The sequence below is a fragment of the Chromobacterium alkanivorans genome (assembly GCF_016937655.1).
GTDB lineage: Bacteria > Pseudomonadota > Gammaproteobacteria > Burkholderiales > Chromobacteriaceae > Chromobacterium > Chromobacterium alkanivorans.
In genome coordinates this window covers 56,377-168,042 of sequence record NZ_JAFHKL010000002.1, presented here as the reverse complement: position 1 = coordinate 168,042, position 111,666 = coordinate 56,377, and the positions used below count along the sequence as shown (strand labels likewise).

Annotated in this window: 102 protein-coding genes and 1 pseudogene (2 of these 103 cut by a window edge); 54 read left to right on the top strand and 49 right to left on the bottom strand. The window is 65.1% G+C overall.

All coding sequences use genetic code 11. From position 1 onward, the window contains the following. Positions 1-1,210, bottom strand: partial view of an ABC transporter substrate-binding protein gene (locus tag JW897_RS04490; protein ID WP_205465294.1) — the 5' portion only. Its footprint begins 371 nt before the window's first position; only the first 1,210 of its 1,581 coding nucleotides appear in the window; it begins with the start codon at positions 1,208-1,210; the stop codon falls past the left edge of the window. A gap of 135 nt (positions 1,211-1,345) precedes the next feature. On the opposite strand from JW897_RS04490, the gene JW897_RS04485 reads away from it, so the two are divergent. The 9 genes from JW897_RS04485 (at position 1,346) to JW897_RS04445 (ending at position 14,436) form a co-directional block, all read left to right on the top strand. Then, positions 1,346-2,569 (top strand): D-amino acid dehydrogenase, encoded by a 1,224-nt coding sequence (locus JW897_RS04485; protein ID WP_205465293.1) that lies wholly within the window; start codon positions 1,346-1,348, stop codon positions 2,567-2,569. Between the two features lie 20 nt (positions 2,570-2,589). Beyond that, positions 2,590-3,201, top strand: a complete 612-nt coding sequence (locus JW897_RS04480; RefSeq protein ID WP_205465292.1) for a M15 family metallopeptidase — start codon at positions 2,590-2,592, stop codon at positions 3,199-3,201. A gap of 214 nt (positions 3,202-3,415) precedes the next feature. Then, entirely contained in the window at positions 3,416-4,603 is a 1,188-nt protein-coding gene (locus JW897_RS04475) for an O-succinylhomoserine sulfhydrylase (RefSeq protein WP_205465291.1), read from the top strand. Positions 4,604-4,806: 203 nt separating this feature from the next. Continuing rightward, positions 4,807-5,454 carry a TetR/AcrR family transcriptional regulator gene (locus JW897_RS04470; RefSeq protein WP_048414473.1) on the top strand — a complete coding sequence of 216 codons (648 nt, stop codon included), beginning with the start codon at positions 4,807-4,809 and terminating at the stop codon, positions 5,452-5,454. Between the two features lie 91 nt (positions 5,455-5,545). Next, positions 5,546-7,999 (top strand): acyl-CoA dehydrogenase, encoded by a 2,454-nt coding sequence (locus JW897_RS04465; protein WP_205465290.1) that lies wholly within the window; start codon positions 5,546-5,548, stop codon positions 7,997-7,999. A gap of 127 nt (positions 8,000-8,126) precedes the next feature. Then, the gene (locus JW897_RS04460; RefSeq protein ID WP_019102937.1) at positions 8,127-8,504 is read left to right on the top strand and encodes an acyl-CoA thioesterase; all 378 of its coding nucleotides are present in this window, start codon (positions 8,127-8,129) and stop codon (positions 8,502-8,504) included. Positions 8,505-8,694: 190 nt separating this feature from the next. Beyond that, the gene (locus JW897_RS04455; protein ID WP_205465289.1) at positions 8,695-10,188 is read left to right on the top strand and encodes an OmpP1/FadL family transporter; all 1,494 of its coding nucleotides are present in this window, start codon (positions 8,695-8,697) and stop codon (positions 10,186-10,188) included. Positions 10,189-10,663: 475 nt separating this feature from the next. Continuing rightward, on the top strand, positions 10,664-13,039 hold the full coding sequence (locus JW897_RS04450; RefSeq protein WP_048414476.1) for a 3-hydroxyacyl-CoA dehydrogenase/enoyl-CoA hydratase family protein: 2,376 nt from the start codon (positions 10,664-10,666) through the stop codon (positions 13,037-13,039). Between the two features lie 194 nt (positions 13,040-13,233). Next, positions 13,234-14,436, top strand: coding sequence for an acetyl-CoA C-acyltransferase (locus JW897_RS04445; protein WP_205465288.1), 1,203 nt, complete (start codon positions 13,234-13,236; stop codon positions 14,434-14,436). 79 nt (positions 14,437-14,515) lie between these two features. On the opposite strand, the gene JW897_RS04440 is transcribed toward JW897_RS04445, so the two are convergent. Next, entirely contained in the window at positions 14,516-15,973 is a 1,458-nt protein-coding gene (locus tag JW897_RS04440) for a PilZ domain-containing protein (protein WP_231589278.1), read from the bottom strand. A 215-nt stretch (positions 15,974-16,188) separates the two neighbouring features. Here JW897_RS04440 and JW897_RS04435 point away from each other — a divergent pair, with 215 nt between their 5' ends. Then, the gene (locus JW897_RS04435; protein ID WP_205465287.1) at positions 16,189-18,396 is read left to right on the top strand and encodes a patatin-like phospholipase family protein; all 2,208 of its coding nucleotides are present in this window, start codon (positions 16,189-16,191) and stop codon (positions 18,394-18,396) included. Between the two features lie 11 nt (positions 18,397-18,407). Here the strand turns inward: JW897_RS04435 and JW897_RS04430 are convergent, their stop codons facing one another. Continuing rightward, positions 18,408-18,695 carry a hypothetical protein gene (locus JW897_RS04430; RefSeq protein ID WP_205465286.1) on the bottom strand — a complete coding sequence of 96 codons (288 nt, stop codon included), beginning with the start codon at positions 18,693-18,695 and terminating at the stop codon, positions 18,408-18,410. Between JW897_RS04430 and JW897_RS04425 the strand changes: the two genes are divergently transcribed. After that, positions 18,678-19,607: an esterase/lipase family protein gene (locus JW897_RS04425; RefSeq protein ID WP_205465285.1), complete on the top strand. Its 930-nt coding sequence runs from the start codon at positions 18,678-18,680 to the stop codon at positions 19,605-19,607. The genes JW897_RS04430 and JW897_RS04425 overlap by 18 nt on opposite strands. Then, positions 19,607-20,518 (top strand): lipase secretion chaperone, encoded by a 912-nt coding sequence (locus JW897_RS04420; RefSeq protein ID WP_205465284.1) that lies wholly within the window; start codon positions 19,607-19,609, stop codon positions 20,516-20,518. The genes JW897_RS04425 and JW897_RS04420 overlap by 1 nt, the downstream gene beginning before the upstream one ends. Positions 20,519-20,526: 8 nt before the next feature. Here the strand turns inward: JW897_RS04420 and trpC are convergent, their stop codons facing one another. The 3 genes from trpC to bluB all read right to left on the bottom strand — a co-directional run bounded on the left by trpC (position 20,527) and on the right by bluB (position 22,622). Beyond that, the gene (trpC, locus tag JW897_RS04415) at positions 20,527-21,333 is read right to left on the bottom strand and encodes an indole-3-glycerol phosphate synthase TrpC (RefSeq protein ID WP_205465283.1); all 807 of its coding nucleotides are present in this window, start codon (positions 21,331-21,333) and stop codon (positions 20,527-20,529) included. A gap of 79 nt (positions 21,334-21,412) precedes the next feature. Continuing rightward, complete coding sequence (locus JW897_RS04410; RefSeq protein WP_205465282.1) at positions 21,413-21,925, bottom strand: prolyl-tRNA synthetase associated domain-containing protein; 513 nt, start codon at positions 21,923-21,925, stop codon at positions 21,413-21,415. Between the two features lie 58 nt (positions 21,926-21,983). Further along, entirely contained in the window at positions 21,984-22,622 is a 639-nt protein-coding gene (bluB, locus tag JW897_RS04405) for a 5,6-dimethylbenzimidazole synthase (protein WP_048414483.1), read from the bottom strand. Between the two features lie 283 nt (positions 22,623-22,905). Here bluB and JW897_RS04400 point away from each other — a divergent pair, with 283 nt between their 5' ends. The 6 genes from JW897_RS04400 to aroF all read left to right on the top strand — a co-directional run bounded on the left by JW897_RS04400 (position 22,906) and on the right by aroF (position 29,363). Then, positions 22,906-24,360 (top strand): beta-Ala-His dipeptidase, encoded by a 1,455-nt coding sequence (locus tag JW897_RS04400; protein ID WP_205465281.1) that lies wholly within the window; start codon positions 22,906-22,908, stop codon positions 24,358-24,360. A gap of 129 nt (positions 24,361-24,489) precedes the next feature. Next, entirely contained in the window at positions 24,490-25,698 is a 1,209-nt protein-coding gene (locus tag JW897_RS04395) for an MFS transporter (RefSeq protein ID WP_205465280.1), read from the top strand. Positions 25,699-25,964: 266 nt separating this feature from the next. After that, positions 25,965-27,038, top strand: coding sequence for a prephenate dehydratase (pheA, locus tag JW897_RS04390; protein WP_205465279.1), 1,074 nt, complete (start codon positions 25,965-25,967; stop codon positions 27,036-27,038). Between the two features lie 80 nt (positions 27,039-27,118). Next, positions 27,119-27,700, top strand: a complete 582-nt coding sequence (locus JW897_RS04385) for an LOG family protein (protein WP_205465278.1) — start codon at positions 27,119-27,121, stop codon at positions 27,698-27,700. Between the two features lie 54 nt (positions 27,701-27,754). Continuing rightward, entirely contained in the window at positions 27,755-28,324 is a 570-nt protein-coding gene (locus tag JW897_RS04380; protein WP_205465277.1) for a hypothetical protein, read from the top strand. Positions 28,325-28,346: 22 nt separating this feature from the next. Beyond that, on the top strand, positions 28,347-29,363 hold the full coding sequence (aroF, locus tag JW897_RS04375) for a 3-deoxy-7-phosphoheptulonate synthase (RefSeq protein WP_205465276.1): 1,017 nt from the start codon (positions 28,347-28,349) through the stop codon (positions 29,361-29,363). 217 nt (positions 29,364-29,580) lie between these two features. Here aroF and JW897_RS04370 read toward each other — a convergent pair whose 3' ends face one another. The 3 genes from JW897_RS04370 to JW897_RS04360 all read right to left on the bottom strand — a co-directional run bounded on the left by JW897_RS04370 (position 29,581) and on the right by JW897_RS04360 (position 32,820). Continuing rightward, positions 29,581-30,225 (bottom strand): TetR/AcrR family transcriptional regulator, encoded by a 645-nt coding sequence (locus tag JW897_RS04370; protein ID WP_019102235.1) that lies wholly within the window; start codon positions 30,223-30,225, stop codon positions 29,581-29,583. Positions 30,226-30,322: 97 nt separating this feature from the next. Beyond that, on the bottom strand, positions 30,323-31,189 hold the full coding sequence (locus JW897_RS04365; protein WP_053077380.1) for a mechanosensitive ion channel domain-containing protein: 867 nt from the start codon (positions 31,187-31,189) through the stop codon (positions 30,323-30,325). 20 nt (positions 31,190-31,209) lie between these two features. Then, entirely contained in the window at positions 31,210-32,820 is a 1,611-nt protein-coding gene (locus JW897_RS04360; protein ID WP_019102237.1) for a peptide chain release factor 3, read from the bottom strand. Between the two features lie 112 nt (positions 32,821-32,932). Between JW897_RS04360 and JW897_RS04355 the strand changes: the two genes are divergently transcribed. From JW897_RS04355 to ypfJ, 9 genes are all read left to right on the top strand, one after another. Further along, a complete protein-coding gene (locus JW897_RS04355) occupies positions 32,933-35,197 on the top strand; it encodes a TonB-dependent hemoglobin/transferrin/lactoferrin family receptor (protein WP_205465275.1) in 2,265 nt (754 codons plus the stop codon). 97 nt (positions 35,198-35,294) lie between these two features. Beyond that, positions 35,295-35,912 carry a riboflavin synthase gene (locus JW897_RS04350; RefSeq protein ID WP_048414491.1) on the top strand — a complete coding sequence of 206 codons (618 nt, stop codon included), beginning with the start codon at positions 35,295-35,297 and terminating at the stop codon, positions 35,910-35,912. Then, the gene (locus JW897_RS04345; RefSeq protein ID WP_338030549.1) at positions 35,909-36,571 is read left to right on the top strand and encodes a Dph6-related ATP pyrophosphatase; all 663 of its coding nucleotides are present in this window, start codon (positions 35,909-35,911) and stop codon (positions 36,569-36,571) included. Before JW897_RS04350 ends, JW897_RS04345 begins: the two co-directional genes overlap by 4 nt. Positions 36,572-36,753: 182 nt before the next feature. Continuing rightward, positions 36,754-37,860 carry a bifunctional 3,4-dihydroxy-2-butanone-4-phosphate synthase/GTP cyclohydrolase II gene (ribBA, locus tag JW897_RS04340; protein WP_205465274.1) on the top strand — a complete coding sequence of 369 codons (1,107 nt, stop codon included), beginning with the start codon at positions 36,754-36,756 and terminating at the stop codon, positions 37,858-37,860. 79 nt (positions 37,861-37,939) lie between these two features. Continuing rightward, positions 37,940-38,410 (top strand): 6,7-dimethyl-8-ribityllumazine synthase, encoded by a 471-nt coding sequence (gene ribH, locus JW897_RS04335; RefSeq protein WP_205465273.1) that lies wholly within the window; start codon positions 37,940-37,942, stop codon positions 38,408-38,410. Positions 38,411-38,476: 66 nt separating this feature from the next. Further along, positions 38,477-38,923 carry a transcription antitermination factor NusB gene (nusB, locus tag JW897_RS04330; RefSeq protein WP_048414494.1) on the top strand — a complete coding sequence of 149 codons (447 nt, stop codon included), beginning with the start codon at positions 38,477-38,479 and terminating at the stop codon, positions 38,921-38,923. Between the two features lie 81 nt (positions 38,924-39,004). Then, complete coding sequence (thiL, locus tag JW897_RS04325) at positions 39,005-39,952, top strand: thiamine-phosphate kinase (RefSeq protein WP_205465272.1); 948 nt, start codon at positions 39,005-39,007, stop codon at positions 39,950-39,952. Continuing rightward, positions 39,936-40,448, top strand: coding sequence for a phosphatidylglycerophosphatase A family protein (locus JW897_RS04320; protein ID WP_048414496.1), 513 nt, complete (start codon positions 39,936-39,938; stop codon positions 40,446-40,448). The genes thiL and JW897_RS04320 overlap by 17 nt, the downstream gene beginning before the upstream one ends. A 328-nt stretch (positions 40,449-40,776) precedes the next feature. Further along, positions 40,777-41,631 (top strand): KPN_02809 family neutral zinc metallopeptidase, encoded by an 855-nt coding sequence (gene ypfJ, locus JW897_RS04315; RefSeq protein WP_205465271.1) that lies wholly within the window; start codon positions 40,777-40,779, stop codon positions 41,629-41,631. A 64-nt stretch (positions 41,632-41,695) separates the two neighbouring features. Here the strand turns inward: ypfJ and JW897_RS04310 are convergent, their stop codons facing one another. From JW897_RS04310 to JW897_RS04290, 5 genes are all read right to left on the bottom strand, one after another. Continuing rightward, a complete protein-coding gene (locus JW897_RS04310) occupies positions 41,696-42,553 on the bottom strand; it encodes an efflux RND transporter periplasmic adaptor subunit (RefSeq protein WP_205465270.1) in 858 nt (285 codons plus the stop codon). A gap of 124 nt (positions 42,554-42,677) precedes the next feature. Beyond that, positions 42,678-42,875, bottom strand: a complete 198-nt coding sequence (locus JW897_RS04305) for a DUF1656 domain-containing protein (RefSeq protein ID WP_019100681.1) — start codon at positions 42,873-42,875, stop codon at positions 42,678-42,680. Further along, a complete protein-coding gene (locus tag JW897_RS04300) occupies positions 42,865-45,015 on the bottom strand; it encodes an FUSC family protein (protein WP_205465269.1) in 2,151 nt (716 codons plus the stop codon). Before JW897_RS04300 ends, JW897_RS04305 begins: the two co-directional genes overlap by 11 nt. Continuing rightward, a complete protein-coding gene (locus JW897_RS04295) occupies positions 45,002-45,517 on the bottom strand; it encodes a MarR family winged helix-turn-helix transcriptional regulator (protein ID WP_205465268.1) in 516 nt (171 codons plus the stop codon). The genes JW897_RS04300 and JW897_RS04295 overlap by 14 nt, the downstream gene beginning before the upstream one ends. Next, positions 45,514-46,935 carry an efflux transporter outer membrane subunit gene (locus JW897_RS04290; protein WP_205465267.1) on the bottom strand — a complete coding sequence of 474 codons (1,422 nt, stop codon included), beginning with the start codon at positions 46,933-46,935 and terminating at the stop codon, positions 45,514-45,516. The genes JW897_RS04295 and JW897_RS04290 overlap by 4 nt, the downstream gene beginning before the upstream one ends. A 306-nt stretch (positions 46,936-47,241) precedes the next feature. On the opposite strand from JW897_RS04290, the gene JW897_RS04285 reads away from it, so the two are divergent. Together JW897_RS04285 and JW897_RS04280 are read left to right on the top strand one after the other, a co-directional pair. After that, positions 47,242-48,843, top strand: coding sequence for a methyl-accepting chemotaxis protein (locus JW897_RS04285; RefSeq protein WP_240352083.1), 1,602 nt, complete (start codon positions 47,242-47,244; stop codon positions 48,841-48,843). Between the two features lie 221 nt (positions 48,844-49,064). Continuing rightward, complete coding sequence (locus JW897_RS04280) at positions 49,065-50,684, top strand: NAD(P)/FAD-dependent oxidoreductase (protein WP_205465266.1); 1,620 nt, start codon at positions 49,065-49,067, stop codon at positions 50,682-50,684. 67 nt (positions 50,685-50,751) lie between these two features. Here JW897_RS04280 and JW897_RS04275 read toward each other — a convergent pair whose 3' ends face one another. Together JW897_RS04275 and JW897_RS04270 are read right to left on the bottom strand one after the other, a co-directional pair. Further along, positions 50,752-51,492: a copper chaperone gene (locus JW897_RS04275; protein WP_205465265.1), complete on the bottom strand. Its 741-nt coding sequence runs from the start codon at positions 51,490-51,492 to the stop codon at positions 50,752-50,754. Between the two features lie 57 nt (positions 51,493-51,549). Continuing rightward, on the bottom strand, positions 51,550-53,094 hold the full coding sequence (locus JW897_RS04270) for a tyrosinase family protein (protein WP_205465264.1): 1,545 nt from the start codon (positions 53,092-53,094) through the stop codon (positions 51,550-51,552). Positions 53,095-53,353: 259 nt separating this feature from the next. On the opposite strand from JW897_RS04270, the gene JW897_RS04265 reads away from it, so the two are divergent. Next, complete coding sequence (locus tag JW897_RS04265; protein WP_205465263.1) at positions 53,354-54,241, top strand: TraB/GumN family protein; 888 nt, start codon at positions 53,354-53,356, stop codon at positions 54,239-54,241. 11 nt (positions 54,242-54,252) lie between these two features. Here JW897_RS04265 and JW897_RS04260 read toward each other — a convergent pair whose 3' ends face one another. Together JW897_RS04260 and JW897_RS04255 are read right to left on the bottom strand one after the other, a co-directional pair. Beyond that, positions 54,253-54,681: a cytidine deaminase gene (locus JW897_RS04260; protein WP_048414506.1), complete on the bottom strand. Its 429-nt coding sequence runs from the start codon at positions 54,679-54,681 to the stop codon at positions 54,253-54,255. Between the two features lie 130 nt (positions 54,682-54,811). After that, positions 54,812-55,702 carry a LysR family transcriptional regulator ArgP gene (locus JW897_RS04255; protein WP_205465262.1) on the bottom strand — a complete coding sequence of 297 codons (891 nt, stop codon included), beginning with the start codon at positions 55,700-55,702 and terminating at the stop codon, positions 54,812-54,814. Between the two features lie 189 nt (positions 55,703-55,891). Between JW897_RS04255 and JW897_RS04250 the strand changes: the two genes are divergently transcribed. From JW897_RS04250 to JW897_RS04235, 4 genes are all read left to right on the top strand, one after another. Continuing rightward, on the top strand, positions 55,892-58,282 hold the full coding sequence (locus tag JW897_RS04250) for an EAL domain-containing protein (protein WP_156187863.1): 2,391 nt from the start codon (positions 55,892-55,894) through the stop codon (positions 58,280-58,282). Positions 58,283-58,351: 69 nt separating this feature from the next. Then, complete coding sequence (locus JW897_RS04245) at positions 58,352-58,981, top strand: LysE/ArgO family amino acid transporter (RefSeq protein ID WP_048414508.1); 630 nt, start codon at positions 58,352-58,354, stop codon at positions 58,979-58,981. Between the two features lie 207 nt (positions 58,982-59,188). Continuing rightward, on the top strand, positions 59,189-59,740 hold the full coding sequence (locus JW897_RS04240) for a neutral zinc metallopeptidase (RefSeq protein WP_048414509.1): 552 nt from the start codon (positions 59,189-59,191) through the stop codon (positions 59,738-59,740). A 6-nt stretch (positions 59,741-59,746) separates the two neighbouring features. Then, positions 59,747-60,481 carry a hypothetical protein gene (locus JW897_RS04235; RefSeq protein WP_205465261.1) on the top strand — a complete coding sequence of 245 codons (735 nt, stop codon included), beginning with the start codon at positions 59,747-59,749 and terminating at the stop codon, positions 60,479-60,481. Positions 60,482-60,550: 69 nt separating this feature from the next. Here the strand turns inward: JW897_RS04235 and prmB are convergent, their stop codons facing one another. The 18 genes and pseudogenes from prmB to wecB all read right to left on the bottom strand — a co-directional run bounded on the left by prmB (position 60,551) and on the right by wecB (position 78,969). Next, entirely contained in the window at positions 60,551-61,465 is a 915-nt protein-coding gene (gene prmB / locus JW897_RS04230; RefSeq protein WP_048414511.1) for a 50S ribosomal protein L3 N(5)-glutamine methyltransferase, read from the bottom strand. Positions 61,466-61,565: 100 nt separating this feature from the next. Then, positions 61,566-62,942, bottom strand: a complete 1,377-nt coding sequence (locus JW897_RS04225) for a phosphomannomutase/phosphoglucomutase (protein ID WP_048414512.1) — start codon at positions 62,940-62,942, stop codon at positions 61,566-61,568. Between the two features lie 69 nt (positions 62,943-63,011). Continuing rightward, the gene (gene trpD / locus JW897_RS04220) at positions 63,012-64,040 is read right to left on the bottom strand and encodes an anthranilate phosphoribosyltransferase (RefSeq protein WP_048414513.1); all 1,029 of its coding nucleotides are present in this window, start codon (positions 64,038-64,040) and stop codon (positions 63,012-63,014) included. A 59-nt stretch (positions 64,041-64,099) separates the two neighbouring features. Next, positions 64,100-64,495: a lysozyme inhibitor LprI family protein gene (locus JW897_RS04215; protein WP_205465260.1), complete on the bottom strand. Its 396-nt coding sequence runs from the start codon at positions 64,493-64,495 to the stop codon at positions 64,100-64,102. Beyond that, complete coding sequence (locus JW897_RS04210) at positions 64,495-65,064, bottom strand: aminodeoxychorismate/anthranilate synthase component II (protein ID WP_048414514.1); 570 nt, start codon at positions 65,062-65,064, stop codon at positions 64,495-64,497. The genes JW897_RS04215 and JW897_RS04210 overlap by 1 nt, the downstream gene beginning before the upstream one ends. A 65-nt stretch (positions 65,065-65,129) precedes the next feature. Next, entirely contained in the window at positions 65,130-65,339 is a 210-nt protein-coding gene (locus tag JW897_RS04205) for a helix-turn-helix transcriptional regulator (RefSeq protein WP_048414515.1), read from the bottom strand. Positions 65,340-65,984: 645 nt separating this feature from the next. After that, positions 65,985-66,239, bottom strand: coding sequence for a hypothetical protein (locus JW897_RS04200; protein ID WP_205465259.1), 255 nt, complete (start codon positions 66,237-66,239; stop codon positions 65,985-65,987). A gap of 164 nt (positions 66,240-66,403) precedes the next feature. Further along, positions 66,404-67,867: an alpha/beta hydrolase gene (locus JW897_RS04195; protein ID WP_205465258.1), complete on the bottom strand. Its 1,464-nt coding sequence runs from the start codon at positions 67,865-67,867 to the stop codon at positions 66,404-66,406. 784 nt (positions 67,868-68,651) lie between these two features. After that, a complete protein-coding gene (locus JW897_RS04190; protein ID WP_205465257.1) occupies positions 68,652-69,002 on the bottom strand; it encodes a hypothetical protein in 351 nt (116 codons plus the stop codon). Continuing rightward, positions 69,002-69,842 (bottom strand): annotated as a pseudogene (locus JW897_RS04185) (IS5 family transposase). The gene JW897_RS04190 and the pseudogene JW897_RS04185 overlap by 1 nt, the downstream one beginning before the upstream one ends. A 256-nt stretch (positions 69,843-70,098) precedes the next feature. After that, a complete protein-coding gene (locus JW897_RS04180) occupies positions 70,099-70,338 on the bottom strand; it encodes a hypothetical protein (RefSeq protein WP_048414517.1) in 240 nt (79 codons plus the stop codon). 295 nt (positions 70,339-70,633) lie between these two features. After that, positions 70,634-71,470 carry a hypothetical protein gene (locus JW897_RS04175; RefSeq protein WP_205465256.1) on the bottom strand — a complete coding sequence of 279 codons (837 nt, stop codon included), beginning with the start codon at positions 71,468-71,470 and terminating at the stop codon, positions 70,634-70,636. Next, complete coding sequence (locus JW897_RS04170; RefSeq protein ID WP_205465255.1) at positions 71,467-72,336, bottom strand: YaiO family outer membrane beta-barrel protein; 870 nt, start codon at positions 72,334-72,336, stop codon at positions 71,467-71,469. Before JW897_RS04170 ends, JW897_RS04175 begins: the two co-directional genes overlap by 4 nt. Beyond that, a complete protein-coding gene (locus tag JW897_RS04165; protein WP_205465254.1) occupies positions 72,326-74,203 on the bottom strand; it encodes a polysaccharide deacetylase family protein in 1,878 nt (625 codons plus the stop codon). The genes JW897_RS04170 and JW897_RS04165 overlap by 11 nt, the downstream gene beginning before the upstream one ends. Further along, positions 74,200-75,168: a hypothetical protein gene (locus JW897_RS04160; protein ID WP_205465253.1), complete on the bottom strand. Its 969-nt coding sequence runs from the start codon at positions 75,166-75,168 to the stop codon at positions 74,200-74,202. The genes JW897_RS04165 and JW897_RS04160 overlap by 4 nt, the downstream gene beginning before the upstream one ends. Then, entirely contained in the window at positions 75,165-76,178 is a 1,014-nt protein-coding gene (locus JW897_RS04155; protein ID WP_205465252.1) for an LbetaH domain-containing protein, read from the bottom strand. Before JW897_RS04155 ends, JW897_RS04160 begins: the two co-directional genes overlap by 4 nt. Then, on the bottom strand, positions 76,175-77,776 hold the full coding sequence (locus tag JW897_RS04150) for a glycosyltransferase family 2 protein (protein WP_205465251.1): 1,602 nt from the start codon (positions 77,774-77,776) through the stop codon (positions 76,175-76,177). Before JW897_RS04150 ends, JW897_RS04155 begins: the two co-directional genes overlap by 4 nt. A gap of 2 nt (positions 77,777-77,778) precedes the next feature. Further along, the gene (gene wecB, locus JW897_RS04145) at positions 77,779-78,969 is read right to left on the bottom strand and encodes a non-hydrolyzing UDP-N-acetylglucosamine 2-epimerase (protein ID WP_205465250.1); all 1,191 of its coding nucleotides are present in this window, start codon (positions 78,967-78,969) and stop codon (positions 77,779-77,781) included. Between the two features lie 399 nt (positions 78,970-79,368). Here wecB and JW897_RS04140 point away from each other — a divergent pair, with 399 nt between their 5' ends. Then, positions 79,369-79,947 carry a hypothetical protein gene (locus tag JW897_RS04140; protein ID WP_205465249.1) on the top strand — a complete coding sequence of 193 codons (579 nt, stop codon included), beginning with the start codon at positions 79,369-79,371 and terminating at the stop codon, positions 79,945-79,947. A 34-nt stretch (positions 79,948-79,981) separates the two neighbouring features. On the opposite strand, the gene JW897_RS04135 is transcribed toward JW897_RS04140, so the two are convergent. The 3 genes from JW897_RS04135 to JW897_RS04125 form a co-directional block, all read right to left on the bottom strand. After that, the gene (locus tag JW897_RS04135) at positions 79,982-81,331 is read right to left on the bottom strand and encodes an MFS transporter (RefSeq protein ID WP_048414541.1); all 1,350 of its coding nucleotides are present in this window, start codon (positions 81,329-81,331) and stop codon (positions 79,982-79,984) included. Between the two features lie 20 nt (positions 81,332-81,351). After that, positions 81,352-82,815, bottom strand: a complete 1,464-nt coding sequence (locus JW897_RS04130) for a 2-hydroxymuconic semialdehyde dehydrogenase (protein ID WP_205465248.1) — start codon at positions 82,813-82,815, stop codon at positions 81,352-81,354. A gap of 126 nt (positions 82,816-82,941) precedes the next feature. Next, a complete protein-coding gene (locus tag JW897_RS04125) occupies positions 82,942-83,919 on the bottom strand; it encodes a LysR substrate-binding domain-containing protein (protein WP_205465247.1) in 978 nt (325 codons plus the stop codon). Between the two features lie 172 nt (positions 83,920-84,091). Between JW897_RS04125 and JW897_RS04120 the strand changes: the two genes are divergently transcribed. Genes JW897_RS04120 through JW897_RS04090 form a run of 7 tightly spaced genes read left to right on the top strand, consistent with a single transcriptional unit; the run spans position 84,092 to position 89,665 of the window. Next, on the top strand, positions 84,092-84,904 hold the full coding sequence (locus JW897_RS04120; RefSeq protein ID WP_205465246.1) for a fumarylacetoacetate hydrolase family protein: 813 nt from the start codon (positions 84,092-84,094) through the stop codon (positions 84,902-84,904). Next, complete coding sequence (locus JW897_RS04115) at positions 84,901-85,839, top strand: acetaldehyde dehydrogenase (acetylating) (protein ID WP_205465245.1); 939 nt, start codon at positions 84,901-84,903, stop codon at positions 85,837-85,839. Before JW897_RS04120 ends, JW897_RS04115 begins: the two co-directional genes overlap by 4 nt. Positions 85,840-85,849: 10 nt before the next feature. After that, the gene (gene dmpG, locus JW897_RS04110; RefSeq protein WP_048414527.1) at positions 85,850-86,869 is read left to right on the top strand and encodes a 4-hydroxy-2-oxovalerate aldolase; all 1,020 of its coding nucleotides are present in this window, start codon (positions 85,850-85,852) and stop codon (positions 86,867-86,869) included. Then, the gene (locus JW897_RS04105) at positions 86,866-87,642 is read left to right on the top strand and encodes a 2-keto-4-pentenoate hydratase (RefSeq protein WP_205465244.1); all 777 of its coding nucleotides are present in this window, start codon (positions 86,866-86,868) and stop codon (positions 87,640-87,642) included. The genes dmpG and JW897_RS04105 overlap by 4 nt, the downstream gene beginning before the upstream one ends. Next, a complete protein-coding gene (locus tag JW897_RS04100) occupies positions 87,642-88,058 on the top strand; it encodes a RidA family protein (protein ID WP_048414529.1) in 417 nt (138 codons plus the stop codon). Before JW897_RS04105 ends, JW897_RS04100 begins: the two co-directional genes overlap by 1 nt. Positions 88,059-88,089: 31 nt before the next feature. Continuing rightward, positions 88,090-88,653 (top strand): 3-hydroxyanthranilate 3,4-dioxygenase, encoded by a 564-nt coding sequence (gene nbaC, locus JW897_RS04095; RefSeq protein WP_082159003.1) that lies wholly within the window; start codon positions 88,090-88,092, stop codon positions 88,651-88,653. A gap of 28 nt (positions 88,654-88,681) precedes the next feature. Beyond that, positions 88,682-89,665, top strand: coding sequence for an amidohydrolase family protein (locus tag JW897_RS04090; protein ID WP_048414530.1), 984 nt, complete (start codon positions 88,682-88,684; stop codon positions 89,663-89,665). Positions 89,666-89,672: 7 nt separating this feature from the next. Here the strand turns inward: JW897_RS04090 and JW897_RS04085 are convergent, their stop codons facing one another. Continuing rightward, a complete protein-coding gene (locus JW897_RS04085) occupies positions 89,673-90,581 on the bottom strand; it encodes an aspartyl/asparaginyl beta-hydroxylase domain-containing protein (RefSeq protein ID WP_205465243.1) in 909 nt (302 codons plus the stop codon). 291 nt (positions 90,582-90,872) lie between these two features. On the opposite strand from JW897_RS04085, the gene JW897_RS04080 reads away from it, so the two are divergent. Continuing rightward, a complete protein-coding gene (locus JW897_RS04080) occupies positions 90,873-91,883 on the top strand; it encodes an arginine deiminase-related protein (RefSeq protein WP_205465242.1) in 1,011 nt (336 codons plus the stop codon). A 62-nt stretch (positions 91,884-91,945) separates the two neighbouring features. Here JW897_RS04080 and JW897_RS04075 read toward each other — a convergent pair whose 3' ends face one another. The 6 genes from JW897_RS04075 to JW897_RS04050 all read right to left on the bottom strand — a co-directional run bounded on the left by JW897_RS04075 (position 91,946) and on the right by JW897_RS04050 (position 98,171). Beyond that, entirely contained in the window at positions 91,946-92,257 is a 312-nt protein-coding gene (locus JW897_RS04075) for a DUF1484 family protein (RefSeq protein ID WP_205465241.1), read from the bottom strand. Next, a complete protein-coding gene (locus tag JW897_RS04070) occupies positions 92,254-93,576 on the bottom strand; it encodes an MFS transporter (RefSeq protein ID WP_205465240.1) in 1,323 nt (440 codons plus the stop codon). The genes JW897_RS04075 and JW897_RS04070 overlap by 4 nt, the downstream gene beginning before the upstream one ends. 17 nt (positions 93,577-93,593) lie before the next feature. Then, complete coding sequence (locus JW897_RS04065) at positions 93,594-94,925, bottom strand: amidase (RefSeq protein ID WP_205465239.1); 1,332 nt, start codon at positions 94,923-94,925, stop codon at positions 93,594-93,596. Beyond that, positions 94,922-95,593, bottom strand: a complete 672-nt coding sequence (locus JW897_RS04060) for a DUF2848 domain-containing protein (protein WP_205465238.1) — start codon at positions 95,591-95,593, stop codon at positions 94,922-94,924. The genes JW897_RS04065 and JW897_RS04060 overlap by 4 nt, the downstream gene beginning before the upstream one ends. A 13-nt stretch (positions 95,594-95,606) precedes the next feature. After that, entirely contained in the window at positions 95,607-96,260 is a 654-nt protein-coding gene (locus JW897_RS04055; protein WP_205465237.1) for a GntR family transcriptional regulator, read from the bottom strand. A gap of 315 nt (positions 96,261-96,575) precedes the next feature. Next, complete coding sequence (locus JW897_RS04050; RefSeq protein ID WP_048415325.1) at positions 96,576-98,171, bottom strand: ABC transporter substrate-binding protein; 1,596 nt, start codon at positions 98,169-98,171, stop codon at positions 96,576-96,578. Between the two features lie 596 nt (positions 98,172-98,767). On the opposite strand from JW897_RS04050, the gene JW897_RS24235 reads away from it, so the two are divergent. Genes JW897_RS24235 through JW897_RS04020 form a run of 6 tightly spaced genes read left to right on the top strand, consistent with a single transcriptional unit; the run spans position 98,768 to position 104,901 of the window. Then, positions 98,768-99,757, top strand: coding sequence for an iron-containing redox enzyme family protein (locus JW897_RS24235; RefSeq protein ID WP_205465236.1), 990 nt, complete (start codon positions 98,768-98,770; stop codon positions 99,755-99,757). A gap of 9 nt (positions 99,758-99,766) precedes the next feature. After that, positions 99,767-100,768 (top strand): hypothetical protein, encoded by a 1,002-nt coding sequence (locus JW897_RS04040; protein ID WP_048415323.1) that lies wholly within the window; start codon positions 99,767-99,769, stop codon positions 100,766-100,768. Between the two features lie 33 nt (positions 100,769-100,801). Further along, positions 100,802-102,292, top strand: coding sequence for a hypothetical protein (locus JW897_RS04035; RefSeq protein WP_205465235.1), 1,491 nt, complete (start codon positions 100,802-100,804; stop codon positions 102,290-102,292). Then, a complete protein-coding gene (locus JW897_RS04030) occupies positions 102,276-103,553 on the top strand; it encodes an aspartate aminotransferase family protein (RefSeq protein WP_205465234.1) in 1,278 nt (425 codons plus the stop codon). Before JW897_RS04035 ends, JW897_RS04030 begins: the two co-directional genes overlap by 17 nt. Further along, complete coding sequence (locus JW897_RS04025) at positions 103,550-104,473, top strand: EamA family transporter (RefSeq protein ID WP_048415321.1); 924 nt, start codon at positions 103,550-103,552, stop codon at positions 104,471-104,473. The genes JW897_RS04030 and JW897_RS04025 overlap by 4 nt, the downstream gene beginning before the upstream one ends. Beyond that, positions 104,470-104,901 (top strand): GNAT family N-acetyltransferase, encoded by a 432-nt coding sequence (locus tag JW897_RS04020; protein WP_205465233.1) that lies wholly within the window; start codon positions 104,470-104,472, stop codon positions 104,899-104,901. Before JW897_RS04025 ends, JW897_RS04020 begins: the two co-directional genes overlap by 4 nt. Before the next feature lie 218 nt (positions 104,902-105,119). Here JW897_RS04020 and fabG read toward each other — a convergent pair whose 3' ends face one another. Then, a complete protein-coding gene (gene fabG / locus JW897_RS04015; RefSeq protein ID WP_205465232.1) occupies positions 105,120-105,890 on the bottom strand; it encodes a 3-oxoacyl-ACP reductase FabG in 771 nt (256 codons plus the stop codon). A gap of 43 nt (positions 105,891-105,933) precedes the next feature. Further along, entirely contained in the window at positions 105,934-106,815 is an 882-nt protein-coding gene (locus JW897_RS04010) for a LysR family transcriptional regulator (protein WP_231589316.1), read from the bottom strand. A gap of 486 nt (positions 106,816-107,301) precedes the next feature. Between JW897_RS04010 and JW897_RS04005 the strand changes: the two genes are divergently transcribed. The 4 genes from JW897_RS04005 to JW897_RS03990 are packed head-to-tail and all read left to right on the top strand — an operon-like array spanning position 107,302 to position 110,807. Beyond that, complete coding sequence (locus JW897_RS04005) at positions 107,302-108,018, top strand: ABC transporter permease (protein WP_048415317.1); 717 nt, start codon at positions 107,302-107,304, stop codon at positions 108,016-108,018. Between the two features lie 53 nt (positions 108,019-108,071). Then, complete coding sequence (locus tag JW897_RS04000) at positions 108,072-108,992, top strand: glycine betaine ABC transporter substrate-binding protein (protein ID WP_048415316.1); 921 nt, start codon at positions 108,072-108,074, stop codon at positions 108,990-108,992. A gap of 10 nt (positions 108,993-109,002) precedes the next feature. Then, positions 109,003-109,662, top strand: coding sequence for an ABC transporter permease (locus JW897_RS03995; protein WP_048415315.1), 660 nt, complete (start codon positions 109,003-109,005; stop codon positions 109,660-109,662). Then, complete coding sequence (locus tag JW897_RS03990; RefSeq protein WP_048415314.1) at positions 109,662-110,807, top strand: osmoprotectant ABC transporter ATP-binding protein OsmV; 1,146 nt, start codon at positions 109,662-109,664, stop codon at positions 110,805-110,807. Before JW897_RS03995 ends, JW897_RS03990 begins: the two co-directional genes overlap by 1 nt. Before the next feature lie 18 nt (positions 110,808-110,825). Here the strand turns inward: JW897_RS03990 and JW897_RS03985 are convergent, their stop codons facing one another. Beyond that, a complete protein-coding gene (locus JW897_RS03985; RefSeq protein WP_048415313.1) occupies positions 110,826-111,062 on the bottom strand; it encodes a helix-turn-helix domain-containing protein in 237 nt (78 codons plus the stop codon). Positions 111,063-111,490: 428 nt separating this feature from the next. On the opposite strand from JW897_RS03985, the gene JW897_RS03980 reads away from it, so the two are divergent. Then, positions 111,491-111,666 carry the 5' portion of an NADAR family protein gene (locus JW897_RS03980; RefSeq protein WP_205465231.1) on the top strand. The gene runs 373 nt beyond the window's last position, so the window shows 176 of its 549 coding nt (coding positions 1-176); its start codon is at positions 111,491-111,493; the stop codon falls past the right edge of the window.

Here is a 111,666-nt window from a genome sequence, read left to right as displayed (position 1 = left end):
GGATATTGGCCTTGACGCCGATCTTGGCCCAGTCCTGCTGGATCATTTGCGCCATCAGCTTGCCGTTGGGATTGGTGGGGCGCTGCACCGGCAGCGCCCACAGATCGACGGTGAAGCCGTTGGGATAGCCCGCCTGAGCCAGCAGCGCCTTGGCTTTGACCGGATTGTATTCGTTTCGGGTTTTGGGGTTCCAGCTCCAGGTGGACGGCGGATAGGGATTGACCGCCTGGGTGGCGCCGCCCTTGGGGAACATCGCCTTGAACAGGGCGTCGCGGTTGATGGCGATGTCCAGCGCCACGCGCGCTTCGCGCTTGGCGAGTTGCGGCCGCTTCAGATTGTAGGCCAGATAGGAAATGTTGCTGGCGCCGGTGGCGGCGATCTTGATGTTCTTATCTGTGCTCAGGGCGTCCAGATCGGATTCGCGCACCGCGGCGGCCACCTGGCATTCATTCGCTTTCAGTTTCTGGATGCGCACTTGCGGGTCGGTGACGATGGCGAAGATCAGGCTGCGGGTTTTCTGCTGCGGGCCCCAGTATTCGGGATTGGCCTCGTAACGCACGGTCGAGTCCTTGGCGTAGCTCTTGAAGCGGTAGGGACCGGTGCCTATGGGCAGCAGATTGATCTGGGCGGGCTTGCCGGCCTGCAGCAACTGTTGGGCGTACTCCGCCGACTGCATGCCGGCGAAGCCCATCGCGAAAAAGGTCAGGAAGGTGGCGTTGCGCTCCTTCAGCCGGATCTTGACGGTGTGCGGGTCCAGCTTCTGCACCGAGGCTATCAGCTTGACCAGGCCGTAACCGTCCGGGCCGGTCAGCGGGGTCTTGAAGGCCTGGTTGAACGGCAGGTCGGGCTGGATCCAGCGATTGACGGTGAAGACCACGTCGTCGGCGGAGAAGTCGCGGCTGGGCTTGAAGTAATCGGTTTGATGGAATTTGACGCCGCGGCGCAGCTTAAAGGTGTACTCCAGTCCGTCCGCCGACACGCTCCAACTTTCCGCCAGCCCCGGGCGCAGCGCCACGCCGCCGCGCTTGAATTCGGTCAGCCCCTGGAAGACGGGCTTGACGATGTTGTAGGTGGAGGCGGTGTCCCACATCGCGGGGTCGAAGCCTTCCGGTGCGGCTTCCGCGCAAAAGACCAGCGGCTTGGCCGCCAGCGCGGCGGCGGGCAAGGCGCCGGCCAGCAGCAGGGAAAGGGAGAGGATCGATTTTGTCATTTACGCTATCCTGAGTTCTTGTTCGCGGCGAGCGAATTGTCCGTCATACACCGCTGTCGGTCCAAGGTCTTGGCAAATGGTTCCCGAAAGCGGACGCCGACCTCGCGGTTTGGCGGACTTTGCGAGGGGGCGGAGATGAAGGGATCGAGGGTGATCGTCGTCGGCGCCGGCGTGATCGGTCTGTGCAGCGCGTGGCGGCTGGCGCGGGCGGGCTGGTCGGTCACGGTGCTGGAGCGGCGCGCAGAAGCGGCGGCCGGCGCCAGCCACGCCAACGGCGGCCAGCTAAGCTACAGCTATGTCGCGCCGCTGGCCGACGCCGGGGTGCCGGCCAAGGCGCTGGCCTGGCTGCTGAGCGCTGACGCGCCTATGCGCTTGAGCCTGCGTTGGGACGCCGACCAATGGCGCTGGCTGTGGCGTTTTTACCGCGCCTGCAACGGCGAAGCCCATCGCGCCGGCGCCGCCCAGCTGTGGCGTTTGGCGCAAGACAGCCGGCTCTTGCTGGAAGGCTTGCGCGCGGAGGGACTGGACGGCTTTGACTGGCGGCGCAACGGCAAGCTGGTGCTGTACCGCGGCGCGGCGGCGCTGGAGCATGCGCGCCGGGGCGCGGCGGTCTTGAGCGAACTGGGCGCGCGCCAGCGCTTGCTGGACGCGGACGGCTGCCGCGAACTGGAGCCGGCCTTGAGCGGGCTGAGCGGGCCGCTGGCCGGCGGGGTGCACACGCCGGACGAGGAGGTGGCGGACTGCCGGCTGTTCTGCCTTGCCCTGCAGCGGAGGATGCTCGACGAGGGCCTGGACGTGGAGTTCCGCTTCGGCGAGGACGTCGGCGGTTTCGAGCTGGCCCAGGGGCGGGTGCGGCAAGTCTTGCTGCCCGGAGAAGCTTTGCCTTGCCGGCATCTGGTGCTGGCCGCCGGCGTCGGCGGCGCGGCGCTGGCGCGCAAGCTGGGCCTGCGGCTGTCGCTCTACCCCTTGAAGGGATACAGCCTGGACATGCCGGCGGGAGACTGCGCGCCGGTCCTCAGCGTCACCGATTTCGAGCGCAAGACCTTGTACGCGCCGATAGGCGGGCGGCTGCGGGTCGCCGCGGCGGCGGACCTGGTCGGCTACGATGAAAGCCCGGATCCGCGGCGCGTGGCCGGCTTGCGCAGGCAAGTGGAGCGGGACTGGCCGCGGGCGGGCCGCTTGGAACAGGCGGCGGAATGGGCCGGCTTGAGGCCGGCCACGCCGGACGGCGTGCCCGTGATAGGACGCGCGCGCGGAGGGCCGGCCAATCTCTGGCTGAACCTTGGACACGGCGCCTTGGGCTTTACCTTGGCCTTGGGCAGCGCCGAGCGGCTGGCGCGGGAGATGGCCGAAGTATGAAGGAAGGGAGCGGGGCGAGCATGAAAGCGGTCATCGGCGTGGAGGAGTTGGCGGCGCATCCGGAGTATTTGTCGATAGCGGATCTAGACGGGGTGAAACTGGACCTGCGCTATGCCTGCGCCAATAATTTCGTGGGACGCAATCTGTACGGCGACGCGGCGCCGGCGCTGCTGCACCGCCGCGCCGCCGAGCGCCTGGCCATGGCCGCGCGCGCGCTGCGCCGGCAGCGGCCCGGTTTCAGTTTGCTGGTGTTCGACGCGCTGCGGCCGGGAAGGGTGCAGCGGGTGTTGTGGGACATCGTCAAGGACACCCCGCAGCGCATCTACGTCGCCGATCCGGCGCGCGGCTCGATTCACAGCTTCGGCATGGCGGTGGACCTGAGCGTGGAGGACGACGGCGGGCGCGAGCTGGACATGGGCACCGGCTTCGACGACTTTACCGAGCTGGCGCAGCCGCAGCGAGAGACGGAACTGCGGCAGGCCGGGAGGCTGGGCGAGGCGCAGCTGGCCAATCGCCTGCTGCTGCGCCATTGCATGAGCCAGGCCGGCTTCAGCGGCATCGCCACCGAATGGTGGCACTTCGAGGCGGCGGATCGCGACTGGGTGCGCGCCCACATGCTGCTGATCGAATAAGAGGGCGTGAGCCTGGCTAATGCCCATGTGCCCGTTGAGCATCCCGCTTTCTCCGTGGTTTTCGCCTTGTCTCGTTTTTGCTCGCGGGGCTTTGAGCGGGCGCTAATGCCGCCGCGCCGGCGGCTTTATGCCCGGCAGGCATTTAGCAAACGGCGGGTTTTCAGGCAATATGGCCGCTGGTCTTATCCTTAGAAGCACCCGCAGAGACTCTCCAATGGCATCCGACAATACCGAACAAGCCTGTTGGCACCCGGAAACCCAGGCAATCCGCGGCGGCCGCGAAATCAGCGAATATCGCGAACACAGCCAAAGCCTGCATCTGACTTCCAGCTTCACCTACGATTCGGCGGAACAGGCCGCCGCCATGTTCCTGGGCGAACTGGACGGCTACACCTATTCCCGCTTCACCAATCCCACCGTCGCCGCCTTTCAGCAGCGGCTGGCGCTGATGGAGGGCGGCGAGCGCGCCATTGCCACCGCCACCGGCATGGCGGCGATCCAGGCCATCATGATGAGCCTGCTCAAGGCGGGCGACCACATCCTGTCCTCGCAGAGCCTGTTCGGTTCCACCACCAATCTGTTCGCCGGCCTGCTGGCGAAGTTCGGCGTGGAAACCACCTTCGTCGACGCCACCGATCTGCAAGCCTGGCGCGACGGGATGCGGCCCAATACTCGCTTGTTGTTTCTGGAGACGCCGTCCAATCCCCTGACGGAAATCGCCGACATCGCCGCCATCGCCCAGATCGCGCATCAGCGCGACGCCTTGCTGGTGGTGGACAACAGCTTCTGTTCGCCCGCCTTGCAGCAGCCCTTGAAGCTGGGTGCCGATCTGGTGATGCATTCCGCCACCAAATACCTGGACGGGCACGGCCGGGTGATGGGCGGCGCGGTGGTGGGCGGCGACGCTTTGATCGAGCAGATCTACCTGCACGTGCGCACCGCCGGGCCCACGCTGGCGCCGTTCAACGCCTGGGCGCTGCTCTCCGGCATGGAAACCCTGCACTTGCGGATGGAGAAACACAGCGCCAACGCGCTGGAACTGGCGCGCTGGCTGGAGGCGCAGCCGGCGGTGGAGCGGGTGTTCTACCCGGGACTGGCCAGCCATCCGCAATACGAGTTGGCTTTGCGCCAGCAAAACGGCGGCGGCGCGGTGGTGTCCTTCGTGGTCAAGGGCGGCAGGGCGGAAGCCTGGCGGGTGGTGGACCGGGTCCAGCTGATTTCCCGCACCGCCAATCTGGGCGACGTCAAATCCACCATCACCCATCCGGCGTCCACCACCCACGCCCGCATCACGCCGGAAGCCAGGGCCAAGGCCGGCATTGTGGAAGGCCTGTTGCGGGTAGCGGTGGGCTTGGAGCATGTCGAAGACCTGAAGCGGGATTTGGCGCGCGGCCTTGACTAAACGCTTTCAACATGTGTTTCATTCAAACGGCAGTCTAAAATCAAGACTGCCGCTTTTGTTGCCGCCCCTGAGAGTTTGGCCCGAGCGCTGTCGAGACATGTCTTGACATTCATCAAATTAAAACGTAAGTTTGAAACGCTTGTTCGAAAGCTGAAATGAGCAAGACCATAAAACCAGCAAATACAAAAAAGGCACTGGAGAACATGGAAGCAAGCCGCCCCGATACCGCCACCCGCATTCTGGACGTTGCAGAACGCTTGTTTGTGGAGCACGGTTTCGAAGCGACCTCGCTGCGCATGATCACCCAGCAAGCCGAGGTAAACCTGGCCGCGGTGAATTACCACTTCGGCTCCAAGGACGCGTTGTTCGAGTCCGTGTTCATGCGCAGGCTGGCCCCGTTGATAGCGGACTGCCTAGCGGAACTGGACAAGCTGGAGGCGGAGGCCTCGGAGGAGAAACTCGCAGTGGAAGGCCTGGTGCTGTCGTTCATACGGCCCTGCCTGTCGCTGTCCAAGGACCCGTCGCGCGGCGGGGCGATGTTCGTGCGCCTGTTGTCGCGCACCTTGGTGGAAAACCATCGTCTGTTGCGCGAAACCATCTCCCAGCAGTACAGCGTGTTCGTCCAGCGTTACAGTCGCGCGTTTCAGCGCGCCTTGCCCTTGCTGGACACGGAGCAGTTGGCCTGGAGAATGCATCTTGCGTTCAGCGTCATGTTCAATGCCTTCGCCGGCAACGACGTGCTGAAGATCTTCACGCGCAGTCAGATCGTCAGCGCCCGGGACCCGGACATGATCGTCAAATACCTCGTGCCCTTTGTCATGGCTGGCCTGGTCGCGCCCATGGAAGGCTGATTCCGGAGCGCAGGGCAGGACGCGCCGATCCCAGGCCGCGTCCCTTGCTGTTGCCGCCGGAATGGAAGGGTCAACACGAGGGTAAAACAAAATGATATCTGCCGTTGTTCTGGTCGTGCTGCTGGGCGCGCTGGCGTATTTCCGCGCGCCTGTTCTGGCCTGGACCGTGGGGCTTGCCGCCTGGCTCGCCGCGCTCCAGTTCGTCTTCCATTGCCCGCTGCCGCCGGCGGTCTGGGCTGTTTTCGCGGTGGTCGCCGCGGTTCTCAATCTTCCGCCGCTGCGCCGCGCCGTGTTCACCGGTCCGGTATTCGGCGTGTTCAAGAAAATCACGCCGGCGATGTCCCAGACCGAGCAGGAAGCCATCAACGCCGGCACGGTGTGGTGGGATCGCGACCTGTTTTCCGGCAAGCCGGACTGGAACCGTCTGCTGTCCTTCCCCGATCCCAAGCTGACGCCGGAAGAGCGGGCCTTCATCGACGGCCCCACCGAGCAGCTGTGCGCGATGATCGACGACTGGAAGATCACCCACGAGCTGAAGGACCTGCCGCCGGAAGTGTGGCAGTTCATCAAGGACAACGGCTTCCTGGGCATGATCGTCAAGAAGCGCTACGGCGGCCTGGAATTCTCCAATTACGCCCACGCCAAGGTGGTTACCAAGATCGCCACCCGCGGCGGCACCGCCGCGGTGTCGGTGATGGTGCCCAACTCCCTGGGGCCGGGCGAATTGCTGCAGCACTACGGCACCGAGGAGCAGAAGGACTACTACCTGCCGCGCCTGGCCAAGGGTCTGGAAATTCCGTGCTTTGCGCTGACCAGCCCTTACGCGGGCTCGGACGCCGGCAGCATTCCCGACTACGGCATCGTCTGCCGCGGCTCTTACACCCATCCGCGCACCGGCGAGCGTTTCGAAAACGTGCTCGGCCTGCGCGTCAGCTGGGAAAAGCGCTGGATCACCCTGGCGCCGGTAGCCACCATCCTGGGCCTGGCGTTCAAGATGTACGATCCCGAGCACCTGCTGGGCGATAAAGAGGACTTGGGCATCACCTGCGCGTTGGTGCCCACCGAACACGAGGGCGTGGCCATCGGCCGCCGCCATTTCCCCGGCGGCGCCGCCTTCATGAACGGCCCGACCTGGGGCAAGGACGTGTTCATTCCGCTGGACTGGATCATCGGCGGCCGCGAGTTCGCCGGCCAGGGCTGGCGCATGCTGGTTGAGTGCCTGTCGGTGGGGCGTTGCATCTCCCTGCCTGCGATGTCGGTGGCTTCCGGCAAGATGAGCACCTTCGTCACCGGCGCTTACGCGCGCATCCGCGACCAGTTCGGTCTGCCCATCGGCAAGTTCGAGGGCGTGGACGAGGCGATGGCGCGCATCGGCGGCTACACCTACCAGATGGAGGCCTCGCAGGATCTGGCGTTGACCGGCCTCGATACCGGCGAGAAGCCGTCGGTGCTGTCGGCCATCCTCAAGTACCACAACACCGAGCGCATGCGCAAAGCCATCAACGACGCGATGGACATCCATGGCGGCAAGGCCGTGGTGCTGGGGCCGCGCAACTATCTGGCGCGCGCCTACCAGGCGATCCCGATCGGCATCACCGTGGAAGGCGCCAACATCCTGACTCGTTCGATGATCATTTACGGCCAGGGCGCGATCCGCTGCCATCCCTTCGTACTGCGCGAGATGAAAGCGGCGATGGCCAATGACGGCAAAGAGTTCGACGCCGCCATCACCGGTCACATCAATTTCGTGATCAGCAATGTGGTCCGCTCGCTGTGGCTGGGCCTGAGCGGCGCCCGTTTCGCCGGCGCGCCGCGCGGCGGCGAGGTGGGTGCTTACTACCGCCGGCTGACTCGTTTCTCCAGCGCTTTCGCCTTGCTGTCCGACATGGCGATGTTCAGCCTGGGCGGCAGCCTGAAGTTCCGCGAGAAACTGTCCGCGCGTTTGGGCGACATGCTGTCCGGCCTCTACATCGCCTCTGCCTGCCTGAAGCGCTTCGAGCGCGACGGCGCGCCCAAGGAAGACCTGGCGGTGCTGCAGTGGTCGGTGGAAAACGCCTTGTACGACGTGCAGCAGGCGATGGACGGCTTCCTGGCCAACCTGCCCAGTCGCATGCTGGCGGCGGTGCTGCGTAAGCTGATCTTCCCGTGGGGCCTGACCTTGAAGCCGGCGTCCGATCGCGTCGGCACTCAGGTGGCGCGCGCGATGATGGAGCCGGGCGCAACGCGCGAACGGCTGACGCGCGGCATGTATCTGCCGAAAGAAGAGGGCGACGCCGTGGGCGTGCTGGCCCACGCGCTGGAAGCGGTGCTGGCCACCGAGCCGCTGGAGCAGAAGCTGCGCAAGCTGGCGCGCGACGGCAAGTTCGTTGCAGTGACCGCGCGCGAGCGCCTGGCGGAAGCCTTGGCGGCCGGCCTGCTCACCCAGGTCGAGTTCGACGCCGTCAGCCGCGCGCGCAAGCTCAAGCGCGACGTGATCATGGTCGACGATTTCGACAAGATGCTGGAGCAACATGACGACAAGCTGCTGCAACGCTTGATCTTCTGAGCATAAGGGGTAAGATTTGCCGGGATTCGTCCCGGCATTTCACGCCAGCGGCTGCTGTGGCGGCCGCTGGCGTGAAATGATGAAAAGTCGCCAAGGCCGAGCGACGAACAAGAACAAAGGAGTGAGCATGGACCGCCCTGAAGTCCGGATTCCCACGTTGCGCGTGCGCGCGCTGCCGACCAGCACCAACGCTTACGGCCGAGTCCAGGCCGGTTGGCTGATGAATCAGATCGACATGGCCGGCAGTCTTGACGCCGAGCGTTTGTCGCGCGGCCCGGTGACCACGGTGGCGGTCAATACCTTCCAATTCGCCGCGCCCATCCTGTTGGGCGATGTGGTGGATCTTTATGTGGAACGGCTGCGAATCGGCCAGAAATCCATCACCCTGAAAATTACCGTGGAAGCGGAGCGCATCGACGGCTCGCATGAGGCGATCACCGAGGTGGTCGCCACCTATGTGGCGGTGGATTGCGATGGAAAATCGCGTCTTTTGGGCGATATTTAGCCTAATTCAATGCTTTTTTGCGTGCTTGTTGCAGAAATGTCTCATTAAACGTTTGTTTGGAACAAACACTCCAAAACCTTGTGGAATTGCTCTAATTCTCTGGTAGCATCAAATATGACCAGTGCTTGTTATTGGTCGTCTAATACCTAAGAACACTTATATATAGCAAAGCCAAAGAGAGAGGGAGAACATGAAACTCAAGCACCTCAGCCTGTCCGTGATGGTCATGGGCGCAACATTCGGTCTAATGTCCACCCAGGCCGTGGCCTCGGGTTATCAGTTTGGTTCGCAGAGCGTGTCCGGCCAGGGCACCGCGCACGCCAACGGCGCCGAAGCCAACGATCCTTCCACCATTTTCAGCAACCCGGCCGGCCTGTCTCGGCTGGAGGGAACCCAGTTCTCTGGCGGCGCGACCCTGGTGGTGCCGCACTCCGAATACACCGACAACGGTTCGACCAATATTCTTGGGCAGTCGACCGGCGGCGGCAATGGCGGCTCTTTCGCGCCCAAGGCCGTGGCGGCACCCAACTTCTACCTGTCGCATAAACTGAACGACAAGATCAATCTGGGTTTGGGCGTGTTCGTGCCCTATGGCGCCAAGCTGGACTATGGCTTCGACTGGGCCGGTCGTTATGCCTTGAAGAGCGTGAATCTGCAGTCGTTCAATTTCAACCCGTCTATGTCGTTCAAGCTGGATGATCGCCATTCCTTTGGTTTTGGCATTTCCGCGCAATATATGGACGCCAAGCTGCAGCAGATGGCAGATGCGACTTCGGGCTTGGCATTAAAGGCTGCTGCTGCCGGCGGTATTACAGGTCCCTTTGGGCCAGGTGGCGCAACGGTAACGGTGACCAACCCTGCGCAGATCTCCGCGATCATGCGTGCAGGTGGAATTGGAGGGGATGGTCTGGCTGATGTCGAGGGCAATGACTGGGGATTTGGTTGGAATATTGGCTATATGTTCCAGTTGAATGAAAATACCCGATTTGGCTTGGCCTACCGTTCCAGCATCAAACAGTCGTTGACTGGGTCGTCCACTTGGACCTTCAATAATGTTAAAGGCAATGTGACGGTGGGGGGGGTGACTCTGCCGGCTGCAGTGGCGGCCAAGCTCGTTCACCCTAATGCCTCCGCCAAGGTTGATGTCACCACCCCGGAAACCGCATCTGCCAACTTCTTCCATCAGTTGAACCCGAAATGGGCGGTGATGGGCGATGTGACCTGGGTCGCCAACTCGCAGATGAAGGACATCGTGATCCAGCAATCCACGGTGGGTACCACTGCTCAGGGCGATATGGTGATCCACCAGAACTGGCGCGATACCTGGCGCGTGTCTCTGGGCGCCAACTACCAGTACAGCGATGCCTGGCTGTTCCGTGGCGGCGTAGCCTGGGAGCAGTCGCCGTTGCAGTCCGATAAAGATCGTCACCCGGCGCTGCCGGACAGCGATCGCCTGTGGCTGTCGCTGGGCGCCAACTACAAGATCAACAAGCAAAGCTCGGTTGACTTCGCCTACAGCTTCATCAATTTCGCTAACGCCAATGTCGATTACACCGACGGCTGCAGTCCGACTGGCAAGAGCCCGACAACCGGCGCGGCCTGCACCGGCAACGGCGGCACGGTGAAAGGCAGCTACAAGACCTATCTGCAACTGATCGGTCTGCAGTACAACTATCGGTTTTAATTGAATCGGCGCCGTTGGGCGCGCGGATTTCGGGTCGGGCGGGCGCCGTGGCGCTCGCCCGGTTTTTGCGTTTGCGGCGCTCCGGTTTTTCCGCTTGTTTTCTCCCTCAATTTTTCCACGTACCCCCTGTTTTTTTGCCCAAATTGGGTTAGACTTATTTGGGAGAAAAGCGAGTGTTTGATATTTTTCAATACAGGCTTTTTCCAGCTGCGCTTGAGCCGCCGCCAGAGTGGCTGCCGGCGCGGTTTTTCAGTAGATTGACGGATGTCCGCGGCGATGGGGCGACTTCTCCAGCGCCAGGCTTCCGGACGGGCCGGGCTTCACCATAATCACTTCCCGGCCGGTCAAGTTGTGCCGGCTGCAGCGGCGGCGCGCCGCCGACTCAGCGCAAGGACGAACAACGCCCGTCCTTGAAGCAGGCTGAGCAGGCGAGAGGGGCCTGTCTCATGTTGTGTTTCAACAAAACGAGGAAACCATGTCTCAAACCAAGTTCAACGTACGCAAGGTAGCCGTGCTAGGCGCTGGCGTGATGGGGGCTCAAATCGCCGCTCATCTGGTGAATGCCAAAGTTCCGACCATCCTGTTCGACTTGCCCGCCAAGGAAGGCGACAAGAACGGCATCGTGCTCAAGGCGCTGGAAGGCTTGAAAAAGCAGAAGCCGGCCCCCTTGGCCAACAAGGATGCCGTCAACCACATTCAGCCGGCCAACTACGACGACCACCTGCACCTCTTGAAGGATTGCGACTTGGTGATCGAAGCCATCGCCGAACGCATGGACTGGAAGGCGGACCTGTACCACAAAGTGGCGCCGCATCTGGGCGAGCACACCATTTTCGCCACCAATACTTCCGGCTTGTCGATCAACACGCTGGCGCAAAGCTGCCCGGACAATGTGCGTCCGCGTTTCTGCGGCGTGCACTTCTTCAATCCGCCGCGCTATATGCACCTGGTGGAAATCATCCCCTGCCTGACCTCGGACGCGCACATTCTGGATAATCTGGAGCGCTTCCTGGTGTCCAGCTTGGGCAAGGGCGTGGTGCGCGCCAAGGATACCCCCAACTTCGTCGCCAACCGCATCGGCGTATTCTCGATGCTGGCCACCATCGCCAACGCCGACAAGTTCGGCATTCGCTTCGACGTGGTGGACGATCTGACCGGTCCTCGCCTGGGCCGTCCCAAGTCGGCCACTTTCCGCACCGCCGACGTGGTGGGCCTGGACACCTTCGCCCACGTGGTTAAAACCATGCAGGACACCCTGCCGCAAGATCCGTGGCACGGTCTGTTCCAGACTCCGGAATGGATGCAGAAGCTGATCGCCGCCGGCGCGCTGGGCGCCAAGACCAAGGCCGGCATCTATAAGAAAGACGGCAAGCGCATGCTGGTGCTGGACCCGGCCAAGGGCGAGTACGTCGGCTCCGGCGAGAAGGGCGACGACGCGGTCAAGGAAATTTTGAAGATCGCCAATCCGGCGGAAAAATTCCAGAAACTGCGCGAGAGCAGCCATCCGCAGGCGCAATTCCTGTGGGCGTGTTTCCGCGACGTGTTCCATTACATCTCCCACCATCTGGCCGATATCGCCAACTGCGCGCGCGACGTCGACTTCGCCATTCGCTGGGGCTTCGGCTGGAGTGTGGGTCCGTTCGAGACCTGGCAGGCCGCCGGCTGGCAGCAAGTGGCCAAGTGGCTTGACGAGGACGTGAAGGCCGGCAAGGCGCTGAGCGCCGCCGCGCTGCCGGCCTGGGTGCTGCAGGGCGATCGCGCCGGCGTGCATTTCGCCGAAGGCTCTTACGATCCGGCCGGCAACAAGCTGGTGGGTCGTTCCGCGCTGGACGTGTACCAGCGTCAGCTGGCGCCGGCCAAGGTGTTGGGCGAGGCGTCCGCGCCCTTGGGCGAGACCGTGTTCGAGAACGAGGGCGTGCGCGCCTTCACCACCGGCGACGAAGTGCTGGTGGTGTCGTTCAAGTCCAAAGCGCACGCGATCGGCCCGGCCGTGATCGAAGGCCTGAACAAAGCCGTCGACATCGCCGAAGACCGCTTCAAGGGCCTGGTGATCTGGCAGACCGAGGAGCCGTTCTCCGTCGGCGCCGATCTGCAGTCTATGATGCCGGCCTTCATGATGGGCGATTGGGACGCGATCGACGCGACGGTGCGCCGCTTCCAGGAAACCTCGATGCGCCTGCGTTACTGCCAGGTGCCGACGGTGGCCGCGACCCAGGGCTATGTGTTCGGCGGCGGTTGCGAGTTCGCGATGCATTGCGACAAGACCGTGGCGGCGCTGGAGTCCTACGTCGGCCTGGTGGAAGTGGGCGTCGGCCTGCTGCCGGGTGGCGGCGGCTGCAAGGAGTTCGCGCTGCGCGCCGCTCAGGAAGCGCGCGGCGACGTGCTGGCCGCGCTGAAGGATTACTTCATGGCCATCGCCACCGCCAAAGTGGCCACCAGCGGTTTCGAGGCGCAGGAAATCGGCTTCTTCCGCAACGGCGACCCGGTGGTGTTCAACGCCTACGAGCTGCTGCACGTGGCCAAGCAGCAGGCGATCGCGCTGGCAGAAGCCGGCTATCGCCCGCCGCTCAAGGTCAAGGGCTTCCCGGTGGCCGGCCGCAGCGGCGCCGCGTCGATCAAGGGCCAGTTGGTGAACATGCTGGAAGGCAACTTCATTTCCAAGCATGACTTCTTCATCGCCGGCCTGATCGCCGACGTGATGACCGGCGGCGACGTCGAGGCCGGCACCCTGGTCAACGAGCAATGGATTCTGGACCTGGAGCGCAAGGCCTTCATGACCTTGCTGAAAAACTCCAAGACTCAGGACCGCATCGCCAATATGTTGACCACCGGCAAGCCGCTGCGCAACTAAGTGCTTGGGGACGATTCTGCTGCGCGAGCCGATATCGAATGCTGTGATGCTCGCCGTACCCCATGTACGGCTGCGCTTCTCGCTTCGATCTCGGCCCGCTCGCGACGAATCCTCCCGCAAGCGCGGCCAATAGCCAGATGAAAGGCCGCTTGATCGCCGCAAAGCCGATCAGGCGGCCGACAGGAGAATCGAAAATGAGCAAACAAGTACAAGAAGCTTACATCGTCGCCGCCACCCGCACACCGGTGGGCAAGGCGCCGCGCGGCATGATGCGTCATGTGCGCCCGGACGATATGCTGGCGCACGTGATTACCGGCGCGCTGGCCCAGGTGCCGAACCTGGACCCGAAGCTGATTTCCGACTGCGTGGTGGGCTGCGCCTTCCCGGAAGCGGAGCAGGGCCTGAACATGGCGCGCATCGGCGTGCTGCTGGCCGGCCTGCCCAATACCGTGGGCGGCATCACCATCAACCGCTACTGCTCGTCCGGCATCAACGCGGTGCAGATGGCCGCCGACCGCATCCGCCTGGGCGAAGCCGACGTGGTGATCGCCGCGGGCGCCGAATCGATGTCGCTGGTGCCGATGATGGGCAACAAAGTGTCCTTGAATCCGGAAATCTTCGCCAAGGACGAAAACTACGGCATCGCTTACGGCATGGGCCTGACCGCCGAGAAAGTGGCGCAGCAGTGGGGCGTGTCGCGCGAAGACCAGGACGCGTTCGCGGTGGAGTCGCACCGTCGCGCGCTGGCCGCGATTGACGGCGGCAAGTTCAAGAGCGAGATCACGCCGCTGGAGGCGACCTATCGCACGCCGAATCTGGAAACCGGCGAAGTGGCGGTCAAAACCCGCGTGCTGGACACCGACGAAGGCCCGCGCCGCGAGACCACGCTGGAAGGCCTGGCCAAGCTGAAAACGGTGTTCGACGCCAAGGGCTCGGTAACCGCCGGCAACTCTTCGCAGATGTCCGACGGCGCCGGCGCGGTGATTCTGGTGTCCGAGCGCGTGCTCAAGGAGTTCAATCTGACGCCGCTGGGCCGCTACGTCACCTTCGCGGTCAAGGGCGTGCCGCCGGAAATCATGGGCATCGGCCCGAAAGAGGCGATTCCCGCCGCTTTGAGCCAGGCCGGCCTGAAACAGGACGACCTGAAATGGGTCGAGCTGAACGAGGCGTTTGCGGCTCAGGCTTTGGCGGTGATCCGCGACCTGGCGCTGGACACCTCCAAGGTCAATCCGCACGGCGGCGCGATCGCGCTGGGCCATCCGCTGGGCGCCACCGGCGCCATCCGCACCGCCACTCTGGTGCACGGCATGCGCGACGCCGGTCAGAAGGGCTACGGCATGGTGACCATGTGCATCGGCACCGGCATGGGCGCCGCCGGCATCATCGAAGTGCTGTAAGCGGGATTTTCCTCGCATGAAAAAACCGGCTCGCAGCGGCGAGCCGGTTTTTTATTGTCCGCCGCGCGGCGGACGGGATTCAATCCACTTTGGATAGGGTGTCGAAGTCGCTGTGGCTGCAGTCTTCGTATTCGTGCTGCGGGGTTTTGAGGCGGATCTGGTAGGACTTGCCTTGCGCCGCCAGCACCAGTTGCTTGTCCGGCTGGGTCAGCGCCTTGGGCATCAGAAAGTAGCGTTGGCCTTTGCGGGAGTTGGGCTGGGTGATGTAGATGGCGGTGGAGGGCGGAGAGTCCGAGTGCTCCGGATCCAGCAGCGACACGCCGACGGGATTCTGCCCCAGGATTTCTATGCCCACCTTGGTGCCGTTGCTTTGGCGCAGTATCCGGCGAATCACCCCCAGCAACTGCGGATGGTTGTCCGCCTTGACCAGGATGACGCGGCCGATGGCCAGTTGCTCAACCGCCTTGCCGATGAAGGTGAGACCCATGCCGGTGGAGCTGATGTCGTTGATGCGCCAGTCGCTGGCGCGCTCCGGGTCTTGCGTCGGCACGTCCTGAACCTTGACCTGATAGGCGACGCGCTCGAAGCCTATGCTGACGTGGGCGTTGGACGCGTGCAGCGAGCGCTCGGACTTGCGCAGCGACTTGCCGCCGTCGGTAGACCAGCGGATGGCCAGTTTTTCGCATAGAATGGCCCATTCCTCTCGTTCCAGGCCGCCGTCCATCGCCTCCAGCGCGGGAGGGATGCGTCTGTCCAGATCGAACATCAGATCCGCCAAGCGGCTGGTGATCTCGTAGGCGGACCAGTAGCGATGCCATTTGCCGGCCATGCCGCGCAGCATGGCCTGAGGCGGCTCCGGCATCGACAGGTTGTAGACGAAGATGGGTTCTTCCACCGGAGGTTGCTTGTCCAGCGGTATGCCCTGGCTCAGCATCATCAGCAGTTGGTCGACCGCGATGATTTCCTTGTGCAGCATATTGTCGGTCTGCGCCAGGAACAGCATGCCGGCCTGGATCAGCAGCTGTTCGCAGCTGAACTCGTCCGGGCTGTTAAGGTAAAGCTTGATCGGGTACCGGGAAAAGCCGCTTTCCTCTGCCTGGCTGAAAAAGCGGAAGCCGTTTTGCCAGGCCGCGCCTTCCGGTTTCAGGTAGCGCAGCGAATTCCAGGCGATCAGCCGCATCTGGTGATGCAGGCCGCGGATGGTGACGATGCGGATTTCGTCTTCCGGCACCGCGTTGGGATGGCTTTTGTACAGCCGCAAGCAGATCTGGTAGGCGGAGGACAGCTCGTGCCAATAGGCCAGAATGGTGGGCAGGTAGCCTTTGCTGCCGCCTTTGGACTGCAGATAGTCCTGGCACAGCTGACGGTGAATGTTGTTGGCCTTGTCGTCGACGTAGACCAGGGTCTTGACGCGCTCTTTCAGCGAGATGTCGGTGTCGGTGTTGATTTTGGCGACGGCTTTGATGATTTCCACCAAGGCGCCGAAATACTCGGTTTCAGGCAGGTCGCGCACTAATAGGGTTGCGGACTGCGCCACTTCGGAGGCAGTCGTGTTTTTGTTCAGTAGGGAACTGACAAGTGATTTGAAGTCAAACATTTAGCCCGGCTTTATAGGAAATTATGTTTTCATTGGCATATCGCTATATCTTACGCCACGCGCAGGCGTGGGTGAAACGGTAATTCTCATTATTTACCCATATGCTTACAAATAACAATCGCTGGAATCGGCGACAGCGGCTGGTTGTGCTGCTGTTGCTCGGAATTTTGTCGCAAACGGCCTGGGCGGGCGACGCGGAAGAGCTTGGCGCTTATCCGCCGCAAGGCGTGGGTTTGGTGCTGGGCGGCGGCGGCGCGCGGGGTTTCGCCCACCTGGGCGTGCTGAAGGAACTGGAGCGCCTGCGGATTCCCGTCGCCTGTATCGCGGGCACCAGCGCCGGGGCTCTGATTGGTGGTATTTATGCAAATGGCTTGCCCTTGGCGCAGATGGAGCGCGAGTTCAACGCCGCCGATTGGGACGCCTTGCTGTCCGGCAAGCCGACGCGGGCGGACGTGCCCTACGACCGCAAGCGCGATGATTACAAGAACTATCTGGACATTACCTTCGGCCTGAAGAAAGACGGGTTGAAAGTGCCGCGCAGCGCGATCAATTCGCAGGAAATCGAGCTGTACATCCATAAGCTGACGCGCGACCGCGTGGTGGGCAGCTTCGACCAGCTGCCCATCCCGTTCCGGGCAGTGGCCACCGACCTGGCGACCGGCGAGCCGGTGGTGTTCTCGGAGGGGTCGCTGGCGCGCGCGCTGCGCGCCAGCATGGCGGTGCCGGGCTTGTTCGATCTGATCGAGGACGACGAGGGGCGTTTGCTGGTGGACGGCGGCCTGGCGCGCAACCTGCCCATCCAGGACGTCAAAGGCCGCTGCGCGGACAGGGTAATCGTCGTCGATGTGTCCACGCCGCTGATGACGGCGAAAGAGATCAACAGCCTGTTCGATGTGGTGGCGCAGACCTCCAATCTGATGGTCAGCCGCAACGCCAAGGAGCAGCTGCGCAAGCTGGACAAGCGCGATCTGGTGATCAAGCCGAATTTGAGCGGCTATACCTCGGCTTCCTTCAGCGAGCATCGGGCCATCACCATGCTCGGAGAAGAGGCGGCCAAGGCGCTGGCCAAGCAGCTGTCGGCCTATTCGGTGTCCGAAGAGGAGTACGCGGCGTGGAAGCGCCGGCTGGAGCGGCCGCATTTCCCCTTGATCGACAAGATCCAGGTGGAAGGCAAGCCCGGCCAGTTCACCAAACCGGAGCAACTGGCCAAATCGCTGGCCTTTTCCTCGGTGGTGGAGCCTATCAGCAGCGCCCAGGCCCGTCTGCGCGGCGTGTTCGCCGGCGGCGATTACGACAGGCTGACCTACCGCGTGGACAATGTGTCCGGGCGCAATGTGATGACGGTGTCGCCGCTGGAGCGCAGCATAGGGCCTAACTTCCTGCGCTTCGGCCTGAACCTGAGCAGCGCGACGCCGGGCGAGAGCAACTTCAACTTCTTGGCCTCGCATGAATGGCGCAACGCCAACAGCGCCGGCGGCGCCTGGCGCAACGATGTGTCCATAGGGCAGGACAAGCTGATCAAAACGGAATGGTATCAGCCGCTGTACGAGGGCAGTCCGGTGTTCGGCGCCGCGTCCTTGGGCTATCGACAGGACTTTCTGCCGATTTACAACGAGGACCATTCATTGAATACGGAGTGGACTAATAATGTGGGCAGCCTGCGTCTGGATGGCGGCGTGGCTTTGGGCCGTTACGGGGAGTGGCGGATTGGCGCGTACCGGGACGATAATCACTTCGGCTCGCGGGTATCGTGGCTTCCCGGTTGGGTGCCGCAAAACTTTCGGGATACCGGGGTGGGCACCAGCCTGGTGGTGGATCAGTTCGACAATCCGCGCTGGCCGCGGTCCGGCTACTTCATCAGCGGTCGCTTGACCAAGAGCATTCCGTCCTGGGGCAGCGATGTCAATCTGACCAACTACGATACGACCCTGGAGTACGCCAAGACCCTGGGCAGCGTGACGATGCGGTTGACCGCCAAGAACAAGGGGGCTTTGAATCTCGACGACAGAGAGGATGCCCTGGCTTTGCCCAGATCGCTGGGCGGTTTCTTGAACCTGAGCGGTTATCAGGATTCCGAACTGATTGGCGATCGCTCGTCCTTGTTCCGCTCGATGTTTTATTGGCGAGCGTCCAGCCTGCCATCCGCGCTTGGCTCCGGCGTCTACGCCGGCGTCTCGATGGAGTTGGGCAAGATCTGGGGGCGAGTGAGAGCTGAAGATCTCACGTCGCAAGATACAAACTGGATTCCCGCCGGTTCGGTCTTCCTGGCTGCGGACACCATTATCGGGCCGTTCTTCGTCGGCGTCGGCACCGCCAAGGGCGGCAAACCCACCGCCTATCTGTACTTGGGTTCCGATTACTGAGCGGATCCGAGTTACGCAGCAGCGAGTCCAGAGCGCCGTATGGCTTTCGCCATACGGCGTTTTGTCTTTATTGAGCCGGCTGCCGTTTTGGCCAGCCGGCTTTGATCTTTCGGACGGTTGATTTTTAAGTTGTCGTATTTTCTGTTGTTGTTAAGTGACGTAAAAATACAAACGTTTGAATAATTCTGGTGTTTTCCTCCGCTTTCTCCTATTAACAAGTTTGGGCATGCAAATAAGAGCAAATACTCAGCCCGCATATCGTTAACTTGAGGAGAAACACCATGAAGAAGTTGCTTCACGGAGCCCTGCTGTGTCTGGGGCTATGCTTGCCCCTGTCCGCCGCTTACGCCGCCGGCGGCTATACCCAGACTCGTTATCCCATCGTGCTGGTGCACGGCCTGTTCGGCTTCGGCCAGTTGTTGGGCGTGGACTATTTCTACCAGGTGCCGGCGGCTTTGCGTTCCGACGGCGCGCAGGTGTTCGTGGCCGAAGTGTCCGCGCTGAACAGCAACGAGGCTCGCGGAGAGCAGTTGCTGCAGCAGGTGCAAAAAATCATCGCCATCACCGGCGCCGCCAAGGTCAATCTGATCGGCCATAGCCAGGGCGCGCCCACCGCGCGCTACGTGGCCGGTGTGCGGCCGGACCTGGTGGCCTCGGTGACATCGGTGGGCGGGGTCAACAAGGGTTCGGTGGTGGCCGACATCGTTCGCGGAACCGTGCCTCCGGGCTCGGTGTCGGAGGCGGTGGCGTCCGCGGTGGCCAAGGCCTTGACCGCGGTGATGCAGTTCTTCGCCGGCACTACCGGGCAGCCGCAATATCCGGTGGGCGCCCTGGACTCCTTGACTACCGCGGGATCCGCCGCTTTCAGCGCCAAATTCCCGCAAGGGGTGCCGACCAGCGCTTGCGGCGAAGGCGATTATCAGGTCAACGGCATCCGTTATTACTCATGGACCGGTTCGTCCACCGTCACCAATGTGCTGGACCCCTTGTCCGCGCCCATGGGCGTGCTGGGGCTGGCCTTCGGCCCCACGCCCACCGACGGCCTGGTCAGCACTTGCTCGGCCCATCTGGGCCAGGTGATTCGCGACAACTACCGGATGAACCACGTCAACGAGATCAACCAGAGCTTTGGCCTGGTCAGCCTCTTCGAGGTCAGCCCGGTGAGTTTGTACCGGCAACAGGCCAACCGCTTGAAGAATACGGGGCTGTAATGCGGCGCGCCTGGATGGGCTGGAGCTGCGCGTTGTTGCTGGGCGCGCTGGTCTGGCTGGGCTGGCCCGGGGCCGACGAGGCGACGGCGCAAGCCGGCGGTTCCGCATCTCCGACGGCGGCGCCGTCGCTGCGCGGCACCCAGGCCGACGGCCGGGCGCGAGTGGAGGCGAACGGCGCGCTGAGGGTGGACGCCGAACTGCGGCGCTTGTTCGATTACCAGTTGGCGGCGTTGGGGGAGCGGGATCTGCCCGCGACCCGCAAGGCGGTGGAGCAGGCCTTGTCGGCGCAGTTGAGCGGAACAGCCTTGAAGCAGGCGCTGGACTTGTTCGACCGCTATGTCGCTTACCGCCGAGCCTTGAGCGAGGGCAAGGCGGCGGGCGGCGTGGCCGAGCGTTTGCAGCAGATGAGAGCGTTGCGCCTGCAATTCCTGTCCGCCGGCGAAGTGGCCGGCTTGTTTGGCGATGAGGACGTCTATGACGATTTCACCGTCAAACGGCTGCGCATCGCCGCCGTCGTCGGCTTGAGCGCCGAGCAGAAGGCCGCCCGGCTCAAGGCCTTGGAGGCGGGCTTGCCGGCCGAGCTGCGCGCGGCGCGGCTGGAGCCGGTCAAGCATTTGAGCCTGGCCGAGGCGGAAGAGGCGTTGCGGAAGAAGGGCGGCGGCGAACAAGAGCTGTACGCCTTGCGCGCCGGCATGGTGGGGCAGGCCGCCGCCGACCGCTTGTCGCAGCTGGATCGCGAACAGGCGCAGTGGCAGTCCAGGGTGGAGGCCTATCGTCTGGAGGCGCGGCGCTTGCAGACGGCTGCCGGCCTGGACGCGGCGCAGCGGCGGCAGGCTCTGGCCGGCTGGCGCGCCCAGCGTTTCAGCGCTCAGGAGCAATTGAGGCTGGACGCGCTGGTCCCGCCTCAATAAGCAAGGGCTTAGTCCTTGTTTTCGTCCTGAAACAGCCGGGAGAGACCTTCTCCCGGCTCTTTTTCCCGCATGAAGGCTTCGCCCACCAGGAAGGTGTGCACCTCGTGGCTGCGCATCAGCCGCACGTCGTCGATGGTGGCGATGCCGCTCTCGGTGATGGCGATGCGGCCGCTTTCGATTTGCGGCAACAACTTCAGCGTGGTGGCCAGGCTGACTTCGAAGCTGCGCAGATTGCGGTTGTTGACGCCGATCAGCTCGGTCCGCAGCTGCAGCGCCTGTTCCAGTTCCTCGGCGTCGTGCACTTCGGCCAGCACCGCCATGCCCAGCTCCATCGCCAGGGATTCCAGTTCGCGCATCAGCGGCAGTTCCAGCGCGGCGGCGATCAGCAGAATGCAGTCGGCGCCCATCGCGCGGGCTTCGTACACCTGGTAAGGGTCGACGATGAAGTCCTTGCGCAGCACCGGCAGGCGGCAGGCGGCGCGGGCGGCTTGCAGATAGGCGGCGTCGCCCTGGAAATACTGGCGGTCGGTCAGCACCGACAGGCAGGCGGCGCCGTGTTCGGCGTAGCTGGCGGCGATCTCGGCGGGGCGGAAGTCCTCGCGGATCACGCCCTTGCTCGGGCTGGCTTTCTTGATCTCGGCGATGACCGCGGCTTGGCCCAGCGCGTGCTTGGCGCGCAGCGCGGCGACAAAGTCGCGACGGTCGCCGCTGAGCGCTTCCGCGGCGGCGCGCACCGCGCTCAGCGGTTGCCGCGGCAAGGCGGCGGCGATTTCTTCGCGCTTGGTGGCGATGATGGTGTTGAGTATGTCTGACATGCTTGAGTCTGCAATCCGGGCAAGTCGAAAGAAACGACCATCATGCAGGATCAGCCGTGGCCTTGACAAGCCGCGGCGCTCAGCCTTGCTCCGCGGGCTCCGGCCTGCGCGGCACCTCGACGATGCGCGGCGCGTGGCCGGTCAGGTCCAGGAAGCGCATCAGCTCGCCCATCGGCAGCGCCAGCGTGCTGGTATTGACCAGCGGATGGCAGAGAATGGCGTCGCGGCGGCTCAGCGCCTGGTCGACGACGACGGCGACCTGGCGCTCGCGGTCGTTGAAGGCGGCCAGCAGCGTCACCGCGCCCGGGGTCAGGCCCAGGCAGCGCAGCAGGCGTTCCGACGAGGCGAAACGCAGGCCTTTGAGTTCCAGCAAGTCGCCCAGGGCCTTGATGTCGACGCCGGCGTCGGCCGGCACCGCCAGCAACACATGCTGACGGCCCTTGGCGTCGCAGAGAAACAGGTTTTTGCATTCCGCGCCGGGCAGGCCGGGCGTCAGGCGCGCGGCCTCTTCGCAGGTGTAGACCGGCGGGTGGTCGAAGCGCTGGTGGCGGATCTGGTGCTGGTCGAGAAAGTCGTATAAAGCGTGTTCCATCTCCGCAGGCTAGCATGGCGGCGGCGCGCGCTTCAATGGCCGCGCCGCGAGGCCCGGTTCAATCTCGCCAGCGGTCTTCGAACACCAATTGCTCCAGCGGCTGGCGGCTGGCCCACTTTTCCTGCTCCAGCATAGGCTGGGCGTAGAACTCGGCGACATGGCCTAGACAGAGCACGGCGATGGGCTTGGCGCCCTCGGGCATGCCCAGCAGCGCGGCGAGCGCGACGGGGTCGAACAGAGACACCCAGCCCATGCCCAGGCCTTCGGCGCGCGCCGCCAGCCACAGGTTCTGGATGGCGCAGGCCACCGAGGCCAGATCCATTTCCGGCAGGGTGCGGCGGCCGAACACATGGCGCTCGCGGCCGTCCATCAGGGCGGCCACCAACACCTCGCCGCAGTCGCGGATGCCTTCCACCTTCAGGCGCAGGAATTCCGCCTGGCGTTCGCCCAGTTGGTCCGCGGTGCGCAGCCGCTCCGCGTCCACCAGCTTGCCTATCTCCTCGCGCAGGCCGCGGTCCGCGATGCGGATGAAGCGCCACGGCTGCATATAGCCGACGCTGGGCGCGTGGTGGGCGGCTTCGAGCAGGCGGCGCAGCAGCGCCGGGTCCACCGGGTCCGGCAGAAAATGGCGCATGTCGCGTCGCTGTTCTATCACCCGGTAGATGGCGGCGATGTCTTGATCTGGATAGCGGTGCATGGCGGACCTTTCTGGCAAACGGACGAGTGGGGATTTTTCAGTGTCGGAGGATAGCGGCTTTGCCACAGCTGGCAAATAGCATGGCGCCGCTTGCAGGAGGACTCATGACTTCGGTCAAGCGATTCAGCGGATTAGACGCTTTTGGCATGAGTTTCCCACATGACGCGGCGCATGCGGGCGTGATAAAGTGGACAGTCTGAATTCCAACGTTGCCGCGCCGGGCGCGGCGCGTTCGGCCATAGCCCGAACCGCTATCGCATCTTGATGATTTAGAGGACTTTCCGTGACCCGAATTGCAGAACTAGAACCCAAAGTCGTCTGGGAGCATTTCCAGACCCTGTGTGAAATCCCGCGTCCGTCCAAGCATGAGCAGCAATTGCGCGACTACCTGAAGGGGTGGGCGGAACTGCGCGGCCTGGACACCGTGGTGGACGAGGTCGGCAACCTGATCATTCGCAAGCCGGCGACCCCGGGCTACGAAAACCGCGTCGGCGTGGTGCTGCAAGGCCATCTGGACATGGTGTGCCAGGCCAACACCGGCACCGAGCACGACTTCTTCAAAGACCCGATCCGCCCGGTGCTGCAAGACGGCTGGCTGGTGGCGGAAAACACCACGCTGGGCGCCGACAACGGCATCGGCGTGGCGCTGGGCATGGCGGTGCTCAACAGCGAGGACGTGCCGCATGGTCCGGTCGAGGTGCTGTTGACGCTGGACGAGGAAGCCGGCATGGGCGGCGCGCTGGGCCTGGGCACCGGTCTGCTGCAAGGCCAGTACCTGATCAATATCGATACCGAGGAATGGGGCGAGTTCTACATGGGCTGCGCCGGCGGCGTAGACGCCAACGTCAGCCGCGCTTACGCGACCGAGGCGCTGCCGGCCGGTTATCAGGCCGCCAGCCTGGTGATCAAGGGCCTGCGCGGCGGCCACTCCGGCGCCGACATCCATCTGGGCCGCGGCAACGCCAACAAGATTCTGATCCGCCTGATCCGCGAACTGGAAGCGGACACCGATCTGCGCGTGTCCTCGTTCAAGGGCGGCACCGCGCGCAACGCCTTGTCGCGCGAGGCTTTCGCCGCCGTGGCCTTCCCGGCCGCCGACGCGGCCAAGGTGGCGGCCAAGCTGGACGCCTTCCAGAGCCTGCTGCGTTTCGAGCTGGCCGGCGTCGACGAGGGCGTCACCGTGGTGCAGGAGAGCATCGAGCTGGACAAAGTGCTGGCGCGAGCCGACCAGGGCGCGATCTTCGCCGCGCTGCACGCTGCGCCGCACGGCGTCAAGCGCATGAGCCAGCGCGTCGAAGGCGTGGTGGAAACCTCGAACAACCTGGGCGTGGTGGTGCTGGAAGAGGGCAAGCTGTTCGCCAACCTGATGGTGCGCTCCTTGCTGGATTCCGGCACCTGGATGCTGGCGCGCGAGGTGGAAAGCCTGTTCCGCTTGGCCGGCTGCCAGGTGGAGATGGAAGGCGGCTATCCGGGCTGGGCGCCTAACCCGCAGTCCAAGCTACTGGCCTTGTTCCAGCAAGTCTACGCCCGCGAATTCGGCGGCGAGGCCCAGGTGCAGGTGATTCACGCCGGCCTGGAGTGCGGTATTCTGGGCGCCAAGTACCCGGGCATGGACATGGTGTCCTTCGGTCCCAATATCCGCGGCGCTCACGCGCCGGGCGAGCGGGTGGAAGTGGAGTCGGTGGGCAAGGCCTGGCATCTGCTGAAGGCGGTGCTGGCGGCGGTGCCCGCGCGCTAAGCCGCGGTCCGCGGCGGTTTGATGCGATTACCGGCCGGCGCCTGCGCTGGCCGGTTTTGTTTTGGCGGCGCCGGTTTTGCCCTATGATCACAACAGCCGCGCCGCTGTTATTTCACATGGAGACAAGCGATGAACGATTCCATCAAGCGATTGCTGCTGACCGGCGGCCTGATCGTGTCGCTGGCCATGGGCATACGCCACGGCTTCGGCTTCTTCATGCCGCCGATGACCCAGGCCTTCGGCTGGAGCCGGGAGGCTTTCGCCTTCGCGCTGGGTTTGCAGAACCTGGTCTGGGGCCTGGCGCAGCCGTTTGCCGGCGCGCTGGCGGACCGGCACGGCTCCGGCAAGGTGCTGCTGGGCGGCGCTTTGCTCTACGTCGCCGGCCTGGCATTGATGACGGTGTCCGGCACGCCCTTGCTGTTTTCCTTGTCGGCCGGCGTCCTGCTTGGCCTGGCGCTGTCCTGTGTCACCTACAGCGTGATTTTCGGCGTGGTGGCGCGCAGCGTGCCGCCGGCCTACCGTTCGCGCGCGATGGGCATCGTCGCGGCGGCGGGCTCTTTCGGCCAGTTCGCGATGATTCCGGTGGAACAGGGCTTGATCGACGGCCTGGGCTGGCTGCCTGCGCTCTTGATCCTGGCCGGCTGCGCGGCGCTGATGCTGCCCTTGGCCGGCTGGCTGGCGCGCGAGGACCAGCCGGCGCAAACCGTCGCGTCCACGCATTTGCTGCGCAGCATGGCGGCCACTTTCAGCGCCGCCTGGCGCGAGCGCGGCTTCCGCCTGCTGATGGCGGGCTATTTCGTTTGCGGCTTCCAGGTGGTGTTCATCGGCGTGCACCTGCCGGCCTATCTGCGCGACCACGGCCTGGGCGGCGGCACCGCCAGCCTGGCGCTGGCCTTGATCGGCCTGTTCAACATCTTCGGCACCATGGCCTTCGGCGAACTGGGCAGCCGCTGGTCCAAGCCCGGCCTGCTCAGCTTCATTTACCTGGCGCGCAGCGTGGTGATCGCCGTTTTCCTGTTGCTGCCGCTCAGCGGCGTTTCGGTGGCGGTGTTCGCCGCGGCGATGGGTTTTCTGTGGCTGTCCACGGTGCCGTTGACCAATGGGGTGATCGCCGGCATGTTCGGCGTGCGCCATCTGGGCATGCTGTCCGGCGCGGTGTTTTTCTCGCATCAGGTGGGCAGCTTCCTGGGCGTGTGGCTGGGCGGGGCGCTTTACGACCTGCTCGGCAACTACGATCTGGTGTGGACGCTGGCGATCGCCTTGGGGCTGCTGGCCGCCGCCGCCAATCTGCCGGTGCGCGAAACGCCGTCGGCGAGTTTCGCCAAGGAGGACGCATGAGAGCCTTGCTGCTGTCCGTCGGCGCGGCGCTGCTGTTGGCCTGCTTGACCGGGATGTATCTGCGCGCCGATTTCGTGGTGGACCTGGCCAACCGAGTGTGGACTTGTTTCGGCTAGGAGCTGTCCCGCTGTCCGCGTTTTTATCGCGACAAAGGCTTGCGAGCATGACCCATCTCGCGGAAACTGGGTGTTTCGAGAGCCGCGCGCTCAAACGCGGGCGCGCGCGTCTCTGAACAGGATGTATGCAATAGAGAAAGACTGGAAGCCGTGTCGGAACATTTACTTAAACAGCATCGCGACGCCATCGACAACATCGATGTGGAAATCCTCAATCTGCTGAATCAGCGCGCCACCCATGCGCGCGAGATCGGCGAGATCAAGGGCGGCGGCATTATTTATCGGCCCGAGCGCGAGGCGCAGGTGCTGCGCCGCGTCAAGGATCTGAACCCCGGCCCCTTGCCGGGCGAATCGGTGGCGCGCTTGTTCCGCGAGGTGATGTCCGAATGCCTGGCGCTGGAAAAGCCCTTGTCCATCGCCTACCTGGGGCCGGAAGGCACTTTCAGTCAGCTGGCCACGCTCAAGCACTTCGGCCACGCCGCGCGCACGGTGGCCTGTAGCTCGATCGACGAGGCCTTCCGCCTGGTGGAGTCGCGGGGCCTGGATTACGTGGTGGCGCCGGTGGAGAACTCCACCGAGGGCGCGGTGGGCCGCACGCTGGACCTGATGGTGACCAGCCCGCTGAAGATTTGTGGCGAAGTGGTGCTGCGCATCCATCACCATTTGCTGCGCAAGGTGGAGGGCATGGACGGCATCCGCCGCGTGTACGCGCACGCCCAGGCCCTGGCGCAGTGCCATGAGTGGCTGAACAAGAATCTGCCGGAAGCGGTGGAGCGGGTGTCGGTGGCCAGCAACGCCGAGGCGGCGCGGCTGGCGGCCGAAGACGAGGGCGCGGCGGCGATCGCCGGCCAGGCCGCGGCCGAGCGCTACGCGCTGTTGAAGCTGGCGTCCAATATCGAGGACGAGCCCAACAACACCACCCGCTTCCTGGTGCTGGGGCTGCAGGACGTGGGCGCCACCGGCCAGGACAAGACCTCGGTGGTGGTGTCGGCGCCCAATCGTCCGGGCGCGGTCCACCAGTTGCTGGCGCCCATCGCCGGCAACGGGGTGTCGATGAGCAAGTTCGAGTCGCGGCCGTCGCGCGCCGGGCTGTGGGACTACGTGTTCTTCATCGATATGGAAGGGCACCGCGACGACGCCAATGTGCAGCAGGCGCTGGCTGGCCTCGCCGAGTGCACTTCCTTCGTCAAGGTGCTGGGTTCTTATCCGCTCGCCGTGCTTTGAACGCCGGATGAGGATGCAAGCGGGCCGCGCAGCGGCCCGTTGTGTTTTTGACGCTGATGTTTTCTAGGGGAAAAACAAGAATGAAAGCTATCTGTCTGTTTTGCGGCTCCAACAAGGGCGCCAAGCCCGAATACGAAGCGGCCGCACGCGACTTTGGCCGCACGCTGGCCGAACAGGGCGTGACTCTGGTCTACGGCGCCGGCAAGGTCGGCCTGATGGGCGTGGCCGCGGACGCCGCGCTGGCGGCCGGCGGCAAGGTGATCGGCGTGATTCCGGAGTTCCTCAAGGCCAAGGAAGTGGCGCATACCGGTTTGACGGAAATTCATGTCACCGAAACCATGCACCAGCGCAAGGCGCTGATGGCTGAGTTGTCCGACGGTTTCATCGCGCTGCCGGGCGGTTTCGGCACCTTCGACGAACTGTTCGAAATCCTGACCTGGGGTCAGCTGTCCCTGCACGGCAAGCCGGTGGGCCTGCTCGACGCCGCCGGCTATTATCAGCCCTTGCACCGGCTGATGGAGCACGCGGTGGCCGAGGGCTTCGCCCGCCCGGGCAATATGGACCTGTTCCGCATCAACGAGGATTTGCCGGCGCTGCTGACGGAGATGCGCGCCTATCAGCCGCGGGAGGTGGTCAAGTGGCTGGACCTGGCCAAGGCCTGATCGCCTTGCGCCCGCTGGTCTCGGCTCGCAAGATCGTGGCCGGGCGCTGACGCGATGCGGGCGCGCGAAGCGGCGACGCTGGGCTGGCGCCGGCTGAAACGGATATTGACCTGGCCGCTGGCCTTGCTGGCGGCCTTGGTGATTCTGTTCGAGGAGTACGCCTGGGACGAGCTGTCCGCGGCGCTGGGGCGGCTGGCGGCATGGCCGCCGCTGGCGGCGTTGGAGCGGCGCATCGCCGCCTTGCCGCCGTGGGCGGCCCTGGCGATGTTCGCGCTGCCGGCCGCGCTGCTGCTGCCGGTCAAGCTGGCGGCGCTGTTCCTGATTGGGCGCGGCCACGCGCTGCTGGGGCTGCTGATCATCTTGCTGGCCAAGCTGGGCGGCACCGCGCTGGCGGCGCGGTTGTTCGCGCTGACCCGGCCGGCGCTGATGCGGGTGTCCTGGTTCGTGCGGCTGTATAATGGCTTCGTTTGCTGGCGCGAGCGCGTGTTCGAGCGCTTGCGCGCTTCGGCGCCGTGGCGGCTGGCGCATGCGCTGGCTGGTTTTTTCCGGCGCGTCGCGTCGCGTCCGTCGTTCTGGTCGCGGCTGGGGCGGCGCTTGGCCGGGCGTTGGCGCAGGCGGTCGTGAAGGGTTTTGAACGGGATAGCGGATGATCATCATCATGAACCGGCAGGCGCCGGAAAGCGAAGTGGCCGCCGTGGTGGCCAAGATCCAAGGCGCGGGGCTCAGCGAGCATGTGTCGCGCGGCGCGGAGCGCACCATCATAGGCGCGGTGGGCGACGAACGCAGCCTGTCGCCGGAAATGTTCGAATCAATGCCGGGGGTGGAGCGGGCGATGCGGGTGGTGCGCGAGTACCGCATCGTGTCTCGCGAAACCCATCCGCAAAACAGCGTGGTGCAGGCGCGGGGCCTGGCCTTCGGCGGCGAAGCCTTGCAGGTGATCGCCGGGCCGTCGGCGGTGGAGTCGGCGCAGCAGATCGCGCAGGCCGCGGCGGCGGCGCGCAGCGCCGGCTGCCGGCTGTTGCACGGCGGGGTGTTCAAGCAGCACCCCAGTCCTTACGGTTTCCAGGGCCTGGGCGTCGAGGGCATCGAGCAGTTGATCGCCGCCGGCCGCGCCGAAGGCTTGCCGGTGGTGTCGGAGCTGGCCGACGTGCGCATGCTGGACGTGTTTCTAGAGCAGGGCGTGGACATCATCCAGATTGGCTCGCGCAGCATGCAGAACGTCGAATTGCTGAAAGAAGTGGGGCGTTTGAACAAGCCGGTGATTCTCAAGCGCGGCGTGGCCGCGACCTTGGGGGACTGGCTGATGGCCGCCGAGTACATCGCCGCCGGCGGCAACCACAATATCGTGTTCTGCGAGCGCGGCATCCGCAGCTTCGAACCGGCCTATCGCGCCACGCTGGACGTCAGCGCGATTCCCTTGCTCAAGCGCGAAACCCATTTGCCGGTGATTGTCGACCCCAGTCACGCCGCCGGCAAGGCCTGGCTGGTGCCGGCGCTGGCCAAGGCCGCCCTGGCCGCCGGCGCCGACGGCCTGCTGTTGGACATGCATCCGCAGCCGGAGGCCGCCTTGTGCGAGGCCGATCAGGCCTTGACGCCGGTAGGGCTGGCCGCGCTGATGGCGGAACTGCGGCCCTTGGCGACGGCCTTGGGGCGCAGCCTGTAGTCAGACTTAAGAACCGTTTAGGATCTGCTGCGCGTCGGCAGCATGGATAGAAAAGGGCGTTGAAACCGTCTTCGGAATGTTCATATACCCTGTGTGCATTCCACCTCAGCCGCAAGGCCTTGTCTCGCTCCAGTTCGCGAGATCCTAAACACGTTCTGAAGGGGGACATGAAAAAAGCCGCGTCACGCGGCTTTGTTTTTTTCCGGATGTCAGCGAATCACACCTTGTGACGCTCGCACAGCGCGCGGAAGGCGCCCATGTATTGGTCCTGCACATAGGGCTTGAGCAGGGCCAGCACCTGCAGCACGCCGCGGTGGCCGGACTCCTCGGTGATCGGCGCCTTGGGGCGCGCGGTCTGCTCGAAGGCGAACCAGAACTTGACCACCAGCCAGATATTGATGCTGACCGGCTCGATGTCTTCTTCGTCCATTTCCAGCAGGCCCAGTCGGATGAATTCGCGGAAGTGCTCGGCCAGGATGTTCTTCAGCTCGGTGTTGACGAACTGGTGGTACTCCGACTGCATCTGCGGGTTGCGCGCCAGCATGCCCGGCAGGTCGTAGAACATGAAGCGGAACTGCCACATCGCCAGGAAGGCGGTGTCCAGGTAGTTGACCAGATCGTCCACCGTCATTTCGCGGTTTTCCGGCACCGCCAGGCGCTGATTGATGAACTCGCGGTACATCAGGAATATCTGGTAGACGATCTCTTCCTTGTTGCGGAAGTGGTAGTACAGATTGCCCGGACTGATGCCCAGGTGCGCGGCGATGTGATTGGTGGTGATGCTGCGCTCGCCCTGTTCATTGAACAGCTTGAGGCTCTCCTGGATGATGCGGTCGTAGGTTTTGATTCTGTTTTTGCTCATGATGCGCTTGGGCTGTTCAATGACATTCGCGATGCGCCATTCTAACGCAAATTTGGAGTTCTTGCTCTAATTATTTGCGCCCGGACCGCCCGTCGTCTCAGGCGAGGGCGGCGGCGTCCTGCTCCGGAAAGCATTGCGCCAGAAAATTGTGCAAGATGGTCTGTTCGATACGATGCCGGTCGCGGGCCGGAATTGCGATGCGCAAGATCAACTGATAGCGTTTTTCGTCCACCGGTTGCAGCGCGATGCGCGGCTCCACCGACGGAATGTCCACCAGATTGCGCTTGGCCATGTCTTCCATGTGCTGGCGCGCCACTTCCAGATGCGGTTGGCAGGACTCTTCCGCCGCCGCCATCAAGAGGCGCTCGGCGCGGATGGGCGGCACGGTGTAGGCCATGGGGACGTTGACGATGTGCATCACGTAGTCGCCCATGTAGTTTTCGCGTATTACCGGCGTGGACAGCAGCAGGCTGTTGGGGAAGGTCAGCGCCCGTCCGGTCATCTGGTGCGAGCTGTGGTTGGGGCCGATCTCCATCACCGTGGTGGACAGCAGGCCGATGTCCACCACCCGGCCGCGCACCGCGCCCACTTCGATGTGATCGCCCAGGCTGTAGCTGTTGGAGGTCTGGCGGACCAGGCCGCCGGACAGGCACATGATCAATTCCTTGGTGGCCAGGATCAGCGCGGCGGCGAAGGCCAGCATCGACACCGCGATGGTTTGCAGCTCGCTGGCCCAGATCAGGCCGATGCCGGCCAGGCCGGAGACGAACAGGATGTTGCGGGTGTTCACCGACCAGCGCCGTTTCGACTCGATCGCTATGCTGTTGTTGGCCGCCAGCAGCCGGTCCACCACCAGGCGGATGATCAGCAGGGCGGCGATCAGGATCAGCGAGCGCGCTATCTCGTGCGAGTAGTTGTCGCGCAGATAGCTTATCAAGTCGAACAGGGTGGCCTTGGGCTCCATGGCGTGGGTCGGTTTCAGCTTCAGTCGTTGAGTTTGACCGCGTGTTCGCGGGTTTCGTGGAATACGATGTCCGGCCAGCGTTCCTGAGTCAGTTGCAGGTTGACGCGGTTGGGGGCCAGGTAGGCGAGGTTGCCGCCGGCGTCGGTGGCGATGTTGATCTGCAGCGCCTTGACGAACTCGTCCAGCTTCTTGCGATCGTCGCAGCTGAACCAGCGCGCCGACCAGATGCTGGCGGATTCGAACACCGCGTCCACGCCGTATTCGGCCGCCAGTCGCGAGGCCACCACTTCAAACTGCAGCACGCCCACCGCGCCCAGAATCAGGTCGCCGCCGCTGTGCGGCTTGAATACTTGCACCGCGCCTTCCTCGCCCAGCTGTTGCAAGCCTTTTTGCAGCTGCTTCAGCTTCAAAGGGTTTTTGATGCGCACGCCGCGGAACAGTTCCGGCGCGAAGAAGGGGATGCCGGTGAAGGTCAGCTCCTCGCCTTCGGAGAAACTGTCGCCGATCTGGATGTTGCCGTGGTTGGGAATGCCGATGATGTCGCCGGCGAAGGCCTCTTCCACGATCTCGCGGTCGTGAGACATGAAGGTCACCACGCTGGAGGCGGCGATGTCGCGGTTCAGGCGCAGGTGCTTCATCTTCATGCCGCGCTCGAACTGGCCGGAGCACACGCGCAGGAAGGCGATGCGGTCGCGGTGCTTGGGGTCCATATTGGCCTGGATCTTGAACACGAAGCCGGAGAACTTGCCTTCGGTGGGCGCGACTTCGCGCACGGTGGCGTCGCGCAGCTGCGGCGCCGGCGCCCAGTTGATCAGCGCGTCCAGGATTTCGCGCACGCCGAAGTTGTTGATGGCGGAGCCGAAGAACACCGGCGTCAGCTCGCCGGCCAGGAATTCGTCCAGATTCCACTCATTGGACGCGCCCTTGACCAGCTCGATCTCCATGCGCAGTTGTTCCATTTCCAGCGGGAACAGCTGGTCCAGGCGCGGGTTGTCTATGCCCTTGATCACTTCCACGTCGGTGATCAGTTTTTCCGCGCCCGGTTCGAACAGGATGACCTCGTCGTTCAGCAGGCTGTAAACGCCGCGGAAGGCCTTGCCCATGCCGATGGGCCAGGTGATCGGCGCGCAACGGATCTTCAGCACGCTCTCCACCTCGTCCAGCAGCTCCAGGCTGTCGCGCACCTCGCGGTCGTACTTGTTCATGAAGGTGACGATGGGCGTGCTGCGCAGCCGGCAGACGTTCAGCAGCTTGATGGTCTGCTCCTCCACGCCCTTGGCGGCGTCGATCACCATCAAGGCGCTGTCCACCGCGGTCAGCACGCGGTAGGTGTCTTCGGAGAAGTCCTGGTGGCCCGGGGTGTCCAGCAGGTTGACGGTGTGGTCGCGGTACTCGAACTGCATCACCGAGGACGCCACCGAGATGCCGCGCTGCTTCTCGATCTCCATCCAGTCGGAGGTGGCGAACTTGCCGCCTTTCTTGCCCTTGACGGTGCCGGCCATCTGAATGGCGCCGGAGAACAGCAGCAGCTTTTCGGTCAGCGTGGTCTTACCGGCGTCAGGGTGGGAGATGATGGCGAAGGTGCGGCGGTGGGACACTTCTTCGGCGATGCGGGCGAGTTCGGCGGACATGGGGATGCTTGTATTGGAATTCGATAAAGCCGGCTATTTTACCGGACTTGCCTTAAGGTGGAAGTTTTATGTTAATATTGAGAATGATTATCATTAATAAAACAAAACCGTGATGCTTGGCTGCTACCTTTCCCCGTCTTGCCCTGATTCCATTTCTCTTGCCCAAAATCCGCCGCGTTTCCGCCCCAAGGCGCTTGTCCTGAGCCTGGCCTGCCTGGCCGCGCCCGGAGTCTGGGCCGCCGAGGCGCCGGCGCGCCTGGACACCGTCCACGTCACCGCCGACGGCCCGCAGGCGCGGGTAGGCAGCAATAAGCTGGATCGCGAGGAAATCGAGCGGCCGCAAGCCCGCTCGCTGGCCGAAGTGCTGGACGCGCTGCCCGGCGTCAACGCCGGTGGTTCGCCGCGGCCCGGCGGCCAGACCATCAATGTCTGGGGTTTTGACGCTGTTGAGCATGTTCCGGTTACGTTGGATGGCACTGCCCAGAATTTTGATAAATATCAGCAGGGTACATCCTTTGTGGATCCTGAGCTGTTGGGCTCGGTTGAGGTGCTGAAGGGCGGGCATTCGCCGTTCTACGGCAATGGCGCGTTTGGCGGTGTGGTCAAGGCAGAAACCAAGACGGTACGCGAGTTGTTGTTGCCGGGTAAATCGGTAGGCGGTTTCGCCAAGCTGTCTTACCAGGATAACGGTCATCGTTTTGGTCAGTCCGTGGCGGCGTATGCGGGCGGTGCGGGCAAGCCGCTGGATTTGTTGGCTTACATCACGCACAGCCGCGGGGGAGATGGCGAGCAGGCAAATGGCCGCCCATACCATTTCTCGGGAGGCTCTCAGCGCTCCGGGATGTTGAAGCTGACTTGGCGGCCGGCGACCGGGCATCAGTTCAAGCTGGGTTTTGTTCAGCAAAGTGAGCAGTTGAGAACCCCATGGGCAGCGCGCGGAGGCGATATTCCCGCGCCTACCGAATGGGAAATCCAGAAGTTGGGCCTAGAAGAAGCTTGGCTGAAGAAAACAGTGTGGCGTGAGCAGGATGTTGACTCCGTGAGCGCCGAGTGGAGCTATGCCAGTCCTGATTTATCGTGGCTGGATTGGCAATTGACTTATAGCCAGTCTCGGCGATTTCAACATGACCGTCGACCGGAGAGCGCCTGGAAGGTTGATTTTCGCAACTCTTACGGCCAGGAAAGTTGGGTGACGCAGCGTGACAAGACGCTGGAGTTTCGTAATGTCGCCAATATAGGCGAGGGCTGGACCAGCCAAACGATTACCACGGGCGTCAGCTGGTCTCAGAAAGATTGGGACCCTTTGACTTATTTGGCGCCTCAGGCTAAAAACGCCGATTACAACTATGGTTGGATCAATCCTTATGGTTCCTCCAAAGGCAAGGAGACCATGCGTTCCGCGTACTGGGTGCATGAGTGGCGACCATTGGCGGAGCTGAAAATTATGCCGTCGCTGCGCTATGACCATGTGCAGTTGCAGGGGCGTCCCAACCTGGCGCCGATTTATAGCGACGCGTCGGCTGGGCATGACTACCGGCCTGTCAGTTATGCCGGCTGGTCGCCGCGTCTGGCGCTGGCCTGGCAGTTCGCGCCAAGTTGGACGGTGGATGCGGCCTATGCCCATACCTGGCGCGCGCCTAATGTGGACGAGGTCTACCATGTTCAGACCAGGAGCTCCAACCTATCTGGCACCAGCCGTCAACTGAAACCCGAAACCCTTGATGCTTTACGTCTGGGCGTAAGTTTTGATGGAGTGGGAGTGCTTGCAAAGGGTGATCGGCTGTCTGCTTCTTTGGCTTGGTTCCAGCAAAACGTGCATGACAATATTTGGATGCGCCTAGGCAATAAGCGAACGGGCGACGCGCCAGGTGTTGAACCGCCGAAAGGCACCGGCTTTTACCGTAACCTGCCGGGTTATGTCATTCAGGGCTTTGAACTGGATAGCCATTATCAGTGGCGCGGCTGGTTCGGCAGCCTCTCCTTGTCGGCCATGACGGGCCAGCATGCGCATAGTTTGCGTGACCCCTGGGGCAAGTCCGAGCCTATGGTGCAAATCCCCCCGCGCAAGGCGGTGCTGACTTTCGGGCATACCTTCCGGAAACTTGGGCTTACCGTGGGCGGGCAGGGCAAGTTCGTTCGCGCTCAGGATAGGGTTCCGCAAGCGGTCAATCCAGAAGTGATGTATGGCTTTGCCCCGCAACATGGCTACGCCTTGGCCGGACTGTTTGCCAGCTGGCAGCCGGCAGGCAAGCTTAAGGGGGTAGAGGTGCGGGCCGCGGTGGATAATCTGTTTAATCGGGAGTACACCCCCTATCTGACCGAAGGCGCGGAAGGCATGGGTCGGGCGATCCGCACCAGCGTGTCCTGGCGTTTCTGAGCGAACTCCGCTTGCGTTTGATTTGAGACCAGGAGGGGCCGCGCGCCCCTCCTTGCGTTACAATGGCGCTCCGAATCCCTAGCAAAGGAGCGTCTTCGTGTTTACCGGTATCGTCCAAGGGGTGGCGGAAGTGATCGCCATCACGGAGAAGCAGGACTTCCGCACCCATACGCTGCGCTTGCCCGCCGCATTACTGCCCGGCCTGGAGCTGGGCGCTTCGGTGGCCCACAACGGCTGCTGCCTCACCGTCACCGCCGTCAACGGCGATCAAGTTTCCTTCGACCTGATGCGTGAAACCCTGCGCGTCACCAACCTCGGCCTGCTGCAAACGGGCGATCTGGTCAATATCGAGCGCGCCGCGCGCTTCGGCGACGAGATCGGCGGCCATGCGATGTCCGGCCATATTCTGTGCCTGGCCAAGGTGGCCCGGGTGATCGATCTGCCCAATAACCGCACCGTCTGGTTCGAATTGCCGGCGGAACACATCAAATACGTGTTCGCCAAGGGCTATATCGGTATTGACGGCATCAGCCTGACCATAGGCGAGGTGGCGGACAATCGCTTCTGCGTACACCTGATTCCGGAAACCCTGGAGCGCACCATCATCAAGTCGCGCAAAGTGGGCGATCTGATCAATATCGAAGTGGACCCGCAGACCCAGGCCATCGTGGAGACGGTGGAACGGGTGCTGGCCCAGCGCGGGACCGCGGCGTGAACCTGGCCGGCCGGCGCGTGCTGGCCTCCTGGAGCGGCGGCAAGGACTCCTGCCTGGCGCTGTGGCGCGCGGTGCAAGCCGGCGCCAGCCCGCAAGCCTTGCTGACGATGGCGGACGAGAGCGGCGAGCGTTCGCGCTCGCACGGTTTGCGCCCGGAAGTGCTGGCGCTGCAGGCCGCGGCGCTGGGCCTGCCCTTGCGGGTGGGGCGCGCGAGCTGGGCCGGCTACGAGGCCGAGTTCATCGCCCGGCTGGGCGAGGCCCGCGCCGACGGTTGCGAGGCGGTGGTGTTCGGCGACATCGATCTGGACGCCCACCGCGAGTGGGAAGAGAAGGTCTGCGCCGCGGCCGGCCTGCAGGCATGGCTGCCGTTGTGGCAGCAGCCGCGCGCCGCCTTGGTGCGGGAATTCATCGACGCGGGCTTCAGCGCCCGCATCGTGGTGGTGAACACCCGGCTGGCGAGCGAGCAGTGGTTGGGCCGCGAACTGAGCCACGAACTGGTGGACCGGATGCTGGCGGAAGGCCTGGACCCTTGCGCCGAGGCCGGCGAGTTTCACACCCTGGCGACGGACGGCCCCTTGTTCGCGCGGCCCCTGCGTCTGCGCGACGGCGAGATCCACCGCCATGGAGAGTATGTCAGCCTGGACCTGTTGCCCGGCTGAGAACCTGTTCAAAGTCCGCTGCGCTTCGTGAGGCGAGGCGCGGCGATACGGCTTGGAATGCTGGTGCGCCCGCTTCTTCAGCTTGTCTCGCTCCGGCCCGCGGGACTTTGAACAGGTTCCGATAATGAATTCAGGCGGGCGGCGCCCGCGCCAAAAAACAAGTGCTTACAAAGGAAGATGGTATGACTATTTCCCCGATTCAGGACATCGTCGCCGACATCAAGGCCGGCAAGATGGTGGTGTTGGTGGACGCCGAGGACCGCGAGAACGAAGGCGATCTGGTGATGGCGGCGGAGTTCGTCACCCCGGAGGCGATCAACTTCATGGCCAAGCACGGCCGCGGCCTGATCTGTCTGACCTTGACCGAGGAGCGCTGCCAGCAGCTGAACCTGCCGCTGATGGTCAGCAACAACGGCACGCCGTACAGCACCAATTTCACCGTGTCCATCGAAGCCGCCGAAGGCGTGACCACCGGCATTTCCGCCGCTGACCGCGCCCGCACCGTGCAAGCCGCGGTGGCGCGTCTGGCCAAGCCGGCGGACCTGGTGCAGCCGGGGCACATCTTCCCGCTGAAGGCGCAAAAGGGCGGCGTGCTGATCCGCGCCGGCCATACCGAAGCCGGCTGCGATCTGGCGATGCTGGCTGGCCTGGAGCCGGCCGGCGTGATCTGCGAAATCATGAACGACGACGGCACCATGGCGCGTTTGCCGGAGCTGGTGGAGTTCGCGCGCGAGCACGGCTTGAAGGTGGGCACCATCGCCGACCTGATCCAGTACCGCAGCCGCACCGAATCGCTGGTGGAAAAAGTGGGACAGCGGCCGGTGGACACCCCGTTCGGCGCTTTCGAACTGCACGTGTTCCGCGACATCACCACCCGCGCCACCCATCTGGCCCTGGTCAAGGGCGAGATCCAGCCGCAGCGCGAAACCCTGGTGCGCGTGCACGAGCCCTTGTCGGTGATCGACGTGCTGGCGCCCTTGTGCAGCCAGCACTCCTGGACCGTGCCCAATGCGCTGGAAATGATAGAAGAAGCCGGCCACGGCGTGGTGGTGCTGCTGTACCGCGACGAAACCGGCGAGGACTTGGCGCAGCGCGCGCTGGGTCTGGAGCAGCAGAAGCAGCGTTGGGACAGCAAGACCTTCGGCATCGGCGCGCAAATGCTCAAGGCGTTGGGCGTGGGCAAGATGAAGCTGATGACCGCCCCGGTCAGCCTGCCGTCCATGACCGGCTTCGATCTGGAAGTGACCGGCTTTTGCCAGCCGCACGCCTTCCACGTGGACGAGGAATGAGCGGCGGCGCAATGGCTAAGGCCCGGGGATTGAGGTAGAATCTCCGGTTTTCCGTAGTGATTCCGCCGCGAGGAACAAGATGCTTCAAGCTATCCAGCGTATAGAACCCGATCTGACGGGCAAGGGCCTGAAAATCGGCGTTGTGATGTCGCGTTTCAACACCCCGGTTTGCGAAGGCTTGCGCGACGCCTGCCTGTGCGAGCTGGCTCGGCTGGGCGTGGCCGCAGAGGACGTGACCCTGGCCACGGTGCCGGGCGCGCTGGAAGTGCCGCTGATGTTGCAGACCATGGCCAAGAGCGGCCGCTTCGACGCGCTGGTGGCGCTGGGAGCGGTGATCCGCGGCGAAACCTACCATTTCGAACTGGTGTCGAACGAATCCGGCGAAGGCGTGACCCGCGTTGGCCTGGACTTCGACATCCCGATCGCCAACGCGATTCTGACCACCGAAACCGACGAGCAGGCCGAAGTGCGCATGGAAGTCAAAGGCCGCGAGGCCGCTGCCGTGGCGGTGGAGATGGTGAATCTGCGCAAGCGCATCCTGCGCGGCTGATCGGCTCCCGCCAAGATACCGGAGCCGGGCTTGCCCGGTTCCCCGCTCTTTACAAGGAACACCTCTATGAAAACCGCTCGCCGCCGCGCCCGCGAATTTGCCATCCAGGGCATTTACGAATGGGAATTGAACCCGGACCGTCCGGCCTCCCTGATCGAAAAGCACCTGCGCGAGAATGAATACTTCGCCAAGGCCGACGAAGCCTTGTTCCGCGAGATCCTGTACGGCGTGCTGAAAGACGTGGGCGCGTTGTCCAATCAGATCGGCCGCTACTACGAGCGCGCCGAAGACGAAGTCAGCCCGGTGGAACGCGCCGTGTTGTTGATGGCCGCGCTGGAACTGACCCAGCACCCGGAAACCCCGTATCCGGTGATCATCAACGAAGCCATCGAAATCACCAAGACCTTCGGCGGCACCGACGGCCATAAATTCGTCAACGGCGTGCTGGACAAGCTGGCCGCCGAAGTGCGCGCTGACGAAGTGGCGTCGCAAAAGGCGCGTCGCCAGAACTGAGGCTTTGTCGCCGGCGCCGTCAGATTCAGAACACACCCGCGGCCGCGGGTGTTTTTGCATCGGCCGAACAGAAAGATCGTGATGAACGAATTTGAATTGATCCGCCGCTATTTCACGCGTCCGGCCGGCGGCGCGGTCCTGGGCGTCGGCGACGACGCCGCCATCCTGCGGCCGACGCCGGGCTGCGATCTGCATGTCTCGGTGGACATGCTGGTGGAAGGGCGGCACTTTTTCGCCGACGTCGCGCCGGAGGCGCTGGGCCACAAGGCGCTGGCGGTGAATCTGTCCGATATGGCGGCGATGGGCGCCGCGCCGCGCTGGGTGGTGCTGTCGCTGGCCTTGCCGGCGATGGACGAGGTCTGGGCCGCCGGGTTTTCCCGAGGCTTTTTCGCCTTGGCGGAACGGCACGGGGTGGATGTGATCGGCGGCGACACCACGCGCGGTCCGTTGACGCTGTCCGTGACCGTGGGCGGAGAGACGCCGCGCGGCCAGGCGCTGCGTCGCGCCGCCGCTCGCGCGGGCGACGACGTCTGGGTCAGCGGCGAGCTGGGCCTGGGGGCGATGGCGGTGCGCAGCCGGCTGGGCCGGATCGCGCCGCTGCCGGACGGCTTGCGCGAGGCGGCCTGGAGCAAGCTGGAATACCCCGAGCCGCGCATCGCGCTGGGACGAGCCTTGCTGCCGCTGGCGCACGCCGCCGCCGACGTGTCCGACGGCCTGCTGTCGGATCTCGGCCATATCGCCGCCGCCTCGCAAGTGGCGGCGGAAGTGTGGGCCGAGGCCTTGCCGTCGCACCCGCTGGCGGAGGCCGCGCGCGGGCAATGGCTGGATTGCCTGGCCGCGGGCGGCGACGATTACGAACTGGTATTCACCGCGCCGGCCGCGCGCCGGGTCCAGATAGAGGCCTGCGCCGCGGCGGGCTGCCGGCTGAGCCGCATCGGCCGCATCGCGGCCGGCCAGGGCGTCAGCCTGCTGGACGGCGACGGCAACATCATTCAACTGGAAAGCACCGGCTATGACCATTTCAAATGAGACGGAAACCCTGAAGCTGCAACCGGACTGGCGTTTCGTACTGAGCCATCCCGCCCATTTCCTGGCTTTCGGCTTCGGCAGCGGCTTGGCGCGCAAGGCGCCGGGGACCTGGGGCACGGTGGCCGCCTATCCCTTGTTCTTCATCCTGAACGCGCTGGGCGTGCACGGCCTGGCGTTGGCGGCGCTGTGCCTGCCGCTGTTCGTCGCCGGCATCTGGATTTGCGGCTACAGCGGCCGGGCGCTGGGCGTGCACGACTACGGCGGCATCGTCTGGGACGAGATCGTCGCCATGCTGTTGGTGCTGGCCTTCGCGCCGGCCACGCCCCTGGCCTGGCTGCTGGCTTTTGCGCTGTTCCGCTTTTTCGACATTCTCAAACCCTGGCCGATACGTTGGCTGGACCGTCATGTGGGCGGCGGTTTCGGCGTGATGGTGGACGACCTGCTGGCGGCTCTGTTCGCGCTGGCGGTGCAGTGGGGAATCTGGCGCTTGCTGTAAGAACCTGTTTACGATCTGCTGCGCTGCGGCGATACAGCGTTGAAACCCGCTTCGAAATGCTCATGTACCACGCGTACATTCCGCTTTCTCAGCGGTTTTCGCCTTGTCTCGCTTTAGCTCGCGAGACTTTGAACAGGCTCTAAGAAGCTGTTTACGACCTGCTGCGCGTCGGCGATTGGTCCTGGCGCGGGCGCTGAGAGCGTGACGACGCGGCGGCTGGCCGGCTCCAGTTCAAGCGCGTACCATGTCGATTTTTTAAATGCCCATGTGCTGGCGGCCGCGGCGGTCAGGCATGGGCAAGCGATGATTTGGCCTGCGGAGATGGGACATGCGTTGGGATGGAAACCGGGAAAGCGATAATGTGGAAGACCGCCGCGGCGAGCGCGGCAGAGGCGGCGGGGCGGTAGGCGTCGGCGCCGTGCTGATCGGCCTGGTGGCCTGGCTGGTTTTCGACGTCAACCCGATGACGGTGATCAATCTGATCAGCGAGATGGAGCCGGCGGCCGAGCAGCAGGCGCCGGCCAGGGCCAGCGCGCCGGACGATCGCGACGCCAAGTTCATCCGCGTGATGCTGGCGGACACCGAAGACGTGTGGCGGCCTTTGTTCGAAGCCCGGGGAGAGCGTTACCGTCCGCCCAAGCTGGTGATGTTCAGCGGCGCGACGCCTACGGCCTGCGGCCGCGGCGACGCGGCCATCGGTCCGTTCTACTGTCCCGGCGACGAGAAAATCTACATCGACCTGTCGTTTTTCCGGACCCTGGGCCGCGAGCTGGGCGCGCCGGGCGAGTTCGCCCAGGCTTACGTGATCGCGCATGAAGTCGGACATCATGTCCAGCATCAGCTCGGCATCTCCGCCAAGGTGGACGAGGAAATGGCGCGCAGCGACGAGCGGCGAGCCAATGCCTTGTCGGTGCGTCAGGAGTTGCAGGCGGACTGTCTGGCCGGAGTATGGGGGCGTCACGCCGACCAGGCGCGGCGGATTCTGGAACCGGGCGATCTGGAGGCGGCGCTGAACGCCGCGGCCAGGATAGGCGACGACGCCCTGCAGCGTTCGGCCGGCCGCGAAGTGATGCCGGACTCTTTCACCCACGGCAGCGGCGAGCAACGCGTGCGCTGGTTCCGCCGCGGCTTCGACAGCGGAGACATGGCGCAGTGCGACACCTTCCGCGCGCGGCGTTTGTGAAAATTGTTCAATCGAGGAATGAGAAAGGGGCCGTTAGGCCCCTTTTTTCATTGTCGCGGCGATCTCAGCGCACCACCACGGTGCAGGTGGTGCCGGCCACCAGCAAGGGCTCGGACGGCAGTTCGTCCAGCTCGATGCGCACCGGCACCCGCTGCGCCAGCCGCACCCAGTTGAAAGTGGGGTTGACGTCGGCCAGCAACTCGCGGCCGGTGCCGGCGTCGCGGTCGGTGATGCCGCGGGCGATGCTGGCGACGTGGCCGCGCAGCGTCGGACCGCCGCTGAGCAGGGTGATTTCCACCTTGGCGCCGGGCTTGAGCAGCGGCAGCTTGGTTTCCTCGAAATAGCCTTCCACGCGGTAGGAGTTGCGGTCTATCAGCGCCAGCTTGGGCGCGCCGACGGCGGCGAAGTCGCCGACATGGACGTTGAGGTTGGTCACGTAGCCGTCCGCCGGGGCGCGCACCACGGTGCGTTCCAGATTGAGCCGGGCCAGGTCGCGCGCCGCCAGCGCCGCCTGGTATTGGGAGCCGGCTGCTGCGGCGGCGAAGGTCGCGGTTTCGCGGTTCTCGGCGGACACCACCGCGCTGTCCAGGCCGTCGCGGCGCGCCGCCTCCTTGCCGCGGCGGTTTTTCTCGGTGCGCTGGCCGTCCAGCGCGGCTTCGGCCTGGGCCAGCGCCGCCGCGTAGCGGCTGCGGTCGACGGTGAACAGCACGTCGCCCTTGCGCACCGGCTGATTGTCCTTGACGGCCACCTGGGTCACCAGGCCGGCCACGTCGGAGGAGAGGGTGATCACATCGGCGCGCACGCGGCCGTCACGGGTCCACGGCGAATGCATGTAGTGGTCCCACAGCGCCTTGCCCAGCCAGACGGCGAGCGCCAGCAGCAGCAAGGTGATCAGATAGCGGATGAGGGTGTTGATTCGCATATTGATTATCCGAAATGGTGTTTCAGGGTTGGTCCAAGGCCTCGCGGCGGAGCGAGACGGACCGGCAAGGCTTCGCGGCGCGCGGCGGACATGGAGCGGACTCTCGCAGGGGCCGGAGGCGCGTTCAGTAGAGCAGCAGCGCCAGGCCGCTGAACACGCAGATCAGCAGGCTGAGGCGGAACAGGGCCGGATGCCATACCCGGCGATAGACGCCGGCCCGGCCCAGCAGCCAGTCCAGCCCGGCCTGGCACAGCAGGCTGAACAGGAACAAGGGCAGCAGGGTGGGGATCAGGATGCCGAACACGGCGATTTCACGAGTCATGGTCAGTTCCTTGCGCGGCGGCTTCGGCCACGTCCAGCAATGAGGTGTGGATCAGGTGCAGATCGGCCAGCGCGCGCTGAATCCGCGCGGCGCGTTCGGGTTCGGCCAGCGCCAGATGGACGCGCAGCGTCGGGCCGGTCGCGCGCATGGTGGCGATGGCTTGCTGCAGCCGTTCCGGCGACGGCGCGGCGAAATAGCGCGCCAGCTGCGTCACCGCGTGTTCCAGGTCGGCGCGCAGCTGCGCCGACGGCGATTCCGCGGTCAGCGCGCGCAGATTGATCACCGCCAGGCCCAGCTCCAGCAGGGTGATGGCCTGGCTGGTGATCGCCTGCTTCAGCTCGGCCTGGGCCGGGCTCAGCGTGTTCAGTTGATTGAGCAGGTCGCGGATGCGGTTTTCGTAACGCTGCTTCAGGTGCGGCAGCTTGGCGTCGCAGGCGCGGCGCGCTTCGCGCCACAGCGCGGCGGCGATGTGGCGCGGCGAACCCATGGTGTGTTCGGGCAGCACCAGCTGGAAGAAGGCCGCCGACAACGCCAGCCCCAGGATGCGGGCGATGCTGCCGTTGAGGAAGGAGACCACGTCGTAGTTCATATGGTTCTGCGGGCTGATGGCGTGCGCCAGCACGATGGTCATGCCGGCGCCGACGCCGGCGTATTTGGGCAGGCATTTCAGATAGCAGCCCAGCGCCAGAAAGGGCAGCATGCCGGCCGCCAGCAGCGGGAAACCGTCGGTCTGGCTCAAGACCCAGAACATGCAGGCGTAGGCCAGCGGCGTGCCCAGCGCGAAGCCGGTGAGGAATTGCTTGACCATCAGCACCGGCCGCGGCGAGGACGCGGCCAGGCAGCACAGCACGGTGGCCAGCAACACCGCTTCCAGCGCGCTGGGCCAGGCCAGCCAGTACCAGGCGACGGACAGTGCGCCCAGGGTCAGCGCCGCGCGCAGGCCGCCGGCGACGGCCACCGGCAGCGGCGTGCCGGGGGTGTAGGCGGCCAGCGCGCTGATCTGCTGCGGCGTTTTGCTGGCGAAGCCGTGGTAGACGCCGGCGAAGGCGTGCATTTCCTCGATGAAGCGGGTCAGCAGCTCGGTGGCGGTGTCGAAGTCTATGCGCCAGCGTTCCGCTTCTTCCCCTTGCCGCAATTGTTCGCGCGCGGCGGCGACGCGGCGCGGCCAGCCGGCGCGCAGCCGGCCCAGTTGCGCCACGGTGCCCTTGGCCTCGGCGGCGGTGCGCGCCGGTCCGTCGGCTTCGCTGAGCATGGCGGCCACTTCGGCGAACAGCGGCAGCAGCAGGCCGGGCAGCGGCGAATCGGCGTCGCGGCGCAGCCGCTCCATTTGTCGATGCAGGGTGTGGAAGGTGGTCAGCGCGGCCATGAAGGTGGCGTTGAAGGCGTGCAACTGATTGCTGCGCGAACGCACATGGCCGGCTTCGAAGAAGGCGGTGGCGCGGCCGGCCTCCAGCGCCGCGATGTCGGCGGCGAATTTGAGCTGGGCCTGCTCCAGATCGCGGGCGTGCAGCTTTTGCGCCAGCGCGTCCTGGCACAGCAGGGTGAAGCGCAGATAGCGGCCGCGCACGGTGCTGATCACCTGATCGGCCTGGTAGCGCGGAAACACGATGTCGTAGACCACCGCGCTGCAGATCAGGCCCAGCGAGATTTCCGACACCCGGGTCACCGCCAGATCGAACACCGCCAGCGGCTGGCCTATGGCCGGCAAGGCGATGATGCAGGCGGTGTAGCCGGCCAGCACGCAGCCGTAGGAGCGCGAGTTGCGGTACAGGGTGGCGTAGCCGGCGCACAGCCCCACCCACAGCGACAGCGCCGCCAGCAGCAGCACCGGCTGCGAGGCCAGCATGCCGACCAGAACCAGCGCCGCCGCGCTGCCGGCCAGCGTGCCCAATAGCCGGTAAAAGCCTTTCTCCAGCACCAGGCCGCTTTGCGGCGAGCTGACGATGAGCACGGTGATCAGCGCGGTGCCCGGCGAATCGAAGCCCAGGCGGAAGGCCAGCCACAGCGCGGCGAAAGCGGCCAGCAGCGTCTTGAGGATGAAGATCCAGCGTTCGCCATCCAGCCGCAGCCAGTCGTGGAAGCCGCCGCGCAGCGCCTGGCTCAGCAGCGGGCGCCAGCCGGCCAGCCTAGCCGCGGCCATCGCCGGGCTCCGCCTGGTTCAGATTGCCGAGCTGCCGCAGGTAGAACTGTTCCTGCTGGCGCATTTCCTCGTCGCTGAAGCCGGCGAAGGTATTGCCCAGATTGCCCCAGACATCGGGCAGCAGCGCGCGGATGCGCTCGCGGCCGGTCTCGCTGAGGGTGACGGCGACCGCGCGGCGGTCGTCGCTGAGGCCGCCGCGGCGGATCAGGCCCTGTTTTTCCAGATCGTTGCAGATGCGGGTCATATTGGCCGGTTTTTGCGAGCAGGTTTCCGCCAGCGATCCGGGCGTCATCGTCTCTTGTTCGGAGCCGTAGAGCACCGCCAGCACCAAATAGCTGCTTTCGGTCAGCCCGTGCTTGCGCAGCGCGGCGTTGGTCAGGTCCTGAATGCGTTTTTGCACGTGGTAGTTCAAGCGCGTCAGCGTCAGCAGCGACAGCGGAAATTCCGGAATCCTGGTCTTGACGCGGAGCAGGCGTTTGCGGGTTTCTTCGAAGTGGCTCATTGGGCTTCTCCGCCGGCGATGGGGGTTGGGGATTCGATGCCGCCGCCCAGCGCGGCCATCAGCGCGGCGTAGCTGTCCAGGCGCTGGGCTTGGGCCTGCGCGCGTTTCTGCCGGGCGGACAGTTCGCTCAGCCGCAGCTGTCGCACCGCGCTCTGGTCGTTGAGTCCGGCGCGGTATGCCTGCTCCGCCAGCGCCAGTTCGCGGCCGGCGGCGTCCAGCGCCTGCTCGGCCTGCCGGCTCTGCTGTTCGGCGGAGCGGGCGCGGACGATGGCGCTGGCGGTTTCGCTCAAGGCGTTGATCAAGGCGGCGTTGTAGCTTTCCACCGCCTGGTCGTAGGCGGCGGTCTGGGCGCGCAGCTGGCCGCGCAGGCGCCCGCCCTCGAATATCGGCAGGCTGATCGCCGGCGCGAAGCCGCGCAGGGCGGCGGCCGGAGACAGCAGGTCGGCAAAGCCTATCGCCTGATAGCCGGCGAAGGCGCTGAGATTGATGTTGGGGTAAAAGGCGGCGCGCGCGACCTGGATGCGCGCGGCCTCGGCCTCCACCCGCCAGCGCTGCGCGCTCAGGTCCGGCCGGCGGCCCAGTAATTGGGCCGGCACCGCGGCGAGCGGGTCCAAGGCCTGGTCCAGCCGCAGCGCGGGGCGTCGCGGGCGGTTTTCGGCGTCGGGCGCTTGGCCGCAGAGCGCGGCCAGCTGATTGCCCAGGGTGGCGATGCGTTCGTCTATCTGCTGCAGCTGGACGCGGCCGGGCGGCAGCCGGCCGCGCTGCTGCTCCACTTCCGGCTGGGCGGCCAGACCGGCGGCCTTGCGCCGCAGGCTGAGCTCCAGCAGCGCCTGCTGCTGTTGCAGCGCCGCCGCCGCCAGGTCCCGTTGCTGGTATTGCTCGGCCAGCTGCAGATAGGCGCGGATGACGGCGGTTTCCAGATTCAGCGCGCTCAGCCGCGCGTCGGCCGCGGCCATCTGGGCGTCGCTGAGCGACGCGGACAAGGCTTGGCGTTCCCGTCCCCACGCGTCCAGATCGTAGCTGAGGTTGACGGCGGCGCGGGTCTGCCAGTCGTAGTTGCCGTGGCCCGCCGGCGCCACCAGATTTTTTTCCGCGTGCAGCTGCCGGGTGCTTTGCCATTGCGCGTTGACTTGCGGCTGGGTGGCCGCGGCGCTGACCTCGCCCAGCGCCTGTGCTTGGCGCAGCCGCGCCTCGGTGCCGCGCAAGCCGGGGTTGTCCTGCAGCGCCTGACGGATCAGCCGCTCGAGCTGAGGGTCTTTCCATTGCCGCCACCAGGCCGCGGCGGGCATGCCGGACCACGGCGCGTTCACGGCGGGCGGCGTTTTGAGCTGGGACTGCGGTTTGACGGCGTCCATCTGGGCGCAGGCGCTGAGCAGGAGCGCGCCGGCAAGGGCGAGGGTGGCGGGAAACGGCTTCATCTGGATATCCTGTTTTACATCTGTGTACATTTTATTTGTTGATATTACATTTGTAAAACAAATTTCGAGGCGAGGCGCCTGAAGGACGGGAGCCCGGCCTCCGGCCGCTGCGCTTGCGGCTGACCCAAGTCAAGCGCATGTCATTAAATATGGGCGACAGAGTAATGACGAGTGTATTATTTGGGTTTGCTTAATAAACATGGCGGATAAACCGGACCGCGCCGCGAGCCCGCGATTCGGTTTGCCGCATCGTCGGCGATTTTTGGAGACATCATGCGAGCGGGCCTTTCCTTGAAGCAGCGTTTGTTGTTATTGATTTTTAGCGTGATCGCGCTGACTTGTCTGCTGGGCGGCCTGGTGCTGCGCAGCATGCATCAGCAAATGATGGCGGACCGGCAGGATCTGATCCGCGGCCAGGTGGAAAACGCCCTGAGTCTGGTGGCCAATTACGAGGAGCAGGCGGCGGCCGGCGCCTTGCCGGAGACGGAGGCGCAGCGCCAGGCGCTGCTGGCCCTGACCCGGCTGCGCTTCGCCGGCAAGGAGTATTTCTTCACGCTGGACAAGGGCTTGGTCTGGCTGGCGCACGGGGTCAACCCCAAACTGGTGGGCAAGGACATGCACGCGGTCAAGGATTCCAGCGGCAGCAGCCTGGGCGACAAGTTCGACCAGACCCTGAGGCAGGGGCAGGGCAAGGGCTTCGCGGAATTCGTCTGGGACAAGCCGGGCTCGGCCGAACCGCAGCCCAAGCTGGCGTATTTGCAGTCCAGCCCGCGCTGGGGCTGGGTGGTGGGCACCGGCCTGTATATGGACGACGTCTGGGCGGCCTTGCGCGTGCAATTGCTGGGCGTGGCGGTCCAGGTGCTGCTGATCGCCGCGGTGTGCGGCGGCCTGGGCTGGTGGCTGTTCCGCAGCGTGATGCGGCAATTGGGCGCGGAGCCGGCGCAGACCGCGGCCGTGGTGCGGGAAATCGCCGGCGGGCGGCTGGATGTGCCGGTGCCGGTGCGGGCGGGCGACGCGGACAGCCTGATGGCCAATATCGCCCATATGCAGCAGGCTTTGCGGCAGATGGTGGCCGACATCGTGGCCAGCGCCGGCGAACTGGGGCGGCTGAGCGAGGAGGTGGTGACCGGCGCGCAGGCGGTGGCGGACAACTCCCAGCAGCAAAGCGAGAGCGCCACTTCGATGGCGGCGTCGATCGAAGAGCTGACGGTGAGCATCAACCACATCTCGCAATACGCGCAGGACGCGCGCCAGGTGTCGCAGCAGTCCGGCAGCCTGTCGGACGAGGGCGGCGAAGTGATCGCCAAGGCCGTGGCGGAGATGAAGGGCATCAGCGAGACGGTGGACCTGACCGCCGGGGCGATCTCGGCGCTGGCGGACAAGACCGCCACCATCTCCAGCATCATGCAGGTGATCAAGGACATTGCCGATCAGACCAATCTCCTGGCCCTGAACGCGGCGATCGAGGCGGCGCGCGCCGGCGAAACCGGCCGCGGTTTCGCGGTGGTGGCGGACGAGGTGCGCAAACTGTCCGAACGCACCGCCCAGGCCACCGAGGAGATCGCCGGCATGATAGACGAGATCCAGCTGAGCTCCGATCAGTCGCGCGCCAATATGAGCCAGACCGTGGAGCGGGTGCGCGCCGGGCTGGCGCTGGCCGAGCAGGGCGGGGAGATGATTCAGCAGATACGCGGCAGCGCCGGCCAGGTGGTGCAAGTGGTGCGCGATATCTCCCATGCGCTGCAGGAGCAAGGCGTGGCCAGCCAGGACATCGCCCGCCACGTGGAGCAGATCGCCCAGGTGGCCGCCGGCAACGCCGCCGCCGCCACCCAGGCGTCCAGCGGCATCCAGAGCATGGACGAGGTGACCGGGGGCCTGCGCCAGACGGTGGCGGGCTTCCAGGTGTAGCGGGCCGGAGCGCGGCAGGGCGAAACGGCCGGGGAAGGGGAAGCGGCTTTGGCCAAGGGAGGATGGACGTTTCGCCGCGGTTTTCCACGCGGCATCGCCGGCGCGGGGCAGGCAGTGAACAGATTCTTGCGGGAAGTTTGCGTGCAACGATAGGGGCGGGGGCGGTTTGCCGCTACAATACCGCCTCGTTGAATAGACACCAACCCGTACTGGAATTCAAGATGTTGCGCATTACCGAATTGAAACTGCCGCTGGACCATGCCCCGGAAGAACTGAACGCCGCGATCGCGGCCTATCTGGGCGTGTCGGAGCAGGACATCCGCCAGGTCGTCATCTTCAAGCGCAGCTACGACGCGCGCAAGGGCATGATGAACCTGGCCTACATCGTCGACATCGACGTGGCCAACGAGGCCCGGCTGCTGGCGCGCCTCAAGTCCGACAAGCACGTGATGCCGACGCCGGACACCCAATACCATTATGTGGGCCAGGCGCCGGAAAACCTGGAGCGCCGCCCGGTGGTGGTGGGCTTCGGCCCCTGTGGCATCTTCGCCGCGCTGCTGCTGGCGCAGATGGGCTTCAAGCCCATCGTGCTCGAGCGCGGCAAGAAAGTGCGCGAGCGCACCAAGGACACTTGGGGCCTGTGGCGCAACAAGGTGCTGAACCCCGAATCCAACGTGCAGTTCGGCGAAGGTGGCGCCGGCACCTTCTCCGACGGCAAGCTCTACAGCCAGATCAAGGACCCGCGCCACCTGGGCCGCAAGGTGCTGACCGAGTTCGTCAAGGCCGGCGCGCCCGAGGAAATCCTCTACGTGGCCAAGCCGCACATCGGCACCTTCCGCCTGGTGAGCATGGTGGAGAAGATGCGCGCCGAAATCGAGGAACTGGGCGGCGAAATCCGTTTCCAGCAACGCGTCGCCGACATCCATATGGAAGAAGGGCCGGACGGCCGCAAAACGGCGCGCGGCCTGACTCTGGCCAGCGGCGAGCAGATCCGCGCCGACCACATCGTGCTGGCCTTGGGCCACAGCGCGCGCGACAGCTTCGAGATGCTGCACGGCCACGGCGTGTACATGGAGGCCAAGCCGTTCTCGGTGGGCTTCCGCATCGAGCATCCGCAGACGCTGATCGACAAGGCGCGCTGGGGCAAGTACGCCGGCCACCCGCTGTTGGGCGCGGCGGACTACAAGCTGGTGCATCACGCCAGCAACGGCCGCGCGGTGTACAGCTTCTGCATGTGCCCGGGCGGCCAGGTGGTGGCCGCCACCTCGGAAGAGGGCCGGGTGGTGACCAATGGCATGAGCCAATATTCGCGCGCCGAGCGCAACGCCAACTCCGGCCTGGTGGTCAGCATCAGCCCGGACGACTATCCGGGCGACCCGCTGGCCGGCATCGCCTTCCAGCGCGAGCTGGAGAGCCGCGCCTATGTGCTGGGCGGCGCCACTTACGAAGCGCCGGCGCAGCTGGTGGGCGATTTTCTGGCCGGCAGGCCGTCCACCCAGGTGGGTTCGGTGCCGCCATCCTATCAGCCCGGCGTGCACTGGACTGATCTGGCCGCGGCCTTGCCGGACTATTGCATCGCGGCGATGCGCGAAGCGCTGCCGGAGTTCGGCAAGAAGATTCGCGGCTACGATATGCACGACGCGGTGCTGACCGGGGTGGAAACCCGCACCAGCTCCCCGCTGCGCATCACCCGCGGCGAGGATTGCCAAAGCCTGAACGTGCGCGGCCTGTACCCGGCCGGCGAGGGCGCCGGCTACGCCGGGGGGATTCTGTCCGCCGGGGTGGACGGCATCAAGGTGGCGGAGGCGGTGGCCCAGGCCATTCTGGCCGAACGCCGCTAACAAAACTGCGCAGCGTCCCTAAGCCTCCGTTCCTCCGCAAGGGCCCGCGATAGCGGGCCCTTTTCATTTAACGGCGGCCGGCCGGGAGCAAGGGCGCGGCAAGCGCCTGCGCGGGCGGCGGGATGTCTGGGCGGCGCCGTTCCAGCAGCAGCCACAGGCCGACGGCCGCCATCAAGGGCAGGTGCCCGGGGCCCGCGAGCAGCGGCGGCAGCATCCAGATCCCGCAGGAGGCGACGCACCAGCCGCCGGCGGCGAAGCCGTAGCGCAAGGCCGCCGTCGCCGCCGGCCAACCGAAGGCCGGCAGACGGGCTTGGCGGTGACAGGCTTGTAGGCAATGCCGGCGCAGCGAAGAGGTCTGCCAGAGCCAGGCCGCGGCGCAGGCGGCGGCGAAGGCCAGCCAGGGCGCGGGGCTGAAAGTCAGCAGCGCGAGGCCGAGCAGATGCAGTGGCAGGCCGGCGGCCAGCCAGACCAGCGCGTAGCCGCCGAGGAACAGCGCCAGGATCTGCGCCCGCTTGCGCGCCAGGCTGCGCAGCCACAGCAGCCGCAGCGGGTCGGCCAGCAGCGGCGACATCATCGCCAGCAGCATCAGCAGCCAGGACGGCAGCAGCAGCGTGGGCGGGTTCAGCCACAGCGCGCCGAGCAGCGCCTCCCAGCCGCCGCCGGGGCGGCTTGGGACCCAGACGCCGCAATAGCCGGGCGCGGCCAGCTGGCGCTCCAGGGCAATCAGGCCGAGCCAGCCCAAGAGGCTGGCGCACCGCAACGGCCAGGGCAAGTCCCTGAGCGCCGCGACAAGAGTTTTGACGGGCATGAGGCTCCCGGTGGCGGAGGGAGGGGCCCGGCCGCGGAGGCGGCCGGGGGCGGGCGCTTACTCGCCGTGGCGGTAGACGCTGATGCGGCCTATCGTCACCTCGTCGTCGTCCTCGATGTCGGACACCGGCACCAATTGCACCCCCATCGGCGCCGCGTCCAGCGTCTGGCTCTGACACATGCGGTCCACGATGTCGGTGATCTCCAGCGTCTGGCTGACGCCGTTGCCGCCGTGCTCGGCCAGCGAGGCCTTGCGCGCGCCGAACAGCGCGATGGTGCCGGCCAGGTTTTGCGGGTGCTGCGCCGGGTCCGCGCCCTGAGGCAGGCCGACATAGACGTTGAAGGTGCCGCCGTCCACCTTGCAGCGGATGTTCTCCAGGCTCAGGAAGACGCGGTCCGGCTCCTGCGGCGCGGCGTCTGGCTGGGCCTTGAACTGGCGTGCGGCGGCCTGGCTGGCCTGGAAGCTGCTCAGCACCTTGTTCTTGGCGTCGCTGTCCAGCTGCATCTGCGCGTGGACGGTGCTGTTGCCTAGTTTGATCGCCGTCGCGTTGGCGCCCAGCAGTTCGGTTTTCGGATTGTTCGCCATGGTGGTTGCCGCCGCGGTGTCGAGGTGGATGGCCGCCAGTGTTTGCATGCGCTGCGCCGCGCGGCTGGCGCCGCCGAGAGGGTCCGATACGTCCTGGTAGACATAGTTCAGGTTTGGCGCCTGGGTGTTGAGCATGTCCTTGGCGACGAAGGTGTAGCCGCTGCCGTTGGGGCGCGGCATCGCGAATTTGCGGTTGACCGGGCCTTCCAGCCAATTGTCGCTGCTGGGATTCTGGTGGCGGGGATTGCGATTGAGCCATACCTGCCACAGTCGGTCGATATTGGAGTGGTGGATCCAGAACACCGGGTCCAGGCCGGCGAGGTCCGGGTCCGACATCAGGCCGTTGCGGCCGCCGATATTGGTGTGCACCGGGTTGTGCGGCAGGTTTTCCAGTCCGCCGCTATTGCCGCCGCCGTGCCAGAACGGCGTTTGCGGCCCGCCGTAGCCCGGCGGAATGCCGTTGGCGGTGCCGATGAACTGCGCGTCCTTCAAGGCGGTGAGCTGCACGGTTTCCGGCCGCAGCGTGATGTGATTGGGCTGATTGTTCCAGCCGTAGCGTTGTGCCAGCCACAGCGGATTGGCGCCGCCGTCCGGCAAGGTCTTGGATTGGAAACAGGTGGGCAGGTCGCGCGCCTTGGCGTTGGCGCTGTCGCTGTAATTCCAATACGGCAAGGCCCAGTCGGCGGGGCCGCCTAGTTTGACGATTTCCGCCAGCACAATGGCTTCGAAGGCCGCCAGGTAGCCGCGGTGCCAGGGCATGAAATACCAGCTCTGGTGCTGGCATTGTCGCCAGTAGGTGTTCTGGTCGGCGGCGCTGGGCAGCGCTTCGCCGGCTTGCAGATAGCCGTGTTGTTGCCATAGCTGGGAGTCGAAGCCGTGGATGGCGGCCAGATAGCGCCAGCTGGTGGGGTCCTTGATCGGCCGTTTCTGCATTTCCCGCACCGCGCGCGCGTACCACAGCACGGTGGGGTCCCAGGGATTGCTCATTTTCAAGATGTCTTTGCGGATGCGAGCCATGTCGTTCTCCTCGATGCGAGCGCCGTTCCGGCGCGGCCGTGGCGGGAATGGCTAAGGCTGGCGGTGAGGCGGTGTATTCGGATTAGCAAACCGCTACGGTTCTGAACTGTCCTAAAGAACAGTTTTTGCCTCGGGGCAACTACTTATTTGAAGCGACGCTTGCAAGTGGCCGGCGCGGCGCTCGACAAGAGCTTGAAAGCGAGCCGGCCCGGCAGCGCCAAGCTGGTATCCTTGAGCGGTTTTGATTCGGATCGCAGACATGAAACGATGGCATTTCCTCTGGGGCGGCTGGCTGGCGCTGTGCTTGCTGCTGCAGGCGGCGCAGGCGGAGCCCGCCTACGGCCCCTTGTTCACCTTCAGCAAGCAAGGGCGCATCCATTATCTGTACGGCACCATGCATGTGGGCCGGCCCGGCTCGGACACGCCGGACTGGGGGCTGAAACAGGCCTTGCGCGTCAGCGACGCGCTGGTGCTGGAACTGGACCCGACGACGGCGGAGGCGGCGGCCGAGGTGACGACGCTGGCCGGCGCGGCCGCGTCCCGGCAATGGCGGCAATTGGACGCCGTCAGCCAGCGCTCGCTGGAGGGGCAGTTGGCGCGGATCGGCGTGGCGCGGGAGCAGGCGCGAGGCCTGGCGCCCAGCCTGTGGCTGATGCAGCTGGCGCTGCGAGAATACCAGCGCATGGGACAGCAGGCGCAGCACAGCCGGGAGGAAATGCTGCTGGAGATGGCGCGCGTGGCACGGCGGCCGGTGCTGGCGCTGGAAACCGCCGGCGAGCAAAGCCGCTTGCTGTTCGAGATGCCGGCGCCGGCCTTGCGCGAATGGGTGCGCCAGAGCGCGGAATGGCAGGGCGCGGAGGAGGCTGACCGCTATTATCGGGAGCTGACCGAAGCCTGGGAGCGCGGCGACCTCAATGCCTTGCAGGCGCTGGTGGCCTTGCCCGGCTATCCGCGGCTCAGCGCCTGGACCCAGCGCGAAATGCTGGACCGCCGCAATCTGGCGATGGCGCGCCGCATCGACGACTGGGCGGCGTCCAAGCGTCTGTTCGTCGCGGTGGGCGCGCTGCATCTGGCGGGGCGCCAGGGTCTGGTGCGTTTGCTGCGGCAGCGCGGCTACCTGGTGACGGAGGCGCCGCGCGCGCCGTGAGGCGCGGGTTCTTAGCCGGCGTCCTTGAGGTTCTTGGGGCCGAAGGCGCCCGGCAGCAGCGTTTCCAGCGTGCTGTCTATGAGCGCATCGCCGTCGCAGATGGCGCGCACGCGCATGGTGGGGCCGAACTCGTTCAGCACCTGGCGGCAGGCGCCGCAGGGCGGCGTCGGTGTGGCGGTGGGAGTGTAGATGCAGACCGCCAGCACGTCCTGAATGCCGTGGTTGGCGCGCGCGGCGTAGATCGCGGTGCGTTCGGCGCAATTGGTCAGGCCGTAGGAGGCGTTCTCCACATTGCAGCCGATGTGGATTTTGCCGGCGCCGTCCAGGATGGCGGCGCCGACGGCGAATTTGCTGTAAGGGACATAAGCCTGGCGAGCCGCCAGGCGGGCGGCCATTTCCAACTCGGCCCATTGCTCGTTGTTGGGTGTGTTGCCGGTCATATTGCCTCCGATGCGGTTGGCGTGGCATGTTGCGCCGCGCGCGGCCGGGCTGTCAATATCCGGCGGCGGCGCGAACGTCCAGCTTCAGTACAGCAGAGGCGTCCGGCCGGGCGCAAGCCGCGCCGACTGGTCATTGGCGCAGGTGTTGCCGGCAATGCCGCTCCATCGCGTCGGCCAGCGCCTGCGACAAGGCCGACTCCACTCGCCAGTGGTGCCAGTACAGCGGAATGTCCAGGTGTTGCTGCGGAAACAGGTCGATCAGCCGGCCGGCGGCGATGTCGTCGTCCAGCATCAGTTCGGGCAGCAGGCTGTAAGCCAGGCCCTGGCGGGTGATTTCGACGAAGCCTTGCGGCGTGGGCACGGTCAGATAGGGGAAGCCGCCGTGATAGGACGCGGTGTGCAGCAGGAATTCGCGGTGCACATCGTCCTTGCGGCTGTACAGAATGGTGGGCGCGGCGGCCAGCGCCGGCTCGGTGACGCCGTCCGGAAAATAGCGCTGGGCGAAACCGCGAGTGGCGACGCACAGATAGCGCATATGGCCGAGAAACAGGCTGTCGCCGCCCTGTATCGGTTGCGGCCGGGTGCTGACGCAGCCGACCACGTGACCGGCGCGCATCAACTCGTGGGTGTAATCCTGATCGTCCACCATGATGTCCAGCAGCACCGGCTGGCTGTCCAGCACCGGCTGCACCGCCTGCAAAAACCAGGTGGCCAGGCTGTCGGCGTTGACGGCGATGGCTAGGGTGGTGAACTCCGGCCGCGGCCCGCTGGGCAGCAGGGTGTTCATCAACTGGTTTTCCATCAGGCTGATCTGGCGGAAGTATTGCAGCAGCTGGCGGCCGGCCTCGGTGGGCTCGGCCGGAATGGTCCGGGTCAGCACCGGCTGGCCCAGCTGTTCTTCCAGCTGGCGGATGCGTTGGGAGATGGCGGATTGGGTCAGGAACAGCTTTTTGGCCGCCTTGTCGAAGCCTCCGGTCTCGGCGACGGCCGATAAGGTTTCCAGTTGTTTCGGATCAAGCATGTTTTTACGTCCTTGCCGGGATAATTCCACGGTGTTTCTTGCCTTAGCGCCGCCACCTATGGCATGTTGTGCTGCTTCGTCCGAACACGGACGGTGCAAAGGTTTGCCTGCACGCGGTGGCGGCATAAAAATAATTAGAGCGGCTGGCGGCGACGGTTCTGACCGGCCGGCGCCGGCGGCTCATGGCCAATGACAGGCATGTTGAAGATGCAAGCAGATAATAAGGCACTATTGGATGGCATGTGCCGTTTTATCGGGGTCCGGGCGGATCATATGGCGCAGCTCACCGCCCATGCTCCGCAGTTGTTGTCGCGCAAGGAGGCGCTGGGCAAGGAGTTCTACTGGTATGCGCTGAAATGCCCGGAAACGCTGGCGCTGCTGAGCGAGCGCCTGCCGGGCGGCATCGACTCCCTGGTGGACGCCTTGCTGCAATATTGCGAGCGGATGCTGACGCGTCCGGTGAATGGCCGCGCCGCCCGGCGCGTGGTGGAACAGGGGCGCTTGATGCGCCAGCTGGGCGTGGGCCTGATGTGGGTGGTGGGCGCGTACGAGCGCTGCCAGGCGCATTTCCTGGCGCGGCTGGCCGAAGCCGGGCTGGGCCTGGACGAACTCGCCGCGCTGTCGCGGCTGCTGCGCAAGCGCATTCTGCTGGACCAGATGCTGCAGCTGCACGGCCACCAGCAGTCCTTGCAGGAGGCGGTGGACAGCAAGCACCGGCATCTGCAGACCATGTCCGGGCTGTACGCCACTCTCAGCGGCGTCAGCATGGCCCTGGTGCGTTGCTCCGAACGCGGCGAACTGTTCCAGGCGATTTGCGACGTCTGCGTCCGAGAGGGCGATTTCTCCCATGCCTGGGTGGGCCTCTTGGACGCCGAGTCCCAGAGCATCCGTCCGGCGGCGATGGCCGGCGTTCACGCCGAAGCCTTCATTCCCCGGCTGCAAGTCTCGGCGCTGCCTGAAAGCCTGCACGGCCGCGGCCCCAGCGGCCGGGCCATCCGCGGTTTGGCGGTGCAGGTGGTCAACGATTGCGGCGAAGACCCGTCGATGCAGCCGTGGATGCGGGTGCTCAACGCCAGGAACGTGCGCAGCGCGCTGGTGGCGCCGCTGACGCTGCGCGAGCAGGTGATAGGCACCTTGTCGCTGTATTCCGGACTGCCGGGCTTTTTCGACGACACCAAGGTGGCGCTGGTGGACACCATGGCGCGCGAGATCAGCCGCGCGCTGGAGCGCCAGGACGCGCTGGAGCGCAGCCATCGCGCCGAATCCGAACTCGCCTTCCTGTCCTTTCACGATCCGCTGACCGGCTTGCCCAACCGCCACCTGATGAAGGAACACATCAACAAGCAACTGCAGATCCGCCGCGCCAACGCGCAGCTGGCGGTGCTGGTGCTGTCCATCGAGGGTTTCCACGAAATCAACGCCCGCCTGGGCCACGAGGGCGGCGACGCGGTGCTGTGCGAGGTGGCCAACCGGCTGCGGCGCTGCATCTACCCCTATGGCTACGTGGGTAGGGTGGGCGCTTCGCGCTTCGTCGCCTGCAGCGACCGCCACGAGCAGCTGGACCAGCTGGTGGACAGCCTGATGGGCAGCTTGCAGCAGCCGGTGGACTGCATGGGCGTGGTGATCCACACCCGCTGCAGCATGGGCATCGTGGTGGAGCCGGCGAACGGCCGCAGCGACGCCGCAGCGCTGCTGCGCCGCGGCGAGTTGGCGCTGAGCCGGGCCAAGGAAGCCGGCGGCGGCCATTGCCGCTATTACCACGTGACCATGGACGAAGAGATCCAGCACATGCACGCGGTGCGCAACGCCTTCGCGCTGGCCATCGCCCGCGACGAACTGGCGTTGTTCTATCAGCCCAAGATCAATCTGCGCAACAACCGCATCGAAGGCGTGGAGGCGCTGGTGCGCTGGCGCCGCGACGGCCGGCTGGAGATGCCGGGCGCCTTCTTCCCGGCGATAGAGAACACCGACCTGATGCGGGAGCTGGACTGGTGGGTGCTGCGCGAGGCGCTGCGCCAATCCGGGGAGTGGCTGGCGGCCGGCCGCCATATTCCGGTCAGCGTCAATCTGTCCGCCATCACCCTGAAGCACGAGGGCTTCGTGCCGGGCATCCAGGCCTTGTTGCAGGCCTACCCGCTGCCGGCCGGCTATCTGGAGCTGGAAGTGCTGGAGAGCGTGACCCAGCAGGAGGCGGAGCAGATCACCGCCAAGCTGGAGCATTGCCGCGACCTGGGCCTGTCCATCGCCCTGGACGACTTCGGCACAGGCGCGTCCTCGCTGGTGCATCTGCAACAGCTACCCTTCGACACCATCAAGATAGACCAGCGTTTCGTCCGCCTGCTGCTGGACACGCCGGGCAACGAGGCCATCATCCGCAGCATGGTGTCCTTCGCCCACTACACCGGCCGCAAGCTGGTGGTGGAGGGCGTGGAAAGCCGGGCGATCTGGGACCGGCTGCTGGAGATAGGCTGCCTGGACGGGCAGGGCTACGAGATTTCGCCGCCGGTGGACCCTAGGCATTTGCCGGAATGGATCGCGGACTGGGAGCAACGAGCCAGTATTAATTCTGCTTATATATAATAATTTTTATTAGTTTTACTTTGATGCGTCGCTCCCTTAGTCTGTGTCGAAACTTTTCGGGAGCGGCACTTGTTCAATTTCAGCGTTTATCTGTCTGCCCTTGGGCTATCCATCGGGCAGATCGTCGGCATTGGGCCGCAGAATGCCTTCGTGCTGCGGCAGGGCATAGGCCGCAGCCACATCCTGCCCATCGTCGCGATCTGCATCGTCGCCGACGTGTTCCTGATCGCCTGCGGCGTAATGGGGGTGGGCAAGCTGCTCAACGCGATTCCCGGCTTCATTCTCACCGTTACCTGGCTGGGCGCGGGCTTCATTCTGTGGCTGGGTTACAAGGCCTTCCGCTCCGCGATGGCTCCGGGGGCGATGTCGCTGGCCGGCGGCGTGGAGCGCGACCGCAAGCGCGCCATCCGCACCGTGCTGGCGGTGACTCTGCTCAATCCCTACACCTGGCTGGACACCGTGGTGCTGATCGGCGGCGTGTCCGCCATTTACGGCGAGAGCGCCGCGCCGTCCTTCCTGTTGGGCAGCCTCAGCGCCTCGGTGCTGTGGTTCGGCGGCATCGGCTGCTTCGCCGGCAAGCTGGCGCCCTTGTTCCAGCGGCCGCAAAGCTGGCGGGTGCTGGATGGCGTCATCGGCCTGGTGATGCTGCTCACCGCCTTCATGCTGCTGCGCAATTACGGTTTCGAAGGGATGGCCTGAGCGTTTTTGGCGACGGCGGAGAGGCGTGTTTTTTGAAAGTGACGGCTTGCTTTTGAGCAACCCGTCACTTTTTCATATGCGGTTTGTCGTGACAAGGTAATTTTTCACTGTCTAAATATGTATTTGGAATTGCAAAATAACTTTGTAAATACCAAATCATTTACCATAACTAAATCTCCGTTGTGAACAACATAAGGAGAGTTAGTCATGAAAGGTTTGATTCAAGCCAGTCTGATGGCGGTTTCCGTGCTGGGCGGCCTGTCTTCCCCGGTGGTGGCAGCCCCGGTGAACAACAGCTATATCCAGTCCAGCGCCAACGAGATCCGCGGCTTCCTTGGCGGCTACGCGCGGCCGACGGTCTACGTCAACCAGTACGCTTGCCGCGAGCCTCAGCTCAGCGCGATGGCGTGCGGGCCCTACACCATCAGCGTGGGCACCGGCTTCCTGCAGCAGCAGGAGAACAGCTACGGCAACTATGTGGCCAAGTTCATCCTGGCGCACGAATGGGGCCATTCCATCCAGTTCACCCACAACATCTATCGCCAGGCGCCGATGCAGGAGCTGCAGGCCGACTGCGTGGGCGGCACCTTCGCCAAGTACGCCGAAACCAATCTGCGTTATCCGAGCTTCATCGAGAACGCGGTGGCTTCGGCGCGCAACGCGGCCGATTACGGCGAGCACGGCACGCCGTCGCAGCGCGATTATTATTCGCGCTACGGCCACGCCAACGGCCTCAACGCTTGCCTGAACTCGATCTGATCGGCGATGGGCAAGCGGGTGTGGGGGCTGGCCGGCGGGCTGGCGCTGCTGGGCTTGGCCTGGGTCAGCCTGCCTGAGCCGGTCCGCGAGCGGCTGGGCTTGAGCGCGCCGGCTCCGGCGGCCTTGCTTGCCGGCGAGGCGGGCGCCGCGGCGGCGCCGGTCAAGGGGGCGCCGCCGCCGCGGGCTTACCAGGGGCTGAGCTTCGCGGTGGGCGACGGCCCGCCGCCGGCCGCGGCGCCGGCGGAGCCTGCGCCGGAAAGCAAGGCCGAGCGTCAGCGCAAGCAGGCTTTGCGCCAGCTGGGCTACGTCATCGACGAGCGCTTCTACCGGATGCCGCTGGCAGAGTTGCGCAAGCTGGCGGCCGCCGGCAATGTCCAGGCCTTGACCCATCTGGCCGAACGTTATCTGTTCGAGCTGGACGGCAAGCCGCAGCGGCCGGGCTTCGAGCCGGAGATGCGCTACCGCGAGGAGGCGCGCGCCGCCTTGCAGCAGGCGTACCGGCTGGGCAACCGGCATGCGGCGGCGATGATCTCCGAGAGCTATCTGCTGGAGCGGCAGCCCTTGGAGGCCGCGGCCTGGAACCTGGTGGCGCGACGAGCCGGCGACGCCTTGAGCGCGGACTGGTTTTTGGGCACCAAGGACTACCGGCAGCTGAACGCCGGGCAGAAAGCCGCGGCGGCGGAGCGCGCCGAGCAGATCTGGCGCGAACTGCATCCGGGCGCGGCGCAGTCCAAAGGCTAGCGCAGGCAAAAAAAACCGGCGGGCCCTTGCGGGGCCGCCGGTTTTTCTCGTTCGCGGTACGGGCGGCGCTTACTGCGCGTCGGCGGCCAGGCCGTCCACCAGGTCCTCGCGGGTGATCAGGAACACGAAACCGTCGCCGCTCTCGGTTTCCATCCACATGAAGGGCAGGGTGGGGAAGCACTCTTCCAGCATTTCGCGGTTGTGGCCGATCTCCACCAGCAGCACGCCCTTGTCGTTGAGGAAGTCCGGCGCGCGGCGCAGGATTTCGCGGGTGGCGTCCAGGCCGTCTTCGCCGGAGCCCAGCGCCAGTTCCGGCTCGTGCAGGTATTCCGGCGGCAGCGCGTCCACCGAGTCGGCGTCGACGTAGGGCGGGTTGGAGATGATCAGATCGTATTTGTCCTCGATGCCCTCGAACATATCGGTGTGGATCAGCTGCACGCGCTCGTCCAGGCCGTAGTTCTGCACATTGATGGAGGCCACTTCCAGCGCGTCCAGCGAGATGTCCACCGCGTCGATTTGCGCGTCCGGGTAATGATGGGCCAACTGGATGGCCAGGCAGCCGGAGCCGGTGCACAGGTCCAGCGCGCGGTGCACCAGTTCCGGGTGCTCGATCCACGGCTGCAGCGGTTCGCCCAACAGCTCGTAGATGAAGGAGCGCGGCACCAGCACGCGTTCGTCCACGTAATAGCTGAAATCGCCCTGCCAGGCCTCATGGGTCAGATAGGCCACCGGCACGCGCTCCTCGGCGCGGCGTTCGATCAGGTCGATCACGTCCTTGACCTCGGTGGGCAGCAGCTTGGCGTCGAGGAAGGGCTCCAGCTGGTCCACCGGCAGCTTGAGCGCCGACAGAATCAGATAGGCGGCTTCGTCGTAGGCGTTCTGGGTGCCGTGGCCGTAGAACAGGCCGGCGTCGTTGAAACGCGACACGGCGAAGCGCAGCAGGTCGCGCAAGGTGTTGAAGCTGGATGCAGCCTGGGCGTACATGGTTTTCCTTTCAATACAACAGGGACATGGCGGCGGCCATGTCCCCGGCGGTGTTTATTCGCGCCCGCGTGGAGGCGGGCGATGACCTTGAGGTCGGACGTCAGAACGGCAGCTTGGCGTCGGTGGCGGTGCCCAGCACGCGGCGGAAGTCGCCCTTGATGCGCTCCAGCGCCGCGTCGTTGTCGGCCTCGAAGCGCAGCACGATCACCGGTGTGGTGTTGGAGGCGCGCGCCAGGCCGAAACCGTCCTTGTATTCCACGCGCAGGCCGTCCAGGGTGTTGACTTCCTCGGCGCCGTCGAAGGTGGCGGAAGCCTGCAACTTGGCGATCAGGGCGTGGTTTTCGCCTTCCTTGGCCATCTTCAGATTCAATTCCGGCGTGGACAGCGCATTGGGCAGCGCGTTGAGCAGTTCGCTGGGGTTGTCCACGCGGGACAGCACTTCCAGCAGGCGGGCGCCGGCGTACATGCCGTCGTCAAAGCCGTACCAGCGTTCCTTGAAGAACACGTGGCCGCTCATTTCGCCGGCCAGCAGCGCGCCGGTTTCCTTGATCTTGGCCTTGATGAAGCTGTGGCCGGTGCGCGCCATCACCGGCACGCCGCCGTTTTGCTTGATCCAGGGCTTGAGCAGGCGGGTGGACTTCACGTCGTAGATGATCTTGGCCTTGGGATTGCGCTCGAGCACGTCGGCGGCGAACAGCATCAGCTGGCGGTCCGGCCAGATGATGGTGCCGTCCTTGGTCACCACGCCCAGGCGGTCGCCGTCGCCGTCGAAGGCCAGGCCGATTTCGGCGTCGGTCTTCTGCAGCGCGTCGATCACGTCCTGCAGGTTTTCCGGCTTGGCCGGGTCCGGGTGGTGGTTGGGGAAGGTGCCGTCCACATCGCAGAACAGCTCGCGCACGCGGCAGCCCAGGCGGCGGAACAGCACCGGGGCGAAAGCGCCGGGCACGCCGTTGCCGCAGTCCACCACGATGTTGAGCGGGCGTTCCAGCTTGATGTCCGAGGTGATGCGGTCCAGATAGGCTTCCACGATGTCGTGGGTGCCGTAGCCGCCTTCGCCGCTGGCGAGATCGCCGTCGACGATGCGCTGGTACAGCTTCTGGATGTCGTCGCCGGCCAGGGTATTGCCGGCCAGCATCATCTTGAAGCCGTTGTAGTCAGGCGGGTTGTGGCTGCCGGTGACCATCACGCCGGACACCGAGCCCAGCTCGTGGGCGGCGAAGTACAGCATCGGCGTGGCGACGCGGCCAACGTCGATCACGTCGACGCCGGCGGCCTGGATGCCTTCGGCCAGCGCCTGGCACAGATCCGGGCCGGACAGGCGGCCGTCGCGGCCGACCACGATGGTTTTCACTTTGCGGGCCTTGGCTTCGGAGCCGACGGCCTGGCCGATCTGGCGAGCGACTTCATTAGTCAGGGTCTTGCCGACGATGCCGCGGATGTCATAGGCCTTGAAGATGTCTTTGGACAGTTTGCTCATGGCGTTCTTATGCGATCGAAATGAAGGATGAGCGCGGAGCGGCGGCGCTCCGCGTCGGAAATTCGGGGCTCAGGCGGCCAGCGCGGCGCTCAGGCTGATCAGTTGGTCCAGCTTGGCGCGCGCCTGTCCGGAGTCGAGCGCTTCGCGCGCCATGGTAACACCGTCGGCCAGGGTAGGGGAAACGCCGGCCGTATAGATGGCGGCGGCGGCGTTGAGGCAGACGATGTCGCGCGCCGGGCCGGCTTCGCCGTCAAGCACCGCCAGCAAGATGTCGCGCGAGGCGGCGGCGGTGTCGGCGCGCAGCTGTTTGAGTTCGGCGAAGTCCAGGCCCAGTTCGCGCGGATCCAGCTGGTATTCCTCGATCTGCCCGTCCTTTAGTTCAGCCACCATGCTGGGGCCGGACAAGGTCAGCTCGTCCAGGCCGTCCAGGCCGTGCACGATCAGCGCGTGGCGGCTGCCCAGCTGTTTCAGCACCCGCGCCTGAATGCCCACCAGGTCCGGGTGGAACACGCCCATCAGCTGGTTTTCGGCGTCGGCCGGGTTGGTCAGCGGCCCCAGGATGTTGAAGATGGTGCGGGCGCCCAGCTCCTTGCGGATGGGGGCCACATGACGCATCGCGGTGTGATGGTTGGGGGCGAACATGAAGCCGATGCCGATCTCGTCGACGCAACGGCCCACTTGTTCGGCGTTCAGGTTGAGCTTGACGCCCAGCGACTCCAGCACGTCGGCGCTGCCGGAGCTGGACGACACCGAGCGGCCGCCGTGCTTGGCTACGCGGGCGCCGGCCGCCGCGGCGACGAAGGCGGAGGTGGTGGAGATGTTGAAGGTGTGGGACTTGTCGCCGCCGGTGCCGCAGGTGTCCACCAGGTGGTCGCGCAGGCTGATCGGCACCGGGGTGGCGAACTCGCGCATCACCGTGGCGGCGGCGGCGATTTCCAGCACCGACTCCACCTTGACGCGCAGGCCGATCAGGATGGCCGCGGTTTGCGCCGGCGTCAGTTCGCCGCGCATGATCTGGCGCATCAAGTCCAGCATTTCGTCATAGAACAGCTCGTTGCCGTCGATCAGACGGTTCAGCGCGGCCTGCGGGGTAATCATCGGGGGAGATCCTTTTGCTTGCGTGGGCGGCGCCGCGCGGAGGCGCGCCGTCCGGTGATTCAATTGTCGGCGTGCGCCGTCAGCTGGGAGAGGCGCTGCTCGATCAGGTCTACGCGGCAGCCGGCTTGGGCCTGATCCGCGCCGTTGCCGCTGGCGTAGCTGCTGGCCACCCAGCGGCACTGCTTGTCCAGATAGGTTTTGAAGGCGTGGCTGGACTGGCTGAACGCCAGCCGGGCGCGGTAGCGGTTGCCGGTGATCTGGTCCAGCTCGCGCATCGCGGCGGCGGCCTTGTTTTCGCCTAAGACCAGCTCGGCCTCGGCCTTGCTCAGCCGCTGTTGCAGGCAGGCGGACACCGCCGGGCTCTGCGCCTCGGCCCGCATGCAGTCGTCCAGCGCTCCGGCCTGCGCCGCGCCGGACAGCGCCAGGGCGGCGGCCAGCATCAACATCCACTTCATCAGGCAAACTCTTTCAGGAAGTTGTCCAGCATCGCGTGGCCGTGGTCGGTGAGAATGGATTCCGGGTGGAACTGCACGCCCTCGATCGGCAGCGTCTTGTGGCGCACGCCCATGATTTCGCCGTCGTCGGTCCAGGCGGTGACGTCCAGGCAGTCCGGCAGCGTCTCGCGTTCGATCACCAGCGAGTGGTAGCGGGTACAGGTCACCGGATTGGGCAGGCCGCGGAACATGCCGACATCGCGGTGTTTGACCGGCGACACCTTGCCGTGCATCAGCTGTTTGGCGTGGACGACGCGGCCGCCGAAGGCCTGGCCTATGCCCTGATGGCCCAGGCACACGCCCATGATGGGCAGCTTGCCGGCGAAGTGCTGGATGGCGGGCACCGACACGCCGGCTTCGTTGGGCGTGCAGGGGCCGGGCGAGATCACCAGGTATTTAGGCTGCAGCGCTTCGATCTGCTGCAAGGTGATTTCGTCGTTGCGGAACACCTTGACCTCCTGACCCAGCTCGCCGAAGTACTGCACCAGGTTGTAGGTGAAGGAGTCGTAATTGTCGATCATCAATAGCATTTTTTGTCTAACTCATTGAATTTATTGGTTCCGTTTGCGTGCTGTGTGCTTTGTTACTCACAGTGTTACTCACAACGTTCGTTGGTGGGGTCAGCACGCTGCTTGGAGATGTACTCTGCCCGCCATTTCGCATAGTCCTCTTCTGGCCAGCGAGATGCGGTTCCGATCTTGATGGGGTCGGGAAATTCGTTCTTCTTGATCTTACGGTAGATCGTTGCAGGGTGAAACCCTGTCAGTCGACGAATTTCCTTCATCGTGTAAAGTATTCTGGACATGGTCGCTCTCCCAAGAACCTGTTTACGATCTGCTGCGCGTCGGCGATACGGCGTTGAAACCGAGCTCAAAATGCTTATGTACCACGTGTACATTCCGCTTTTTCGCTCGTTTTCGCCTTGTCTCGCCTTAGCTCGCGAGATCGTAAACACGTTCTAAGACCCGCTAACAAAAACCCTGATCCTGCGTTGCGCCTCCTTGTCGTACCACTTGTGCTGCCTGCGTCGGCGCGCCCTGGCACAGCTTCTCTGCGAGGTTTTGTTAGCGGCTCTAAATAACATTGGCCACTAGGCGTGCGCCGGCGCGGTCTGCCGCGATAATGTCGCGCGCGGCGTCGATCAGGTTCTGTTGCATCACGCAATCTCCTTGAAAAGATCGTTCTGATGCAGCGCGGCGCTGCATGCGGGGGTGAGCCATGTGCATTCGGTCCGAACGGCGGTGCCGCGGCCGGTTTTCAATCATCGCAGCGGTGCGGCGGGAAGAAGCCCATGATCCACGGCGCAAGCCTGAACTTCGCGCCGTGGCAGCGCAGAGCCGGGCGGGTGACTGCATTCATGCCCACACCTAATAAGAAAGGGTCGCGTGTGCGACCCATCGAATTACCATCCGGCCATCTCGATAGCTGGTGTCTATCCAGCAGCCGGTCATCAAAAATTCGTCGATGCAAACAAGTTGGGAATGAAGGAGCCATCGGCGACGATCTGTTGCAGCCGCTGACGGAAGGAGATGGCCGGGCCGCCGCGGCGCTCAAGGAAATAATCAAACTCGTCGAGTTCTTCAGCGGTCAGCGCGCGCATGCCCGCATAGTCCAATGGCGCCGCGATATCCATGTACCAGTCGGCGGCCTCTTCGGCAGAGCGCGCCACTACCCAATCGCAGTCGTTCATTTCGAAGACGAACACGCCGTTGATGCTGTGGCTTCTTGCAAGTGTTGCGGGGGCGTGTGTATTTCCAAAAAGAAAACCCTCTATCCTTTGCCAGGAGCAGGGGGGTAAATGGTGAATCACGGGAAAGAAATGATCAGAAATAGACTCATGAAAGCGTCACTACAAAACAACCTTTTCGATCAATGACGCGCTCTATGACATGATTTATCATCTTGTTTTTTATCAGGAGCATTGAGATAGTCGATAATCGCCTTGTCCACGCATTTTTCCTTCCCCGCTAATGCTAGCGTGTGCCCATCTCCTTCCAGAGTAATCAATGTGCCTTTAAATTGAGTCGCCATAGTTCTTGCATTCTGCCATGGGGTCGTAGGGTCATGTCGCTGCGCGACAAAAAGCAACTGAGGCAAGGCGGGTATGCTAGCAGGACGTCTCGAATGAAAGTTACTCTTCCAAGGCCACATATCGCACAGTTCAACCGGGTCTGGCTCCTGGGGCTGGAAATTGATTGCAGGGAACGCTTCTTTTATTTTTCGTCTCCGATAAAGGATATCATCCTGGCTGAGTCCAGAGGGAGAGAAGTCGACACAAGATATGACATTAAGAGCATCCTCCGACAGGTATGAAATTGAATCAGACTCCTGCTGGCCCAAGATTTGTTCTACTTTTTTTCCGACAACACCTTTACTAAGCTGCCTTACTGCTGTTGCCAAATCCGGCCAAGATGAATGCCATATTAAGAGCGAGGTGGTTAGTGATTTCAGCTCATTGGCTGATACCTGCTGACCATCTGCCCTGGATAACGGTGTAGAGTGCAGCTTGTTTAACAGGTCAACGTACTGCTGAGTTGCAACGGATTTATCGGCAGAAAGCGGGCATTTTTTTGTTCTTGCGCACCACGCAGCAAATCGTTCGAAAGTCGCCTGGTATCCTCTTTCCTGATTCTCTCGCATGCTATAACTATCTTTTGCTTCATCAATGTCTACAACACCGTCAAGCACCATGGCCCGCACATTATTGGGAAAACGCTCCGCATAAATCAAGCCGACTTGAGTTCCGTATGAGTATGCTATTGCTGATAGTTTTTTATCTCCTACAGCTTGCCGAATACGATCCACGTCACTTGCAGCTTCGTCAGTACCCATGTGCTTCAGAATATCAATGCCTGTGTATTTAACACAGGCATTTATCAGGTCTTTGTTGTAATTTTCGGGAGTTGACGGCTCTTCTATTATTGTGCAGTCTATTATGGGCTTAGACTGCCCGACCCCTCTAGGGTCGTACCCCACGATGTCCCAAGATTCATGTATTTTCTTGGCGGATCCTTCTATATCTACCCATGGGTTAATTCCAAAATAACCAGGCCCTCCGCTGATAATCAAAAGTGAACCCTTACTCACCCCTTTGGCAGGCAGCCGAGTCAGAGCAAGCCTGACATGACTTCCGAAATCCTGCTCTTTAAGACTTGTTCCACTGATGTATTTCAATGGCACGTCAAGGTGCCCGCACTGAAGCTTGGGATTAGGAGGGTATTTAAACCAGTGGCGGAACTTCAAGTCTGAGCAATTTTGCCATTGGATTGTTGACGCCTCGGTGCTAAATGATATGACGCTCATCAATATTAGTATGGACATGAAGTAATTCATTTGGCTATCCCCAGTGTAGTTGTCTGGCATGTATAAGGGGCCAGAAGTCGCCATACGCTTATGGCGCGTTATATGAGCTTGCCTCTGGCTGCCGGGCAGTTGATAGTTGCCGTCACGACTATACCAGTGTGATTTATGCCATTTCCCCACTTTCTTGTGTATCTTCTGCTGTCTATTTGTACGTACAATCCGCAGCAGTCCGGCGTTGACGGCATCTATGTAGATTTACCGCGCCGACTCGATACTCAGGTACAAGAGCTAGGCGACGTCCGCGCTCGTGAACTTGCCCCTGGGGATGTCGCCGACGCGACGCTCAACCTGGTCAAGCGAGCACCGCGTGTCGGCGGACCTCCTTTTCTTCGGCTCAGGCCGGAAAAACAGGTGCACGATCCGCGGTTCGGTCGCACATTACGCCGTGAGCCTCGGAATGCCCTCAGTGGCACTTGCAGCGTTGCGGTCGAGGCGCCAGCGTGGCCAATTGCTCGTCCTTGGCTGCAATGTTCATCTCTTGGTGCGATTACGCCAAAAATAAAGCCCGCTGGGTGGCGGGCTTGTTTATTACAGATGTACATTCAAGGCATGCTGGCTATCGCCGTTGAATTTTAAATATCTGCCTCTTTAAGTGTGGGTTGAGATTTAATTTTCTGGTTGTGACTGTTTTGTATTTAATGGGCTTTTCAAAGCGCCCATTCTGATCTGGACGGCGGGTCCACATTCCAAAGGCAATGATTTCATCTTCCTCAGAGAGCCCATCGGCCTAGCTGGAATCTTTTGGGAATATGGATCATTCAATATTGACGCAATTATCAGGCAGGTCAGGGCGTTTTATGGCTTTACTTTTTTTCAGGTTAATCGCCTTGTTCTTTGAGGTTGGTTTTATCGAAGCAATAGTTCCGCATATCGCAATTGGGTGTTGCTTAGTGTTGTTGCGAATGGTTTCATATGCTTCGAGTTGCCGTAGGGCATTGAAGGCCACTTCGAATAACCTGATATTTTCAGTGAACCTGGCCGCAACATGATAACCGCGACCACATTCGGCGCAACTTCCGAGATGAGCTGCCATTTTTTGGGATGCGTCACGTGATTTTTTGCTCGGCTCTCCGCTCAAACCGGCGATCCAGGCGAGTTCGAGCATCAGAAGGCTTGGATTCCCGCCTTGCAGAGAAATACCAATCGCTTCAGGTTGTAGCAGGTCGCCATCATCGTCAGCGCGAAGTTCGCACGCACCCTGGCAATGCGCTGCTTGCGTTGCTGCTGGCAGTCGGACAGCGGCTTGTTGGTGTACCCCTGCGCTGAATCTGGTTTCGGAATCCATCCTGCGCAAGCTGAGCTTCATGCACTTCGGACGGGTAGCCGCGGTCGGCGTAAACGTCCCGGCTTGTGTTGCCGGTATCGAAGACCTTGTCGAAATGCGGGCTGTCGTGCGTGCTGGCGGTGTCGGTCTCGAACTTACGGATCAGTTTGTATTTATTGTCGACGTTCACCGACAGCTTGTAGTGTTGTGCTGCTTCGACGCCGGCACCAGCGTCGCGTCAATAATCTGACCGCCTCGTGCGATATAGCCCTGCTTGAGCAACTGGGCCGACACGCCGTCGAACAGCGCATGAGCGCCGGTCTCGCCGATCCGGCTCTCGAAGGTCCAGATCGTGGTGTGGTCGGGAATATTAACGGCGTGGTTCAAACCGCAGAAACGCTGGTAACTCATGCGGTCGAGCAGTTGATACTCCATCTGCTCGTCGGACAGGCTGTAAAGTCGCTTGAGCACCAGAATCCGTACCATCGTTTCGGTCGGAAACGGCGGTCGACCGCCCTGCGGGCTGACCGGTCTCGGTGCCGCCCGTTCGATCTCAGCAGCTAAAGTAGCAAAGTCGATGTGCTGCTCGATCTCGGAGAGCGGATCGCCCAGCCGGTCAATCTTCCGGCGGTGATGATCGGCGGCGAACAGGTCGTTCTTGATGACGTTGCGCTGTTTCATCGGGCTCAAACTCGGCAAGGTTTGGGACAACGTAATCTTAACAGCAGGTGTGTTTGTCTAGGTTTTTCGAGGTGCCCAAGGGCTTGCCAGCTATTTGATGCCTCCGTCGATGTCCGCGTATTTGAGCGCGGGCTGAACCGGGAGGCGGTTGGAGCGTGAGAATCAATATGCCGGATCGGGCTAAAGTGCGCAGCTAGCTTGCGGCCTCTTTTTATCTGACGTGGGCGGCCATAGCGTGTTCGCCGTTCGTGGCGGTTCAGCCGCGCTCGGTTCGCGCTAAATCGATGATGGCCTGGATTGCGGATCTGGCCTGCGGGCTGTTGTGCCAGCAGCTGGACCCCATCATGTCGGCGATCTGGCGCGTGAGCAGCGCCGGGTCCTGCTCCGCCAGTTGCACCAAGGAGGAAAAGCCGATTTGTTCCAGTCTGGACACGACGGTGGCGCCGACGCCCTTCAGGGCCACCATCTTGTCTTTTTCATTTGCGCTGAAGCCCATATGCCCCCTGAGTTTGATTTTGGTTCGCATAACAGCATACACGTCTTGCGCGCGGATTCGACCGCGGGATGGTCTGCCGCCCTCGCGATAAGGTCGCGCGCTTTGAACCTGTTCAAAGCCTGCTGCGCTTCGGCGGGATGGATAGAAAAGGGCGTTGGAACCCACTTCGAAATGCTTATGTACCCTTCGTACATTCCGCTTTCTCGCTCGTTTTCGCCTTGTCTCACCCTGGCTCGCAAGACTTTGAACTGGCCCTTAGGTCGGGCGGAGACGAGGCGCAAGCCCCGTTCTCGATTCAGATTTCCGGTTTCGGTCGACGAGCGCTGCCGAACCCGATCGGGAGGCCTTCCTCCCAGCTCATCGCCCAGGCGTACAGCGCAATCATCATCATCACTTCCACCATCAAGCTGCCCAGTATGAACAGCAGGGGCATGAACAGCAGCGAGCCGTAGTGCAGCGCCAGGGCGGCGGCGAAATAATGCAGCGGCGCCTCCAGCAGCAGATAGGCCAGGGAAACGCCGCTGAGAGCGAGTTTGTGCCAGACCGGCTTTTCCAGCACGTGAAAGGTCAGCGCGTGCACCCAGGGCATCAAGAACAGCAGGATCAGCACAAAGGTCAGGCAGGAGCTGTGGTACTCGGGCAGGGAGTGGTTGAAGGCCGCCGGCAATAGCGCGAAGTAAACGCAGGAGCTGCTCTGGATGATGACGAACAAGCGCAGCAGATAACGCGCGGGCATGCTTTCCGGGCTGATCAAAAACGACAGCGACAGCAGCAGCAAGCCGATGAGGCCGTTGCCCCACCATTGCCAGAAGGAGGGCACCGACGCCGGCAGATCCAGCCACGGCAGCCACAGCCCCGGCGTCAGTCCGTTCAAGACCTGCAGACTGGAGAGTTGGGCGGGCACGCCGGTCGCCTCTATGCTCCATTGCGTGATCTGCCGCCAGAGCGCGAGCGTCTCCGGCAGGAATTTGAGCAGCAAGAGGTTGAACAGCAGCGGCAGGCCGATGATCTCCAGCCAGCGGAGGCGCCGGAAAGGTTCGGTGCGCATCGCCCGGTGCAGGGCGATGTGCTCGCCGCCATGGCCGGTGTGGCGCAGCGCCTTGAAGCGGTGCAGACGTTCCTGAAGGCTCATGGCAGGTTCCAGAACACGGCGGTGGTGACGCCGGTGCGCTCGTAATAGGGGCTGTGGTAGCGCTCGATCGCGGCATGGACGCCCCAGTGCCGGCCTATCCATTCTCTCCAGCTCAGTTGATACAGCTGGCTGTCGAAGCTCTGCTTGGGCTGGTCGACGCCGATGGGCATATAACCTTCGCCGCCGGCGTTGACGGCCAGGGTGAGCAGGCGCCAGCGGTCGCGGCCATAGGTCACCGCGCCGTAGCCCTGCATCGAGGTCACGCTGCCGGGATTGCTCAGTGTGCGGTGCACGCCGGCTTCCACCACCCAGGGCGCGTCGAAGTAGTAGGCCATGCCCAGGGTCAGAATGCGGTCGCTATAGCCTTGGCGGTTGTCGTTGTAGGCCAGGCCGAAGCTGGTGACCAGGTTGCGGGCGGGCAGCCATTTGCGGTTGAGGGCGGCGCCGTAATGGGTGCCGGGCCAGAAGGTGCCGCCGCTGCTGCGGCCCAGCTCCAGCCTGCCGTACCAGTCGGGGTTGATGTCGTGGTTCCAGCCGCCGTTCAAGGCCAGGCCCCGCTCGCCGAAACGGCTGTCTTGTTCGGCGACCCAATCGAAGACGTTGCCGGCGTCGGTCTGCCAGACGCCGGACAGGTAGACGGCGTCCCAGGCCGGATTGTCCCCGGTGAGGCGGGAGTGCTGCGCGCCGATCTCGATGCTGCGCGCCCAAGCATACGGCTCCGGCGCCGACGGCGGTGAATAGGCTTCGACCTCGGCGGGAGCGGGCGCCGCCTCGGCCGTTTCCGGCGCGGCCGTCTGGTCGGCGCGGGCAGGGCCGGCAAGGCACAGGGCCAGCAGGCCGATTTGCGCTAGTCGTTTACTGAGCATGGCGGGTCTCCATCGTTGCGCTCGCGGTTTGCGCGTATTCAAATCTCAGGTCTTGTCCGGATTGGGCGGTGATCCGCCAGGCGTCCGGCAGCGCTTCGATATTTGCCTGGCCGGACCGCAGCACCGGCCGCGCAGGGGTTTTGGGCAGCAGCCAGCTTTGCCGCGCCAAGGTCTTCGGGTTGTGCGCGCTGACGCTGACCCAGGACGCATCCCGCCCTTGCGCCGGCGCGACTTGCCATTGAGTCAGTTCGCGTTGGGACAGGAAGCGGGACAGCTGGGTCATCGTGTACCAGTGAAACACGCCCTGTTCGCGCAGCGTCCGGGTTTGGGCCAGCCATTGCCGGACCGTCTGCTGGTAGAAGTAGACGCCGGGAGGATGGAAGTAGACCAGGCGCGCCACCCGCTGTTGCGCGGCGAAGCGCGTCATGTCCTGCAGCCACAGCGTCATCTGGGCGCTGGGCAGCTTGTTGCGCACCGCCTCCTCGAAGGAGGCGATGCCGCCGTTGGCCGATACCGGAAAAGCCCAGGGGCGGCCGTGCATGTCGGCCGGATCGATGTAGGCCCGGGTCGGCCCCATGGACAGATCGCCCACGTAGTAATAAGCCTGTACGCCGTGTTGGCGCAGCCAGGCGGTCACCCAGTCCGGATGGTGGCCGTTGGGCGCGGAATATTCGGCGAGCGGCTGCTGGATGAGGCGCTCAAGGTCTTGCTTGTTGTTGGCGAGATAGGGCGCCCATTGCTTGCCGTTGCGCTCGTTGATGTTGAAGGCGAAGTAGTTGTGCGCCCAGCCGCCGTGCGCGCCGATGTCGTAGCCCAGCCCGCGCAGGCGGCGCACCCAATCCTGGGCTCGCGGGTTATGGGCGAGATCCATGCCTCGATGGTCGCCGGGCTGGTTGGTGTCCGGGCCGGTGGTGAAATGGACGGAATACGGACCCTGTTCGAGAAACCCCAGTTTTTCGAGCAGGTCCAGATAGGGGATGGCGTTGGCGTCGTCGACGTGCCAGTTCATCACCAGGCCGCCCACGCCGTCCGGCACGGCGGCCAGCTGGGGCAGGCGCAGCACCTGCGTATTGAAAAAGCTCAGATAGGACTGCAGCCACAAGCCGTCGGTGCGTATTTTGAGGAAGGTGACCGGCAGGTTGACGAATAAAACCTTGCCGCGGCCGTAGTCGCGCAGGCCGGCGATCAAGGTGCCGTCCGGCCCTTGGGCCAGCACGCGGCCCGGGAAGCGGCCGCGGGTGGCCAGGTAGCTGAAGGCGGCCTGGTCGTAGCCGTAGGTCGAGGCTTGCAGCAGGGCGGACTGGCCTTCCGAATAGGGCTGGAAGCGGCCGGGGGTGATGCCGAGCTCGGCGACGGCGGAAGGCGGCATCAGCATCAAATCCCTGCGCACCATCTGCTTGCCCAACTCCCGGTACAGCAGATAATCCACGCCCACCAGGCGCGCGAGCGCCGGCTTTTCCAGAAAGCGGCCGCCGGCGTTTTCGCTGGCGGCGTCGTAGTTGATCCATAAGGCGCCGCCGGCCCGCACGTATTCTTCCAATACCCCGGTCAAGGCCGCGTCGACGTAACGGTGTATGGTGTCCGGCAAGATGATGCCGCGGAGGCGGGCGCGTTGTTCCGGTTCCATGTCCACCAGCTGGCTGGCGCTGATCTGCATCATCGCCACGCCGCCCTCGTTGGCGGCGTCTTGCCAGGCCAGCGCGTATTTGTTGCTGGCCGGCTTGTCCGGCAGCAGCAAGGCGATGAAGGCGGCGGGCGGCGGCGCTTGCTTGGCGCGCAGGCCATGCCATATCGCGCTTGCCGCCAGCAAGAGTCCCAGCAGCAGGATGATGACTACCCAGCGGGGACATGATCGAATCTTGTTCATTCTTCCAGCCTTTGTTCTGGCTCCGCCGTTGCGGCCAGGCGGAGCGCCAATCCTTGAAAAACCGCTTCTTCCAGCACATTCCAGCGCGGGGTTCCGCGCGCGGGCGCCGCTTGCCGCAGCCAGGCCCGCGCCGCGTCCTCGCGGCCGTCCCTCAGCGCGGCCAGCGCCAGCAGGCCCCAGGGGAAGTCCAGTTGCGGCGGGTCCTGGGCAAGCCAGGGCCGGCCTTCGCCGAGCAGCCAGGCGTCGAAGGAGGCTTGGCCCGGCATCGGCGGCAAGCCCACCATCTTGGGGAACAGCTGGGCCGCGGCCTCCGGGTAGAAGGCGACTGGGGGAAGGTCGCGGCTGGCGGTGCGCCAGCGCCGGGTTTTGGCCTCCCAAAACGCCTTGGGCAGCGCCGCGGCCAGCTGGCGCACCCGCCGGCAGCCGGCGCCGGTTCTGGCGCAGTCGTCGCGCAGCGCGGCGTAAACTTCTACGTTGTCCATCAGATAGCCCAGCTTGGCGCCGGCGGCGTAGTCGTAAATGCCGCTGCGCGGCTGTCTCAACTTCCACAGCGCCCGTCTGGCGCGCGCCAGCGACGCCTGCAGCGCCGGCGGCATGTCTTGTTGCCGATAGCGCCGGCTCAGCAATGAAATCCACAGGGCCAGCGTGGAGTCGTCGGCGTCGGCGTCCGCCGCGCGGCGCCAGTCGCCGTTTGTTTGGCGTTCGAAGCGGGGGAAGCTGCCGTTGCTTTCCTGTCTCGGGGCCAGCCAGGCGGTCCAGGCGTCCGCGGCGGGCGCGATGGACAAGCCCAGTTCCTCGGCCGTCAGCAAGGCCTTCATCGCGAAATAAGGGTCGACATGACGGCCATGCGCTTGCAGCAGGATGGCGCCGTCCTCGTCTTGATAGCCGGGCAGCTTGAAAAGGTCGGCGGCGGCCTGGCTTGTTCCGCAACACAAGGTCAGCAGCAGACAGAGACGCTTCATCATCGTCCGCGCACCTTGCCGCGGACGCGGGCCCAGATGGTGCCGTGCGCGATCAGCGGCGGCGTCAGCAGCACCAGGCGCGAAGAGACGGTATTGGGCGAATCCGGCGCGCCCAGCGCCGAATGGGCGCCGATGGCGACGAACCGGTCCGCCACGACCGGGCCCAGCAGCCGGCAGTCTTCCCGGCAGACGATGGAGTGGTCGGAAATGACGGCGCCGTCCACGAGCACGCCGCGAGCCAGACGCACCGGTCCGCTGGCCTTGACGCTGCCCTCTATCCGGCAGCCGGGGCCGACGCTCAGGCCGCCTCGCACCACCAGGTGGCCGCGCAGCAGGCTGTTTTCCGGCAAGCGGAAATCGCCGTCCACCACCGCGCGGCGCATTTCGGCGTTAAACGGGTGGGGCGTGCGCAGGTTTTCGATGTCCACTTCCCGCAGCGGCCTTGCCGGAGCCGGCCGGCGCAGCTCACCGCCCATGCGGATGGCGGCGGCCTGGATGCGTTGGAAGCGGACCGGCCCGGCGATGTCCAGCGTGTTCTCCGCCACGACTCGTCCGAACAATTGGCTGCCCGGCGCGATATTGATGTTCCCGGCGCCGGCCCAACGCAGAATCGAGCTGTCCGGCCCCAGCTTCAGCTTGCCGTCGGCCAAGACGCTGCGCAGGATCACGCCCTGAGCGGCGACGATGTTGTCGTCGCAATGGATTTCTTTCAGGAAACTGAAGTGGGCGGGAATGCGCAATTCGCCTGCGGCCAACACCTCCTCGTCCACGACGGGGCGGCCGGCTTGCCCGGCGGCGTCCAGGCGAGCGTTCCAGTCTTGCCGCCACTCGCCCGAGTCCAGCGCGTCCAGCCGTCGCCGGTAGCCGCGGGCGAAGACGTCGGCGGTGCCGGTGTGCAGCCGATTGATGCCCAGCGCGGTGGTGTCGGTCTTGCGCAGCAGCTCCAGCAGGCCGGGCAACAGCGGCAGGGCGACCAGCGCCGCCGCGCCCAGCAGGTAAAGAAAGGCCATCATCCCGGCTGCCTCCGGTAGCGCTTGGTCTTGTCCCAGTGCAGCGTTCGGTTTTTCCTGAACGGTTCGATCAGCGACTGCCGCAGCGTGGCGCGGGAAATGGTGACCAGGCTGACGAGAAAGCCAAGAATGGCGAAAGGCAAAATGCGCAGCCGCTTGCCGTTGCCGTCCAGATGGCAGGCGACGCCGATCTCGAAGAAGGCGGCGAAATTGCCCATCGCGCTGTAGCAGACCAGGGCCAGCACCAGCAAGACGCCGGGAGAGGGCAGCATGCTGTCGAAAAAGAACAGCAGCAGGGTGATGGCCCAGCCCAAGAGCAGCAGCGGGGACATGGCGTAAGTGCCCAGCAACAGCAGCCCATCCAGTTTTTCCCGCCTTTGCACCCCGCGAGTGCTCAGCAGCCGGCCGACGTGCCGCGCCAGCGCCTGATTATGGCCGCGGGTCCAGCGCATCAATTGCCGGATGCGCACCGGCCAGCTCTCCGGCACCTCCTCGTAGCACTCGGAGCGATTGGTGTAGACCGTGAGCCAGCCCCCGATCAACAGCCGGTAGGTCAGGTCGGTGTCTTCGGCCAGCACATCGTCGTGCCAGCCGCCGACGCTGTTGAGCGCGGCGACGCGGATGCCGCCGACGGTGCCGCCGTATTGCGGCACCAGCTTCATATTCATCCTGGCCTGCTGATCCACCTGGTAGCCTCCCGCGCGCTCCATGTCCAGCATGCGGGTCAACAGATTGGCGCCCGGGTTCAAGGGCACCACGCGCCCCATCACGGCGCCGACTTCGGGGTCGAAGAAGGGCGCGATCAATTGCTTGAGCAAGCCGCGGCTTGGCAGGTAGTCGGCGTCGAAGACGATGAACAGCTCGGTGTCGATCAAGGCCGTCGCGTCCTTCAGCGCCGCCGCCTTGCCGGGCTTGCCCTGGGTGCGGTGAAACGGCCGGATCGCGTCCGGCCGGCGCGCCGCGATGCGGTCTATGATGGCGCGCGTGCCGTCCGTGGAGCGGTCGTTGACGGGCATGATGATCATTCGTCCCGGCGGATAGTCGGATTCGAGCAAGGCTTCCATCGCGTCGGCGATCACGGCCTCCTCGTTGTGCGCCGCGATGAAGACGGTGACCTTGGGCCATTGCGCCGTCTCAATGTCCAGATAGGGGTGGCGCTGATGGCCGAACAGCCGATTCAAGGTGAAAGCCATGTGGCGCGCCGCGTACACCACGACAAGGAGCACCACCCCGTACAGCACGAAGCTCAGCGCGCGCAAGGGCCAGATGAAGGGCGTGGCGGTTTCGCGTTGCAGCAAGGGGTCGTCCTCCTGGCTGACGGTGCGGCGGCGCGCCTCTTCGATCTGGTCCAGGATCAGTTGCTGGGTATGACGCAGATCGACGTTGTCCGACGCTCCCTTGATGCTGACGCTGGGGCTGACGGCGGCGGGGGAAGCGTCCGGGTCAATGGGCAGGGCCGCCATGGCGGCCTGGCTTTCCGGGGACAGGGCCGCATCGTGGTGGCGGGCGTGACGGCCGGCGGGCTTGGCCGCATCCCTGGCGGACCAGGCCGGCGCGCAGCAGACCAGCAGGGTCAGCCAAAGCAGGACTCGCGGCGCCATCCTTATCTTCCTTGCGCGGGAGCGATGGCGGCGGCGGTCCGGCTGCGCTTGTCCGCTTCCCGCTGTTGGCGCGGCAGCGAGGAGAGAATGGCGGCGATGCGCTTGCCGGCGCAGCCGTCGCCATAGGGGTTGTGGGCTTGGGACATGCGTTGATAGGCCGCCTCGTCTTCCAGCAAGGCGCTGGCGTGCTGGACGATGAGCTCGGTTTCGGTGCCCACCAGCATGGCGGTGCCGGCCGCAAGCGCTTCCGGTCTCTCCGTGGTGTCCCGGGTGACCAGCACAGGTTTGCCCAGCGCCGGCGCTTCTTCCTGTATGCCGCCGGAGTCGGTGATGATGAGGTGGCAGCGGGCCATCAGATAGACGAAGGGCAGGTATTGCAGCGGTTCTATCAAATGGATGTTGCGCACCCGGGACAGCAGGGCGTACACCGGTTTGCGCACATTGGGATTCAGATGCACCGGATAGACGATGTCCACGTCCGGGTAGCGTTCCGCCAGGCTGACCAAGGCGCGGCAGAAGCTTTCGAATTTCTCGCCGAACTTCTCCCGGCGGTGGCCGGTGACCAGAATCATCCTCGCTTCCGGCCGCAGATAGGCGAAGGCGGCGGCGATGTCGGCCTTAAGATCAGCTTGTTGCTCCAGCTTCTTCACCGCCAGCTGCAGCGTGTCGACGACGCTGTTGCCGGTGACGAAGATACGGTCGGGGTCGACCTTTTCATTGCGCAGGTTGAGGCGGGACTCATCCGTCGGAGCGAAGTGCCAAGACGCCAGAATGTCGGTGACGCGGCGGTTCATTTCCTCGGGCCAGGGCGAATACAAGTCGCCGGTCCGCAAGCCCGCTTCCACGTGGCCGATGGGAATCCGGCGGTAAAACGCGGCCAGGCTGGCGCCCAGCGTGGTGGCGGTGTCGCCGTGGACCAGCACGACGTCGGGCTGGACCTCCTCCAGGATCTTGTCGACCGTTTCCACCAGCCTGGCGGTCAAGGACGCCAGGCCCTGCGCCTGTTGCATCAGCTTCAGGTCGAAGTCCGGCTTGATCCCGAAAAAATCCAATACCTGATCCAGCATCTCGCGGTGTTGCCCGGTCACGCAGACTTTGGACGCCACGTCCGGGCAGTCTTGCAGCGCGTGAATGACGGGCACCATCTTGATGGCCTCCGGGCGGGTGCCGAAGATTGTCAGTACGGTAAACATATTGTCTCCATTGCAGCGATTTGTGAGCCATTCATCAGGGTGTGGCTTTGTTTGTTTTGTTAAAACTACTGTTTTTATTTGTTTAAATTAAGCTAGCACATCCGCCAAAAGAAACAAAGTTAAATATTTGTTTAAATCAATAGGTTTAATATGAGCGCGTTGGGGAGCGGCGATTCGCAAGCCGCCGCGGCTGTTGCGGCCCGTCCGGGCCGGCCGCGCGATTCCGCCGGATTGCACCTGGCCGAAGCGCTAGTGCCAGGGCCGAGACTACGGTGTGAAACTGCAATGGCATTTTCTTGCTAGCATGCAAGGACATACGCATGGGGTGCGCTGATTGTTTGAGAAGCAGACCAAAAGCGCCGGCGAGCGCGGCTGACTTCAATCTGGGGAGGAGTGCCCATGGAAAAGAGACAGTGTCTTCGCTGCGGCTACCTGCGCGGCAATACGCCGCGCGACCAACGGGCGCCGCATTACGCATGCCCGCTGTGCCAGGCGCCATATCGGGAAATGTACCCGCAGCCGCTGCCGCGGCGCGAGTGGGGACGGGTTTCGCGTCTGAAATGGACGCATGTGGGCGTCGTGGTGGTCGCTTTGCTGGCCGGCGCCGGCTGGCTGGGCTATAAGGTCTGGCCCAGCCAGCAGCAAGCCGAGGCCAGGAACGAGGCGGAGCTCAAGGATATTGCCGGCGTGGTGTTGCCGGACGCGGTGCAAGCCGCCGGGGAGCTGTGCGGAGCCGGCTCCTACGCCGCCGGCGCGTTCTGCCGCTGGGCGCCGGCGTTGGCGGAGGTGGGCCGCCGGGCGGCGCTGACCCGGGACTGCATGGAAGTGATTTCCGTCAGGCTGCACCCCGGCAGCAAGAATCCGGAGCAGCCCGATTTCGCGGTGAACTGCCGGAACGCCGCCGGGGAGTTGATGGAAATGAGTTTCAACGAGGGAGACTTGGCGCCTGGCGCGGAAGGCACCGCGCCGGCGCGATGAGAGCGGCGGGGCGTAAACAGGTCTTAACGCGGGCTCAAGCTTCGAGAACCGGCTTGTCGCGCGCGTAGCGCTGCCGCTTCAGCAACAGGGCGATGGCGATGACCGCGGCGGGAAACAACAGGAAGCTGAAAATCCAGTCCGGCCGCGCTTGCTGGCGCATCAGCTCCGCGCCTGCCAACACCCCGAAGATGGCGCCGCCGCGGCCAACGCCGTACATGCCGCCCACGCCGCTGGCCCGGCAGTGGGTTGGGTAGAAGGCGGCGGACAGCGCGGCCAGCGCCGACTGTCCGCCGCCGGAAGCGAAGCCCATGCAGAACACCAGCAAGCCCAGCCAGCCGCCTTGCTCGCCCTGGGAGACGGCGGCGCCTATCGCCCAGGCCAGCAGGCCGGCGGCGGCGAAGTTGGCCGCCAGCAGGCGGTGCGGTTCGGCGCGTCCCATCCACCAGCCCAGCAGAATGGAACCGACGCCGCCGCCCAGCGGAAACAGCGCGCTGATCCAGGCGAAGCGGCTCAGCGAGAGGCCGGCCTCCTTCAACAGCAGCGGCATCCAGTTCACCACCAGGTAATAGATCAACATGCTCATGAAGCAGCTAAGCCAGAGCAGCAGCGTGCCTGAGGCCAAAGGCTGGGTCAGCACGGCGCGCAGGCCGGCGCGCGGCGCGTCGCCGTCGGGCTCGCCAAGGCGGAAGGCGTCGGCTCGCTCCAGCTCCGGCGTGGCGGCGAGGCGGCGCAGCCGCTCGCGAATGTCGGCGGCGGAACGCCGGCGCGCCGCCAGATAGCGCACCGATTCCGGCAGCCAGCGATACAGCGCCAGCGCCAGCAGCAGAGGGAAGGCGCCGCCCAGCCACAGCGGCGCGCGCCAGCCGTAGGGCGGGATCAGCCAGCCGGCGCACAAACCGCCGGCCCCCGCGCCCAGCGGAAAGCCGCACAGCATGGCGCTGACCAGCAGCGCGCGTCGCCGCGTCGGGCTGTATTCGGAGAGCAGGGTGATGGTGTTGGGCAGCGCCGCGCCCAGGCCGATGCCGGTGAGCAGGCGATAAGCGGTCAGGGCGCTCAGCGAATCCGCCGCCGCGGTCAGCAGGCTGCCGACGCCGAACAGCAGCGTCGACGCGATGACCGCGGGTTTGCGGCCCAGGCGGTCGGCCAGCGGGCCGCCCAGCATGGCGCCGCCGGCCAGGCCGAACAAGGCGGCGCTGAGCGCCTGGCCCAGTTGCGGCTTGCTCAGCCCCCATTGCTCCATCAGCGTGGGCGCGATGTAGGACAAGGCCGCCAGGTCGTAGCCGTCGGCGAACATGACCAGAAAGCACAGCGTCAGCAAGACGGCGTGGAAGGAGCCGAGACGGCTGTCGTCGATGAAGCGGTCAACATCCAGGGTGGCGGACATGGCGGCGTTCTCCCGGCGCGTCACAGCTTGACGCAGACATTGCTGATTTCGGAGTAGAAGTCCAGCGAATGGCGGCCGCCTTCGCGGCCGAGGCCGGACAGCTTGCTGCCGCCGAAGGGCGTGCGCAGATCGCGCGCGTACCAGGCGTTGACCCAGACGATGCCGACCTGGACGCGCCTTGCCAGCCGGTGGGCGCGGTCCAGCCGCTGGGTCCACAGCGCGCAGGCCAGGCCGTAGGGGCTGTCGTTGACGCGGCTCAGGATTTCCTCCTCGTCGTCGAACGGCGCGATATGGCAGACTGGGCCGAAGATTTCCTCGCGCACGCAGCGGGCGTGGTCGGGCAGGCCGGTCCAGATCGTCGGGCGCACGTAAGCGCCTTGATCGCGCGCGTCGCCGAAGCGCGGCGTCTCGCCGCCGGTGACCACCTGCGCGCCTTCCTCGCGCGCCAGGGCGAAGTAAGACAGCACTTTTTCGCGGTGCTGGCGCGACACCAGCGGGCCCAGGTCCACGCCGTCCTCGTCGGGATAGCCCAGCTTCAGGTTCTCGGCGCGTTCCTTCAGCGCGGCGACGAAGCGCTCGAAGATCGGGCGCTCCACATAGACCCGCTCGGTGCACAGGCAGACCTGCCCGGTATTGAAGAAGGACGAGCGGGCCACGCCGGCCACCGCCGCGTCGAAGTCGGCGTCGGCGAACACCACGGCGGCGTTCTTGCCGCCCAGCTCGAAGGAGATGTCCTTCACGCCGTCGGCCACCGCCTTCATGATGGCGCTGCCGGTGCGCGATTCGCCGGTGAAGGAGACGGCGCTGATCAGCCGGTCGTGGGTCAGGAATTCGCCGGCGGAGCCGGGGCCGAAGCCGTGCACCAGATTGAACACGCCGGCGGGAACCCCGGCCTCGTTCATCACCTCGGCCAGCAGCGCGGCCGACGACGGGGTCTCCTCGGACGGCTTGCACACCACGGTGTTGCCCATCGCCAGCGCCGGCCCCAGCTTCCAGGTCAGCAGCAAGAGCGGCAGGTTCCACGGCGCGATCACCGCCACCACCCCCAGCGGCTTGCGCACGGTGTAGTTGAACAGCAGGCCGCCGTCGGCCTGCGGGGTTTCGCAGCAATCGTCGACCTGGGCGACGGCGAGGTCGGCGAAGGTGCGGAAATTGGCGATGGCGCGGGGCAGGTCCAGCGTGCGCGCCAGGTGCAGCGGCCGGCCGGTGTCGGCCACTTCGGCGGCGACGAAGTCGTCGAAGCGCGCCTGGATGCCGTCGGCCACCTTGTGCAGCATGGCGGCGCGCTCAGGCGCGCTGTAGCGGCCCCAAGGGCCTTGCAGCGCGTCGCTGGCGGCTTTGACCGCGCGGCTCACCTGGGCGGCGTCGGCTTCAACCACCTGGCTCAGCAGGCGGCCGTCCACCGGGCTGATATTGTCGAAACGGGCGCTTCCTTCTTCGAAGCCGCCATTGATGTACAGCGGCAGCAGGGCGGGGCGGGTCATGGTGCTCTTCCTCGTCAACGGGGTCGGACGTCGCCGCGGTTTTTCGGACGACGCAATGTTGGCGAGTGTAGGAAAGACGGCCCGCGCCGCGAAAATGAATAAATCGAGTCTTGCTATTCCCCGCGCTTATACCTGATCCGCAGCGTCCAGCGCGGCGGCGGCCAATTTCAGGCTGTCTATCAATTGCCTGGCGGCCGGCGTCAGCGGCTTGTCGTCGCGCACCGAGTAGCCGACGGCGGTGGGCGGTCCCACCTCGTCCAGCGGCAGCACCGCCAGCAGCTTGGCGGCGGCGAAGCGGCGCGCCGCCAGCCGCGGCATCAGGCCCAGGCAGTCCGAGTCCACCAGCAGATTGACATTGGTCAGCAAGGACAGCGACTCCAGCAGATTGTCCGGCAGCGCGAGGCCGGCGTCGTGGAAGAACTGCTCGGCCACCTGGCGGGCCGGCGAATCCGGCGGCGGCAGTATCCACGGCCAGTCGCGCAGTTCGGCCAGGCTGGACGGCGGCGCGGCCAGCAGAGGATGGTGGCTGCCGGCCACGATGCACAGCCGGTTCTGGTACAAGGGCTGGTGGCGCAGCGGCAGCTTGCGGGTGAGCGGCGCTTCCGGGTCCGGCAAGCGGCCCACCACCAGGTCCAGTTCGCCGGCGGCCAGCGCCGGGAACAGATAGTCCTGCGGCCCCTCGCGCACGGTGACCAGCAGCTTGGGCGCGTTCGCCTTCAGGCGCAGGATGGCTTGCGGCAGCAGGCTGGCGCTGGCGGAGATCTGGGTGCCCACGATCACGTGCCCGCAGATGCCGCCCTTGAAGGCGTTGATCTCGTCGGTCAGATAGCGCAGTTCGGCGATCACCGCCCGGACGCGCTCGCCCAGCAACAGGCCGTATTCGGTGGGGGCCACGCCGCGGTTGCCGCGCAGGAACAGCACGGTGTCCAGTTGCTGCTCCAGCTCGCGTATGGCCTTGGTCACCGCCGGCTGGGTCAGATGCAGTTCGCGCGCGGCGCGGGCGATGGACTGACAGCGCAGCACCCGGTCGAACACCAGCAAGGGCCGCAGCTTGAGCCGGTTCAACACCATGTCTTGCACGGAAAAAGGCGTGAGAGGGTCCATGGGCGCTCCTGTGCGGTTGAGACGGCGTGGCAGAAGACTATGGCATAACTTTAGGGAATAGCAGAAGCCCGTATATTCATTTTCTCCTTATCGAGCCGGCCCATAGACTGGAACGCGTCCCACTGATACGGCCGGTTTGGCCGCGCCGGACCGTTTGATTAAGGAGAGAGCCGTGAGTCCAGCTTCACCATCCACATTGCAAGCCGCCGCCGAGCAGCTGCGTCGCGCCGCCGACACCGGCCAGCCTTGCGCTCCGGTGCGCGGCCTGCTCGGCGAGGGGGACGTCGACGCCGCCTACCAGGTGCAAACCTTGAACGTTCTGCATGCCCAGGCCCAGGGCCGGCGGCTGGTGGGCAGCAAGATCGGCCTGACCTCGCTGGCGGTGCAGAGGCAGCTGGGCGTGGCGCAGCCGGATTTCGGCCGGCTGTTCGCCGACATGGCGCTGTGCGACGGCGAGGAGATCGACAGCCGGCGCCTGCTGCAGCCCAAGATCGAGGCGGAGGTGGCGCTGCTGTTGGGCCGCGATCTGGACCATGACAAGCATACGCTGGCCGATCTGTTCCGGGCGGTGGACGCGGTGTTGCCGGCGCTGGAGATCGTGGACAGCCGCATCGCCGGCTGGGACATCCGCATCAGCGACACCATCGCCGACAACGCGTCCAGCGGCCTGTTCGTGCTGGGCAACCGGCCGCGGCGGCTGGCCGACGTCGATCTGCTCGGCTGCGGCATGACGCTGGAGTTGCGCGGCGAGCCGGTTTCGGTGGGCGCCGGCGCGGCTTGTCTCGGCAACCCTCTGCTGGCCGCGCTGTGGCTGGCCGACACGATGGCGCGGCGCGGCGAGCCGCTGAAGGCCGGCGACATCGTGCTGACCGGCGCGCTGGGACCGATGGCGCCGGCGCGCGCCGGCGATGTGTTCACCGCCCGCATCCAGGGCCTGGGCGAAGTGTCGGCCCGCTTCGCCTCACTTCAGGGAGCATCCTCATGAGCCATCCCGCTCGCGTCAAAGCGGCCATCATCGGTTCCGGCAACATCGGCTGCGATCTGATGATCAAACTATTGCGTCATGGCAAGCAGTTGGAATTGACCGCCATGATAGGCATAGACCCGGATTCCGACGGCCTGGCCCGCGCGCGGCGCCTGGGCCTGGCCACCAGTCATCAGGGCGTGGAAGGCTTGCTGGCCCTGCCTGGGGCCGCCGACATCCGCCTGGTGTTCGACGCCACCTCGGCCGGCGCCCACGCCCACCACGAGCAGCTGCTGCGGCCGCGCGGCGTCAGGGTGATAGACCTGACGCCGGCCGCCATCGGCCCCTATGTGGTGCCTGCGGTCAACCTGGACGCGCATCTGGACGCGCCCAACATCAATATGGTCACTTGCGGCGGCCAGGCCACCATCCCGATCGTGGCCGCGGTGGCCGCGGTGACGCCGGTGTTCTACGGCGAGATCGTCGCCTCCATCGCCAGCCAATCGGCCGGTCCCGGCACCCGCGCCAATATCGACGAATTCACCGAAACCACCGCCCAGGCCATTGTCGGCGTCGGCGGCGCGCGCCACGGCAAGGCCATCATCATCCTCAACCCGGCGGAGCCGCCGCTGATGATGCGGGACACGGTGTTCTGCCTGACCGCGCCGGCGGACCGGGACGCCATCGCGCGCTCGGTGGCCGCGATGGCGGACAAGGTGAGCGCCTACGTGCCCGGCTACCGGCTGAAACAGGAGGTGCAGTTCGAGGCGCTGCCGGCGGAAGCGCTGGCGGCCTACCCGGAGCTGGCGCAGAGCGGCGGGCTCAAGGTGTCGGTCTTCATCGAGGTGGAAGGCGCGGCCCACTATCTGCCGGCCTACGCCGGCAATCTGGACATCATGACATCGGCGGCGATGGCCTGCGGCGAACGCGTCGCGGCCCGCCTGTTGCAAGCTTGAGGAGCCCGGCATGGACAAACTGTATATTTCCGACGTGACCCTGCGCGACGGCTCGCACGCGGTCCGGCACCGCTACTCGCTGGCCCAGGTGCGCGCCATCGCCGCGGCGTTGGACGCCGCCGGCGTCGACTCCATCGAAGTGGCGCACGGCGACGGGCTGGAGGGTTCCAGCTTCAACTACGGCTTCGGCGCCCATAGCGACGTCGAGTGGATCGCCGCCGCGGCCGAATCGGTGAGCAAGAGCAAGATCGCCACCTTGCTGCTGCCCGGCATCGCCACCGTCGGCGCCTTGCGCAACGCTTACGACGCCGGCGCGCGCATCGTGCGCGTCGCCACCCACTGCACCGAGGCCGACATCGCCAGACAGCACATCGGCTATGCGCGCGAACTGGGCATGGACGCCGTCGGCTTTCTGATGATGTCGCACATGACCACGCCGCAGCGGCTGGCGGAGCAGGCCAAGCTGATGGAAAGCTACGGCGCCCACTGCGTCTACGTGGTGGATTCCGGCGGCGCCTTGCTGATGCAAGAGGTGCGCGACCGCTTCCGCGCCTTGCGCGACGCCTTGCGGCCGGAGACGGAAACCGGCATGCACGCCCATCACAATCTGGCGCTGGGCGTGGCCAACAGCATCGTGGCGGTGGAAGAGGGCTGCCGCCGCGTCGACGCCTCGCTGGCCGGCCAGGGCGCCGGCGCCGGCAACGCGCCGCTGGAAGTGTTCATCGCCGCCGCCGAGCGGCTGGGCTGGAACCACGGCTGCGACCTGATCCGGCTGATGGACGCCGCCGACGACCTGGTGCGGCCCACCCAGGACCGCCCGGTGCGGGTGGACCGCGAAACGCTGGCGCTGGGCTACGCCGGCGTCTACTCCAGCTTCCTGCGCCACGCGGAAACGGCGGCGCGGCAATACGGTTTGAAAACCCTGGACATCCTGCTGGAAGTGGGCCGTCGCCGCATGGTGGGCGGGCAGGAGGACATGATAGTCGACGTGGCGCTGGACTTGCTCAAGGCCAAGGGGGGCGCGGCATGACCGACTTCATTCAAGCCTGCGCTCGCGAACTGGACATAGCGACCCAAACCGGCGAAGCCGTCGATCAACTAAGCGCGCGGCAAGCCTTCGATCTGGCGCAGGCCTACCGCATCCAGCAGGCCGGCATTGTACTGCGCCAGCAGCGCGGCGAACGCGCGCTGGGCTTGAAGCTGGGCTTCACCAGCCGCGCCAAACGCGTGCAGATGGGCGTGGACGCGCTGATCTGGGGCGAGTTGACCGACGCGATGCAACTGGCGGACGGCGGCGAGCTGGCGCTGATGCGTTTGATCCATCCGCGGGTGGAACCGGAAATCGCCTTCGTCACCGCGCAGGAGATCTCGCGGCCGCTGTCCCTGGCCGAGGCCGGACTGGCTTTGGCCGGCGTGGCGCCGGCGCTGGAAATCATCGATTCGCGTTATCGCGACTTCCGTTTCAGCCTGGAGGACGTGGTGGCGGACAACTGCTCCTCCTCCCATTTCGTCGTCGGCCCGCTGAGCCCGCCGGACACGCCCTTGGACAATCTGGGGGTGACGCTGCGCTTTGACGGCCGCCCGGTGCAGTTGGGCAGCAGCGCCGCCATCCTGGGCCAGCCGCTGCGCGCCTTGATGGAGGTGTCCGCGCTGCTCCACGCGGCGGGAGGCTCGCTGCCGGCGGGCTCCTTGCTGCTGGCCGGCGCCGCCACCGCGGCGGAGCCGCTGCGCGCCGGCCTGCACGTCGGCGTGGAGATCGCCGGCCTGGGCCGTTGCGAATTTGAAACCAGCGGGAGCGCCTGATGAGCACCCAAGCCACCACCGTCAGCGGCAAGGCCGTGCCGCGCGGCCGCTTTCCGCACCTGAAGCGGGCCGGCGATTTCCTCTTTGTCTCCGGCACCAGCTCGCGGCGGCCGGACAACAGCATAGTCGGCGCCGAAGCCGACGCCATGGGCGCGACGCGCTTGGACATCGCTCTGCAAACCCGGGCGGTGATCGAAAATATCCGCGACATCCTGGCCACGGCCGGCGCCGGCTTGGCCGATGTGGTGGAGATCTGCGCCTACCTGGTGGATATGAACGATTTCGCCGCATACAACCAGGTTTACGCCGAGTACTTCAACGAGGAGGGGCCGACGCGGACCACGGTGGCGGTGCATCAGCTGCCGCATCCGCACCTGCGTATTGAAATCAAGGCGATCGCCTACAAACCGCTTTAGACGGAGTGACCACTAGGGAAGGAGAAGTGAGATGGAACTGCAATACGGCATGCCGCTCAATCTGCTGGACTGGGCAAAGCGCAATCACAGCGAACTCAAGCCGCCTGTGTGCAACGCCGCCATCTGGCCGGACGGCGACTACATCATCAATATGGTGGGCGGTCCGAACACCCGCACCGATTTTCACGACAACCCCACCGAGGAAATCTTCTACCAGATCCAGGGCAACGCCTACCTGGAGATTTGGGACCGCGGGCGTTTCGACCGCATCGAGCTGCGCGAGGGCGACGCCTTCCTGCTGCCGGCCCATGTCATCCACTCGCCGCAACGGCCGGAACCCGGCCTGTGCCTGCTGGTGGAGAAGCCGCGGCCGGTTGGCGAGCACGACAGCCTGCAATGGTACTGTCCTGTCTGCGCCACCGAGGTCTGGCGCTTCTCCAAGCAGCTGGACAGTCTGGTGGACGACCTGCCCAAGGCCTATCAGCTGTTTTACGCGCTGAGCGAGGACGAACGCCGCTGCCGCCATTGCGGCACCGTCCATCCGGGCAAGGATTACGCCGCCTGGCATGAGCTGCGGCAGCGGTCCAGCCATTGAGAAATACCACTAACTGAGAAACCCCGCCATGATAGACATCCACTCCCATTTCTTCCCGCGGATCAGCCAGGCCGAAGCGGCCCGGCTGGACCCGCGGCGCGGGCCCTGGCTGGAAACCTCCGGCCGCAACGGGCAGATCATGGTGGGCGACCAGCCGTTCCGGCCGGTGCACGACGCGCTGTGGGACGGCGCGCGCCGGCTGGCCTGGCTGGACGAGCAAGGCATAGACATCCAGATCATGTGCGCGACGCCGGTGATGTTCGCCTACGCCGCGCCGATAGAGCGCGCCTTGCCGTGGACGCAACTGATGAACGACCGCGCGCTGGAGATGGCCGCCGTCGCGCCGCAACGCTTGAAAGCGCTGGCGCAAGTGCCGCTGCAGGACATCGACGCCGCCTGCCGCGAAGCCAGCCGCGCCCGCGACGCCGGCCATGTCGGCGTGCAGATCGGCAACCACGTCGGCGAGCGGGACCTGGACGATGAAGGCTTGCTGACGTTTCTGGGCCACTGCGCAGCCGAGAACATCCCTCTATTGGTGCACCCCTGGGACATGATGGGCGCCGGCGCGAGGATGAAGCGCTGGATGCTGCCCTGGCTGGTGTCGATGCCGGCGGAAACCCAGCTCGCCATTCTGTCGCTGATCCTGTCCGGCGCTTTCGAACGGCTGCCGGCCAGCCTGAAAATCTGCTTCGCCCACGGCGGCGGCAGCTTCGCCTATCTGCTGGGGCGGGTGGACAACGCCTGGGAGCAGCGCGACATCGTGCGCGAAGACTGTCCGCGACGGCCGTCCAGCTATCTGGACCGCTTTTACGTGGATTCCGCCATCTTCGATCCGGGCGCTTTGCAGCTGCTGATCGCCACCATGGGCGCGGAGCGGGTGATGCTGGGTTCGGACGCGCCGTTTCCCTTGGGCGAGCAGACGGTGGGCGGCCTGATCCGCGACACGGTGGCGGACACGGAGATCCGCCGGCGGCTGCTGACGGACAATGCGCGGGCTTTCTTCAATCTATAAGGGCGCTTCAGCTCAGCAGCCAGCCCAACAACAGCCCGCCGAACAACAGCCATTTCAGCGCGTAGTAGCCAACGCGGCTCTGCGCCTTGATGCGCTTGCCGAACAGCCGCACCGCCTGCACATAGCGGAACAGGCGGTTGAGCGCGCCGGTGCGGTCCCCGTCCTGATTGGGCGAGCTGGCGGCGCCCAGCAGCAGGCGGCTGATCAGACGGTTGCACCAGGCGGCGAAGCGGAAGCGCATCGGGCGCTCGATATCGCAGAACAGGATGATGCGCTGGTGTTTGGTGGCGTTCTCGGCGTGGTGCAGATAGGTTTCGTCGAACAGCACCGCCTCGCCGTCGCGCCAGCTGTAGCGCTGGCCGTCCACTTCTATGTAGCAGGCCTCGCTCTGCGGCGTGGACAGGCCCAGGTGGAAGCGCACCGAGCCGGCGAAAGGGTCGCGGTGGCGCACCAGCCGGCTGCCCGGCGGCAGGCTGGCGAACATCGCCGCCTTCACCGAGGGAATGCCTTGCAGCAATTCCGTGGTGTACGGACACAGCCTGGCCGCCGACGGGTGCGGCTGGTCGTACCACTTCAGATAGAAGCGTTTCCAGCCGGTCTTGAAAAAGGAATTGAAGCCCAGGTCGTCGTAACGTTCCGACGCCTTGATCTCGCCGTCGTTGGACAGGGCCAGCGCCTCGGTGCGGATGCGCTGCCAGTTGTCGTTCAGCGCCCGTAGCTCCGGGAACTGCTGCAAGGGCAGGTAGGGGCGGGCCGGCAAGGTGGAGAACAGGTAGCAGAAGCAGTTGATCGGCGCCATGAAGGTGGAGTGATCGGTCAACTGGCGCCAGAAGCCCAGCCTTTGGCGGCCGCGATAATGAATGTAAACGGTACAGAGCGCGAAAACGAGGAGGATGGAGAGTTTGATATACGGCATATGGGGCTCGCTGTGCATGAATATGCTCAATTTCAAGCAAATACCGATTTTGAACGACTGGTAGTTGGGATAGCTTAGCGGAATTCTGCCGCGAATGACGCCGAGCGTCGTCCGGCCAGCCATTCAAGGACGGAGCTCAAGAGCGGGGGCTGCGGGCGCAATGCCGGCGGGCATGTCGCTTGTTTGATGTTTCGCGTCATGTTTACGGCATGGCCGGAACGCGTACTGTCAGTAGAATGATTTGCCGCCCGCGGGCGGCCGTCAAACCACCCACCCGACAGAGTCCCCGCCATGCAAGACCAAGCCATCGCCGCCGCCGACGCGCCGGCGCAAGAAAATCTGGAGCCGCTCTGGCTCCGCGCCAGACAGGGCCAATTGGCCCGCGCCGTCGTGATGGCGCGCCCCCACGACTTCGCCTTCAACGAGCAGACCGGCGCCGACAATGTGTTTCAGCACCGCTTGCAACTGCCGCCGGCCCAGGTCACCGCGCGGGCGCTGGCCGAATTCGACGCCATGGCGCAGCGGCTGCGCGACCACGGCGTCGAAGTGCTGGTGCTGGAAAAAAGCCCGGACGGCTATCCGACGCCGGACGCGGTGTTTCCCAACAACTGGTTCAGCACCAGCGCCGACGGCAGCCTGCACGTCTATCCTATGCACACGCTGAACCGCCGCCGCGAACGGCGGGTGGAGGAGTTGTGCCGCTTGCTGCTGAGCCACGGTTACGAGGTGGAGCAGGTGGTGTGGGCCGGCCATCCGCTGGAGGAGGAGTTGATCCTGGAAGGCACCGGGGTGATGGTGTTCGACCATCCGCGCAAGCGCGTGTACGCGGCGCGTTCGCAGCGCTGCCATCCGGGCGCGCTCTACCGTTACGCGCGCCGGCGCGGCCTGGAGGCGGTGCATCTCTTCGACACCGTGGACAGCCGCGGCGTGCCCATCTACCACACCAATGTGATGATGAGCGTGGGCGAGGGCTTCGCGGTGATCTGTTCCGAAAGCCTGCATCGGCCGGAGCAGCGGCGGCAAGTGCTGAGCGCGCTGGGTGAGCACCACGAGGTGGTGGACATCAGCCTGGCCCAGGTGGAGAGCAGCTTCTGCGGCAATATCCTGCAGCTGCGCGGCGCCAGCGGCCAACCGCTGATCGCGATGTCGGAGCAGGCCTGGAACGGCTTCACGCCGGCGCAGCAAAGAACGCTGGAGCGCCATGGCCAGCCGGTGGTCAATCCCATTCCCACCATTGAGGCGGTGGGCGGCGGCAGTTGCCGCTGCATGCTGGCCGAGTTGTTCCTGCCGCGCGTCCGCTAGCCCTTGCCCCATCGGCAACGAGGAGGCGTTAAACGCCTCCTCGTTGCCGGGGACGGACAGGCTTAAACCAGGAGATTAAGGCCGTTCACGCCATGATGCAGGCGCTGCTGCACCGGCTCCAGCAAGGCCGCCGCCTCATCGCTGCTGAACAGCAGCGGCTCGTCGCGGTGTTGCAGCAGGGTCAGGATGGCTTGCAGGCCGGTATGGGCGGCGTGGAGCTCGATCAGGCTCTGCAGCAGACAGGCATCCATTTGGGCGCATTGCTGGGCCAGTTGCTGGCCGAGCTTCGGCAGCGCGGCGTGGTCCGACGCGTTGAGCAGAGTCTGGCTCAGCTGTTTGAGTTGCTCCATGACGGGGAGTTGGTTCTGGCTCACGCTTGGGCCTCCTGCGGGGTCAGGCCCGTTTGCGGCGACTTTTTGATGCAGAGGAGAATGAGCACCGCGGCTGCCGCTTCCAACAGTGCGACAAAGTACAAGCCCGCGCTCAAATTGCCGGTGCCGGTTTTCAGGAAGCCGATCATGTACGGCGCAACGAAGCCGGCCAGATTGCCCACCGAGTTGATCAGGGCGATGCCGCCGGCGGCGGCGGTGCCGGTCAGAAACAGCGAAGGCAGGGACCAAAACACCGGAAAGGCGGCCAGAATGCCGATGGAAGCCAGCGTCAGCGCCAGCAGCGCCAGCCAGGTGCTGTGCAGCAGCGCCGCGGTCAGCACCAGCCCCAGCGCCGCAATCAAGGTCGCCGCCGCGCAATGCATGCGCCGTTCACCGGTCTTGTCCGAGTGCGCGCCGTTCCAGACCATGGCGATGGTGCCGGCGAGGAAGGGCAGCGCCGAAATCAGGCCGATGTTGAGCGTGCCCTGGATGCCCAGTTCCTTGATGATGGACGGGGACCAGAAGGCGATGGTGGCGTTGCCGCTGACGATGCAGAAATAGATGGCGGCGCAGAGCCAGACATAGGGGCTGGTGAAAGCCGCTTTCAGCGAGGATTGCTTGTTGGGGTCACGCTGATCCGCCGCGATGTCTTGGCGAATGGCCGCTTGCTCCGCCGGGCTAAGCCAGCCGGCGCCAGCCGGTGTTTCCGGCAGGTAGCGCAGCACCGCCAGGCCGGCCAGGATGGAGGGCGCGCCCTCCACGATGAACAGCCATTGCCAGCCCCTCCATTGGTTTAAGCCGTCCATATTGGACATGATCAGCCCGGCCAGCGGGCCGCCTATCACCCCGGCGATGGCGAAGGAGGTCATGAACAGGCCGTTGATGCGCGCGCGCCGGGCAAGGGGAAACCAGTAGGTCAGATACAGCACCACGCCGGGGAAAAAGCCAGCCTCGGCGGCTCCCAGCAGAAAGCGCAGCAGGTAGAACTGGGCGGGCGTCTGCACCAGAGCCATCGCCATGGAGATGGCGCCCCACAAGATGGTGATCCGCGCCAAGGTCTTGCGCGCTCCGATCTTTTCCAAATACAGGTTGCTGGGCACTTCGAACAGGAAGTAGCCGATGAAGAAAATGCCCGCGCCCAAGCCGTAAACCGCTTCGCTGAACCGCAAGTCGTTCAGCATCTGCAATTTGGCGAAGCCGATGTTCACTCGGTCTATCCACGCCAGGATAAACAGCAGGATCAGGAAGGGGATGAGCCGCCAGGTCGCTTTGCGGTAGGCGCTCTCGCGCTCCTTGGGCGTTACGCGCAGGGACTTGTCCATTGTCGTTCTCCTTCTTGTCATGTATTCGCCAGCGCGCGCTCAATGCCGGCGGCCAGTTTCAGGATGTGATTGTCGCGGCCGAACAGCCCGCACACGCTCAGGCCGATCTGCGGCGTCAAAGGCAGACTGAGGGCGCAGCCATCCAGCAGGTTTACGATGCTGGTGTTGCGCAAGACCAGGCTGTTCGCCCGGGTGAAAGCGTCGTCGTCCACCAGTTCCGCCAGCTTGGGAGGGCGTATCGCCACGGTGGGCATCAGCCAGGCGTCGGCCATGGACAGACGCCGAGTGGCGGCGGCTTGCAAGGCGCGGCGTCGTTCTAGCGTGTCCAAATACTCGGCTATGCTTTGGCTGGCGCCCGCGCGGATGCGGCGGGCGATGCGCGGATCGTAGGCGTGGCCGTTTTCTCCTTGCAGCCGTTCCTGGTGCCAGCGCCAAGCCTCGGCGGCAACGATCCCGCCCTTGGCGTTGATGTCGGCAATCTGTCTCAGCTCGGGGAAGTCGAAGCGGACGATTTTGGCGCCGGCATTGGACAGGCGGGACAGCGCTTGCTTGAACGCCTGGGCGACGGCGGGGTCGAGCTGATCGGCAACGTAGTCTTCGGTGACGTACAGCCTGTGTTTGCCCAGGAGCGGGGCTTCGTTTTGGGCGAGAGCGGGAATCCGGCCCTTGCGCAGCACGGCGTCCAGGATCGTGCAACAGGACACCGAGCGGCCGAGCGCTCCAATTGAATCCAGCGACGGGGACAAGGGCAGGCAGCCTTGTTGCGGCACATGCCGCGCGGTGGGCTTGAAGCCGGTCAAGCCGCAAAAGGCGGCGGGGATGCGCAAGGAGCCGCCGGTATCGGTGCCCAGCGCGGCGGCGCTCAAGCCCAGGGCCACGCCGACCGCCGCGCCGGAACTGGAGCCGCCGGCAATGCGCTCTGGATCGGCGGGGTTGAGCGGGGTGCCGTAATGCGGGTTAAGCCCCAGGCCGGAGTAAGCGAACTCGCTCATATTGGTGCGGCCCAGCAGCACCGCGCCGGCCGCGCGCAGCCTGGCCACCGCGGTCGCGTCCTGCGCGGCCGGAGGCTCGGTCTTCAGCGCCAAGGAGCCGGCGGTGGTGACTTGGCCCTGGACGTCGAACAGGTCTTTGACCGAGAGCGGGATGCCGGAGAGCGGGGAAGGATAGCGCTTGGCCGCGTCGATGCCGCGGGCGGCGGCCAGCGCGGCCTCCGCGTCCACCTGAATGAAGGCGACGCCGCCGCCCTCCTGATGACGGCGAATGGCGTCGAGCGCGCGCTCAGTCAACGCTACGCTGCTGGTGCGGCCCTGGCGCAAGGCCTGGTGCAACTGCATCAAGGTCGGATTCATGCCGCCACCTCCAGCGCCTTGACGCGATAGGCGTGGCGCAGGCTCCGCCCCAGCACCGGGTCGTGCAGTTCCAGTTCAAACGCGTCGCCGTGGCCCAAGGGGGCCTTCACCGCCAAGGTGCCGCCGAACAGCACGGCGCCGACGGGCAGCGGCTGGCCCTGGCCATAACGTTCGATCAAGGTCAGCGGGTGCAATAGACTGGCGACGCTGCCTTCCTGGTAAAGCTCGCGCGCGCCGTTGCGGCTGCGCCAGCTGCGCATTCGCAGTTGATCCCAGTGCGGGAGCACTTCGTCGAAGCGCCACAGCTGGGAGCCGATAGGCTTGGCGCACATCTGTTTTGAAACCGTCACATCGTAAGCCTCTACCTGGCGGTCGGTGTGGTCCGAACCGACGCCTACGTACAAGTCGTCGGCGTCGGCCAGTAGCACGCATTCGACTTCGCCGGAAGAATGCGCGCGCGGCACTTCCAGTTCGGCGGCCGTGGTCAGCAGCTGGTGCGACAGGGGGTAGAAGCAGGGCGTGCTCGCCGGGGGGCGCACGCCCAGCGCCTCCAACTCGCGGATGTGATGTTCCACCGCGGCTCGATCCCGCCCGGTCCAGCCGGCGATGATCAATTGCGCAGGGGAAAACTTAAGCGGGCCTTGGCCAACAATATGAAGTTCCAACATGGCGGTCTCCTTGCTAGATGCGGCGTGTGGTGTTGCGTTTGAATTCTTCGATATGGTGTTGCATCAATGCCTGAGCGGCCACCGCGTCCCGGCGTTCAAACGCCTCCACGATGGCGAGGTGTTCGCGGTAGACCTGCTCCAGGTGGCTGGGCGCGGACAAGGACAGGAACCAGAAACGCGCCTGTTTTTCGTGCAAGGCGCGCAGCAATTCAGCCAATGTGCCGTTGCGCGAGGCGGCGGACATGGCGATGTGGAAAGCGAGATCCAGGGCGACCAGGCCGGCGATGTCGCGTTGGGCGATCAGCTGGGGCGAGCGTTCCACGATGCGCCGCATCGCGGCGATCTCGTCGTCCCTGGCGTTGTTGACCGCCAGTCCGACGCAGAACACTTCATTCAGCGCGCGCACGGAGGCCATCTCCATCAACTGGTCAAGCGACAGCGATGCGATCAACAAGCCCTTGCGGGGCAGGATGGACACCCATCCTTCCACTTCCAGCCTATGCAAGGCTTGATTGATCGGCCCGCGGCCCAGCGCCAGCAACTCCATGATGCGGGACTCGTTCAGCACCGCGCCGGGCGTGAACTCCGTTTCGCAATGAATGATCCGGCGCTTGATTTCCGCATAGGCTGATTCTCGTTGCGCAGCGCCGCTTGAGATGAGTGTCATCTTGATTTGCGCCCGTGAATGGTAAGTGAATGAACACTGATCGATCAGATGGCGGAAGGCAAGCGAGCGTGGTCTCGCAGGGGCTGGGCTTGATTTCAGGGGCGTTGATAGGCGTCGCCGCCAGGAAGGCGGCATGGCCGCGCGGGATACGCGTGAACAGGCTCTAGGCTGAGGCGGGACGATGAATGCGGAGGGGAAGAGGCTGAACGGGACGGATGCGACAATGCGTCGCCGCAGCGGCGGCGGGCTGAGAAGCGGCGCCGAAGGCCTTGAGGGACAAAGCGGGCGCCGCGAGGGCGGCGCCCGCTGGCGCGCTTACTTCACGCTGACGCCGCTGAACTCGTAATCGCCGAAGGGGCTGATCTTGAAGCCGCTCACCTCCTTGCGCATCGGCTGGTTGACGATGGAGTGGGCGATGGTGGTCCACGGCAGGTCGCGTTTGAAGATGGTTTGCGCCTGCGAATACAGTTTGGCGCGTTCGGCCTGGTCGTTCAGGGTGCGGGCCTTGACCACCAGCGCGTCGAACTCCTTGCTGCAGTAACGCGAGTAGTTGGAGCCGTTCACCGCCTCGCAGCTGAGCAGCACGCCGAGGAAGTTGTCCGGGCTGGCGTAGTCGCCGGTCCAGCCCATCAGGCCGGCGTCGTGCTCGCCGCGCTTCATCCGCTTCAGGTATTCGCCCCATTCATAGGACACGATCTTGGCCTTGACGCCGATCTTGGCCCAGTCCGACTGGATCATTTCCGCCATCAGCTTGGCGTTGGGGTTGTACGGCCGTTGCACCGGCATCGCCCACAAGCTCAGTTCGAAGCCGTTGGGGTAGCCGGCCTTGGCCAGCAGCGCCTTGGCGGCGGCCACATTGTAGGGCGCGTTCTTCAGGCTCTTGTTGTAGGACCACAGCGAGGAAGGGAAGGGGTTGCTGGCGGCCTGACCCTGGCCCTGGTAGACCGCGTCGATGATGGCCTGGCGGTTGATGGCCATGTCCAGCGCCTGGCGCACCTCGCGTTTTTGCAGTTGCGGCTTGTCCATATTGTAGCTGAGGTAGCCGATGTTGAAGCCGGGCGCGGTCAGCATCTTCAGCTTGGGGTCCGCCTTCATCACCGCCAGATCGCTGGGGCGCGGGTAGGACATGATCTGGCATTCGCCGGCCTTCATTTTCTGGTAGCGCACCGAAGGGTCGGTGGCGATGGCGAACACCAGATTGTCCACCTTCACCGCGCCCTTGTCCCAGTACGCCTTGTTGCCGGCGTAGCGGATCTGCGCGTCCTTCTGGTAGCGCTTGAAGATGAAGGGGCCGGTGCCCACCGGCTTCTGGTTGATGTCGGCGGCGCGGCCGGCCTTGAGCAACTGATCGGCGTACTCGGCGGACAGGATGGAGGCGAAGGGCATGGCGATCTTGATCGCCAGGTCGGCGTCCGGCGCCTTCAGCACGAAGCGCACCGTCTGCGCGTCCACTTTCTCCACCGCGCTGACGTTGCTGGCCAGGCCGGTGTCCACCGCGTAGGGGAATTCCGCGTTGTAGGCTTTGCGGAAGGGGTGGTTCTTGTCGAACATGCGCATGAAGGTGAACACCACGTCGTCGGCGTTGAAGTCGCGCGTCGGCTTGAAGTAGTCGGTGGTGTGGAACTTCACGCCCTGGCGCAGCTTGAAGGTGTAGACCTTGCCGTCGGGCGAGGCGCTCCAGGAAGTGGCCAGGCCGGGAATGGCCTTGGTCGAACCCTTCTCAAAGCCCACCAGGCGGTCGAACAGCGCGTGGCCGGCGGCGTCGAAGGTGGTGCCGGAGGTGAACTGGGCGGAGTCGAAGCCGTCCGGGCTGGCTTCGGAACAGTAGACCAGGGTGCCGGCGGCCTGGGCGGACGCGGCGAAAGCGGCGCAGCAGGCTGCGGCCAACAATTGCGCTTGGATCGTTTTCATTTCTATTTCCCTATTTGCAGAGCGATGAAGGGCGGCGTGCGCCGGCTTCAACAGTGCTTGGCGGGCCCTTGTGGGCTTTATTTGTCCATCTGTCCAATCCCCGCCTTGCGGCGGGCCGGCATGCGCACGGAATGAGCGTTTGACGCCGGGCCAAGCGCCGGGGGCGGGAAATGGAAGACCCTGCCAGCATATAGATTGTTCGCCCGGCGTCAATCGTGCGCTGCGGCGCAGCCGCGTCCGCATTCGCAATCCGCGCTGACGCCGCCGCCGGCTCATTTTAAAAATGACATTTAAAAACAGTTATTTGTGTCAGTTTCCAGGCGTTTCTGCGGCGCGGCGGCAGGCATAAGATAGGGATGCCTGCAAAAGGGCGTTTTTGTTTTCTCTGTAAAGCCAAGGAGAGCCAAATGCAAGCCAGCACGCAAGAAGCGGTGGTTGTGGTCAAACCCCGCAATCCGCGTCCGGTCCTGGTGCCGGTCCACTTGTAATCGGGTATGGACGGGGTAGCCGTTTCAGGCGCGAAGCCCTGACCGATCCGGATTCCGCGCCGCCGGCTTGCCGGCGGCCGCTCTCATCTTTAAAGAGGAGACGTCCTCGTGTCCCATCCTTCCGATCTTCGTTTTTGCCTGAACGGCGATGTGATTTCGCAGTCGCCGCTGGTGGTCAAGACCGCCGGCGACGAGGAACTGGAGATTTCCGCGGGCCTCGCCAACGCGGAGGAGGTCGGCGAGCTGATGGCGCGGTTGGCACGCGGCTGCAGCCAGCGGGACGCGGAGCGCATTCTGCCGCGGCAATCCGCCGACGAAGTGCGGCGCCTGCTGGTCAGCCTGGAGAACTACGGCGTGATCCGTCCGCTGGCGCCGGCGCGCGGCAAGACCGGGCTGGAGGTGCTGCTGGAGGTGGAAGACCTGTCCAACCGCCTGCTGTACCAGACGCTGTACCGCAATCCGTTCTGGACCCACTGTCAGAGCGCCAGCCAGCCGGGAGACATTCCGGAGCGGGTGTTCCACGGCATGGTGATCGAGAACTATCACTTTTTGTTCCGCGAAAGCTATTTCGACGCGCCGGTGCTGTCCTATGTGCCCAACACCCAGGCGCGGCTGGCGATGAACGCCTTCTTCGCCGAGGAGTACGGCCACGACGAACTGCTGCTGCAGGCGCTGAACCGCATCGGCATCAGCCGGGAGGACCTGGCCCACACCGTGCCCCTGCCGCAGACCATGGCGCTGTGCAACGCGCTGGCCTATTGGTCGCACAACGATCCGCTGTTCTTCTTCACCACGCTGGGCATTCTGGAGGGCAAGGACATCCGGCAGGATTCCTTCCTGGACGCCGCCTACCGGCTGGGCGTGGACGCGGACTTCCTGCGCCCGGTGAAGGCGCACTCGGACATCAATCTGAAGGGCGAGCACGGCAGCCTGACCCGCAAGATCTTCGCGCAGATTCCGGTGGTGGACCAGGAGACGGCGCGGCGCTTGCTGGCGCAAACCCATTTGTTCGTCGAACTCTACGACGCTTTCTACAGCGCGGTCTGGCGGCACTACCTGCACGCCGACACCCTGCTGCGCCGCATCGAGCATTACTGAGGAGGCAATATGCACGGACCCGGCACTCATGATCTGTTTCATTGCCCGGCGCTGCGGCCCGGGGTGGAAATCCAGCCGCAGGATGGCGGCGTGGCCCTGCTGTACCGCGAGCAGTCCTGCGACTTGCAAGTGGCCGACGAGGGCCGCCTGCAATTGCTGGCGCTGCTGGACGATCTGCAGCGCGCGCCGGCCAGCATGTCGGCGCTGCGCGCCGCCCACCCCGAACTGGCGGGGACCATTCCCGGCCTGCTGGAGGAGCTGGACCGGCTGGGGCTGGTGACCGAGGCTAGCTTCGCCTTGCCGGACGACGCGCTGTCCGGCTGCGAATTCAACACCCGGCTGCGCAATCTGGCGCAGCGGGCGATGCGCAAGCGCGGCCATTCCCGGCTGTACGGCATGCTGTCCGACGGCAGCGCGCCGCGCAATGTGCTGATCGGCTACGCGCTGGAGTATTACTATCTGGTGCGCGCGGCGCCGGGCCTGATCGCCTCGGCGCTGTCGCACGCTGACAGCCGGCAGAACCAGCGCAGCATCCAGCGCTTCCTGGTGTCGGAACTGGACCACGACCAGATGCTGGCCGAGAGCCTGGCCAGCGTGGACATGGAGGTGGAGGGGCTGGACCACCTGCAGCCCTTGCCGTCCACCTTCGCCTTGTGCGCGGCCTTGGGCGTGTTCGCGCGCCAGCACCTGCTGTCGTTCAAGAGCGTGCTGTTCCTGTTCGAGATGCCCGGCGACGAGTTCAACCGCGCGCTGGTGCGTTGCTGCGAGCGCGCCGGCCTGGACAAGGGCTTCTGGGAGCCCTTGCTGCGCCACGCCTACCTCAACGACACGCTGGGGCACGACGACATCACCGCCGAACTGTTGCAGGACATCAGCGCCATCAGCCGCGAGGAGCAGCTGGTGGTGGAGAAGAACCTGGTGCTGACCATAGAAACCATGGCGCTGCAGGACGAGGAAATCGTCGAATACTACAGCCGGCCGGACGCCTTGATGCCGCGGCTTTATCTGTAGCCCGCCCGGCGACGGCAGCCGAAGGAGACCGCGATGGAAGCCTGGCAAGTCACGCATTACCGCGCGCCGCATCTGGTGCCGTTCAGCGCCCACCTGGCCGACGACGGCCAGACCGTGGTGCTGGCGGCGGACGCCAAGGAGTACGAAATCCAGTTTTCCGGCGTGGACGGCGGCCGGGTGCTGGACAGCGTGCTGGCGATGGCCAATCCGGACGCGGAGATCTGGTTCGACATCCACGCAGGCTCGGCGCCGTCGTGGCAGCTGTCGCTGGCGCAGCAGCTGGACGCCTTGTCGCTGATCCGCGACGCGCCGGCGGACCCGGCGGCGCTGGAGCGGCAGCGCCGGCAGTGGAGCGCGCTGACCCGGCGTTGCGTGGACAAGCTGTTGGCGGCCACCGCCGCCGACGCGCGCGGCGCTTACGCGCCGGTGGTGCTGAGCATGCTGCGCTTGCTGGACGAGCCGGCGCCGCAGGCCGACGCCTTTTGCATCGACGACGCGGGCGCGCCGGAGTGGCGCGACAATTTCGCGCTGCAAACCTTCTATCTGCAAAAGCTGTACCTGGCCGACAATCTGCCGCAGGCGCTGACGCTGTGGCGGCGGGTGCTCAACGGTTTCGCCGACGGCGCCGGCTTCGTCGGGCTTAGTCGCCGCGAGGCCGGCACGGAGGAAGACCCGGCCAGCGAGGGCTTCTACTGCCCGGCGCATCTGGAGGCCTATCTGCTGTGCCTGACGGACCTGTTGCTGCTGGCGCCCAAGCCGCAGGCGCGGCGGCGGCTGGTCCATCGCGAACCGGCGTCGGCGGTGGACAGCGGCGTCAACTTCATGCGCCGCGCCGAGCAATTCGCGCTGGACGGCCTGGCCGAGCTGGGCGAATCCCGCTACGTGAGCCGGGTGAACGCCGCCGACGCCGGCTTCGGCCCCTTGGTGCAGGGGCTGTTCATCGAGCAATACCACGTCACCCAGCGCTTCGTCGAAATCATCGCGCCGCTGATGACCAAACGGCTGCGCAGCCCGCTGAAGCAACGCGTCTACCGTTACTTCCAGGAAGAGCTGGGCCACGAAGTCTACGAGCGCGCCACCTGCGAAGCGCTGGGGGTGCCGCCGGCCTGGCTGGACCAGGCGCTGCCGCTGCCGCTGTTCCAGGCCTATGTCGACGCCTTCACCGTGCTGGGCCGCTATGACCCTATCGGCTATCTGAGCTCCATCATGGTCACCGAGGGCATGCTGGGCGTCGACAATCCGGTGCACGAGCGGCTGGAGTCGCTGGTGGAGTTCCGCGCCGACTACCAGCGGGTGGCCAAGCGTCACGACGACCTCAACCTCGAGCTCAACCACGCCGCGCTGTCCCGGCTGTTCTTCCGCGAAATCAGCGCCTTGTCGCCGCTGACGCAGCAGCGCGCGCTGTCCAATCTGGCTTATCTGCTGGAGCTCAATCTGCGGGCGATGGACCAGGTGGCGGACTTCTACGGTCCGCAGGCGCAGCTGGCCGTCTGCTCGCTGGACCGCTATGCCGCGGCCGGCTGAGCGCGCGGCGGCTCAGGCCGCCTACGCCGCCAGCGTCAATCCGGCCTGGCTGGAGGTGTTGCGGCAATGCGGGCTGGACGCCAGGGCGCTGGAGGCGGAGGGCGGCTGGCTGCGGCTGGAGGACGGCCGGCGCTGGCTGGACTTCGTCGCCGGCTACGGCGCGGCGGCGCTGGGCCACCGGCCGCGTGAGCTGTTGGCCGGCCTGGCCGAAGACCTGTTCGATCCCGCGCCCAATCTGCATCCGCTGGGGTTTTCCGGCTTGGCTAGCGATCTGGCGGCGGAACTGCTGACATTGGCCGGCTTCGCCGACGGCAAGGCGCTGTTCGCCAGCACCGGCGCCGAGGCGGTGGAGGGCGCGCTGAAGCTGGCGCGGATGGCCAGCGGCCGCCGGCGCGCCTTGAGCTTCGACGGCGGCTTCCACGGCTTGACGCTGGAGGCTACCGCCTTGGCCGGCGGCGACTTCTGGCGCCAGGGCCTGCCGCGCGGCGAGGACTGCGCGGTCCTGCCCTGGGGCGACCCGGCCGCGGCGGCGGCGGAACTGGCGCGCGGCGACGTGGCCGCGGTGCTGCTGGAACCGGTGCAGGGCAGCGCCGGCGCGCGCGCCTGGCGCGGCGAGGACTTGCGGGAGCTGGCCGAGCAGTGCCGCCGCCACGGCGCCTTGCTGATCTACGACGAGGTCCAGTCCGGGCTGGGCCGCTGCGGCGCCTGGTTCGCCTACCAGGCGCTGGGCGCACCGGCGCCGGACCTGCTGATTGTCGCCAAGGGCTTGAGCGGCGGCGTGCTGCCGGTGTCGGCGCTGTTGTTTCGCGAAGACGTCTACCAGGCGGTGTTCGCCCGGCCCGGCTGCGCCAAGATCCACGGCTCCACTTTTGGCGGCAACAGGCTGGCGCTGAGCTGCGGCTTGCGCATGCTGGGCCTGCTGCGCCGGCTGGACGCGCCGGCGCGGGCGCGCGAGCGCGGCGAGGCGCTGCGGCGGCGTTGGCGCGGCGCCGGGCTGGAGGGTTTCGAGCTGGAGGGCATGGGCCTGATGCTGGCGCTGCGCGCCGGCCCGGCGGCGCAAGAGCGGCTGGGCGAGGCCGCCGCCGGCCTCTTGTGGCTGCAATTGCTGCAAGAAGGCGCGCTGACGGCCCCGGCGGCGCACGACGCCGCCGCGCTGCGCCTGCTGCCGCCCTTGAACGTGACGGACGCGGAGCTGGATTTTTTCCTGGAAGCCTGCCGGCGCGCGATCGCCGCGCTGGAACAAGAGGCGACGACATCATGAAGTTTGGACACGTATTGCTGGCGGTGCTGGTGGCGGCCATCTGGGGCCTCAGCTTCATCGTGGTGAAGATAGGGCTGACCGAATGCCCGCCGCTCTTGCTGGCGGCGCTGCGCTTCGTGGTGGTGTTCGCCGCCGGAGCCTGGTGGTTTTCGCGGCCGCCCTTGCCCTGGCGCTGGTATCTGCGCGCCGGGCTGTGTCTGGGCGTGATCCAGTTCGCCGGCCTGTTCTCCGCCATCAAGCTGGGCATGCCGGCCGGCATCGTGTCGGTGCTGGCCCAGTTGCAGGTGTTCATCACCTTGCTGCTGGCCAGCCTGCTGCTGGGCGAAACGCGCTCCCGGCTGCAAAAGGCGGTGATGGCGCTGGCGCTGCTGGGCGTGCTGCTGCTGGGTTACGCCCGTTATCAGGACGCCTTGCCCTTGCTGCCGCTGGCGCTGGCCTTGATCGGCTCGGCCGGCTTCGCCTGGGGCAATGTGGAGCTCAAGCGCGCCGGCAAGGTGGACATGTTCGCCTTCACCGTGTGGATGAGCCTGGTGCCGCCGCTGCCCTTGCTGCTGCTGTCCTTCGCGCTGGAGGGCGGCCCGGCGGCGGCCTGGAGCGCGCTGGCCGGTTTCGGCTGGAGCGCCACGCTGGCGCTGCTGTTCCTGGCGCTGATCGGCACGCTGTTCGCGCTGGGCAGCTGGGGCAAGCTGCTCAGCCTGTATCCGGCCACGCTGGTGGCGCCGTTCTCGCTGCTCAGCCCGGTGTTCGGCCTGCTGGGCGGCTATTGGATCCTGCACGAGCGCTACGACGCGCTCAGCATCGTCGCGTCGGCCTTGATCGTGGCGGCGCTGGCGCTGAACACTTACGCCGGCAAGCTGGACGCCGCGCGCGCCTGGCTGGCGGCGCGGGTTCAGCCTGGCAAGGGAGCCGCGCCGCGATGAGCGACAGCGAACTGGAAATCTCCACCGACAAGCACCGGCTGGACGTGGCGCTGATCCACGCTTTCCTGCACGATCACGCGCCCTGGGCCAAGGGCATTCCGCGCGCCACGGTGGAGCAGGCGATCGCCGGCTCGCTGTGCTTCGGCGCCTACCTGGACGGCCGGCAGGTGGGCTTTGCCCGCGTGGTGACCGATATGGCCACCTTCGGCTATCTGTGCGATGTGTTCGTGACGCCGGAACATCGCGGCCGCGGCTACGCCCGGCAGCTGATGCGGCGCGTCGCCGCCGAGCCGGCCTTGGCCCGGCTGCGGCGCATCGTGCTGGTGACCTCCAACGCCCACGAGGTTTACCGGCCGTTCGGCTTCGCCGCGCTGGAGCATCCCGAGCGCTATATGGAGCTGCACCGGCCGGAGGTCTACCAGGCTTAGGCCCGCTAACAAAACCCCTGATCCTGCGTCGGCGCGCCTTGGCTGAGGCGCGCCGCGCGGTTTTGTTAGCGGTTCTTAGAACGTGTTTACGATCTCGCGAGCTAAGGCGAGGCAAGGCGAAAACCGCTGAGAAAGCGGAATGTACGCGTGGTACATGAGCATTTCGAAGCGGTTTTTAACGCCGTATCGCCGACGCGCAGCAGATCGTAAACAGGTTCTTAGCCGGCCAGCGCGTCCAGCGACTCCGGCAACACCTGGCCGCCGTCCACGATCAGCGTCTGGCCGGTGATGAAGCCGGCTTCCTTGCTGGCGAAGAACAGCGCGGCGTTGGCGATGTCGTCGACGCTGCCCAGCCGCCGCAACGGCACCGCCGCCGCCATCTTGTCCAGATAGTCCTCGCCCAGTTCGCGCAGCCCCTCGGTCAGCACATTGCCCGGCAGCACCGCGTTGATGGTGATCTCGTCGCGCGCCAGCTCCAGCGCCGCGCTGCGCATGAAGCCCAGCTGGGCCGCCTTGCTGGCGCCGTAATGGCTCCAGCCGGCGTAGCCGGTGACCGGGCCGGTGATGGAGGAGGTCAGGATGACGCGGCCGTATTCGGCCTGGCGCAGATAGGGCAGCGCCGCCTGCACGCAGAGGAAGTTGCCGCGCACATTGGTGTGCTGCACCTGGTCCCATTCCTCCGCGCTCATGCTCTCCAGCGGCGCGGACGGGAACACGCCGGCATTGCAGCACAGCACGTCCAGGCCGTTCCGCGCGGTCTCCGACAGCAGACGGGCGACGTCCTCGGGCCGGCCCACGTCGGCGACATGGCCGGCCGCGCTCAGGCCTTCGGCCCGCAGGCGGGCCAGCGCGGCGTCCAGCTTGTCCCGGCTGCGGCCGCTGATCGCCACGCGCGCGCCGGCGCGGGCGAAGGCCCGGGCCAGGCCCAGGCCGATGCCGGCGGTGCCGCCGGTGATGAGTACGCTTTTGTCCTTGAGCGGGGTCAACATGGTTAGGTCTCCTTGAGCGAGGGGGTACGGGGGGAGGGCGGCGTCAGCGCAGCTCGGGATGGCCGCGCAGCCGCTCCGCCATCAATTCGATGAAGGCCCGGGTCTTGGCCGAGGCCAGCCGGCCTTCCTGATGCAGGAGGTGGATGGGCTGGCCGGCGTCGTCGTAGTCGGCCAGCAGCGGGAGCAATTGGCCGGCGGCCAATTGCGGCGCCACCTGATAGGACAGCAGGCGGGTGACGCCGAGGCCGGCCACCGCGGCGGCGATCGCCGCCTCGTTGTTGCTGACGGTCAGCCTGGGCTTGAGGCGCACGCTCAGCGGCTTGCCGCCGTCGTTGAAACGCCATTCGTGGCAGGAGCCCACGCCGCGCGAGGCGATCAGCGCGTGCCGCTGCAGATCCGCCGGCGACAGCGGGACGCCGCGTTCGGCCAGATAGGCCGGCGCCGCGCACAGCACTCGCCGCACCTGGCCGACGCGCAGCGCGCGCAGGCTGGAGTCCGGCAGCTCGCCGATGCGGACGGCCACGTCCACGCCTTCCTCCAGCAGATTGACCACCCGGTCCAGCAGCAAGGCGTCCACCGTCACCTCGGGGTGGCGGCGCAGGTAATCGTTGATTCCCGGCATCACGTAGCGCAGGCCGAACAGCGCCGGCGCGGTAACGGTCAGCAAACCGCGCGGCGGCGCGTTGCCGCCGGAGGCGGCTTCGTCCGCCTCGTCCGCCGCGGCGATCACGCGGCGCGCGTCCTCCAGATAGCGCTGGCCGGCCTCGGTGACGCGCACATGGCGGGTGCTGCGGTTGAGCAGCCGGGCCTGCAGCCGCGTTTCCAGCGCCGCCACCGCGCGCGTCACCGCCGGCGGCGACATGCCCAGCTTGCGCGCCGCGCCGGCGAAGCTTTCCGCCTCCGCCACCGCGATGAATACGGTCATCAAATGCAATCGGTCCATATTTTTTGCCGTGATTATTGCAACTGGCGAAACAGCGCATTGTGGCCCCGGGAAGGGAGGCCGGCAAGTGGCCGTTGGGACGGCGTCCGCGGTCGGCGAGCCGGGCCAACGCGCGCGTACCTTATAGGGCGGGTTGGCGCAGGGCGGCCGGATTATCCATTTGGTTTGACGCCATGAAAAAGAAAGATTGCGTTTTCAATGCCTTGTCCTTGTCTGTCAAGTGCGGATTCGAACATTAGAAAATTTGCATGTTCGATACAAACAGTGTTATAACTTATTAGGTTTTTCATCAGGCGCACACCGCGCCACTCAAAATCGACGGTTTCGCGCCGTCGAGCCCCGCGTTGAACGCACCTCATGTCCGGCCCGCGCCGGATGTCTTTTTACTGGCAGCTCTCTAGTTGTCGCGATCATTACAGCGGATCGCCGTGGCCTTGCCGGCCATTGCCTTCGCCAAGGAGGACGCAGATGCACAAAAGAGCGTTTAGCAAGCGCAGCATGATCGGGCTGATCCTGGTCGCCGTAGCGGCGGCGGGATTGATTTACGGTGTAAGCCCAGCCGTATGGACCGAGTACCGGGAAGATCTGATCTACCTGGGCCGGCAACATCTCTATCTGGTGGGCGTCTCCATGGCGCTGGCCCTGGCCGTGGGCTTGCCCAGCGGCGTGTTGCTCAGCCGTCAGCGGCTGAGGGGCAGCGCCGAGCACTGGATGCAGATTTTCAATATCGGCAACACCCTGCCGCCGATGGCGGTGCTGGCGCTGGCGATGGCCCTGATCGGGATCGGCGACGCGCCGGCCATCGTGGCGCTGTTCCTGGCGTCCTTGTTGCCCATCGTGCGCAACACCTACGCCGGCCTGGCCGGCCTGCCGCCGGCGCTGCTGGAAGCCGCCGACGCGCTGGGCATGACCCCGCGCCAGCGGCTGTGGCGAGTGGAATTGCCCAACGCCTTGCCGGTGATGCTGTCCGGCGTGCGCGTGGCGCTGGCGCTGAACGTAGGCACCGCGCCGCTGGCCTTCTTGATCGGCGCCAGCAGTTACGGCGAGCTGATCTTCCCCGGCATCTACCTGAACAACCACACCGCGCTGCTGCTGGGCGCCGGCGGCACCGCCTTGATCGCGCTGACGCTGGACCTGACGCTGGCCGGTCTGGGCCGCCTTGCCGCCGCCCGCGGCCTGGCCTGATCCGAACACCCCCCTGTCGCCCGTTCCGGCGGGCGCTCGCACGGAGGACATCTATGACAAAAGCACTTTTTTCCTCGCCCTGGCGCCGGCTGGCGCGCCGCGCGCTGGCGCTGGCGGCCTTGCTGACCGCCGCGCCGGCCTTCGCCGCCGGCCTGGTGCTGGGCAGCAAGAACTTCACCGAGCAGCATCTGCTGTCCGACATCACCACGCAGTACCTGGGCAGCAAGGGCTACCAGGTCACGCAAAAGCCCGACCTGGCGACGGTGATCCTGCGCAACGCGCTGGAGAATCGCCAGCTGGACCTGGTGTGGGACTACACCGGCACCGGCCTGATCATCCATCACGGCATCCAGAAGAAAATGAGCAACGAGGAGGCCTACGCCACGGTGAAGAAGCTGGACGAGCCGCTGGGGCTGATCTGGCTGAACCCGGCGCCGCTCAACAACACCTACGCGCTGGCGATGAAGCGCGAACGCGCCGAGGCCGAAGGCGTGCGCACCCTGTCCGACCTGGCGCGGCGGGTCAATGAAAACAACGGCGGTTCCAAGCGCTGGCAGCTGGGCTTCGACATGGAATTCGCCGGCCGGCCGGACGGCCTCAAGCCGATGCAGCAGCTGTACGGCATGGAATTGAGCCGGCCGCAGATCCGCCAGATGGACCCGGGCCTGGTGTACAACGCCATCCGCGACGGCTTCGTCGACGCCGGCCTGGTCTACACCACCGACGGCCGGGTCAAGGGCTTCGACCTGGTGGTGCTGCAGGACGACATGGCTTATTTCCCGGCCTACGCCGCCACCCCGGTGGTGCGCCGCGACACGCTGGAGCGCAATCCCGGCCTGGCCGACGAGCTGAACAAGCTGGCGGCGCTGCTGGACAACGACACCATGTCCGCGCTCAACGCCAAAGTGGACATCGAACACCGTCCGGTCAAGGAAGTCGCCAGCGAATTCCTGCGCCAGCGCGGCCTGATCTAAAGGAGGCCGGATGGAAACCCTATTGCAAACCTGCCAGTTCATCTGGCAAGACCTGCCGCAAATCGCCGCCCTGGCGGAGCAGCATCTGAGATTGGTGGGCATCGCCGTCGGGCTGGCGGTGCTGCTGGGCGTGCCCCTGGGCGTGCTGATCGTTCGTTTCCAGGCGCTGGCCGGCCTGGTGCTGGGCCTGGCCACCGTGGTGCTGACCATTCCGGCCATCGCCTTGTTCGGCCTGATGGTGCCGCTGTTCTCCATGATCGGCCAGGGCATAGGCGCGGTGCCTGCCATCACCGCCGCCTTCCTGTACTCCCTGCTGCCCATCGTGCGCAACACCCACACCGCGCTGACCCATCTTGAGCCCGGCGTGCGCGAAGCCGGCCGCGGCCTGGGGCTGACCTTCTGGCAGCGCCTGCGCTGGGTGGAGCTGCCGCTGGCCACGCCGCTGATCTTCGGCGGCATCCGCACCGCGGTGGTGCTGAACATCGGCGTGATGGCGATCGCCGCCATCGTCGGCGCCGGCGGCCTGGGCACCCTGATTTTGCACGGCATCAGCCAGAGCGACATTCGCAAGCTGATCGCCGGCGCGGTGGCGGTGAGCGTGCTCGCCGTCGCGATGGATTGGTTGTTGCTGCGCGCTCAGCGCGCGCTGACCCCGAAAGGAATTCGTTGATGATTGAACTGCAAAACCTCTGCAAGCAATTTACCCAGAAAAACGGCCAGGTCTTCCAGGCGGTGGACAATGTCAATCTGCACGTGCCGGAAGGCGAAATCTGCGTGCTGCTGGGCCCGTCCGGCTGCGGCAAGACCACCACCATGAAGATGATCAACCGCCTGATCGAGCCCACCTCGGGCAAGGTGCTGATCAACGGCGAGGACACCGCCGGCATCGACAGCGTGACGCTGCGCCGCCAGATCGGCTACGTGATCCAGCAGATCGGTCTGTTCCCCAATATGACCATCGAGGACAACATCACCGTGGTGCCGCGGATGCTGGGCTGGGACAAGAAGCGCTGCCGCGAGCGCGCGCGCGAACTGATGAGCATGGTGGCGCTGGACCCCAACCGCTTCTTGCAACGTTATCCGCGCGAGATGTCCGGCGGCCAGCAGCAGCGCATCGGCGTGATCCGCGCGCTGGCGGCCGACGCGCCGGTCTTGCTGATGGACGAGCCCTTCGGCGCAGTGGACCCGATCAACCGCGAACAGATCCAGAACGAGTTCCTGCAAATGCAGCGCCAACTGGGCAAGACCGTGATGCTGGTCAGCCACGACATCGACGAAGCGATCAAGCTGGGCGACCGCATCGCCGTGTTCCGTCAGGGCCGCATGGTGCAGTGCGCCGGCTCCGACGAGATCCTGGCGCGGCCGGCGGACGACTTCGTCGCCAGCTTCGTCGGCCAGGACCGCACCCTCAAGCGCCTGCTGCTGGTGCAGGCCGGCGAGGTGGCCGACCAGCAGGAAACGCTGACCGCGAGGCTGGACACGCCGCTGGCGGCCGCCTACGGCCTGATGGACGACAACGATCTGATGCACCTGACCGTGGTGGACGCCGACGGTCAGCCGCTGGGCTTTGTCCGCCGTCGCGACGCGCGCGGCGCGGACGGCGTGTGCGCGGACAAGATCAAGCCGGTGAGCGTGACCGCGGCGGCGGGCGAGAACCTGCGCGTGGTGCTGTCCCGCTTGTACGAGCACAATCTGACCTGGATGCCGGTGCTGGACGCCGACGGCCGCTACAACGGCGAAGTGTCGCAAGACTACATCGCCGGTTATCTGAATTCCGGCCGCACCTCGGCGCGCGCGCGCCAGACGGCGGTCTGACGCCGGGCGGGCCGAGAGTCAGACCGAAGGCTCTCCGTCCGCCGGGTCCGCCTCCCGCAAATGGGCGAGCAAATCGCCGGGCTGGCAGCCCAGCTGCCGGCACAGCGCGTCCAGCGTGTCCAGGCGCAGGCTCTTGACCTTGCCCAGCTTCAACAGCGACAGATTGTGCGGCGTGATGCCGATGGCCAGCGCCAGATCCTTGGATTTGATCTTGCGTTGCGCCAGCATGACGTCCAGCGTGATCACGATAGCCATGCCGGTCTCCCCAGTTTTTAATGTCTTTCCCAACAGCGGCTTACAGGCTTATGGGGGAAAACATACTCCGCTACGCCGCCGCATGGCAATGCGGACGGTTGCGGCCGCGCTGAGTAGTTTTACCTATGGGCAAGCGGGGTGGCCGGTCCTATGTTGGTAGGGCGGTGTTGCGTATCCACTGCGCCCGGGGCGCGGGCGGAGACGGTGAAATCATCGCCGCGCGGTAATTAATCATTGTTTTTGTCAGCTTGCGTGGAAATCGGCGGATTCATGCGCGGCCGGGCTTTGCGCCGCGCTTGTCTAACCCGGTTCCGGCTCCTTATAGTGATGGCCATGCAGAAGTTCAGCGCCGCGGCGACAGCGGACGAAGAGGGGCTCTTGGTATTTTTTGCGGCATATGGCCGCGCAGGAAGTGGAGGACGCGGACCATGGCGATCCGGACAGTAAGTGAGTTGCGCAAGCGGGCGGCGGCCGGCGAAACCCTGGATTTTCTGTTTTTCTGGGGACACCGGCCCAAACACGAGGACGGCGTCTGCAAGAGCTGTCTGAGCCAGTGGTTCCCGGCCGGCTTCGAGATCGACGGCCTTGGCTACGCCAGCGCCGA

What these genes read in the sequence shown, in the direction of transcription:
- JW897_RS04485 (WP_205465293.1), top strand. Translation starts at nt 1,346, where the DNA reads ATGAAGGGATCGAGGGTGATCGTCGTCGGCGCCGGCGTGATCGGTCTG.
- JW897_RS04480 (WP_205465292.1), top strand. Translation starts at nt 2,590, where the DNA reads ATGAAAGCGGTCATCGGCGTGGAGGAGTTGGCGGCGCATCCGGAGTAT.
- JW897_RS04475 (WP_205465291.1), top strand. Translation starts at nt 3,416, where the DNA reads ATGGCATCCGACAATACCGAACAAGCCTGTTGGCACCCGGAAACCCAG.
- JW897_RS04470 (WP_048414473.1), top strand. Translation starts at nt 4,807, where the DNA reads ATGGAAGCAAGCCGCCCCGATACCGCCACCCGCATTCTGGACGTTGCA.
- JW897_RS04465 (WP_205465290.1), top strand. Translation starts at nt 5,546, where the DNA reads ATGATATCTGCCGTTGTTCTGGTCGTGCTGCTGGGCGCGCTGGCGTAT.
- JW897_RS04460 (WP_019102937.1), top strand. Translation starts at nt 8,127, where the DNA reads ATGGACCGCCCTGAAGTCCGGATTCCCACGTTGCGCGTGCGCGCGCTG.
- JW897_RS04455 (WP_205465289.1), top strand. Translation starts at nt 8,695, where the DNA reads ATGAAACTCAAGCACCTCAGCCTGTCCGTGATGGTCATGGGCGCAACA.
- JW897_RS04450 (WP_048414476.1), top strand. Translation starts at nt 10,664, where the DNA reads ATGTCTCAAACCAAGTTCAACGTACGCAAGGTAGCCGTGCTAGGCGCT.
- JW897_RS04445 (WP_205465288.1), top strand. Translation starts at nt 13,234, where the DNA reads ATGAGCAAACAAGTACAAGAAGCTTACATCGTCGCCGCCACCCGCACA.
- JW897_RS04425 (WP_205465285.1), top strand. Translation starts at nt 18,678, where the DNA reads ATGAAGAAGTTGCTTCACGGAGCCCTGCTGTGTCTGGGGCTATGCTTG.
- JW897_RS04420 (WP_205465284.1), top strand. Translation starts at nt 19,607, where the DNA reads ATGCGGCGCGCCTGGATGGGCTGGAGCTGCGCGTTGTTGCTGGGCGCG.
- trpC (WP_205465283.1), bottom strand. Translation starts at nt 21,333, where the DNA reads ATGTCAGACATACTCAACACCATCATCGCCACCAAGCGCGAAGAAATC.
- JW897_RS04410 (WP_205465282.1), bottom strand. Translation starts at nt 21,925, where the DNA reads ATGGAACACGCTTTATACGACTTTCTCGACCAGCACCAGATCCGCCAC.
- bluB (WP_048414483.1), bottom strand. Translation starts at nt 22,622, where the DNA reads ATGCACCGCTATCCAGATCAAGACATCGCCGCCATCTACCGGGTGATA.
- JW897_RS04395 (WP_205465280.1), top strand. Translation starts at nt 24,490, where the DNA reads ATGAACGATTCCATCAAGCGATTGCTGCTGACCGGCGGCCTGATCGTG.
- JW897_RS04385 (WP_205465278.1), top strand. Translation starts at nt 27,119, where the DNA reads ATGAAAGCTATCTGTCTGTTTTGCGGCTCCAACAAGGGCGCCAAGCCC.
- JW897_RS04380 (WP_205465277.1), top strand. Translation starts at nt 27,755, where the DNA reads ATGCGGGCGCGCGAAGCGGCGACGCTGGGCTGGCGCCGGCTGAAACGG.
- aroF (WP_205465276.1), top strand. Translation starts at nt 28,347, where the DNA reads ATGATCATCATCATGAACCGGCAGGCGCCGGAAAGCGAAGTGGCCGCC.
- JW897_RS04370 (WP_019102235.1), bottom strand. Translation starts at nt 30,225, where the DNA reads ATGAGCAAAAACAGAATCAAAACCTACGACCGCATCATCCAGGAGAGC.
- JW897_RS04365 (WP_053077380.1), bottom strand. Translation starts at nt 31,189, where the DNA reads ATGGAGCCCAAGGCCACCCTGTTCGACTTGATAAGCTATCTGCGCGAC.
- JW897_RS04360 (WP_019102237.1), bottom strand. Translation starts at nt 32,820, where the DNA reads ATGTCCGCCGAACTCGCCCGCATCGCCGAAGAAGTGTCCCACCGCCGC.
- JW897_RS04355 (WP_205465275.1), top strand. Translation starts at nt 32,933, where the DNA reads ATGCTTGGCTGCTACCTTTCCCCGTCTTGCCCTGATTCCATTTCTCTT.
- ribBA (WP_205465274.1), top strand. Translation starts at nt 36,754, where the DNA reads ATGACTATTTCCCCGATTCAGGACATCGTCGCCGACATCAAGGCCGGC.
- ribH (WP_205465273.1), top strand. Translation starts at nt 37,940, where the DNA reads ATGCTTCAAGCTATCCAGCGTATAGAACCCGATCTGACGGGCAAGGGC.
- nusB (WP_048414494.1), top strand. Translation starts at nt 38,477, where the DNA reads ATGAAAACCGCTCGCCGCCGCGCCCGCGAATTTGCCATCCAGGGCATT.
- thiL (WP_205465272.1), top strand. Translation starts at nt 39,005, where the DNA reads ATGAACGAATTTGAATTGATCCGCCGCTATTTCACGCGTCCGGCCGGC.
- JW897_RS04320 (WP_048414496.1), top strand. Translation starts at nt 39,936, where the DNA reads ATGACCATTTCAAATGAGACGGAAACCCTGAAGCTGCAACCGGACTGG.
- ypfJ (WP_205465271.1), top strand. Translation starts at nt 40,777, where the DNA reads ATGCGTTGGGATGGAAACCGGGAAAGCGATAATGTGGAAGACCGCCGC.
- JW897_RS04310 (WP_205465270.1), bottom strand. Translation starts at nt 42,553, where the DNA reads ATGCGAATCAACACCCTCATCCGCTATCTGATCACCTTGCTGCTGCTG.
- JW897_RS04305 (WP_019100681.1), bottom strand. Translation starts at nt 42,875, where the DNA reads ATGACTCGTGAAATCGCCGTGTTCGGCATCCTGATCCCCACCCTGCTG.
- JW897_RS04300 (WP_205465269.1), bottom strand. Translation starts at nt 45,015, where the DNA reads ATGGCCGCGGCTAGGCTGGCCGGCTGGCGCCCGCTGCTGAGCCAGGCG.
- JW897_RS04295 (WP_205465268.1), bottom strand. Translation starts at nt 45,517, where the DNA reads ATGAGCCACTTCGAAGAAACCCGCAAACGCCTGCTCCGCGTCAAGACC.
- JW897_RS04290 (WP_205465267.1), bottom strand. Translation starts at nt 46,935, where the DNA reads ATGAAGCCGTTTCCCGCCACCCTCGCCCTTGCCGGCGCGCTCCTGCTC.
- JW897_RS04280 (WP_205465266.1), top strand. Translation starts at nt 49,065, where the DNA reads ATGTTGCGCATTACCGAATTGAAACTGCCGCTGGACCATGCCCCGGAA.
- JW897_RS04275 (WP_205465265.1), bottom strand. Translation starts at nt 51,492, where the DNA reads ATGCCCGTCAAAACTCTTGTCGCGGCGCTCAGGGACTTGCCCTGGCCG.
- JW897_RS04270 (WP_205465264.1), bottom strand. Translation starts at nt 53,094, where the DNA reads ATGGCTCGCATCCGCAAAGACATCTTGAAAATGAGCAATCCCTGGGAC.
- JW897_RS04265 (WP_205465263.1), top strand. Translation starts at nt 53,354, where the DNA reads ATGAAACGATGGCATTTCCTCTGGGGCGGCTGGCTGGCGCTGTGCTTG.
- JW897_RS04260 (WP_048414506.1), bottom strand. Translation starts at nt 54,681, where the DNA reads ATGACCGGCAACACACCCAACAACGAGCAATGGGCCGAGTTGGAAATG.
- JW897_RS04255 (WP_205465262.1), bottom strand. Translation starts at nt 55,702, where the DNA reads ATGCTTGATCCGAAACAACTGGAAACCTTATCGGCCGTCGCCGAGACC.
- JW897_RS04250 (WP_156187863.1), top strand. Translation starts at nt 55,892, where the DNA reads ATGACAGGCATGTTGAAGATGCAAGCAGATAATAAGGCACTATTGGAT.
- JW897_RS04240 (WP_048414509.1), top strand. Translation starts at nt 59,189, where the DNA reads ATGAAAGGTTTGATTCAAGCCAGTCTGATGGCGGTTTCCGTGCTGGGC.
- JW897_RS04235 (WP_205465261.1), top strand. Translation starts at nt 59,747, where the DNA reads ATGGGCAAGCGGGTGTGGGGGCTGGCCGGCGGGCTGGCGCTGCTGGGC.
- prmB (WP_048414511.1), bottom strand. Translation starts at nt 61,465, where the DNA reads ATGTACGCCCAGGCTGCATCCAGCTTCAACACCTTGCGCGACCTGCTG.
- JW897_RS04225 (WP_048414512.1), bottom strand. Translation starts at nt 62,942, where the DNA reads ATGAGCAAACTGTCCAAAGACATCTTCAAGGCCTATGACATCCGCGGC.
- trpD (WP_048414513.1), bottom strand. Translation starts at nt 64,040, where the DNA reads ATGATTACCCCGCAGGCCGCGCTGAACCGTCTGATCGACGGCAACGAG.
- JW897_RS04215 (WP_205465260.1), bottom strand. Translation starts at nt 64,495, where the DNA reads ATGAAGTGGATGTTGATGCTGGCCGCCGCCCTGGCGCTGTCCGGCGCG.
- JW897_RS04210 (WP_048414514.1), bottom strand. Translation starts at nt 65,064, where the DNA reads ATGCTATTGATGATCGACAATTACGACTCCTTCACCTACAACCTGGTG.
- JW897_RS04205 (WP_048414515.1), bottom strand. Translation starts at nt 65,339, where the DNA reads ATGTCCAGAATACTTTACACGATGAAGGAAATTCGTCGACTGACAGGG.
- JW897_RS04195 (WP_205465258.1), bottom strand. Translation starts at nt 67,867, where the DNA reads ATGAATTACTTCATGTCCATACTAATATTGATGAGCGTCATATCATTT.
- JW897_RS04190 (WP_205465257.1), bottom strand. Translation starts at nt 69,002, where the DNA reads ATGCTCGAACTCGCCTGGATCGCCGGTTTGAGCGGAGAGCCGAGCAAA.
- JW897_RS04180 (WP_048414517.1), bottom strand. Translation starts at nt 70,338, where the DNA reads ATGGGCTTCAGCGCAAATGAAAAAGACAAGATGGTGGCCCTGAAGGGC.
- JW897_RS04175 (WP_205465256.1), bottom strand. Translation starts at nt 71,470, where the DNA reads ATGAGCCTTCAGGAACGTCTGCACCGCTTCAAGGCGCTGCGCCACACC.
- JW897_RS04170 (WP_205465255.1), bottom strand. Translation starts at nt 72,336, where the DNA reads ATGCTCAGTAAACGACTAGCGCAAATCGGCCTGCTGGCCCTGTGCCTT.
- JW897_RS04165 (WP_205465254.1), bottom strand. Translation starts at nt 74,203, where the DNA reads ATGAACAAGATTCGATCATGTCCCCGCTGGGTAGTCATCATCCTGCTG.
- JW897_RS04160 (WP_205465253.1), bottom strand. Translation starts at nt 75,168, where the DNA reads ATGATGAAGCGTCTCTGTCTGCTGCTGACCTTGTGTTGCGGAACAAGC.
- JW897_RS04155 (WP_205465252.1), bottom strand. Translation starts at nt 76,178, where the DNA reads ATGATGGCCTTTCTTTACCTGCTGGGCGCGGCGGCGCTGGTCGCCCTG.
- JW897_RS04150 (WP_205465251.1), bottom strand. Translation starts at nt 77,776, where the DNA reads ATGGCGCCGCGAGTCCTGCTTTGGCTGACCCTGCTGGTCTGCTGCGCG.
- wecB (WP_205465250.1), bottom strand. Translation starts at nt 78,969, where the DNA reads ATGTTTACCGTACTGACAATCTTCGGCACCCGCCCGGAGGCCATCAAG.
- JW897_RS04140 (WP_205465249.1), top strand. Translation starts at nt 79,369, where the DNA reads ATGGAAAAGAGACAGTGTCTTCGCTGCGGCTACCTGCGCGGCAATACG.
- JW897_RS04135 (WP_048414541.1), bottom strand. Translation starts at nt 81,331, where the DNA reads ATGTCCGCCACCCTGGATGTTGACCGCTTCATCGACGACAGCCGTCTC.
- JW897_RS04130 (WP_205465248.1), bottom strand. Translation starts at nt 82,815, where the DNA reads ATGACCCGCCCCGCCCTGCTGCCGCTGTACATCAATGGCGGCTTCGAA.
- JW897_RS04125 (WP_205465247.1), bottom strand. Translation starts at nt 83,919, where the DNA reads ATGGACCCTCTCACGCCTTTTTCCGTGCAAGACATGGTGTTGAACCGG.
- JW897_RS04115 (WP_205465245.1), top strand. Translation starts at nt 84,901, where the DNA reads ATGAGCCATCCCGCTCGCGTCAAAGCGGCCATCATCGGTTCCGGCAAC.
- dmpG (WP_048414527.1), top strand. Translation starts at nt 85,850, where the DNA reads ATGGACAAACTGTATATTTCCGACGTGACCCTGCGCGACGGCTCGCAC.
- JW897_RS04105 (WP_205465244.1), top strand. Translation starts at nt 86,866, where the DNA reads ATGACCGACTTCATTCAAGCCTGCGCTCGCGAACTGGACATAGCGACC.
- JW897_RS04100 (WP_048414529.1), top strand. Translation starts at nt 87,642, where the DNA reads ATGAGCACCCAAGCCACCACCGTCAGCGGCAAGGCCGTGCCGCGCGGC.
- nbaC (WP_082159003.1), top strand. Translation starts at nt 88,090, where the DNA reads ATGGAACTGCAATACGGCATGCCGCTCAATCTGCTGGACTGGGCAAAG.
- JW897_RS04090 (WP_048414530.1), top strand. Translation starts at nt 88,682, where the DNA reads ATGATAGACATCCACTCCCATTTCTTCCCGCGGATCAGCCAGGCCGAA.
- JW897_RS04085 (WP_205465243.1), bottom strand. Translation starts at nt 90,581, where the DNA reads ATGCCGTATATCAAACTCTCCATCCTCCTCGTTTTCGCGCTCTGTACC.
- JW897_RS04080 (WP_205465242.1), top strand. Translation starts at nt 90,873, where the DNA reads ATGCAAGACCAAGCCATCGCCGCCGCCGACGCGCCGGCGCAAGAAAAT.
- JW897_RS04070 (WP_205465240.1), bottom strand. Translation starts at nt 93,576, where the DNA reads ATGGACAAGTCCCTGCGCGTAACGCCCAAGGAGCGCGAGAGCGCCTAC.
- JW897_RS04065 (WP_205465239.1), bottom strand. Translation starts at nt 94,925, where the DNA reads ATGAATCCGACCTTGATGCAGTTGCACCAGGCCTTGCGCCAGGGCCGC.
- JW897_RS04060 (WP_205465238.1), bottom strand. Translation starts at nt 95,593, where the DNA reads ATGTTGGAACTTCATATTGTTGGCCAAGGCCCGCTTAAGTTTTCCCCT.
- JW897_RS04055 (WP_205465237.1), bottom strand. Translation starts at nt 96,260, where the DNA reads ATGACACTCATCTCAAGCGGCGCTGCGCAACGAGAATCAGCCTATGCG.
- JW897_RS04050 (WP_048415325.1), bottom strand. Translation starts at nt 98,171, where the DNA reads ATGAAAACGATCCAAGCGCAATTGTTGGCCGCAGCCTGCTGCGCCGCT.
- JW897_RS04040 (WP_048415323.1), top strand. Translation starts at nt 99,767, where the DNA reads ATGCACGGACCCGGCACTCATGATCTGTTTCATTGCCCGGCGCTGCGG.
- JW897_RS04035 (WP_205465235.1), top strand. Translation starts at nt 100,802, where the DNA reads ATGGAAGCCTGGCAAGTCACGCATTACCGCGCGCCGCATCTGGTGCCG.
- JW897_RS04030 (WP_205465234.1), top strand. Translation starts at nt 102,276, where the DNA reads ATGCCGCGGCCGGCTGAGCGCGCGGCGGCTCAGGCCGCCTACGCCGCC.
- JW897_RS04025 (WP_048415321.1), top strand. Translation starts at nt 103,550, where the DNA reads ATGAAGTTTGGACACGTATTGCTGGCGGTGCTGGTGGCGGCCATCTGG.
- JW897_RS04020 (WP_205465233.1), top strand. Translation starts at nt 104,470, where the DNA reads ATGAGCGACAGCGAACTGGAAATCTCCACCGACAAGCACCGGCTGGAC.
- fabG (WP_205465232.1), bottom strand. Translation starts at nt 105,890, where the DNA reads ATGTTGACCCCGCTCAAGGACAAAAGCGTACTCATCACCGGCGGCACC.
- JW897_RS04010 (WP_231589316.1), bottom strand. Translation starts at nt 106,815, where the DNA reads ATGACCGTATTCATCGCGGTGGCGGAGGCGGAAAGCTTCGCCGGCGCG.
- JW897_RS04005 (WP_048415317.1), top strand. Translation starts at nt 107,302, where the DNA reads ATGCACAAAAGAGCGTTTAGCAAGCGCAGCATGATCGGGCTGATCCTG.
- JW897_RS04000 (WP_048415316.1), top strand. Translation starts at nt 108,072, where the DNA reads ATGACAAAAGCACTTTTTTCCTCGCCCTGGCGCCGGCTGGCGCGCCGC.
- JW897_RS03995 (WP_048415315.1), top strand. Translation starts at nt 109,003, where the DNA reads ATGGAAACCCTATTGCAAACCTGCCAGTTCATCTGGCAAGACCTGCCG.
- JW897_RS03990 (WP_048415314.1), top strand. Translation starts at nt 109,662, where the DNA reads ATGATTGAACTGCAAAACCTCTGCAAGCAATTTACCCAGAAAAACGGC.
- JW897_RS03985 (WP_048415313.1), bottom strand. Translation starts at nt 111,062, where the DNA reads ATGGCTATCGTGATCACGCTGGACGTCATGCTGGCGCAACGCAAGATC.